The following is a 115343-nucleotide window of genomic DNA, read 5'->3' on the forward strand; positions in this document are numbered from 1 at the left end:
GCCGCAATAGCCGAGGCAAAGAGCTACATGGGCCGCTACAATATCGCATACCTGTTCTGGGACGGTGTAACGCTTCCAAAGCCGACCGGCGCGGGAGATGTCATCCAGGATGAGAACCTAAAGAACAAAGTCAAGGACCTGGCAGCCTGGCACCTGATCAAGCTGGCTAATCCTAACATTAACCTGGACTTATTCCGTACCGGTTATGAGGACGCAATAGACTGGTTTAAGGGCATTATGCGCGGGCAGTCAGCGCCATTTGGGTGGCCGCTGCGGGTAGATGATCCTACAACGGATTATGTGGAAGGAGGCGCGTTGCAGTGGTCAGCCAACAAGAAGCGGGACAATAAACTCTAACAAATTTCTTTTATCATATGGCAGCAACTCCAGATAACAAACAAGATACCATCGTAGCAAAGAGCGGCGTGCAGGTTACTCAGGCACCGGCCAAACAAGAGCTTATCATCGCCAATATCATTCAAACCAGCGTGGACCGTAGCAAGTCCACCATCGGCGATTACAAGCGATCAGTCGAATCTGCCGAAAATGTACATTATCCGATGCGTGCATCGCTGTACGATCTTTATACTAAATGCAGCATAGACGGTACTTATATAGGTGCATGGGAGTTGAAGCGTATTGCCAAGGTGCTATCCAAGGAGTTGAAGTTTAAAGTAAATGACAAGGAGGTCGAAGAGTTGAACGACCTGATCGACAGCAAGTCATTCCGTGACTTCATTCGTATGCGAATGATGCAGAAAGCCTGGGGTAACCGTGGCCTGCAGTTTGTCATCGGTCCTAAGTTCGAATGGGAGGAAATACCGGTAAAGCACATTAACCCTCATTTAAAGAAGGTAACAAAGTATCAGATAGGTGAAGAAGGCTGGGATTATGAAGATAACCCCACCATCATGATCTTTGGTGGCAAGAGCGATTTTGGATTTCTACTGGCTATCACCCCGATGATCCTGTATAAGCAGGGGAACTGGGGAGACTGGGCCGACTTTGTTGAGAAATACGGATCTCCGTTCCAGATTTACGAGTACGACATCTATGATGAACAAACTCGCGAGAAAGCGTTCGAACTGGCCAGAGACGCCGGATCCAACCTGGCAATTGTGCTACCCAAGCAGCTAAACTTCAGGACAGAAGATGGTAAGCAGGTCAACGGCGATGGCAAGCTGCAGGGCAACTTCAGTGATGCACTGGACAAACAAATAACGCTCGCGATCCTGGGTAACCTGGAAACCACGTCGGCCAGTGGCGGATCTCTGGCCAAGGCCAAGGTCCAACACTTGGACCAGTCGGATGTCATCGCGATGGACATGAAGGACGTGTTGGATACGCTTAATTCAGACCAGTTCCTTGCTATCCTTGAATCTTACGGATATCCGGTAAAAGGCGGCGAGTTCTACTATGAAATCGTATCGGATCCGGAGGCACTTAAAGCGGAAGTCGAGATCGATAAATTTCTGGTTACGGAAGCCAAACTGCCGCTGGGGGATGATTATTTCTACAAGAAATACCGCAGGCCAAAGCCAGACAATTATGAAGAATTAAAAGCTCTGCAAGCGCAAAAGGCTGCACAGGCGCTGCCACCACCTGCAGTTCCACCGGCACCCGATCCAGCGCCGCCCGATCCAAAAGCACCCAAGAAGGCTACAAATGCTCACTTATCGTTCTGGGATCGAATTGATCTGCGGATTGCCAATTTTTTCGACCCCGCCCGCAAAGACTGAACGACTATCTGAGCGGGCTGCCAGGCCTACCATACGATGAATTGAGCGAACAACTTACCCAGCTGTACACGTCCGGGTGCTGCGACCATCACAACGAACCGGCACCGGTTGCAGAGCTGCCGATCGTACAATGGTTGAAGGATATCGTAAAGGAAATATTTGACTCCCATAACTATTCTACATCCACCGCGGCCATGGATCTCTTTGCAGATACATTACTTGACGCCGCAAGCCAGGGATATGGTGATGACTTTAATAGCGATAGCCTGTTTTGCGAAGATGAAGCGATGGTAGAGGCCCTGCGGCGTGATGTGGTGCGCTTTAGTTCAGCAAAGAACGATGCGATGCAAACGTCAATGCTCCAGGCGCTCATCGACAAAGAAGGCAAGCTCCGAAGCTGGAATGACTTTAAGAGTATTGCTTACGGCATCGGTAATGTACACAAAGACGCTTGGTTGAAAGCGGAGTATGAACTCGCAGTATCTTCTGCCCAAATGGCATCTAAATGGGTGAAGATCGTAAAGAAGGCGGAGCTGTTCCCATACCTCCAGTATGATGCCGTCTTGGATGACAGGACCACCTTCACCTGCCGTGACTTCGACGCGGTAACCCTTCCGGTAGATCACTGGTTCTGGGGTACTTACTATCCACCCAATCACTGGGGCTGTCGGAGCACCGTTCGCCAGTTGACAGATGGTACACCAACAGATCTGAACAGCGTGTCACTGCCAGATATCCCGCAAATGTTCCAGACAAACCTGGCTCAAAGCGGACTTCTTTACCCACCAAATCACCCATACTATGAAGCTAAGTAAAATCAAACGGCTATTTCGGCGCGTGCAGCTCGCGCGCATGCGATACGATCGCACCGGTCTGGTAATCGGTCATTGCCTTATTAATGGCAAGCCACACATCCGGATCCGGTTTACCAAACGGAACGGCGAAGGGCTAATAGATCGTCATGTGCCTTACACAGATGTGCTGGCCATTGTGCGATATCCAAGTCCTGCGGAGAAACTATTTCTGAGGCGCAAGCCGAAAGTATTTAAGGTCAAAATCAATCCGAATGAGCCTGGAAGATAAATTCAATGCCATTGCCGCAGGCCTTCCGCAGGTACTGGCAAACTACGCCGTTAACTGGACGCTGGACAACTTCGCTTCCCAGGGCTGGGAGAATGGCAGGCAACCATGGGCGAAGCGCAAGCGGGAGACCAGGAAGACGCGTGGCAGATCGTTACTCATCGCATCTGGTGCCTTGCGTCGCAGCATCCAGGTAATTGACGTGGATAGCAGCCTCACCGGAGATCGACTGATCGCAACATTCGGATCTCGTGGCATCGCATACGCGCGCATACATAACGAGGGCGGAACTATCACGCAGGCTGCGCGGAGTAATAACTACACGCTCGGAAGATATACCCGCGGAAAGAAGAAAGGGGCTTTCAAGAAAGGGAAACTCAAACCAACCGGACCCGGAGCAGGCGGGAGATTCAGCTTCAAGGAGCGAAATATCAACATACCCAGGCGGCAATTTATCGGTGCTTCTCCGATACTCCGGCAGTTACTGATACAAGAAGGCCAACAGTACATCAAACGCAAAATAAAATAACGCTATGAAATCTTTATACAATCGCCTACTGATCGCCCTGCAGGCCCATCTGGCGGCCAACGTACCTGAGATAAAATACGTGGAGTTAGACTTCAGCCAACTGGAGATCTACGACACACGCCCCGCTGTAGCCTTCCCATGCGCGCTGATACGCTTTACTGGAGCCTACGAGCCCCGTCAGATGAAAACGCAGATAAACAACTTCACGATGCAGGTGCGCCTTGGCTTTGACGTATATGGTAACACCAGTAGCCTGGTGCCGGAAGCAGCGAGAACGGCGGCGCTGGCGTATTTCGAGGTGGAACAAAAGCTGTATTTGTCCTTGCAGGAATTTACAGCAGCGGGGCTATTGCTTAATGGTGGGCTTACCCGTGTCGCGGATATAGATCAGATCAGCGCGGATGGATTGCGTAAGCGGGTAGTGACATTTAGGGGATCATTCGCGGATAGTACACTCGCGGTGTAACCTTACCAAACGAGCCAGCAGAATTTCTTTGCAAACTCTTTGGCTACCTGGACGTCGGTGTGATCGGAGTATTCGCGACGAATAAGCTGGAGTTGAGCGTAGTTCTCATCGATCAGATTTACGATCGTTCGGGTTTCGAGGAAGAACTCAGTGCGCAGGATTCGGAGAAGACTATTGTAACTCATGCGGACACCAGGCTCGGTCTCGCGGCGGTTGTGCCAGTAATAACGGTGTAGTAGCAGCTCGTTACGTTCGTCAATAAGGTTAGCGCTGCGGCCCTTGAGAGCGGTCATTTCGCAGTGCGGGGCGGCAACTTCGGGCGGCTGCCGGTAATCTTCAAATAACTTCAAGGATCCTCTTTGGCGCATATGTTAACAAATTTACCCATACCTCCCCGAATTATCCCGTTTTCCCGCGAAAAGAAACTCACAAAAAAAGGCCAGGTAGAAACCAGGCCCGAATCGTGATCTTGAGAAATTACCTAACCATCCTCTAATAATGCTTCGCAAAGCTGCGCAATGACGTGGAGATTTTCTCCATCAATACCATAGACCTGATTGTTCTCGCACTGTGCTCTCCAGCGCACAGCGGCTATACAAGCCTTTCTTATCCATTTTAGTCGTTCTACAGGATCGCTGTCCTGAATCGTTAGTATAAGCGAATCGTTTGTTATTATCACCATGTCGTTCCCCCCTTTCTTTTAAAATAGACTTGCGAACATTTTGTTAAAGGAGTAATCCAGGATATCAGAAATATTGTTTAAGGAACTCCGCATTGACCCGTCCTTCTTTAACATAATTTCTCGTAACTCCGTTTTGACGCCCCTTTGTGCGAGTATACCTGCATCCATCATATCAGTTAATACAATACGTTTCACAGTAACAACACATTGCCCATCAGCATATCGGATAGTCGCACCACCGTTAACGTACGCGCTTAGAATAAATAAAGATGCTTTCATGCTGGAATAACCAGCGCCTTTGTAATCCCCATTAAATGGGATTAATTGCCCAGTAATCAGCGGATCTTCTACATCCGGTTTATCCAAAATTGCTTCCGTTTTTACATTGGCAGCAATTTCTTTAAAGCTAATACTGGTGGGATAGGTCTTCCGCCAGTAGATGTCGCCATTTTCAACAATAAAATTTTGGGCTTGTTTGTTCTGCGCTCCTGCGGCCATCCCGGCAAGCAGCAAGCATGTCAAAAGAATCTGTTTCATGTTTTGTGTTATTTAAGAAATCGTTTCAAAGGCCGCTCAACCAACTTTTGTATCTACTTTCCATTTGGCTAACAAGTTTCGGAAGCTCGGCGGTTTGATAGTCATTAATTCGTTTATGAAGATAGCCATATTTCTCAATCCACGCGTAGACCTTGCTATAATCTTTTCGCTTTACCATCCCGCGAGGCCCCAGTTTTGTCACGGTTCTAATGAGTCCTATTTCGTGCGCGTAATAGAAGATCTTGCCAATCATGCGTTTACGAGCATCGGCATCATGCTCGTCGATTAATTCTCCATCGTCACCGGGTGAAATAACCGCCGATATTATCCTCAATCTACCGGCAAGTTCGTGTAGCTCGGACTCTGCGAGGTCCCGCAGGCTCGATGTGCGGCCATTTGTAAACTCTCTTACAGCCTCTTCTTTAGTAACACCAGGAAGCTTATTCAGTTCGGAAAAGAAAGCGGAGTATTTATTCATAACGTTTGGATTATAGCTTGCGCCATTCGTTTAGATATTCTTTGTTCTTCAGCCAGGCCGCGGCAATTTTGGGTTTGTACCACTCACCATTGCGCTCGCAGTACCTGCGATATTCCTTTGCACCCATCCAGGCCTTTAACTGATCGGTCTTGGTCATCTTCTTCCAAATGTCTGGTAACAGGTGAGTATTACGTTTGTTTGGATACTCTCGCACAAACTCCTCCAGGGTAACTTCGTACTCTGCCTCAATGATAGTGGTCTGTCCATCGAACTTTGAAGCGATATTGTTCACATGGCAAGCTACTTTCTGCTTAAAGTAGAACCGCTCTTCCACACTCATGTTTGTGTTCACCAGGTTCATTTCGCATAGGCGGTCTTCGCAGTCATATGTCACTGTTGCTTCTCCGTTGTAGCCTGGGTGGGTAATGATAAACTTCCGCATGGCGTTGGGTTTATGATTCGATTTTATTGGCTTCTTTGAGCGCGTTTACATTAAACAGAAGGGTGTCGAATTGCTTCTCGTACTTCTTGGATTCCGCGAGATCTCGCGGGCTTCTGGTTTTAAAGTAGGCGCGCTGCGCGAGCCGCATTTTATATCCTAGCTCAAAGAGCTGATTCATCAAATATTCTGCCTTCATAATCGTAAATTTTAAGTCCGTGAATACGAAGCTTTTCAGCCATGTAGCACCCATACGGCGTTTCTATAATTGCATTCTTATACGTAATGCTGAATCTGGCAACAACTGAAGAACTGTAATCGATCGGACTCGGACTCTTATTAATTATAATGGTGAATAAGTACGAGAGTGGCGTATTAATCTGAAATATCTCGCCTGGGAAATGCGTTACGGCATTCTCATTGTGGATGATGTTTCGGCCATCGAGTAACTTGGTTTGGTTGTAAATACTCATACGGCCACCTCCTTTCTTCTTACGAGCCTATACGTCCTGAGTTCGGCAGCGGGAACCAGGATAAAATAAACCAGTTCTTCAGGATCGTTACTTATCCGGCGGAGTTTCGCCTCGGTGTTCATCAGCGGAGTATCAAAGACAATTTGCATTTGTCTGCTCTCGATTTCATATTCACACTCGCCGTCAGTCACGGTATCGCCAGGGCGCAGGTATCGGCCATTTTGATCGAGGCATTCCGCGTCATAATGCTCCGTGAACATTGCATTAACACCTGCTTCCATAGATCGAACGGTTTGATCAAACTCATCTTCCAGTGGCTTAATCATTGCTCTCGCGGCCTCAATAGCTGTTTGTAGTTGTTTCTTTGTGTACTTCATGATATTAACTTATTTTAGTTATATATTTATACAATTTAACGATCGCCAGTATCGCGATCAGATATGTTATAACGTTCATGGTAAGCATGGATGTTATTTTCAGATTCGCTTATTTAATTCGTTCACTGCTGAATCTTATGCGCTTAACTATGCCTTTATCATCAAATGATGTAGCTAATACACCCATTATCACCACTTTACAACGCCACATAAACAATCGCAACTCAAAATCAGCTACTATTTCAAGGTCATATGGGGCAAGCCCCTCTGTTGATAACAACGATTGAATGTCTTCGAACTCAGGTTTGTACAAACTTATGCCGTTTGCATACCTTACTTTATCGTCCACGCATATCCATGTGTATTCTCGCGTTACTGTCATTTCCTTGCATTTAATTGATTAAGAAGTTTAATAAAGCCGGTCTTTCCCGGCTGTCAGGAATTCATTCCGGGGCTTCGTCAAACGTCAGGTAATACGACTTACCTGGAATAAAGAACTCACTCGCCGCGGCTTCTTTATTAGTTGCAATTTTAAGATCTCCGCTTGGGGTGTACTTTGTGAAGTCGGCATTCTCACCTTTGTCACTATACACAGCGGTAAGGTGAGCCTCTTTTACCTGGCCGAAATCAGTAATACTGTTACATTTGAATTTTGCTTTTACACTCATCGTTTTGTTTTTTATGTTAAGAATTGTTTCGTTCGATTTAATATTTTTATAGCGACCTACTTCATACAGGAGTTTATTAATCGCTATGTCCAAATACTTATCAAAATTCGGATCGGTAATCTGCAAATCGTCCAAAAGATAAACTTCCGCCACCGTGAGTTGTTGCACAAACTCGCGTACCAACAGATTTAAATTCTTAATCTTTACGGCGTTCTTTTCTCTTTGCTGTTCAGTCATTATATACGGTATTAGTAGTTTATATCCTTATCCCAAACAATTATTTGGCCTTGAAATGGCTTCGGATATTTGAACCAGGATAAGAAGTCATCAATTCGCAGTCCGTCATTGTAACATAGTGATAAGAGTGTTACAGACTCGCAATTAAAACCTTGCACATATCTGCATTTATAATCTTCTCCATCGATGGAGAAATAAGGCTCTCCTTCATATTGGAACATTTCAAAATCATAAACCCGCACAACCAGCTGGTCTGGCGCGATGACGATCTGTTTTGAGTGGTAAGGCTTCCCGCGCCATACTCTTGGACTAAAGAAGTCGCCTTCATTAAACCGATATCCCGCGCGAATGGTATGAACTTTATTTTTGACCGAACGATCCTTTTGAAACTTCATAGTACCATATAACTCCTGCGCAACACCAGTCATACCCTTATTCAATACACGCAGAGCATGGTAGTCAACCACTGATCCTAAGGGATGAAAATTAATCGCATTCCAAAATTTCTCAACAAAGCCCGTCAGTTGTCCGGCCTTCGGATGGTAGCTTGGAAATGTGCGTGAAAATGTAAGTACTTTAGGCATATAGGTGTTTTTAATCGGGATATACAATTTTTATTTTTAACAGCTCAGCCACCTTGTGTTCGATTTGGGCGCCCTCGCTAAATTTCCAACCTGGTAGCAGGTGGATTTCATCGCACTCGGCCAGTAGCTTTATACAGAAACGCATCGTGGCATTGCGGTTCTTATCGTCGTCCAGCTTGTAGCCTGGGCACCTGAACCGGTTCTCAAACTTTACCATGTCGACCGGATTTGTAACACTAAAACCTTGTACGTGCAGCTCGTTCTGTTTTTGGTGAAACGCTTCACTGACTTGCTTTTCGTCGAGGCCCCGGACAGGTCCGGCTATATAAACTCTCTTTGTACTCATTTCAAATTTTTAATCGTTTGTAATTAAGGTTTCCACCACTTTCCCTTGCCCACCACTTTCTCCGGGTGGTAATAATCCTTCTCGCTCATGCTGCTCAGGTGCCAGGCCTGACAGGTTCGGCAGTAATATGCCCGCTTCGGGCGTTTGTCTCTGGCCATTCTCTGGCGCTTCGCTTTGTTTATCATGTTCAGAGCCAGTGTGGCTTCCTGCTTCGTTAGTTGTTTCTTGCTGCATATCATCGTTGTCTTTATTTAAAGGTTCATCTTCTTTTGTTTTCGTTATCATCGGCTTCTTGCGCATAATCGCCTGCAGTACCTGCCACTCTTTAGAGGTCCTGTGCGTCCTGGCTCCGTCCTTCCAGATCATGAACGGTTTATTGCCGCCAAAACGACTCTTTGGGAACACGACCAAGCGGTCCACATGCAACTTGATGGATGCGTAATACTCAACTGCTTTAGCGACTGCTCCTTCCGGGTTCCGTCCCTCGGCCCAGCTCACATATATCACGATCTTCTTCTTGCGGCTGAGCACAAACAACCGCTTAATCTGCTCGCACTGCTCGAAGCTTAAATGGCTTGCCTGGAGGCTGTCTATCACCCAAATTTTAGCACTCTGTTTTCTGGACATTTTACGCTTCAATTCTTCGAAATTTAAGTGGTCCGTGAGCATCAGTCTATTACCCACTTCCTCCAGCATATTATGCCTGTAAATCATCGCGTCACGCATTGTTTTACCGTGCCCCTCCTCGTAGGATACGTACTCCGCGCGGCAGTCCAGCGCCTTTATTAAAGCCTTTAAAAGAACTATCGTGAAATTTGTTTTCCCGTTGCCACTTTTACCGAAAATAATGGCGTCCCAGGCATCCTCCATTTCCCCCAAACTCTGTGTAAATTCAACATCCAGCCCCTCAATAGTCCGGTACACCTTCCGGCTCAACTGCTCAAGTCCAATACTTTTACCCATTTCCGCTATAAATCAATTAGTTATACAAAATAAAATGTCAAAACCCCCTCCGATTCTCGCCAATAAGTGGCATTATTCTGCGGTATTTAGGTCGGAAATGGTATTCGTACTGACAATTTTCGGTACCATAAGGGTAACGGATCTACGTCGGTTCCGGCGTCTACGTTCCATGACAAATCCGCCAACAAGCGGACTCACGGCCAGGGATAAGATCAGAGTAATTTGTAACAACATTGGGCAATATTTAAGGTTAAGAAATAGAGCCTCCCCGGCCTAGCGGGGAGGGCTTATTGTGTTTATAGGAGCGGCACATCACTTATGCTAAGTGGTAGATCCTGCCATACTCCCGACTGTGCATCGACAAAGCGAGCACTTACAAACTGCTTACTGCGGCTGGGCCGGTATGCGTCCTGAATGATCAGAATGGCGTCAGAGAAATTCTTATCACCGATATCATCAGCCAGCTTCTTGAGCTGCAGGACCCGGCTTGCCTTCAGGTTGCCAGTCTTATCCTTCGCCAGCAGTTGCAGGACGGTCTTTACCAGCTTACGGCTATTGGCATCCTTACCCAGGCTCTGGATGTAGTCAGTTACCTTCTGGATGCCCACGTCCACTGTGTCATCCCATCCGTCATTGGTCCTGTAACCGATCGTAATAGACAGACCTTCCTCCGTGCTGAAAGTGTGACTTGCCTGGTCCTGATGTCGGTCATACACAGATCCTTTCTCGGTAATGAGATCGGCCAGTTCATCGTACACCTTCTTCTTGGCAGCGGTCAGCACATCGTTGGCTTTCTTGAGTGTTACAAACAGGGAGGGGACCTTCTTGTTAACGGCATCTTTATACTTGCGCCGGCGCTCTGTCTTCTCGCGCTCTTCCGCCGCAAGTTCTTCTTTAAGTTCACGCATCAAGGCAGCTTTCTCTTTTGCCGATAGCGTGTTAATCTTCGATTTTGACATCTGATTTTGTTTTATGTTGGGAAAATTGTTTACTGGTAGTACTGGTGGATCCCGTCTGCAATACGCCCTAGCTGGTTGCCCATATAGCTGCCGCGCTCGTTAATGCAGTCCGTGAAGAAGATTCTAAGCCCGAAGGCTTCCACCGGCGTGAGGCTTACTGTGTAGGACGGCTGCCAGGTGCCCAGCTTAGCATAGATCTTATCACGCAACTGGCTCAGGCTTGCGGCCATCAGAGCATCATCGTCATCAGCTGGCCGGTATTCCAGGTACTGATCGATCAGTCCTTTCATTCCTTCAAGCGTCTCAGCCTTTACCTTCTTTAGCTTAAACTTCTTCATTTCGGCTATTTGGCAGGTTCGAAGACGTGTGACACTGGCTCGTAATATCCCATGAACAGCGTATCCTGGGTGTGCAGGTATGTTCGACACTTATTAATACCGTGTAGCACACTGGTATGATCCAGGCCGAAATATTGTGCAATAGATACCGTCTTCAGACGGCACTCTTCCAGCAGGAATTTCATCACGATAAAGCGCATAGTAGCCAGGGCAGCCGTCTTGGTACGTAAGCGGAGTACATCTTCATTTACCTGCCAGATTCTACACATCTGTGTGACACCTTCCTGAGCGAACTCAGGAAGCGCATATTCTATACTCAGCCGGTACACATGTCCGGTCTTATTCAACAGCTCGCCTTCGGCGCGGCGGATGATCTCTTGTATCTTACTTAGCTTAGTCATGTCATTTATTATACGGTGATAAATTCAGGTTTACGGACATCATCCCATACAGCTCGCGGGATCTTATGTTCGGCCAGTGTGTTATCGGCACTATGCAGGAATATGTAGAAGCCGTGGAATCCACCATCTTCTTTATGGCTAAGCACTAGCTGTGCGAATCGATCAGTGTGCTGCTCTTCAAGCAGAAAGTAGTCTGTCGCGTACCAGATATTCTTGAACCAGGACCAGAATAGCTTACTACGTTCCATGCGGGCCTTTACCTTTGTTCTTTCAAATCCTGTAAAAAGGAGGTCAATATACTTGCAGCCGACCTCATACATGTACTTGCTCAGGTTCTCTTCCGTCCATCCAAGCCTGCGCAGGATGGCACTCTTTATGTCGGCCTGCTCGACAACAATGTCGCCAGGCTTCGGGGTATATTCTATCACTTTAGTCATAACAGTCCATTTTTGCGGCAAACCAGAGATACGATGCACGCTACCAGCGTTACTATCATGCTCCATATTTTAACCTCGTTTTTCATAATCAATTTTTAAATAAGGGAGGCGATGGGACCAAGGCCTCCGTTCCTTATCCTTAAATTATAACCAACTCGTTAAGCGGCTTTCCGCTTTAATTTGTGTACTACCCGTTCCACACGGCGCAGATCTCCTTCCTCTACACTGTTCACTACCTCGGCCTGGTCGGTCTCGCCGTCGATGCCGTTTGCTTCACAGATCTTCTTCAGTTCCGCTTTGCTCACACCGTTCAGGGTGATAAACCGGCGTCCCACCCGGGAGAATATCTCATTGTAGCCCTTGGTGTTCTTGGCCACTCCGCGCATGATCCGCTTGCGCAGGAACTCCGTTGCCATCAGGACGATGCCGCATTTACCGCGAAGCATATTGTAAAGGGAGATGAAGAAATACAGTACCTGGTCGTTAAGCTTATCGGCTTCATCCAGGATCAATAAGGGCCGGTCTTGTTTCATGAGTTGCTCAACGATATAATCCATCATCTCACCGATATTGAACCCCGTATTCTCTTTACCCATAGCCTGGAGTATCTTGGTCAGGAACATTTTCCGGTTCCAGAACTCCATACATTGAATGTGATAAACATTCTGTTTGTTGCGGGCAAACCAGCGTGCGCTCTCTGTCTTCCCACTTCCGGCTGGACCGGTAATGGCAAATACATTGCTGTAGTCCTTCGCATCAGCATAGTAAAGGATCAGCGTGCGAAAGTCAAGCGTTTCCACGAGGGACCAATTCTCGCCGGCTCCAACCTGCTTGCCCAGGTTGCGCCACATCTCATCAGAAATGGTATCCCAGCGTCCTTTCAGGACATTGATTACCGTTGCCTCGCTTATATTCACCAGCGTAGCAATGGCTTTGGCCTGGCTCTCGTAGCGGGCCACATACCCAGCCGCAGCAGCGGCTATTTGTTTCTTTGTAACCTCGTTCATCATGGTATATTGGTTTTGTTGTTTTAAAATTGAGGTCCACTTAAGACTAAGCGGGCCTTGACTATTCAACCTGACTAACTGGGGGTGCGGGCAGGATTCGAACCTGCTTGTTATGCCTAACACTTTAGTGAGGGGACTCGAACCCCCGTGCAGCCTTCTTCATATCCCTGCGCTTCGAGCGCAGTCGCTCACCAAAGGCGAATACCATTTCGCTACCGCATCTATATTTAAAGATCTACATCAGGTCCAGCGGATTCACTCCCGCGTTATCTTCTTCCGCACGTCCGCCCGTAAGGAGGATCCCTTCGGCACTATTCTTCAGCTCTTTTATCAATGCACCACCCTGGAGTAATGCTTCCGCTCCAACGTATCCGTTTGCCACTTTCTTGCGCTGTTCTTGCGCGCTGTAAGCGCCATCCCATTGCTTCGCCTTATCGCCCAGGATCGCGTTCAGGTAGGTCCGGCTGTCCGTGTAAGCGTCACGCAATGCACGCGGTGTAAACTGTGCGGTAGTGGCAACAAAGCGGATGTCATCGTTATTCGTACAAAGGATCCGGCTCATATCATAAGGGTCGAAGTATAGCTGTACCAAGGCGCCGTTCAATCGGCTGTACATCCAGCTCTCCGGTAAGTCAAAGGACCATTTCTGTCCAAGAATCTGTGGCTCCACGCCGCGGTTTGAAATGCGGATCCCGTCGGTATGTTTGGGCTGATGGAGGATACCAAATTTCTGGAGGAACACGTCATCCGTAATTGGTCGCTTATCATCTTCACTCATTTGATTCCAGCGCTCCAGCCATGCCTGTTCCTTAGATGGCGCGTTCATGTTCTGGCGTGTAAAGGCTGGCATCCGGCGAAGCAGCGTAAAGAAATTCTCGATCTGGATTTCGGCATCACGGCCCACCGTTGGAATATTGTGCAACTTGCGGCCATGCTCCAGCATATCATCAGAAACGCCCCGATACTTAGCAGTCATGTTGTTACCGGACCAGTTGTCCTGGCTGATAAGTTGCTGGCTACGCTTCCAGTGCGTGGATCCAAAGAACTGCTCAATGTACCCGCGATGCTTATTTCCGAAGCCTGGGACAATGCGGCGCGCAATACTGGCATAAAAGTCTTTATTATAGGTCGCAGCGTACTGATCACTCTTAATTTCGAAAGGCATATACCATCCACCAGTCAGGGAACGGATGTAATACATTGCATCAATGTAAGCGTGGCGGATCTGCTCTTTCATCGGATCCCGGCCGGCGATATAGCTTTTACCCAGGACCAGGTCGTTGAAACTATCCGTAACCACATAAGCCACATACTTCGCAAACTGGTACCCATCATCTTCAAAGAGAAAATCCAGGGCATTATCATCATGCTCTACGAGGAACAATGGGTTGGATGGCCGGACGCCTTTCACTTCGCGAACGAAACGCTCATTGTAAGCACTCTTGCCATACCGGCCCAGGTCCGTTTCATGCGCACACTTCTTGCGCCACACGCCAACGGTAGCCGGACTAATCTTATTGTAGCCACTCTGCTCGGCCCAGGTGTTGTATAGCATACAGATCAGCACATCATCGCGCTGGGTACCGTCTTCAATAAAGCTCTTTAACTGCTCGGCGCTCAGGTCATCGTTCACTTTAGCGGCATTGCCTTTGCCGTAATTTCCATGGATAAGGCCCTTGTAGCCGGTAGACTTATAGGTCTTCAGCGCGCTGGTCTTATGGGCCACCAGCCTAGTGTAGCTGGTCGGGAACTTACCACCCACGTTACCGCGCATCTTCTCCTGCTTCACAATCTCGATTAACTTATCCCAGAAGTCGGTCACACTCTTAAATCCAAGCTTACCCTTAACGATCCCCTTTATATCGCCATCGGCGGCTGTCACGAAATTTAGGATCCCGGCTTCATTCGTGTAGTGCTTAACCTTTTCTGTAGGTAAGCTCGCCGGCTTGCCGGTGGTGTCTGTAAACCGGTACCCCATAAAGAAGGCCTCGGCTTTATCATCCTTTACCAGCATGTTACGGATGGGTTCTACACTTGCGTAGTATACCAGGTCGCCACAGTGGCAGTGCTGTTCGTCAGCGTGTTTACAGTCCATGCGCTTGCGGAGCCGCTCAGTGATCTCCCCTTTACGCTTTGCGGACAGATCCTTATAAGGGAGTAGCTTTTTCCGCCCGTCTTCCGGGTGGGCGATAAATGGCCAGGATGGGCTGTTCACTGAAGAAGCTTTCTTGAGATAAGATTCACTATATCCAAGCCATACGAGACCAGGGAAGGTGAGGCAAAGACCTCTGTCAGTGTGATTATAGTAGTATTCTGTCATCGGTAATTTGAGTTATGCTAAGTCAGGCAATAGTTTTTTGACTTCCTGCAACAAAAGGTTCATCCCTTCATCCAGCTCCATGTAAACGGCCAGTACGCGGTTATTTCGACGGTCCATACTTAAAACCTTTTTTACAGTCTCGGGCGAAACCCCTGTGGTTTCTGCCGTCATTTTTATCAGAGCGGCTCGCTTCACACTTCTTTTCTTGACGATTCCAATACTTTTGTCCATATCTTTACAGTACCTTTAACAGGTACGAAGATAAACCAATTAAATTGGATAATCCAAAATAGTTGAAGTGAAACTTATTAACAGGTGTGGATAACGTGATCTATTTCGACAAGAATATTAAAATATTGCGCGTTCTGGCCGGTAAGACACAGGCTCAAATAGCCTCTGACATTGGGTTTAAGGCAACTACATGGAATAATTGGGAGAATGGTGTGAGTAAGCCTGGATTTGATGATCTGGTTAAGATATCCAAATATTTTGATGTATCATTAGATGATCTGGTAACAGAACGATTACTAGAAGGTAACCTAAATTCATTTTCAGATTTCAAAAAAAATGGACCAAAAGGTAACCTAAAAGGTAACCTAACAGGTAACCTAAATACCCAAAATGTATCAAATGAGCCAGAAATAGACTACCAATCCAAGCCAATCAAGGCCTGGATGAGCGATTTTGAGGCCCGTTTAAGCCTCATAGAGGGCCATTTAGGCTTAGATGGCCATAAGGGCCAGCCGAAGAAATAAAGGAAAATCTAATGCGCTGCAACGTTTTAATTTAAATTCAAAATGGCGTCAATCGGCTGTAACGCGCGACAGCAGTGCATTTTCAGCACGTTTTATATAATTCATTATTGTTACGGTTTAATTTACCCCCCTTAGTAATGCACAAAAAACTCTTTGAAAACTTAACGTTGAAATCGCTGGTCGCATCAGCGATTTCTTTATTTCTGTTCCTGTCCGTTTCCGCCCAAACACCGGAGACAGACGCTGTGTCTAAAGATTCTGCAAAGAAAAAGACAAATCTGACTGTAGGTGCTCTCTACAGCAGCAATGCGGGTTATTTTGGTCAGGTTGCAGAAGAAAAATTACCCTATGTGGCACTGGCGGCTTCTGTACGTTTCCCCAGTGGGTTCTACATCTCAGGATTAGCATACAAGCTATTGCGGGATAGCCAGTTTGTCTCCGCGACCGGTCTTGGTGCAGGCTACAGTTTTCACCTTGCCAGGAAAATATCAGCAGATCTTAGTTATGCGCATTCGTTTTTTCCTTCACGCTCCCCTTTTTTACAGGCATCCAGCCCCAACATTGCGAGCGCAACGGTTCTGGCCGAATACTTCGTTACAACGGGGCTCAGTTTTGATTACACTTTTGGTCAGCAAAATGATTATTTCCTGACCTTCAAACTCGCCAGAGCTTTCAATATACCGGCTTCGCAAAACAAGGCCGTGTTCAGCATCACGCCTGAAACTAATTTCATAGCCGGCACGCAGCGATTCTATGAAGACTACGTAGTGCAAAGGCTGAAACTCAAAAAAGGGAAAGGGAATCCAAACCCGCCGGGGGGTACGCAAATTCTGACGCAGGAAGTGAACAGATTCGGAATGCTTTCCTACAATTTCAAGCTACCGGTTTCCTACAGCCGTGCATCTTATATGGTTGAAGCTTCCGCCCAGGTTTCTGTGCTGGGACCGAACGCAGTCACCGGAACCGGTAATGCAAATACTTTTCTAAACCTTGGTGTCTATTACCAATTCTAAAACAACTGATCGTCATGAAAGTATTAATAGTAGAAGACGAAAGATCGCTGGCTCTGGAAATGGAGTCTTTCCTGATAAAGTCACATTATATTTGTGATCTGGCCTTCAACGCAAAACAAGCACTGGAAAATGGCGACTCGACCGAATACGATTTCATTTTGCTGGACCTGGGGCTGCCGGATAAGGATGGATTTTATCTCCTGAAAGAATTGAAAAAAGACCACACTGATACAGTTTTCATCATACTTACGGCCAGGGGAAATGTTGACGACCGGATAAAAGGTCTGGATATGGGCGCAGATGATTACCTGGCTAAACCGTTCTCCCTGCTTGAACTCTTAGCCAGGATGCAGGCTATTAACCGAAGGAAATTCAATATCTCGGATTCGCGGTTTTGCATCGAAGATTTTGTAATCGATTCAAAAACCCGGATGATTTACTACAAGCAGGCGGAGATCGAGCTGTCAAAGAAAGAGTTTGACCTGCTGAGCTACCTCATCTTTCATAAAAACAAGCCACTTTCCAGACTTCAGCTGAGCGAGCATTTATGGGGCGATTTTGCCTTCGACGATTATGACTCTAATTATATCGACGTGCACATTAAGAATATCCGGAAGAAACTTGGCGCCTACGGACCGGTAAACTGGCTGGAAACCGTAAGGGGCATAGGTTATAAAGTAAAAATCTGACGGTGAAACTATTAACCAAACTCACCCTTTTTTCGACCTTGTCCACCCTGGCCGTTGTTATTTTTTTTGTAATGATGTTGCCGGATCTCGTAGCACGTATATCGCTCCAGAACACCAACGCTGCACTGGGAAAAAATATGGAAAAGGCCGTAAAGGAGGTCAGGGAAAACGGTATTGACTATTACCTGAATGGCGATAGTGGCTACGCAGGATATTCCATGCTGAAAGATGAATATATCTCTATCCAGAAAATTCATGAAAAACCCACAGCAGAAGGACTCGAAACGGCACCACGGATCGTGGAAGGCGATACGATCACTTACCGGATTATTACCCGGACATTCCAATCAGGCAACCAGTCGTACCTGTTGGAGATCGGGAAGAAAATAACCGCTATAAAAAACGAAAGTCGCGACCTGCAGGAAATCGCGTTATACGTCCTGCTATCGCTGATGGTCATTACGCTCATTTTAAACCTGGTTTATACAAGATTCCTGCTGAAACCACTGGGAGAAATTATCCGTACCAGACTGGCTCACAGCAAATTTCCCTTCGGAACACAAGCTCCTCCGGTAAAAACGGGCACTTCCGATTTCAGATACCTCGACGAATCCATTACCGGTCTCATGCAACAGGTGAACCGCGCATTTGAAAAAGAAAGGGAATTCACTTCAAACGCCTCTCATGAGCTAATGACACCGGTGAGTATCATGCAAAGCAAGATTGAAAACCTGCTTTCAGATCCGGGCATCTCTGAATTGCAGTATGAGAAGCTCGAAGAACTGACCAAGACACTCAACAGACTGAAGAAAATCGTCAAAGCCCTGTTGCTGATTTCCAGAATTGAAAACGAACAATACGTGCGAAATGACCAGGTAAATCCCAAAATTCTGTTAAATGAGGTTGTTGAAGAATTAAATCACCGCCTGGAGGAAAAAAGTCTGACTCTGCACATAGACATCAAAGAAAAACTGACGCTGAAAAATTTAAACCGGGACCTGTTGTTTCAGATGTTTTATAATGTCGTTCACAATGCTATCCGGTATAATCGGCCGGGTGGCTCCATACGCATTGACGATGAGTATATTAATAATAATTCATATATCATTCGTGTAAACGATACGGGCATTGGAATACCCGAAGACCAGCTAGACGACATTTTTAACCGCTTCAAGAAATCCTCTGTTTCACAAGCCGATAGCAATGGCCTGGGTTTGTCGATTGTGAAATCTATCGTAACCTATCAGGGAATGGCTATTCGGGTCTCCTCAGAAATAGGAAAAGGAAGCACCTTTGAATTTCAATTTGGTAAAAACCATATTCTGACAGGAGCAGCCTGACACACTTCATCTTCCCTTCATGTTCTGGTACTAAGTTTGCTTGGAATTATAAGCTGTGTAAACATATTACTAATTTAATATTTAACTGAACAGAATAATTTTTTATGAAACGTAACCTCTTATCCTTAAGTGTTCTAGGCGCGATGACCCTTTTTGTTGCTGCATCCTGCTCTAAGAACAACAGTCCTACGCCGGAGAGCAGTGCCACTAGTGGCACAAAAGTCCAGTTTGTCCTGACCGATGCGCCAGCCGCATATGATGCCGTAAATATTGACCTGAAAGAAGTAAGATTCAACAACAGCACGACCGATGGGGGTTGGACGAATTACCCCACAGACGCCAAAATATACAACCTGTTGCAGTACTCCAACGGACATTCTGTGACACTTGGAAACCCACTCCCCGTACCACCCGGAAAAATTGAACAGATAAGGTTGGTACTTGGAAATAGCAATTCCGTTGTGGTAAATGGTGTCACACATCCGCTTGAAACGCCTTCTGCTCATCAGAGCGGACTTAAAATTAATTTCCATAAAGAATTACTGGCTGATGGCGTTTACAAGATCTGGTTAGATTTCGATGCTGCAAGGTCAATTGTAAAGACCGGAAACGGAAAATATATCCTGAAACCTGTAATCAGGGCATTTTCTGAAGAAACAAACGGGCAAATTACCGGTAGAGTATTACCAGACTCAGCAAGGGCCACCGTATTCCTGCTGAAAGGAACGGACACGCTGAGCAGCGCTATTCCTGCTCCGGGCGGCACATTTAAGTTTATCGGAATTGATGACAAACTGAGTCCTTTTTCCATTAAATTCCACGCAGACACCGCGACTCATTTTAAAGATGCTACCCTGACCAATGTAAACGTAACATTTGGCAGAGTAACAGATGTAGGGACAACAACCCTCGTAAAATAGTGAGTTTTTAAATCATTCAGTTTTAGCTTTGTTAATGGCAGACCCACCAAAAGGCGGGTCTGCCTCTTTTTATACGTCCAATTTCAACAGAACTGTCCGTCACCTATCCTAAAATCCGCATGACCAGGCTAGCTAATTGTCATTTTCTGGAATATTCAGTCTCTTTCTTTTCAACAGTTTCCACCCAAATTTTGCCGGAAAACCACTACTTTTTACTTCATCATTTCCGCCCATCAACAATCCCCAGGGTCTGAGATCAGCTACCCTGTCAAAGATCACTTTCAAAATAGCCAGAAAGGGTAACGCTAAAAATATACCTGGCAAACCTAATATCAACCCGCCGGTGACAACCCCGATAAAAGTGATCAGGGCATTGATTTTAACCCGGGAGCCAACTATCCGCGGCATGAGGAAATTCGCATCTATAAAATGGATCAGCTCCAGCCCAATTATGATCCAAAGCAGAACCCCCAGATTGGAGCTGGTTGTTAAAGTGACCAGACAGGTAAAAATGATGCCCGTCAATATGCCCACATAGGGTATTACATTCAATATAGCGACGAAAACCCCGAGGAAAATCGCGTATTTAACGCCCAGTGAAGACAGGAAAATCATATTCGCAATGGCAACAACACTCATTTCAATAAAGAGCCCCGCAACAAAACGCTGAATGATCGTCCGGCTTTCCCCAAGCACCGCCTCCACATCCTCTCCCTGGCTCGGTTTAAATACCGAAAACAGGAACTTTCTGATAACATTCCGGTAATACAGCATCAGGAACGAATAAATGGCAACCATTATCGTATAAAAAATGACAGAAGTGAGCGTTACAACCGTACTGCCAATCATTCCCACACTTTTTGTTTTTACATCACCTGTTGCAGATTCGATCAGTTTCTGCTGATCCCATCGGTTCAGATGAAATTTCTGTTGAATCCATCTTGTAAGGGTTATGTAGTGCTGGTTGAGGTGCTCCTTGATAGAGGGAAAATCCCTTGCGAACGATGAAACCTGCGCACTCAAAAAATAAATCAGTGCCGCAAAAATACCAGTCGCAAAAATGATGCAGGTCAGCGCGGCCATTGCTCTTGAAAAATGCAGGGTCGTTTGAAAGAACCCTGCAATAGGCAGGAGCAGAATCGACAAAAGAATGGCAAAACCCAGCGGAACAAACAGTACAGAGCCAAAACTCAGGATCAGCCCGATCAACACCACCATGAGCAGTTGAATCGTGAACTTCAGGTAAAAAGGAAACTCAAAATTATTCCGCAAATCCATTGAATACGTTTTTGGATGGATTGAATGCTTAGAATGGTAGTAGCACGGTCCGGAAACAGCCGATTATAATACCTACCACTTGAAAAACGGCATGACCAGTAACATTAAAGATAAGATAATTAATATCACAACAGTGGTCCACCCAACGATATTATTGACCAGCTTATTTGTGTAAGCACCCATGATCTTACTATTATTTACTAACACCATCATACAAACCAAAACGACCGGCAGTAAGATACCGTTGATCACCTGTGACCAGAGTGAAATGGAAATTAAAGGCGCATTAGGTATCAGGATAATTATGGCCGACAGCACGAGGATAGTTGTGTAGAGACTGTAGAATTCTTTGGCTTCATCCCATTTCTTATCAATACCTGCCTCAAAGCCGAAGGCTTCGCAAATGTAAAATGCCGTTGCGAGCGGAAGGATCGTTGCTGAAAATACCGACGCTACCAATAATCCAAAGGCAAAGACATGTTTGGCCAACTGGCCTGCCAATGGTTCCAGTGCCATGGCGGCATCTTTAGCTTCGTTGATTACCATACCGTTCTTGTGAAGGGTCGCCCCGCAGGCCACTATAATAAAGAAAGCAACGACTACGGTTGCCATACAACCGACCACAATATCGATCAGCGAGTATTTGTAATCTTTCATTTGCAGTCCCTTTTCAATAACTGATGACTGCATGTAAAACTGCATCCAGGGTGCGATGGTCGTACCTACGATCCCCATGATCATCGCCGTGCTGTCAGGGTTGATCTTTACAGTCGGATGAATCATGGCATGTCCGATCTCATTCCAATCTGGTTTGCCCATTATCGCCGCAACAATATAAATGAGCAGGGTAACGCTGAATAAGAGAAAAATCTTTTCGGCAATCTTGTAATTTCCTTTTACCACTAAAAACCAGATCAGCAATCCAGTGACAGGTACCGCAATGTATTTACTGATGCCAAAGACTTCCATACTTCCTGCAACACCTGCAAATTCTGTGGTCGTATTGCCAATATCAGCAATCAGCAAACCGATAAAAATGAAAAAAGTAATCTTAACGCCTGTCCTTTCCCTGATGAGGTCAGCCAGGCCCTTACCGGTTACAATACCCATCCTGGCATTCATCTCCTGAACCACCAACAGAACTATAAAAGAAGGAACCAGGGTCCAAAGCATATTATATCCATAAAGTGCCCCGGCTACCGAATACGTCGTGATCCCGCCGGCATCATTATCTACGCTACCCGTTATTATTCCCGGTCCCAATATTGCCAGAAAAAATAGAAATTTTCCCCAAATCGTTCTCCGCTCCCTCGCCATATCTGCTTTTTTTACTTATTTATTCGTTTTACGTTGATCGATCAGATCTTCCACTACGTCATCAATGACGACCATTCCCTGCAGGATATGATGCTCGTCTACTACTGGTATCGCCAGCAAGTTGTATTTCGATATCAGCTCTGCGATATCATCAATGGGTTGAAAATCGTGCAGGTGGGCCGGGGAGGTCTTCATGATATCCTTTACCGTAATTTCGGGCTGGCTCACCACAACGTCCCTCAAAGAAAAGGTACCGATCAGCTTTCCTTTTTCATTAACGGCAAACAAATTATACATGGCGTCTGCTTCGGGCTTCGATTTTCTAAGATCATTTAAAATTTCATCTACGGAGTTTGATGCATTGAACGACAAGATATCAGTTGACATAATACTACCGACTGAATCTTCAGGATACTCCAACAGGTCCCTCACTTCCTGTGACGACTCGTGCTCCATTTCATTCAGGAGTTTTTCAGCCTTTTCATCACTGAGTTCATCCAGAATATCGGCTACTTCGTCTGCGGGCATTTTCTCCAGTACATCGGCCATTTTTTCCACGGATAAGCTTTCGATAAGCTGAACCTGCGTTTCGGGTTCCAGTTCCTCTAGCACATCAGCGGCTTTCTCTTCATCCAGGGAAGAGAAGACCTCCGTGATGGACTTGTTACCCATGTCTTCGATAATATCCGCGATATCGGAGGGGTGCAGGGTATGCAACTTAGAGTAGGGCTTGGAAAGTTTGATGTTATGATTTGAAAAATCGACCGCCTCCACATCTTCCCAAAGTATGAACTTAGCCGGAATTTTCACGCGGAAAACAGACAAGAGATTCTTTATCTGCCTGGCAATACCGATTCGTCTCAAAAGGCCTTCCGTACCAATATCCACGGCAATTACAAAAGTCTGACCCTTAATCGATATCAAACGTACATCATTGACCCTAACTAACTTCCGCCCGTTTATGTCAACGATTTGTTTATCCAGAAAATGTTCTTTCAGACGAAAAAGCTGTTCGACAGTTTCGGGAGGAACCGGGATGCATTCGTGACATTTTACTTTTATATGGGTATTTCTTTTGAGTACCACAAACCCGCTGAAGCGATAATAGTGAGTTCGCCCTTTGTTGCGAAGTTCCAGACATTCCACTGACGGCCGGCCGCCCGGTTCCGCAGTATTTGACTCAACGAGCAGGTCCGTTACCGTGCCCACATATTGTTTGCTGGCATTGTAAACCTTTTTGCCAAGTATTCTGCTTAAGTAAAATGTCGTGAAAGTTGCCATCCGTTCTTCCTGGTTTTGGGCACAGAAGAAACGTACCGGTAAGGTGGCGTCTGCTATACCCGGTTAAATTTTAAATAGTCGCTTAAATCCGTCGTCCATGACCGTGATTGAATATTCCGCGGCAAAGGTAGAATATTGATTAGAAACTTTTTAAAAAATTACTGCCTGGCGGTCAATTGTTTCGAGGGTTTATCCTCAATGACATTACATGAAAAACAAGCTGGGGTATCGCCGCTCCTTTATTGACTGTCACCCATATCTTTCAGGTTTTTTAAACCCTGTTCCATAACGGGACCATAAGTCTTTTCCAAAAGCAGGCCGCCCAGTTTCTCCCAGGGATACCACTTAAAATCAAATTCATAATAGGATCGTAGCGTCAGAGTATCCGATACCGAATGCCGGATCAGTTGCCAATGAGTATGTACAGGCCGGTTGGCCCTCTGCATATCGACGTCTACCTGACGGTCGTTCGCGTTGGCGATGGTCAGTTTAATCCCATCCGCGTTCGCTTCAACAATTTTGCCGTTCACGCGTTCTACCCCCGAGAGGGTCGTCTGCCCAAATCCCGGATACCAGTTCTTCCATCTTGCCAGATCATCTATCTCGCGAAGAATGGAATCCCTTCCCGGTGCCAGATTGGTGGCCCTTGATATAATTACACGAGACGGGATCAATAGTGATATCCCTGTTGCAAACAGGAACAATAAGACAAGCCCGATAATAGCTAAATGTACAAATCTCATAACGCGGATTTATTGAGGCGGCGATATTAAACTGGCTGGCTCGCCACCCCGGTCAGAAATGTTATTCCCATTTAAATAGTTTAATGACCCCAATGTATATAACAATCATCCATAATCCCAAAATCGCTGTCTCCTGCCAGCAGTCGTAAATATGGAGCCCTTCAAATGAAATTTTGCGCATCGCATTGTTAAACTGGGTCAGTGGCAGTATTTCACATAAGACCCTGACCCATTTGGGAAAAACATCAATGGGAAAGAAGGTCCCCGACATCAGCAATTGCGGAAATCCAAAAACGTTGATCATCAGGGGAATCATCGTATCATTCTTTGCAATACTGCTGATGATCAATCCTACACCCATCAAAATAAAAAGCATATAAATGGAGTAAATCAGCATTTCAAAAAATGTCACCGCGCCGTTTATCAGCGTAAACTTCAGAAAAAAATGACCAAAAAGAATTAACACGATGACGTTTATCACCTGATAAAAAAGACGACTCATACCAATACCCGCGAGAATATTAATTTTTTTCACCGGTGAGGCATAAAATCTCTTCAGGACCAACTGTTCCCGCAGGTTGTAGAACAGGAAAGCGATCCCGAACAATGTGGCGAAAAGAATGGAAAATCCGATCATGCCCGGCAGTATAAAGTCAATCGATCGGTATTTCTTGCCGGCTACCCATTCCGTTACGATCTGGTATTCCCGCTTCAGGTTTGCATCTGATAATTCAAGTTTGAGGGCTTCATAATCTAGCGATTTCACGAGCTGGGAGACCCCTCCCCCGCTGGCATTACTGGATTTCAGAACAACCTGGTATCCGTTGCCCGTCGCTTTATGATTCTGAATATCGATGATTGCGGCAAGCTTTCCTTTGCGGAGGTCACTATTCCTTTCTGAAGAATCCTCATAATGGACTACTTTGAGAAAAGGGTTCTGCAACAGACTATCGTAAAAAATACCCGTGGTGTCGCTTTGGTCCGAAATAGCCACTTTCAGTGGGCTAGGGCCCTTTTCCGCGAGCGCCCCGAAAATTAATATAAAAACGATCGGAAATAACAGGCTAAAGAAAATTGAGGAAGGCTGGCTTAAAATGGCCGTGAAACTTGCTTTTGTTATCGACCATAATGCCTTTGCCTGATGATATGCCATTCGGTAAATTGAAAATATTTATTAAGTTAAAAAAGGGAATTCAAAAAGCTGTGCTGCGCTCAGGAACCGTAATAAATTTTGCAGAATTTCGATTCACAGTTGACTGAAGCGCCCATCTAACGTACTAGGATCTCGAACGGTAATCTTGCCTGGACATTGCCGGTAATTTCCCTGATCATTTTAATTTGCTGGTACACGTTATAATAGTCCTCTCCCAACTCACTTTTGATTCGGCTGGCAGCGTTGTCGGATTTGGAGAATCCCAAAATACTCTCAATCAGACTGCGACTTTCAGGAAATTCCCTGATCCTGTATTCTTTCAGGCCTGCTTTTTTCGCAGCGGCGGCGATTGCATCGTCCAATCCGCCAAACCTATCAACCAATCCTATCTCTTTCGCCTGCTGTCCGGCCCAGACCCTTCCCTGTGCGATGGTCTCGATATAGGCGGTATCCCGTTTTCTACCTTCTCCAACCCTTTCTTTAAACTGCTGATAGATTCTGTCAACGCCCGACTGAAAGATCGCTTTTTCCTGTCCGGTCATGGCATGATCCATCCCGCCCGCATTTGCAAGCGGCCCGGTACCCACACCATCGAAGGTTACGCCGAGCTTTTGTTTAAAAAATGTACTCATATCAGGCACGATTCCAAAAACGCCGATCGATCCCGTCAGCGTAGCAGGAAGCGCAAAAATGCTGTCTGCCGCACAGGACATGTAATATCCTCCTGATGCTGCCACGTCGCCAAAACTGACCATCAAGGGTTTTGCCTTTTTTGCGAGCGACATTTCGCGCCAGATATTTTCACTGGCTAGTGCACTTCCACCACCTGAATTAACCCGTACTACAATGGCTTTGATCGACTCATCCATCCGGGCCTTGCGGATCAGATCGATATAGGTGGCGCTCCCAATATTTTCCGGGTCTCCTTTTCCATCCACAATATTACCTGATGCATAGATCACGGCGATTCTTTCCCCAGAGCCTTCAGGGCTTTTATGCACCAGGTAATACTTCTGTATCGGAACAAAGTTTATCTTCTGCATTTGATCCAGCTTCAATATTTTTTTTATTTCGTCCTTTACCTGATCATCGTAGCGGACCCCATCAATCAATTTCTGCGTCACCGCGTCTTCGGGCTTTTGTATCGTACCTTCATTGGCTATGCGGTGCAGGGAAGCCGTATCCAGTTTCCTTGAATCGGCTGTCTTCATCAACAGATCGGCATACAGATCACTGACCCAGGCACTCGTTTGAAGCCGGTTGGCATCGGTCATTTTCTCTGTCCGGAAGGGTTCGGTTGCACTTTTAAACTTACCTGCATAAAAAATCTGAGGATTGATCTGCAGGCGGTCAAGGGTACCTTTAATAAACGTATAATTTACACTAAATCCAAACCATTCAAAGTTCCCTTTAGGGCTGAGGTAGATTTTATCCGAGATATTGGCGATCGCATAACTTTTTTGCGACATATTTTCGCCGTAGGCGATAATAAACTTACCGGAAGACTTAAATTCCCCGAGTGCGTTCCTGATTTCATCGCCGGAGGCAAATCCGTTTGCGTTGTGGTTGGCCTGCAGCAGGATTCCCCGGATCCTGTCGTCTTTGGCCGCCTTTTTGATCAGTCGGATCACATCATATAGCCCCGGTTGCTCCTCCAGCGTTTCAGCTTGCAGGATCGACCTGAAGTCTTTATTCGACTGTTCGCCATACTTTGTAGCCAGGTCGATAACCAGAACCGACTTGTCAGCTATCTTCGGTATTCGTCCCGAAACCGCACTGGCCGCCATTCCCATAATAAAGAAAAAAGCAATCAGTCCGAAAACAAAGATGGCGAGCAGCGCCGCCAAAAAGTATTTTAGAAATGTTCTCATCCGGAAGGTGTTATTTTGCTGTTTTTGAAAGAAAGCCAAAATTAAAGATATTTGGCTGCAGTTTTAAGAATCGATGAATCGTGCGTTTTTAATATTAGGTGGGAACCTGGGCGACAGGAGTGAAAATCTGGCAAGGGCCCGTTATTTCATTGAACAGGAAGCGGGGGCTATTCAGCAAATGTCCTCCATTTATGAATCCGAACCCTGGGGCGTGCAATCGCAGCCGGACTATTATAACCAGGTCCTGGAGATAACTACTTCGTTTTCTGCTGAAGATCTTCTTACGATCCTCCTGCAGATTGAACATAAAATGGGCAGAATCCGGACAGTCAGAAATGAATCCAGGATTATAGATATCGACATTCTGTTTATGAATGATGAAATCCACCACAGCAGCCGGCTGACCATTCCCCATCCCCGCCTCCACCTGAGGCGTTTTGTATTGGAGCCTTTCAACGAAATCGCACCGGAATTCGGGCACCCAGTCCTGGGGAAGACCATCCGCGAACTGCTGGACATTTGTCCAGATAAATCTTATCTGAAAAAAATTAAGCCCACCCAGGAACTCCGGCAGTCAACCGAACCATGAAATACGAGTTCATCACGATAGAAGGAAATATTGGGGCGGGAAAAACCACGCTGGCCACAGCACTTAGCAAGCATTACAATGCCAGGTTGGTTCTGGAGGAATTCGCGGACAACCCTTTTCTTCCGAAGTTCTATGCCAGTCCGCAGCAGTATGCTTTTCCCCTGGAGTTATTTTTCATGGCCGAACGTTACAAACAGTTACAGGAATTATTGCTGCAAAAAAGTATGTTCCAGCAGTTGACCATCACAGACTACCTGTTTATCAAATCGCTGTTATTTGCAAAGGTTACACTCAGTGAAGATGAATTTAAACTGTATCAGCGCCTGTTCGAGATCATCCAGCAAAACCTGATTCAGCCCCAGATCCTCATTTACCTGCACGCGCCGGTTGCAAAGCTGCAGGAAAATATAAAAAAAAGGCAGCGTTCATACGAACAAAACATTCCTGATGATTACCTGCAAAGAATCCAGGATACTTACCTGCAATTTCTGAAACAGTACAGCGTTCCGGTCCTGTTTACTGATGCAAGCCGCGCCGATTTTCTTTCAGACACTACCCACCTTGATATTATTACACAGGCACTCGAAAAGGAATACACGACGGGTACCCATTACCTGGATCTTCCTTGAACAGATAATAGCTTGCATTTTACTGATGCCACATATCTGGAAAACCTCCTGAAAATAATTCAGAAATTAAATCAGATAAATTTGTCCGATTAAATTAAATAACTAATTTTGTTCAAAGAATTAATATGTTGTCAAAAACCTGCCAATATGCTCTGCGCGCAATGATTTACGTGGCCCGTCGGTCAAAAGATGGGGATATGGTGAATATCAGGGAGATATCAGAACAAATCGGGTCACCCGAATTATTTATCGGCAAGATCCTCCAGGGCTTGAGTAAGCAAGGATTCCTGCAGTCGTCCAAAGGAAGGAAAGGCGGTTTCTTTATTGACGACAGTAAAGCGGCCGTTTCATTGGCTGATATTATACTTGCGATAGACGGCGATAAGATTTTCACCGGCTGCGGCGTTGGGTTGGATTATTGCTCTGAAAAGAAACCATGCCCAATTCATAAAGAGTACAAAAAAGTACGCGATGGTTTTTTTGATATTTATAAAAACGCTACCCTGCTTCAGTTCAGAGATAGTAACAGTTTTGGTAGCGTTTTATTAAAAAGGCTTTAATTTTTTATCCATTAATAGGATAATTATATCTTAATATACAATTTAGTTTCATGGGATTGAATATAACACTGATCCTTTTATTACTGACCGCAGCGATTATCCTGTTGCTCATTGCCCTTTGGATGAAGAAAATTGTGCGCGATCTATCCAAAAAATACCGGCAGAGCAGTCAGCCATTCACTGAAAAGACCTTTACAGATCAACTACAGACAATGAAAAGCGATCAACTGAACGACCTCCTCCAGTATTTCCGTGAAAAGAAGAAAAATCTGCATGGCCATGTCAGTTTACTATTGTTGATGATCGCAGGGTTTGTCAGTGCGATTCCAGCGCAAGCGCAGGAAAGTACGCCCGCCCCGATAGGTCCGGCGATGCCGGGAATTGTGATTACCATTGTACTCATATTCATACCGGTTGCTTTCGCGTTAGTGTTCCTGGCATTGAAAATCCGGAAAACGGCAAAAAGATATGAAAACACCAACCGTCTCAACCAGGCCAGGAACCTGGCTGCATTCGTGAAAGATCTGCCTGCCGAGGAAAACCTCGAACAAGAAATTGAACATCGGAAAACTGCCGTGAATTTCAGGTTGACAAACACCGAACTCGGTGGCGTACAATCTCCCTCCGATGATAAAGATATACTACGTGTCAAAGGGGATCCCGGATTACCTATCGTTGGTTCCAAGCAGAAAGCCCTGCCCCGCAGTACGGTTGACCCGCGGCTGAGCTACCTCATTCTCGGGTACCTGGTCACCGCTACCTTCTGGCTTCTTTTTGGTACAACGATTGGAGAATATATAGGTATCAAGTTTGTTGCGCCAGACGCTGACCACATCAGTTGGCTGAGTTTTGGCCGGTTGCGGCCGGTGCATACAAATTCTGTGTTTTGGGGCTGGGCCTCCCTGGGCATGCTCGGGCTGGGATACTATGTTGTGCCCCGCGTCAGCAACGTGAGACTTTACAGCTTCAAACTCGGATGGTACACCCTCTACCTGATAAACGCCGCTGTCCTCCTGGGGAGCATTAGCCTGATGGCCGGTATCAACAATGGAGGCGGAGAATACCGGGAATATATTTGGCCCATCATGGCCCTGTTTGGCATCGGGCTGATCATAACCCTTTATAATTATTTGAAAACTGTTGCACTACGGAAAACCACGGAAATCTACGTCTCAAACTGGTATATCATATCTGCGGTCATGTTCGTTCTCGTCATAGCCTTCGTGGCCTATTGGCCAAGCTGGCAGATGGGCCTCGGCGAAACCATCGTGCAGGGGTATTACATGCACCAGGGCGTGGGTATGTGGTTCATGCTTTTTACACTGGGTCTTGTATATTATTACCTCCCCCAGCATCTGAACCGGCCTATCTATTCCTACAGCCTCGGCATACTGGCCTTCTGGACGCAAATCATGTTTTACACACTGATCGGTACACACCATTTTATTTTCAGTTCGATACCCTGGTGGCTGCAAACAGTAGCTATTTTCGGCAGTGTAGGGATGGTGATTCCGGTTGTGGCCGGAACTACGAATTTCTTAATGACCTTCAGGCATGGCTGGTATAAACTCACTGACAGTTATACGCTTCCGTTTTTTCTGGTGGGAACTATATTCTATTTTACCGGATCCATGCAGGGGACGGCGGAAGCTTTCCGCAGTACCAACCTGTTTTGGCATTTCACGGATTTCACAGTAGCGCACTCACACCTGACCATGTACGGCATCATCAGCTTTTACATTTGGGCGTGTGTATATACGGTAGTGCCCCGGCTCACACAAAACGAAGCGCCGCAGATCACTATCGGCGCTCATTTCTGGCTGGCTTTGATCGGACTGCTCTTCTACACAGTGCCGCTGATGTACGGCGCCACCATGAAAGGAAAATTGTGGATGGAGGGCAAACCCTTTATTGACGGCGTCGTACTGATGGCGCCCTACTGGCTTTGGCGGGCAATTGGCGGGACCCTCATGTGGACCTCCCACCTGTTTTTCGCTTACAATCTTTACAAAATGTTACCCACCGCAAAAGTTATCGATGTAAATGAAAAGGCAATCGAAATATTAAAAGAAAGCACACCGGCAGCCGGATAATGAAAATATAAAAATCAACACATGAAGCAACGCATGAAAAATTTGTTAATCTATCCAAATCCCAATTTTTTTCTGTTATGAAATGGTTCGACAACCATATTAAGCTATTCACCGCATCTTTCGTTTTTTTTGCCGGCCTGACGGTTCTCGTCGTTATTTTGCCCGCACTGAGCAATGAAAAGATTAACCAGCCACTTCCGGGTTCGGAACCGCTAAGTGCTGATGCTATTGAAGGAAAAAACATATTTATAGCTAATGGCTGTGTGGGGTGCCACACCCAGCAAGTCCGGAATGTAGATATGGATAAAGTATGGGGACAACGGCCGAGTATTGCCGCTGATTACGCCCGGATCACCCGCACAGATTTCTGGCGCAATACAGCTACGCTGATGGGAACGGAACGCACCGGACCTGACCTGACCAATGTAGGAACCCGTCAGGGAAACCTCGCGTGGAACCTGACCCACTTGTTCAACCCCCGCATACTCGTGAAAGAATCAGTGATGCCCGCCTATCCCTGGCTGTTTGCATTAAAAAAAGAACCTGCACAGGGAGATGTTGTAGTCAATGTACCGGCAGAATTCCTGCGGGATCCGCAAATGAAAGTGGTAGCCCGGCCCGAAGCCTTGAAACTGGTCGCGTACCTGCAGTCTCTTAAACAAACAACCCTTCCAGACGGAATGCCAACTCCCGAGTTTTTGTTTAAACGCAAATTAGGGGATACGGCAACCGGCGGAAAAGCGGCGTCCCTTCCCGACGGCGCAAATTTGTACAGTACCCACTGCCAGAGTTGTCACCAACCAAACGGGGAAGGCCTTGCAGGTGCGTTTCCGCCATTGAAAGGAAGCAAGATCGTATTAGCAGATTCTGTTGATCAATATGTCGATATCATTATGAACGGATATTCAGGCAGGATCAGTGAAGGATTTGGTCCCATGCCCGCGGTTGGCGCAAACGCTAAACTGACGCCCGAAGAAGTGACTGCTATCATGAACCATGAGCGGTCGAGCTGGGGCAACAGTGCCAAACCCCTCACGGCAGATGACGTTAAAAAGGTTATCGAATCCCTGACATCGACCACTGAAAAAAAACCTTGAGATGAGAAAAAAATTATTCGCTGTACTCGCGTTAGTATCCGGAACCTTACCGGCTCTCGCATGCTCGGTGTGTGAAAAGCAGCAACCGCGTATCCTGCGGGGAGTGACTCACGGCACGGGCCCGCAAAGCCAGTGGGATCTTGTGATCATCTCGATTGTTGCGGCGATCGTAGTGTTTACCCTCTATTTCTCCGTTAAATGGCTGGTGCGGCCAGGAGAGACCTCACCCAGTCATATTAAAAGGGCAATACTGAAAAACGAATAATTATGGAAACGAGCGAAGTACTGATATTTCTGGATGACAATAAAGTTCCCGTAGCGCAGCTAAAGTCGCCCGTGCAATTCGAGCTGGATACGCTTAAGCTGGTAGATGGTAAACATACGCTCAGGGTGGTAAGCAGGGACACCGCGGGCAAAGAAGGTGTCAGACTGATTCCTTTTGAAGTGAGGAATGGCCCCGCAATTTCAGTAGAAGGCATCCGGGAGAACGCTATTGTTGACGGTGTGATACCGATTATGGTAAACGCTTATAGCAAGGGAGACTCCGGCAAATTCTACATCACCGGAAGTGAAACCCCACAGAGTATTCCTTCCTGGTTCTGGGTGATGATCATCGCGTTTGTGGGATGGGGAATATTCTACCTGATCAGCTATTTGAGCATGAAAGGAGCATCATGAAGAAAGACGATTTTGAAAAAGCCCAGGGGCACTGGATATTAGCCAGGATGGGCAAGAAAGTTCTAAGGCCCGGAGGTAGGGAACTTACAGAGAAACTGATAGAAGCGCTGGAAGTTGCAGAAACGGACAGTATGGTGGAATTCGCTCCCGGTCTGGGTTTCACCGCAACAAAGGTACTGGCAAAGCACCCACAGTCTTACACCGGTATAGATGCTAGCGAAGGGGCTGTAAAAAGACTTAGGATGAAATTCAACGGAAATAAAAGGATCACCTTCATCCATGGCCAGGCAGCAGACACGAAACTGCCCGCTGAAAGTCAGGATAAAGTATATGGGGAGGCAATGCTGACTATGCATGCCGACCACCGGAAACTGGAAATAATCAGGGAGGCCCACCGTATTCTTAAACCAGGCGGATATTACGCCATCCATGAACTGGGGTTGGTACCCGGCAATCTCGGGCCAAACAAAAAAGCAATGATTCAGCGCGACCTCGCAGTGGCTATTAAGGTCAATGCCAGACCGCTGACAGAGCCGGAATGGACCGGACTGCTCGAACAGGAAGGGTTTACTATCAAGAGCGTTTATCATAGCGGCATGTACTTGTTACACGCAGGCCGCATGATCCGGGACGAAGGGTTCTTCCGCACACTAAAAATCGCTTTCAATATTTTCAGTAACCCGCCCGCGCTGAGAAGGATCCTTAAAATGTGGCGGACTTTTAAGAAACACGAAAAGTATATGAACGCCATCGCTATTCTGGCGGTTAGAACATAAGTAAAAACGAACTCATATCAATCATAAAAAATCGCCCGAAAGGGATAAAAAAACAATAATTTACTCACCAATTTAAAACCAGAGAAATGATTACAGCAGAAACACTGGATGTAACCCTGATCGAACCCAGACTAAAGCACTCAACAATCTTCAAGCACTTTGATGAGCTGGAACCGGGGGAAGCATTTACCATACACAATGACCATGATCCCCGCCCCCTCTATTACCAATTGCTGGGCGAACGGGGTAATATATTTACCTGGGACTACCTGGAAGAAGGACCCCAATGGTGGAAAGTGCAGATCGCCAAAATAGCATTGGATAAGAATGGCGAAACAGTAGGCGAAGTTGCCGCCAAAGACATTCGGAAGGCAGAGGTATTCAAGAAAATGGGCATTGACTTCTGTTGCGGCGGAAACAAGACACTAAAAGAGGCAAGCGAAGAAGTGGGTGTAAGCGAGACTGACCTGAAACAAGCCCTTGCTGAAGTAGAAAAAACGCCCGTATCCGCTTCACAGGACTTTAATAAGTGGGAGCTTGATTTTCTGACCGATTACATCATCAATACACACCATCGGTATGTGAAGGATAATGCGGAGACCATTTATGGAATGGCAGTTAAAGTGGCTCAGCACCACGGTGAAAATCACCCAGAACTGAAAAAACTGGCTCAGGGTACTCACCACTTCCTGGAAGACCTGCTGAACCACATGGCCAAAGAAGAACAAATATTGTTCCCGGCAATCAAGGAAGCAGTAGCTATAAAAAGAGGCGGCGCCAGCCAGGGTAACACCCAGACCATCTCGGTTAAACAACCTATCCAGATGATGCAGAAGGAACATGAAATATCCGGGGAGGACCTGACATATTTCCGAAAGCTCACCAACGACTACGAGCTACCTGAAGACGCGTGCAATTCTTATTCTTACCTGTTTTCAAAAATGCAGGAATTTGAAGATGATTTGCACCAACATATCCATCTTGAAAACAATATCCTTTTCCCGAAGGCTCTTGAATTGGAAAATTAACCAGCCAGGGAATCATTTTAAAATTTGAAACCATGCCTACGATAAAAACAAAAAGGGTTTACGAACCCGAGACCGCGGCAGACGGATACCGTGTGTTGGTGGACCGGCTCTGGCCGCGTGGCATTAAAAAAGAAAACCTGAAGTTTGATGAATGGCTGAAAGAAGTGGCACCATCAGCCGATTTGCGAAAATGGTTCAATCATGATGTTGCAAAATGGACAGAGTTCCAGGAGAAGTATAAGCGCGAGTTACAGCGGAATGATGCGGCAAAAGCGCTGAAAGCAGAGCTGCCCCATCACAAGACTGTAACCCTGCTTTACTCAGCCAGGGATGAAGATCATAACCAGGCTCAGGTGTTAAAATCCTTTTTATCAAATTCTAAACAATGACAACGGCAGTAGCATTGCTTTTTATTTGGGCTGGTTTTATACTTAGTATCAGTTTTTTCGAATCCTGGGTGAAGTTCAGGGCTGAGGGAGTTCCGATTCCCGCAGCCCTTTCGATCGGCAGGCTGATCTTCACCGTCCTGAACCGCATCGAATGGATATTCAGCGCCTGTCTGCTGGTTTTGTTCCTCTTTGTCAAACCTATCGGCAGCCTGGTCGTGGCAGGATTTGTGGTCGTTCTGCTGATGCTGACTGTTCAGACTTTCAGCCTGTTACCGGCGTTAGATAAGCGTGCTAAGAAACGCATTTCAGAAGAAACGCTTCCGGCATCCAATTTGCACCTCTATTTTGTAGCAGGCGAATTTGTTAAACTGACCGCACTGATCATCTGCGGAATTAATTTACTAAAACCTTTTTAATATGGCAGAGTCACCCATTAAACGACACGACAATATTGCGCCGCTTTCGCGCGAACATCATGGTGCATTGTTATTTTCCTGGAAACTGAAACAGGGCGTCAAAAACGGAACCAGTACCGAAAGGATCAAAAAATACATTAGCTGGTTTTGGAAGCACCACCTACTTCCCCACCAGCAAACAGAGGAGGAAGTACTGTTCACAGATGCTACGGACCCACTTGTCAAAAAAGCCCTGGAGGAACATACGGAAATCCGGGATCGCATTGACGCCATCCTGGTTAATGAATCCACCGCAAGAGAAGCAATCCCCGAACTGGCGGAACTGAACGACACGCATATCCGGTACGAAGAAAGAGAATTATTTCCCCATTTGGAGAAAAAATTATCCTTGGTTGAACTGGAGCGGATCGGTCAGATATTACTCCACAACGAAGAACATTCTGCGAAGGAAGATTATGATGATCCTTTCTGGGAAGGAAAGAAATGAGGCAAGGAAAAATCCTGCATTTGAATCATTAACCTATAAATATACGATTTTTATTTTACATAATAAAAAGTAAAGAGCAACCAATGGACATAACTGAACATACGAAAATTTCTGAGATCATCAAGGCTAATAAAGAAAGTGTAGACGCCATTGCTTCAGTAGCTAAGCCGCTTGAACGCCTGAAAAATCCAATACTTCGAAAAGTGATGGCTTCAAGGGTTTCACTTGGCGAAGCGGCCAGGATGGGTGGCAGTACCGTGGAGGCGATTGCTGAGGCCCTTAAGCCACTTGGATACCATCTGGTAGCTGCTGAGAAAAAAGCCGAAAAAGTCGGAGAGAGACCAGAATGGTTAATCCATGCGCCGGAGACAGATATCACGCTCTTTGATGTACGCCCGATCATTGAGCATGGTTCGGATCCGCTCAAGGAAATACTTCACCAGTTTAAAGAAACAGCTCCCGGTAAAATACTGTGCATCGTCAACAGTTTTGTCCCAACACCGTTGATACATTTACTCGAAAAAGAGAAAGCAGATGGCAGTTTTGTAGAAACGATCAGCGATAATGAATTTCATACCTTTTTTCTGAAAAAGAAAAAAGAGAGTACTTCTGCTCCTGCCGCCTCAGCTAACGACAAAGTATTAATGGATAGTGGCGAAACCTTCGCTAAAGTTTTGGAACGATTCGGTAACAGCGGTATTAAGGAAATAGATGTCCGCGCTCTGGAAATGCCCGGGCCAATGGAAGCTATCCTTGGCGAACTGGAAGTGCTGCCAGCCGACAAAGCCCTATATATAAATCACAAGCGCGTACCGGTATACCTGCTGGAAGAACTGGCCGACAAGAACTACGAGGTACACATTCATCACATCGAAGAAGGAAATGTAAAAATGCTGATATTCCGGAAATAAATTTAGAAGTTAGATATTACCCGCCCGTACCGAACGGTACGTTCGGGCGGGGACGTTAGACATTAGACAATAGACATTAGACAATAAATACTAGTATTTATATATATAATCTATTTATACTATTAAAGTTTCTTAATAAATATATTCGTAACTCGTAATTGCTCAGCTTCTCCCCCTATTCCTCGGCAACTTCATTCACTTTGGCTGCAATCAGCCCTGTATCGATGCTTGTTCCCTCAATTTGTGTGACGAGCCGGCCATCCGGACTGAAAACACTTGTGATGTTGGAATGAGAAAAATCAACCGGTGATATTTTCTTATATTTCATGGATAGCACATTCGCAAATTCCTGGGTGGCATTCAGGTCGCCCCGTAAAAAAACCCAGTAAGGCGCTTCCATGCCCCGTTCTTTTGCAAAGCTTCGCAGCCTTTCGGGCGTATCAGTTTCGGGATCGATAGAAACCAACACCAGGGAAACTTTCTCAAGATTTGACGGCTTAATTTTCTTCTCTATTTTCTTCATATTTGCCACCAGCAAAGGGCAGGCTGTCTTGCAACTAGTATAGATCATGACAACCACCAGGGTCTTGCCCCGCAGGTCGGCCAAATGCAAAGAATCCCCACGCTGGTTCTGCCAGACCGCATGTAAATTAAATATTGAATCGGATGGCAGTTCTGCGGTTTTCTTGTGCTTGGGACCGCACCCGGCCATCAATAACAAAATTCCCAAAAAGGTGATTAATTTATTCATGGTATACTCAAATTTGTATCTTTTGCACACCTGAAACCCAGGTTGCTCACCGTATAATTTGCCTTGAGACTTGTCCGGAATCCAAATCGCATAAAGGCCGCATAGTTCAAAACGTCCGTAGCGGAGGTAGCACTGGCTGCGCAAAAAAGCCCTTTGTCGTCATACTGACCCGTCCGGGAATCGGCTGTCGTTAGTACTGAATTAAAATCATCAGTCCACTCCCAAACCCGGTCAAACATATTATAAACGCCCCAATAATTGGGCTGACTCCGCTTTACGGGCAGGTATTGCTTGTCTTTCAGCATGTATTGAGTGACGATATGATCGGAATACGAAGCTTTGCTCCTGGCGTTGGCGGTTGTTTCATCCGACATGGCTACAAACTCCCACTCGTCCAGGGTTGGCAGGCGTTTGTCAACGCTTTGAGCGAAAGCTTTCGCCGCAAACCAGGAAACATAGCAGACCGGCGCCCCCGGGTCGGCACCCGTGGGCAACGACAGGTCCGAGGGCCAGTCCCGCAAATAGGTACTGTCTGTAAAGATCCTTTTAACGGCAGATTTCCTCCAGGATGGATTCAGCCTCACGAAATGCAGGAACTCCCCGTTTGTGACCGGCCTCTCATCTAATAAAAAAGGATGCACTTTCACATAGTCAGTATCGCTGCCGTAGAATGGCTTATAGCCACCTCCCGGGATCAAAACCATTTTCACGGATGCGGTTGATGACACCAACGGTAGCTGCTGAGAATCTGGATTGGAATCAGTCTGTCTTTCCGTCTGCGGGGTACAGGAAAAAAACAACAGACCGAACAACAACGAACTATATAAAATTAATCTCACCATATAGTGAAATATCAAAAAGTCTTGCCTTTACTGCACCTTGTGATAAATCTTTGGGTTTTCATCACCGGTTACTTTCAGGATTCCAATTGCACCCTTATTAAATGCCCTGAATATAGAGTGATCCACCAGGGTGTATTCACCCGGAACGTTTACCTTGAACTCAACAATCGCCGCTCCACCCGCTGGAATCAGCGTCGTTTGTACGTTGTGATTAACTAAGGTACCACCTTCCACATACACCTTGTCAAAGATCTCTCCGATCAGGTGGAAAGAGGATGCCAGGTTGGGACCGCCATTTCCAACAAAAAAACGTACGGTCTCCCCTACTTTGGCCTGCAGTTTATGCGCACCCAACAAGGATCCTTTCCTACCATTGAATAGTACATAATCAGGGTTTTCTGCGTTACCCTTATCATTATCAAATTCCTGCAACCCCTTGTCGCCGTTCTTACCTTTAGTATAAAATTCACCCTGCATGATGTAATACTCACGATCTACTTTGGGTAACCCTCCCTCCGGCTCTACCAGGATCAGTCCGTACATACCGTTTGCAATATGCAGTGGTACAGGTGGTGCAGCGCAATGATACACGTACAAACCGGGATTCAAAGCCTTGAAATGAAATACTGCTTCTTTACCGGGAGCTACAAAAGTTGCTTCAGCGCCGCCACCTGGTCCGTTAACCGCATGCAGGTCAATATTATGTGGCATAGTGCTGTTTGCAGCATTCTTTAAGTGCAATTCAATTTCGTCGCCAACCCTTACCCGGATAAAACTCCCCGGAACAGTGTTGTTAAATGTCCAGAAACGATAAGTGGCACTGTCGGCCAGTGGACCCTCAATCTCGGTTGCTTCCAGGTTAACGATTAATTTCTTCGCCGGGCGATCGCCCACCGGTTTCGGAACCAGCGGCGCTGCGGTTAGTTCAGCTGTTTCGGCCGGACCCTTTGCTTCAATGTTTACATTTTTGTCGGAAGGAGCATTTTCAGAATCAGACTGCGATCTGCATCCCGTCAATATCAAAATCACGGTCGCCGTTACCGAAAGAACCAGGGCATTTTTCAAATTCGAACTTTTGCACATTTGTTTATGGTTTTATTAAATAGAAATCAACATCATAAACGGGTTTCAAACCCGGGAGTTACATGTCAGTTCTGAAGGGTGCGCCCGGTCAGTTTCCATGATTTATTTCCGGGCGCGAAGTTATTACATAAATTAATCGCATTCAAAATTAATTCAGACTTTTTTGTCTGAATTTAACAACAATGAATTATTTTTGTACAATGGCTGATATTAATATAGGTAAAGCCCCTTCTAACAGCGCCATCCTGCCATTCTATGCGACCGGCGCACTGTCTTTTTTGATTTTGTGCATATTGATGTTGCTAAGTCCCGAAAGTCTACTGGGTAATTATTTCAGTCCACACCTGCTGGCAATTGTACACACGGCCGCACTGGGTTGGGGCACCATGATCATTTTTGGAGCGGCACACCAACTTCTGCCCGTAATTTGCGAGCAGGATCTTTTCAATGAAAAAATAGCCTCGTTTTCCTGGTACACCCTCACTTTAGGGGTAGCGCTGTTGGTATGGTCATTCTGGCACTTCCGCACAGGTACGCTAATGATCACGGGTGGATCCCTGGTCCTGCTTTCTGTTATCTTTTATTTAGTGAATGTCTGTCTGACCAGCCGGATCTGTACGCGTTATTCCATCCAAAAATTATTTCTTGTCAGTTCAGCCGTCTGGCTGCTGTTTACTGCCATCGTCGGGCTGCTCATGGCCATCAACCTGGCCCATCCTTATTTCGGAAGAAATCACCTGAACATCCTGAAACTCCATGCCCATGCTGGTTTGGCGGGATGGTTCCTGCAACTGATTACCGGCGTAAGCAGTAAGCTGGTGCCAATGTTCCTGCTAGGGAAATCAAAAAAGGAGTACCTGCTGAAATGGGCCTTTTTATTTCAGAACCTGGGGCTGCTCTTCTTTCTTACTGATGGATATTTTTTTGGTATCACCGCACGCATCCTGATCTACGCGTTCCTGGTGCTGGTCGGTGTAATTTGCTGGCTGGTTTATTTGAGAGACGCATTTATCAACAGGGTCAGAAAAAAACTGGATGTCATGATGAAGCATACGTTCTTTTCTTTCATCAGCCTTCTGGCGGCTATAGCATGTATTCCGCTGTTGTGGTTTTTCAAAGGCTATCAATGGTCTATCCTGTACGGTTCGTTGCTTTTCATGGGATGGATCACCGGAATCATTCTTGGAAAAACTTTCAAAACACTACCCTTTATCGTTTGGAATGGCCATTACAAGCACCTCTCGGGGAAAGTGAAAGTCCCCCTTCCCAAACACCTGTTTAATGAAGGATTAGTGAAATGGCAGTTCGGATTTTTTATCGCGGCTCTCTTCATATTAGCCCTGGGAATTCTTATCGGAAATATCTGGATTGTAAGGACGGCATTGGTTCTATGGCTTGGCGTCGCAGGCCTCTACGTGTTCAACGTAATGAAGACATTGTTACACAAAGCAAAGACACTGGAATGAAAAAAGATGGTTATATTCACAGTGATAGGCCCACACCTGACTCACAGATTTTTTTAGTGGATTTTTGCAAGTGCGGAGTATTGAAGTTTTGGTTTGAAAATGCCCGTAGGCAGGGTAGCTTATTAAATAGATATTAAGATGGATTTTAATCTTACAGATCCTTTTTATAATGAAAAGGTAAAAGCCCAGCAATCCCTTTACAAGGTGATCGACCCAGAATTATTTGTAAACGTCGTAGACCTGGGTCTGATTTATAATATCGAATTCGAGGAAGATGAAAAGATCAATGTGACAATGACGCTCTCCACCCCGCACTGCCCCATGGGTGAAGCGATCACTAATGGCGTTGAAAACGCACTATCAGATGAATTCCCCGGGAAGGAGGTAAAGATCGATCTGACCTTTGATCCGCCTTGGAGTTTTGACAGGCTCACGCCTGAAGGCAGGGATCAGCTCGGCGTTTGAAATCAGTATTATTTTTCTTTTGCTTTTGCCCAGCTATCCCGCAATCCAACTGTTTTGTTAAAGATCAGCTTATCTGGACGGCTGTCCGGATCAAGTGTAAAATAACCCATGCGCAGGAATTGAAAACGGTCTGTGACAACAGCCGCAGCCAATGCCGGTTCCGCGAGCGCTCTGTCATCCACACGCAGGGAATCGGGGTTGATATAATCTGTAAATTCACCCGCTTCATTCCCCGGGTCTTCAGCCAGAAATAAGCGATCGTATTCGTTAACCTGAATAGGGATACAGTTCCGGGCATTAACCCAATGCAGCGTGCCTTTCGCGTGCAGGCCGGAAGTATCTGAACCACTTTTACTTTCCGGGTAATACGTGCAATTCAGTTGCACGATCTGCCCTTTGGCATCCTTAATCACCTCATCGCAGTGTATGATATAAGCGCTCTTGAGGCGCACTATCTTACCAGGCGCCAACCTGAAATATTTTTTGGGAGGATCTTCCATGAAGTCTTCCCTTTCGATATATAGTTCCCGTCCAAAATGAAGTTCTCGTACACCCGCATTGATATCCTCCGGATTATTCTCCGAGGTCAGGGTTTCATCCTCCCCGGGATAATTGGTGACCACCACTTTCAGCGGTTCCAGCACGACCATACGTCGGAGCGCAATTTTATTCAGATCCTCCCTGGCGCAAAATTCCAGCAGCCCTACGTCCACCAGATTTTCTCTTTTCCCTACACCGATCCTGTCGCTGAAGTCGCGGATACTCGCCGGTGTATAGCCGCGCCTCCGGAGTCCTGATATGGTTGGCATTCGAGGGTCATCCCAACCGGTCACATACCCCTCGTTCACCAACTGCAATAATTTTCGTTTACTCATGATGGTATGACTCACATTACGCCGAGCAAACTCATATTGATGTGAAGGAAATATCTCAAGTTTTTCAATCAGCCAGTCGTACACTTCACGGTGTGGGACAAACTCCATCGTACACAGTGAGTGAGTAATATTTTCAATGGAATCACTTTGCCCGTGTGCAAAATCGTACATGGGATAAATGCACCATTGATCACCCGTCCGATGATGCGATACATGTTTGATCCGGTAGATGATGGGGTCGCGCATCAGCATATTCGGCGAAGCCATATCTATCCGGGCCCTGAGCACTTTTTCACCGTCCTGGTACTTACCTTCTCTCATTTCGGCGAAGAGCCGAAGATTCTCTTCCGCGCTCCGTTCCGCAAACACGTTGCGATGACCGGCAACCGTGGGACTACCTTTTTGATGCGCGATCTCTTCACTGCTGCTGTCATCTACATAAGCCAGCCCCTTCCTGATCAGACTGACAGCAAATTCATATAACTGACCAAAATAGTCCGATGCATAGCGTTCTTCAGCCCATTCAAAACCCAGCCAGCGAACATCTTCCTTTATACTTTCTACGTATTCAGTTTCTTCGGTACTGGGATTCGTGTCATCAAAACGAAGGTTCGTGCTACCTCCATATTTAAGGGTAAGTCCGAAATTGAGGCAGATGCTGCTGGCATGGCCAATATGCAGGTACCCGTTAGGTTCCGGCGGAAAGCGCGTCTTAATCGTTTTATATTTACCTAAAGCCAGATCAGTTTCAACTATTTCTTCTATGAAATTCAGGCTTCTCTCCTCTGTAGCTGCCTTGTTCTCAGTCATATGTAGATTCCTTTAAACCGACAAAACTAACATATTAAAGGGACTTTCGGACAGGAATAACGCTTAACGGGTTTGACCTTAAATTAAAATATTTTAACAAAATAAATGAGTATCTTTCCATGCAACCAAATTCAACCAATGATCGTCTACCAACCGGATTTATGGGCTGAAGTTTTCGGAATTTGTTTCCGACACGGTTTTTCAGGGGTGTTTTAATGTTAGTAAAAACAGACGGCCAAACAGGCGGGCGCATTTCGATACTTGATTAAATTGTACAGATTATGAGTAAAAATTATTTTTGGATTTCACTATTGATTTTTGGCGTTTTCTTAACCTTATCCGGCTGCGTTAGCAGTAAAAAATATCAGGGACTTCAGGCTGATTACAAAAATCTCAGCCAGCAATACCAGGTAAGCCAGATCGACCTGGCCCAAAGCAAGACTAAAATCAAAAGCCTGGAAGATTTACTGGCCCAGGAAAGAGCCAATAACGCGTCTCTGAAAAATGCACTGGCTGCGATGCAAGGAACGCTGGATAAGAGCCTGAACCAGTCGGCCCAGGGAAATGTCAACATTTCCAAGCTGGTGGATGAGATCAATGCATCCAACAAATACATCCAGCACCTGGTGAATGAAAAACACAAGAGTGATTCACTGAATCTGGTCCTTGTAAATAATCTTACACGTTCACTGACACGTGATGAGCTGCGCGACGTAGATATCAAAGTACTCAAAGGGGTCGTGTACATTTCACTGGCAGATAATATGCTGTACAAGACCGGCAGTTACGAAATTTCAGAAAGAGCAAATGAAATACTCGGGAAAATTGCAAAGATCATCACGGATTATAAAGACTACGAAGTACTGGTAGAAGGCAATACCGATACTGTACCTATCAGCCGCCCCAACATCCGGAACAACTGGGATCTGAGCACCCTGCGTGCCTCTTCAGTCGTTCAGGCATTACAAAATCAATACGGCATAGATCCGCACCGCATGACGGCCGGCGGACGGGGTGAATATAATCCGGTGGCCAGCAATGACACCGAACAGGGCAAGGCGCTAAACAGGAGGACACAGATTATCGTCACACCTAAACTTGACCAGTTCCTGGATCTGATAGGTCAGCCTCCGGCCCCATCTCACACTGGATTGCAGTAAATTGAATTGATACATTGGATTTCAGGGCGACAGCAACAAACTGTCGCCTTTTTTATTTGTGCCGGAACTCAAATTTTCCCGAATGAATCAGCGTACGTTTATCCCCGCGATTCTCAGCTTCAACATCATGCTGAAGGTTTTTGGAATAAATTGTGTATTCCTTGTACATGTTGTATCCTTCCAGCCGTTCGATTTCGCCCCGCATTTTATGGTTTGTCCGCATAATCAGGTAGCTGTCCAAAACCGTGAACCCCAGTTCGAGCGCTGAATGAATCAGATGGGTAGCGAAACGGGTGGTTTTAACAAAGATATTCTTGTTTTACGCTATCTTTACGAAAAATCGGGTATCATGTCACTGTTAAATCAGCATAAAAAGAAAGACAATAAGAACGCTGCGAAGAAATCATCAAAGCAATCGGGCTCCGCATCCAAATTCATTCAGAAACCCCAGCAAAGCGCTGGATTTGTAAGCAAACAACAAAACACCGGGTCACAGCGGGGAAGCTGACAAAGTGTTGCCCCACCCTATCTCTTTAATCAAATCGCTCCAGCTCCCGGAAATGCTTTCTTGCTTTACGAAGGTACTTATACCCTTTACGGAACGACCAGTAAGGCGCTCCTTTACTATGGTTATAACTGCTTATCCGATACAAAGCTTTCCAATGCAATAGTATGGTTGCGTAAGCTTTTCTGAGACTCATGCCGCAGTCGTAAATGTGATTTGGCTCCGCACCAGCCCCGTTAAATTCAAGGACGGAGAAATTTCTGCCTTGTTTCAAATCCTCTATGGACGAAGTTTTGATATCATACCGGCCATAAAAAAAATTACGATTATAATGGCTGAGCTTATCAAAAATCTTAACAAGATCATCATCAATCTCTGAAGCCAGATTGGTGAAATGCGCGCCACGGTTGTGGTTTCCGGCATATGAAAGGTAAAACACTTCATCATCGGGAATAATGCGTTCATAACGATGACCGTGACGATGCTCCATTTCTTCCAGCCGATACTTCGCACGCGGGTGATTACGGATCAGCTCTTTAAGCGTGCTCCTTCCATCACCCTTCACCTGAAGCAGCTCTTTGTGGATAAATCCCGTGACCCGGCCCTTGCTGCGCCAGGGGTAGCGGTAATAGAATACACTAACTTCCAACGGATAATCGATCCTGTCCTGAGCCAGGTATTCCACCGGGATCCGATCATGATATTTTCGGAGCTGTTCCTCATTTTCGATCACCCGGAACAAGATACCCTTCATGCCTACATCGGGCTTTACAATAAATGGGTACCTCAGGCCAACCATCCGGATCTTCATCAAAACACGTTCAAACTCGATATCATTTCTGATATATACGGTTTTAGGCATCAGGTGATGCGGCAACTGATCGTACATTTCCCTTTTGCCTTCGCCTTCCATCCCTCCAAAGGTGATTGTGGGGTTTGAAGCTGTAAAGAACCATAGCGATCTGCTTTTCAGGCAATACCAGAGCCAGACCGGAAAAATGGGTGCATATAGTATGTCAAAATGCCATAATTCCCAACGGAAAATGTTATCTAGAAAATTTCTTAACCGCATCAGTAATGGGCAAATATAAAAAACCTGTTAAGAAATAATTATCTATTTTTATGGTATCCCCTACCTGGGTCGATATATACCGTCCAGCCCCATGCGCTTACCCGAAGGGTGAACCGAAAGCAGGCTGCCGTTGATATTTGAAGATCCACTGAACAGTTCGAAGCCGAATACCCGGGTCGGAACCTTATCCAAATCTAAATCATACATAGTCATGAATGTACCCACTGTCTCGGAATTGTCAACAAGAGGTGAAAGCCCTGAAATCCTGTTCTGGGTTGGCTGCGCGGGGAGTCTGGATCAGCGCGCTCAAAAAATAACCCGGGCCTTTGTTGAGATCCTTGAAAAAGCGGGCGTGAATTTCGCAGTTTTGGGAAAAGAAGAGAAGTGCACAGGTGACCCGGCCAGACGAGCAGGACATGAATTTCTGTTTCAGTTGATGGCGCAACAGAACATCCAAACACTAAATGGTTACGGCATCAGAAAAATTGTGACAGCCTGCCCGCACTGTTTCAATACCCTGAAAAACGAATATCCTGAACTTGGAGGTCACTATGAAGTGATTCATCACGCCAGTTTTCTTCAGCAATTGATTGATGAAGGAAAGATCAAAATCCGGGACGATAAAAATTTGAGCGGCCAAAAAATTACTTACCACGACAGTTGCTACCTGGGGCGGGCCAACGACATTTATGAAGCCCCGAGGAAGGTACTTGAAAATTTAAAAGCCGATCTTGTGGAAATGAAAAGCTGCGGGTCACGTGGTATGTGCTGCGGAGCCGGAGGCGCGCAAGTGTTCAAAGAGGAAGAAAAGGGCGACAAAAGGGTGAACGTAAAAAGAACTGAGGAAGCTTTGGACACGGGGGCGTCTGTCGTAGCCGTAGCCTGCCCGTATTGCAATACCATGCTTACCGATGGCGTAAAAAATAAGGAGCAGGAAGATACACTGCGTATTATGGACATTGCCGAACTGTTGAACCAGGCCACCTGAAACCCCGGCCTGTAAGGGCCGCCCCTTTCGTAACGCCTTATAACCATTGATAATTTATCGATCAGGCCACTTTAGGTTTTAATTAGATTTGTGTCATGTTTAATGGCAAAAAAAGATATTGGCTCTTCCAGTTTTTAGGTTGGGGTATATTTTTTCTGATGCATCTTTTCTTTGCCTGGTTTTACGGAAAACTCGAAACCGAGCCTGCACGGGCGCTATTCGTCTCCCGGGCATTAATATTTACGATCCTGGGCCTCATCATCACCCATTTGATGCGGATGGTCATTCTCAGGGCTAATCTCCTCGAAAAAAGGTTCCAGCCACAGGTGGCTACATTTGTGGCCCTTTCGCTGAGCGTCGCATTCATTTGCGGGCTGATTGAATTGGAAACTTTCCGGGTAATGAAGCTTACAACGGCGCGTGAAGCAGCCTCGCTGGCCAAACGCGGTTTTCTGCTCGTTGCCCTGAGTAATGCAGTCTCATGGTTTGTTTACATTTTTATCTGGAATGCCATATATCTTATTTATCATTATACAATGGATTATCAGCGGCAGCAGATCGATACGCTACAACTCAAATCGCTGGTAAAAGAACTGGAACTTAAGACCATTAAATCCCATATTAATCCCCATTTTATTTTCAATTCGCTTAATAGCATAAGGGCGTTGGTGGAAGTTGATCCGCAACGCGCAAGAAATGCCATTACCGAACTCAGTAACCTCCTGCGCAGTAGCATTAATATTCACCGGACAGAAACTGTGCTGCTGAAAGAAGAAATGAACATCGTGGAAGACTACCTGGCATTGGAATACATGCGTTTTGAGGACAGGCTCAACGTCCAGTATCAGATAGAACCGGCAACACTGGAAAAACTGGTGCCACCCATGATGCTGCAAACCCTGGTTGAAAATGCTATAAAGCACGGGATCAGCCAGGAAGTGAAAGGCGGTCTGGTTAAGATCTCCTCAGGTTTAAAAAACGGAAACCTCGAGCTCAGCGTAGAAAATACGGGATATCTGGAAGCGTATACCAAAGAAGATGGATTTGGCTTGAAAGCCACCATCGAAAGGTTGAAATTGTTATATGGCGACAGGAGTAAATTTGAAATTTTTCAGCAAACCCCTCATTTAGTAAAGGCGAAACTGACTATTCCCGTTTCTTAAGAAAAGTATTAACATGGAAAGCTTACGTGCAATAATCATAGACGACGAAAGGCTGGCACGCCTGGAACTGAAAAAAATGCTTCAGGATTTTCCTGAAATTGATGTCATTGACGAGGCTACCAATGCCGAAACCGGTATTGAGAAAATTTTGCGCCTGCATCCGGACCTGATCTTCCTGGATATTCAAATGCCGGGAAAATCGGGTTTTGACATGCTTGAGGAACTGGATGCAGTGCCACTGGTCATATTCACCACAGCATATGATGAGTATGCAATCCGGGCATTTGAGGTCAGCGCCATTGACTACCTGTTGAAACCTATCGACGGCAAAAGATTACAAGATGCCATTAAAAAACTGAATATTACGGATACCCGCGATGCGATAGCCACTGAAGAACAAACTAATACGGAGGTGCTGACTGCGGAGAGCCAGGTATTCGTGAAGGATGGTGACCGTTGCTGGTTTGTGAAATTACATGAGATCAGGTTGTTTGAAAGCGTGGGAAATTACGCCAAGGTATTTTTTGGCAGCAACAAACCGCTGATCCTGAAATCACTAAATGCTTTGGAGGAAAGACTGGATCAAAAAACTTTTTTCAGGGCTAACCGGAAACACATTATCAATCTGGGGATGATAGAGAAAATTGAACCCTATTTTAATAATGGGCTTCTCATTGAACTGAAAGGAGGGGAAAAGATTGAGGTAAGCCGTCGTCAAACGGTGAAATTCAAAGAGAAACTGAGTCTGTAGGAGCAAAAGCCAATCGCGAAGGTAGCAACTGTACTATCAACCGAAAAACATGGTCCGGTTCAGGTTCTGATCTTCACTCCGTGAATAGCGTGGCTCATCTCCTGCACTAAAGAAGGATCTTTTTCAATGGCATTGCCAATTACGATCACGTCTGCTCCCGCCTGGCAGTTCAGATAGGCTTTCTCGGGATCCATAATACCACCCCCCACGAACACCGGGGTCTCCACATGCCTGGCCACCTTCCGTATCATTGTTTCACTCACAGGATTTCTTGCTCCGCTTCCAGCATCGAGGTAAATGAGCTTCATGCCCAGCATCTCCCCCGCCATAGCGGTACACATGGCTATATCATCCTTGTCGGCCGGTATGGGCGCGGCATTACTAATATAAGAGACTGAAGTAGGCGCCCCTCCATCCACTACGATATAACCCGTGGGAATTATTTCCAGCCCGCTGTTCTTTACCATCGGAGCTGATACCACATGCTGACCAATCAACAATTCCGGATTTCTGCCCGAGATCAGGGATAAGTATAACAGTGCATCAGCTTCGCGGCTGACCTGCCAGGGACTGCCCGGGAACAACATTACCGGTATGTCTGAACTACTCCTGATCTGCCTGATGAGCGCATCCAGCTGATCGGTGATAACGAGACTCCCTCCCACCAGGAAAAAATCAACTTTTGATTTTTGAGAAAGACTTACCAATTTTTCAAGCGAAGACGCGTTTACTCCGTCAGGATCAATTAATACGGCAAAGGATTTTTTGTGATCCCTTTTCTTTTCAGTAAGAAGGTTATACATATTCGTCTTCATCAGGGATTAGGCTTTGGTGCAAAAATGCGGAAAGTTTTTGTAAAATAGGCTTTTTCGTAACGCTGTTTTGCAACCGCCCTCCTGTAATGCTATTCCGGAAAGTAACCTTGTTGAAGTCACAAAACTGAAAATGACCAATCTAATAGCTGCCGCTGAAGCACCTAAATGGGTAGAGGCCATAACGCAGCAGCACGGTGTATGATGTCTGGTTGTAAAATACGCGCTCTATGAATCCGGTTCCTTCCAAACGGCCCGCGATCCTACCCCGAATTTACTTAAAATCAATAACGTACAAAATTTTTTTTAGAACAGGTTTGCTGGTTAATTTACGTTCGTCACCTCCCGGCCCGATCATTCTCTTCACAGTGGGGTCAAAAAAAGCTCTCTAAACAGAGAGCTGACTTTTATTGACCAATTATATTTTTACCATTTGTCAACTTCTTCGTGCTGGTGAGAGTTGTGGTCGTTTGACGCTTCGGTTTGGGCCGTGCTCTGATCCGTCAGGTTCTCCTGCGGCTGGTTATTTTCCTGTTCTGCTTCCGGGGCATTCGAGGGGGTTGGTGCCGCAGGTGTACTGACTGCAGACTGCCTGAGCCCGGTGTATGAATCCGGCTCGCCATCCTCATCTTCATGACTAAATGCGTCAAAATCGAAGTCCGGCATCAAATCAGTCTTTACAAAATCAATAGCTTCACTGATAGCTTTCAGGAATTTGTTGAAATCCTCTTTATACAGGAATACCTTATGCCGGTCATAACCGTTATCGTCGAATCTTTTGCGGCTTTCAGTTATTGTAAGATAATAATCGTTACCTTTTGTGGCCCTGACATCAAAAAAATAGGTTCTTCTTTTCCCGGCACGGAGTCTTTTGCTATAAATGCTCTCCATTTTTCTATCGTTATGCTCGTTCTCCACTGTAAAACTTTTTAACTGTAAATTACAATTCAACAAATATATACATGTTTTGAATAAAAAAAATAATTTTAGTTAGAAATACAATGCAGGGGTTGGAAAGCAATGCCCGTCATTCCACCGGTTCATCTCCTTCAAATCCGGATTGCTGCCGCTCATAAAGCCTGGCATACATCCCCCCCGGAATGCGCATCAGTTCTTCGTGCGTGCCTTCTTCCGCTATTTGCCCTTCACTTAGTACGATAATCCGATCAAAAGCCAGCAAAGAAAAAACGCGGTGTGTGATGATCAGCGCTGTCTTACCGGCCAGGTACTGATTCAGTCTGCCCATAATCTCTTTTTCTGTACGTGCGTCCACCGCGCTCAAACAATCATCAAAAATGATCAGACCCGGATCCCTGATCAGCGCCCTCGCAATTGAGATCCGTTGCTTCTGTCCTCCACTCAGCATGACCCCCCGCTCTCCCACCAGTGTCTCATAACCATTACTGAATTTTTCAATTTCAGCATCAATGCCTGCCAGAACGGCAGCAGCTTTGACTTGTTCCATTGTCGCGCGAGGTGATCCGAACCGAATATTATTGGCGATAGTATCGCTGAATAAAAAGATATCCTGCGGCACATAACTGATCTGATTCCTGAGAGTAGAAAGCCTGAATTCCCGGATATCGACGCCGTCAAATTCGATAGACCCCTCTTGCACATCATACATACGCAGTAATAACTGGGCGATTGTGGTTTTCCCGCTTCCGGTCTTCCCGGTAATTGCAATCTTCTCACCTTTCCGGATGGTGAGATTCAAATCTTTGAGCGCCGTTATACCAGTGTCGGGATAAATAAACGTAACATTCTTCCAGGCAACGGCTCCGCTGATTTCGGGGTCCCGTGCCGCCGGCGGATCAACAATTTCTGGCGTGATCGTCAAAAACTCGTTTAACCGTTTTTGTGAGGCCGCAGCCCGCTGGATCATGCTTGCCGTGAGTCCGATCGCACTGACGGGAAAAGTCAGTAAATTGACATAAACGATAAATTCGACAATGGTTCCCAGGGTAATATTATTGACATGATTAATATAATACAGCCCTCCAATCATAATGGTGAGCAGCGTACTCAGCCCGATCAATAACATAATGGAAGGATAGTAAACCGCTTCAACCCTGGCCAGGCCAACAGCGTTCTTCCGGTAAGATTCACTATTGTTGCTGAAAAAGCGAAGCATGGCATCTTCCTGCACAAAGGATTTAATGACCCGGATACCGGAATAAGATTCCTGTGCGTTGGTAGTCAGATCCGACAGAGCTTCCTGAATGCGCTCACTTCGCCGGTGAATATTCTGGTTAACATAGTAAATAACAATTGCAAGTACCGGAAGGGGTATCAGTACGTAAAGTGTAAGCTGGACGCTGCTTTGCAACATGAAAAACACGCTAAGCCCAATTACAGATACCAAATTTACAATATACATGATCGCCGGCCCGGTAAATATCCTGACCCGGCTGACATCCTCCGCAATCCGGTTCATCAGATCCCCGGTAGTGTTCCTCTTAAAGAAAAGGTTGTCCAGACGCTGGTACTGGTTGAATACTTCATTTTTCTGATCATATTCAATATACCGGCTCATGACGATGATCGTCTGGCGCATCAGGAACATAAAAAAACCCCGTAGCAACGCAAGCACTAGGATCAGAACGCCGGAAAGTACAACGACCTGTGCCACCTCTTTTTTCTGCATAAGCCATATGACAACTCTCCGCACCAGGAAGTCGTAAGCACCGGTATCAGCAGTAGCCGTCGCTCCGGAAGTCAAAGTCTGCTCCACATAATTAATAATAAACCGCATAAGCTGTGGAGATAGCACGTTGAAATAGTTAGACAACATCACGAAAAGGATTCCCGCCCCCAGCCTGATCCGGTACTTCCAGAAATACTTTCCCAGAACACGCAAATGCTTCATGTACGCAAGGTAAATAAAAGTTTTCGGAGATTTCAGGCCGGCTGGCTCAGCTATACATTTCATCCCTGAGGGCTTTTACCCTGTCGTCCGTCAGGTAATCATCGAAAGTGGTCAGCCTGTCGATAATACCCCGTGGCGTTAGCTCAATCACTCTGTTAGCAACAGTTTCCATAAAAGTATGGTCGTGGCTGGTAAGCAAGACAATACCCGCATAATTGGTACACTGTTCGTTAAAACTCTGAATACTTTCCAGATCCAGGTGGTTGGTAGGCTGATCAAGGATAATGCAATTTGGATTTTGCAGCATCATTTTACTGATCATGCAGCGTACTTTTTCGCCTCCGCTCAACACATTGGTTTTCTTGAGCACTTCGTCGCCGCTGAACAGCATTTTACCTAAAAATCCACGCAGGAATGGTTCATCCACTTCTTCCACATGTGGCGGAACAAACTGACGAAGCCAGTCCATCAGGTTCAGGTCTGAGTTAAAATACTCACTATTTTCCAGCGGCAGAAACGCCTTCGTGATAGTTGTTCCCCATTCAAACTTGCCGTTTTCCGCCTCTGCCTCCCCGTTAATGATTTGGAAAAATCTGGTAACAGCCATCGGGTCACGGCTTACAAAAGCGATCTTGTCCCCTTTATTAGCGCTGAAACTTACCTGGTTAAAAAGCGTCCTGCCCTCCAGTGCAGAGCTAAGCGCTTCCACATTCAGGATCTGGTTGCCTGGCTCCCTCAACGGCTGAAAGATAATTCCCGGATATTTTCGATAGCTTGGTTCAATTTCTTCAATAACCAGCTTCTCCAAAGCTTTTTTACGGCTGGTAGCCTGTTTGCTCTTAGACGCGTTAGCACTGAAACGGGCAATAAAATCAAGCAGATCCTTTCGTTTTTCTTCGGTCTTTTTGTTCCGATCCGACAGTTGGCGGGCCATCAGTTGCGAGCTCTGATACCAGAATGAATAGTTACCGGTAAATATCTTGATCTTCTGCCTGTCAACGTCTGCCACATGGGTGCAAACCGCATCCAGAAAGTGACGGTCGTGGCTCACCACCAACACTATATTTTCATAATCCGCCAGAAAGTTTTCCAGCCAACCAATCGTTTCGATGTCCAGACCGTTGGTTGGCTCATCCAGAAGCAGAATATCAGGGTTCCCAAAAAGCGCCTGGGCCAGCAGCACGCGCACTTTCATGTTGGAGGGCATATCTTTCATCATCATCTGGTGAAAGTCATCTTTGATACCGAGTCCTGCCAGAAAATTCGCCGCGTCACTTTCCGATTCATATCCGCCCATTTCACCATATTCTGCCTCCAAATGACTCGCCTCCATATAATCGTCTTCGGTCGCTTCGGGATTAGCGTAAATGGCATCTCTCTTTTGCGCCACCTCCCACATTTTCTTGTGCCCCATCAACACGGTGTTCAGTACTGTGAATTCATCAAATTCAAATTGATTCTGCTTCAGCACCGCCATTCGTTCCCCTGGCGTTATGCTGATCGTACCTTTATTAGGCTCAATTTCACCACTGAGAATCTTGAGGAACGTGGATTTTCCGGCTCCGTTGGCGCCGATTACACCATAACAATTGCCCTTCGTGAAATTCAGGTTTACGTCTTCAAACAAAACACGTTTTCCGTAGGCCAGTTTGAGGTCTCTTACACTAATCATGCTATAAAAATTTTTGCTGCCCGGTATTAATGCCGGGATGCGGGTCCGTCCGCGATGCATTCCGGTAACTTCCGCCTGGTGGTTTTGTAGCGAACGGCAAAACCCGGATTAAAAAGTGCCGCGAAGGTAAGCAATTCCTGCCTCTTGTCAAACTTAAAGGCAGGCTCCCTGCAAACCAAAACAGGATCGGAACCAGGTGATATAAAAACCCAGGATCTGCGTGACCAAAACGCAAATGCCCGCCTCTTCAAGAGAAACGGGCATTTTGCGGTATTCTGATCTGGTAAATGGTTTAATATCCCATATCTCCCATGCCACCACCCGGCATTGGAGGAGCCGGTTGTTTGGGCTCGGGTTTGTCAGCCACCACACATTCTGTGGTCAGCAGCATACCTGCGATAGATCCGGCATTTTCAAGGGCCACACGGCTAACCTTGGTCGGATCGATCACACCTGCTTTCAACAGGTTTTCGTAGGTCTCGGTGCGGGCATTGAATCCAAAATCACCTTTACCTTCTTTGATCTTGTGAACAACGATAGATCCTTCCAGACCGGCGTTGCCAACCAGGGTACGGAGGGGTTCTTCGAGTGCGCGTTTAACGATAGCCATTCCGGTTTGCTCATCTTCAAGCTGTCCCTTTACTTTCACACCCAGTGCATCGATGGCACGGATATAGGCTACACCACCACCCGGTACAATTCCTTCTTCAACAGCGGCGCGGGTTGCGTGCAGGGCATCATCCACACGGTCTTTTTTCTCCTTCATTTCCACTTCAGTTGCGGCACCAACGTATAAAACAGCAACACCACCAGCCAATTTGGCCAGACGCTCCTGCAGTTTTTCGCGGTCGTAATCAGAAGTTGTGGTTTCAATCTGTGCTTTAATCTGGTTAACACGGCCGGTTATGTCCGCTTTCTTACCTTTTCCGCCAACTATAATGGTATTGTCTTTGTCGATCGTAATAGAAGCAGCCTGTCCAAGTGAAGGCAAATCGGCGCTTTCCAGTTTGTTCCCCATATCTTCGCTAATTACTGCACCTCCGGTCAGAATGGCAATATCCTGCAGCATTTCTTTCCTCCTGTCGCCAAAGCCGGGTGCTTTAACGGCAGCAACTTTCAGGGTACCGCGCAATTTGTTTACTACCAGTGTAGCCAATGCTTCACCTTCCAGATCTTCGGCAATGATCACCAGCGGGCGTCCGCTCTGAGCTACTTTTTCCAGGATGCTCAGGATGTCTTTCATCGTACTGATTTTTTTATCATAGATCAGCACATAGGGGTTCTGAAGTTCAGCTTCCATCTTCTCACTGTTCGTAACGAAGTATGGTGAAATATAGCCGCGGTCAAATTGCATACCTTCTACTACATCTACATAGGTATCGGTGCCTTTTGCTTCTTCCACGGTGATAACGCCTTCTTTACCCACTTTTGTGAAAGCTTCGGCAATCAGGCGGCCGATATTCTCGTCGTTATTCGCAGAGATAGAGGCTACCTGCTGAATTTTGCGGCTGTCACTTCCTACTGTCTGGCTTTGGGCCTTCAGGTTTTCCACAACCAGGGAGATGGCTTTGTCGATACCGCGTTTCAAATCCATAGGATTTGATCCGGCAGCGACCATTTTAAGCCCTTCGCTGATAATGGAACTGGCCAGAATGGTTGCTGTTGTAGTACCGTCCCCGGCAATATCACCGGTTTTGCTGGCTACTTCCTTAACCATTTGCGCCCCGAGGTTCTCAATAGGATCTTCGAGGTCTATTTCCTTTGCAACCGTTACACCATCTTTGGTAATTGCGGGAGCACCAAATTTTTTCTCCAATACCACGTTGCGGCCTTTGGGACCGAGGGTTACTTTAACGGCGCTGGACAAAATGTCCACGCCTTTTTTCATTTTGTTTCTTGCATCAATATCGAAAAAAATCTGCTTTGCCATTGTTATAGACTTTTATTTGTTTTAACTTATTTTTCTTGCTATTCTGATCGGCCTAAACAATGGCCAGAATATCACTTTCCCTCATGATCAGGAGGTCTTGCCCGTCAATTTGAATTTCGGTGCCTGCGTATTTCCCATAGAGAACCGTATCACCGGGTTTTACGGTAACGGGTTCATCTTTTTTTCCAGGGCCGGCAGCCACTACTGTTCCGCGTTGAGGCTTTTCCTTAGCCGTATCGGGAATAATAATGCCTCCCGCAGTTTTTTCTTCTGCAGCAGCCGGTTTAACGATTACCCTGTCATGCAATGGGGTAACACTCGATTTTTTAGCCATAATTGTATTGTTTTAAAAATAGTTTTAGAAATAAACGCCTGTTTCCCTTCTCATGCAGGGTTGGCAAATGTACCCTAAATAATATGCCACGCTCGTCTAATGTGAAAAATTTTCAGTTATTCAAGTCCCTGACAGAGTGATGTTAATAAAAAACGAATGACAGTGTGTCAAAATTTCAGTCCCGCAGCAATTTTTCTCCCTGACTTGGTTTCTGTAGCGGTAAAATTAGCCGGCGTTGCCAGTGATCGCTGTTGCCAAAGGATTAATCCCAATCTCAATCCAAAACACTTATCTTCGCTGCCCAAAATAGTTCTTGGGTCCAATGATTAGTAGAAGAAATATCAGGGTGAAAGTGATGCAAACCCTTTACACGTACAGTAGTTCCGACGAGCAGGGCAGTACGCCGGATTATCAGAAAATACTCAGACAACAATTTTTCCAAACCAGAACACTGCTGGTCCATCTGATCGAATTTATAACCAGGATCGCCAGATATGCTGAAAAAGATGCATATACACGTGCGCACAAATATATTCCCACTGAAAAGGACCTGAACGTCAATACCAAACTTGCCGGCAGCAGCCTGCTGTGGCAGATTCTGGAAGACCATCAATTCAGGGAATTCCAGAAAAAGGAAAAACCGGAGCAGCAGATCGATGATGATCTGATCCGGAAGATTTACAATCAACTGGTAAAAACAGGGGAATACGCACACTATATTTCAATTAACCAGCAAAGCAAACAGGAAGACCGGAAGATTTTTGACTTTATCCTGGATGACCTGATGCTGGGTAACGAAGATTTCATCAGCCATATTGAAGAACTTTTCAGTAACTGGAATGATGACGGGGAGCTGGTTGTACAGCTTTTATTCGGGTACCTGAACAGACCCGGTTCCCTGAATTTGAACCAGATCATCAGCGCCGATAAAGAAAGATTCGCTTCCGACTTGCTAAGGACAGTGATAGAGAAGGAAGAGCATTTACTGGAGCTTATCAAACCCAGGCTTAAAAACTGGGATCCGGAAAGGATCGCGCTGCTGGATATGGTTTTGATGAAAATGGGCGTTGCAGAGTTCCTGTATTTTGATACGATCCCGCCAAAGGTTACCATCAATGAATATATCGACCTGGCAAAGGAATACAGCACGGCACAAAGTGGCCAGTTTGTCAACGGGATCCTGGATAATATCCATAAAGATCTCAGTCAGCAGGGGAAACTCAACAAAACGGATTTCAGAAAAAAGTAAAAGCGGTATCCTATCTGTAATATTTGATATACTTTAGCAGTCAAAACCCAGTTAAGATGAAAAATTTATTGTGTATATCCGCGTTAGCCCTCACGCTTTTCGGTTGTGGAAACGCGAACAACGAACACGGGAACCGGGTATCCGCAGTACTTAAGAACAACCCTATTCTTGATTCCGCCAGCTTTACAACAGTCGAATGGATTGGCGGCGTTGAAAAGGACCTTGGAAAACTGAAGAAGGGGCAGACTGCTGAAATTACGTACGTTTTTAAAAATACCGGCAGCAAACCCCTCGTTATCGAATCAGTATCACCCGGGTGCGGGTGCACCGTAGCGCAAAAACCCGAAAAACCTATTCTGCCCGGCGGGGAAGACAAGATTGTTGCGCAGTTCAATACCAAAGATCAATCACCGGGCACACATGAAAAAACAATTACGGTCAGGTCAAACACCCGGCCATCCACTGACTATTTACTTCATTTCAGTGCAGTGGTAGAGGAATAAATATTTAATAAAATCAAACTATGACACTATTAGTACTTTTACAGGGACAATCACAGGGACCATTTGGTTCAATGACTACGATGATCTTCATGCTGGGTATGATCCTGGTATTCTGGCTGTTTTTCATCAGGCCTCAGGCCAAAAAGGCGAAAGACCAGAAAAAATTTATTGAAAATCTGCAGAAGGGCGACAAAATCGTTACTATCGCCGGAATCCATGGAAAGATCAGCCAGCTCAATGAGGATGGCACCCTGAATATTGAAATCGCGCCGGGTTCGAATATCAAGATTGAGAAATCGGCCATCAGCATGGACTGGACCAGTCAATTGAACAAAGTTCCAAAAGCATAAAAGAAATTTCCATATATTAGCAGTACCAGAAGCCGGCGATCTCCGGCTTTTGGTTTTTTACCGGCAAGGTTACCATTGTGATCGAACGTCGACCTGCCCCCATACAGGTTCGCCGCTGGAAATGCAGCCCTGGAAATGCAGTGTGCCTAATCACCTGGCTAATCCGCGGCCTACCGCAACAAACGTCCCGCCGGTACGGTGTTCTTCGGCAATTCAGCCATGCCAGCAGGTTGGCTGTAAATGACAAATAAATAACGATCATGCTAAAAGTTGGTCTCACCGGCGGAATCGGGAGCGGCAAATCAATAGTCGCCGGAATATTTACAAGCCTGGGTGTTCCCGTTTATAATGCTGACCGGGCGGCAAAAAGAATCATGGATACCAATGATGGACTCAGAGAAAGTATTATTCGCCATTTTGGTAAGGAAGCCTATGCGGGTGGTCAGCTCGACCGTGCCTACCTGTCATCGATAGTCTTCAGCAACCGTGAAAAACTAAACATACTCAATGACATTGTACATCCGGCTACGATTCTGGACGCACAAAAATGGTTTGAAACACAGCAGGGTCCTTACGCACTTAAAGAAGCTGCGCTGATATTTGAAAGTAACAGTCAGCAATACCTCGACTATGTAATTGGTGTGACAGCCCCTGAGTCAGTCAGAATAGAAAGAGTGATGAAAAGGGATGGTATTTCCATAGAAAAAGTCATCGACCGGATGAATAAACAAATGGATGAAGCCGAAAAGATCAAGAGATGCGATTTTGTGATCGACAACGGCGGGTCCCTTTCTGTGATCTCCCAGGTTCTAACGCTGCACATCCAGTTGTCGGGCCTTTCCGTGCTTAGCCGCCACTGATTTTTCATGGATCTTCACGGTAAAAGAAATCGTTGTACCCATACCGGGGGCGGAAGTGATGGTCATGGGAGCATCAATCTGCAAGGCTCTTGATTTCAGATTTTTGAGCCCGTTGCGATTCGTGATGATTTCCGGATCGAATCCCTTTCCGTTATCCCTGACTGTAAAATGAATCGAATCGTCGCTAATCTCCGCTTTAATGCAGGCTTCTGTACAGCAGGAATATTTGACCAGATTATTGACCGATTCTTTCAGGATCAGGAAAATATTTCTCCTGTGTTCCATATCCAGAGGCAGATCGCAAATCGAGTCAGGGAACTCTATGCAAAAACGGATATCCTTGGACTCAAACAGCGGTACCGCATATTCCCGGATATGAACGCCAAGGTTACTGAACTTGTCGTTGGAAGGTTTTACCAGCCAGATGATATCATCCAGGGCTTCCAGCGTATCCCGGGCATTCGCTTCAATCTTGTCCAGCAGGTCGTTTGAATTATTACCTTGCCGGCGCAGCAGTTCGCTGAAAATATGGATACTGCTCAGGGTTGAGCCCATGTCATCATGCAGGTCGGTCGCTATCTGGGTCCGAAGTTCCAGCTCACGTTGCAGGCTCCGGTTTCGTTCCAGCAGTCTCCGCCGCAAATAATAAAGAATACCACTTAAAAATAACAATATGAAAAGTACGAGGCTGCCGGTCATTACGATTTTATCGTTCCGCCTTTTAGTCTCGAGTAAAGCGATCCGGCTTGCTTCTTTTTCACTCCTGTAGATGGCTTCCACCTGCCTTACGTGGAGGTTGTTGTTATCAATGACGATACTGTCTGCCAGGTCTTTATAAAGCGAACTATAGCGAAAAGCTTCCTCATAATTTCCAAGTCTCTCTTCAAGCAGCATCATTCCCTTATAGGCTGCCTGCGCTTCAAATTTTGATCCAATGGCCTGCGAGGTTTGCAGAGCCTGACTGTAATGGAAGGCTGCCTGTTTATCCTGATTCAGGGCGAAGTAGGCATCACCCAGCCTGTTGTGTGAGACGGCTACAAAAAGCTTATCGGCCAGTTTCTGGTTCAGTAACAAGGCCGCCTGAAAAAGTCCGATAGCTTTGCCCGGCTGGTGTTGCTTCATTAGCAGGCTCCCCAGAGAATTATAGCAAATAGCGATACCTTTTTCATTGCCCATTTTCTTGTTATACATCAGTGATTCTTCATATAACAGTTTTGCTGAATCCGTGATATGTAACAACTCATAGGCCTCGCCGATATTATTTAGGTTCATGGCTATCCCCAGATCATTTTGCGCTTTCTGTGAGATTGGCAGGGCCTGCCGGAAATAGGCAATAGCGTCCCTGTAATTTCCCAGGGCGATATGAATGTTACCGATGCTGTTCAGTGCGACGCTGGCGTTGAAGTCATCTTTCTCGGATTCGGCCAGCTTTAGCGCTTCCAGATGGTAATTCAGCGCCATGCTGTTTTCATCGAGGCGGCGATATACCACACCCAGATTATTTAACGCACTGATCTCGGTTTTAACGTCCCTGAGTCTTCGGGCCAGCAACAGGCTCCCTTTGTGGAGCTCCAGCGCTTCGGGGTACTGTGAAAAGTCTCTTTTAAAGACACCGAACGCATTGAGCAGGCGGGCCTTGCCTTCATCATAATTAAATTTACTTACCAGGCGGAAACCTTCATTGAACAGTACCTGCGCGGATGAATCTTTTCGGATACTTCCCAGCATGTACAGGATAGAATCTACTTTTGACTTCGAGTCAGGCAGCCTCAGGACCCGGCTGATCACTTCATAACTGTTAGATGGGGATTGCGCGCTTAAAAGTGATTGACCCGATATCAATAATGCGAGTGACAGGACAACCCTGAAACAGGAATAGTTATATTTGATTAGATTCATGTGAGGCACTACGGCACCTTAATCTGATCGGAGGACACGTGTATCTCAACGTTTGTTTTGACTTCTTCCGGAAAATCTCAGTAGAATTTTGAAGCACAGTGGCCCTCATCTGAAAAGACAGGTTTTCCGATCTCGCCGCTGGATCGCCCTGTCAAATTCCCGCACCTATATTAAAATTACCGACATCCTTAGATCCGGCAAAATAAATATATTCCTAACTTTAAGCAATCAAATATAACTTAGTTTTTTTTACTTCAATGATATTCATTACTTTAATTGATAAAATGAGCGATAATTTTAAAAGATCATTTTCTTAACTTAATGAATATTTAAAATGCAAGGCGAACTATTTAAGCTGGTTAAGAGTCTCACCGGTCCTGAAAAAACCTATTTCAGGAAAATGGCTAAAAGACATAGCCCGGGGAACCAGGCGCATCATCTGCAGCTATTTTCGCTGATTTCCGCAGCACCTGTTCACGACGATGATCGGTTCAGGCGTGAACTTGTACTGAACTCCCGCGCCCACTATTCCGTGGTAAAAAAATACCTCTTCAGCGAGATACTGAAGTCCGTCGCCTTTATGAAACAGGACAGCAGGAAGCCTGTCCACTCAGATTTTATTCTGAGGCAGATTCATTTCCTGCTCGAAAAAGGACTCTACCTGACTGCCGGGAAAATGATCGGCACTGAAAAGAAAATAGCCGAAAAAAATCAGTGGCTGGGCAGAAAACTTCAATTGCTTAAAGCGGAATACCTGCTTATCCGTAACCAGTTCACACCGGGGGGAAATCTGAAACTCCTGACACTGAATCAAAAAATCAGGAAAGCTACCGAGCAATATTTCCTCGTAGAAACGCTTTGGTATATTTTCCGCGAGTTACTCCTGCTGCGCGACATTTCTAATAACCGGATAACGGAAAAAGAGATGAAGGAGGCGGGCGGGCAACTGACTGAACTAGAGAGACTCCGCACTACCGCACCGGCTGCGCCTTTGCAGCAAATCCTGTATAACACAGTTCTCGCGTTGGGCGCTTATCTGTCTCGAAAGCGCAGCGTCTGCTCTGCCGCTTGTCAACTGCTGATGCAGCTTTGGCAGGAACACGCGTCGCTGGCAAAAATCTATCCCCAACTTTTCCGGGAAGGCGCCCAAATCATTTTTTACAATTCGCTGGAATCAGAAAGGACCTGGCAGACCGACGAGCTCGTTCTCAATCTGCATAAGATTTCAGAGACGATACCCACCGCTGAAGAACAGATCCGCTGGAAAATCCTTGAGTTCAATACGCGACTAAAAATTTGTCACAAGTCAGGCGAGTATGAAACAGTTAAAAGCCTGATCACTGAGCAATCTGGCAGGATCATGGAGTGGTCGGCCAGGTTCCTGACCATCCACGAGTTTCAGATTATCCTGACCTCCGTGGCCATTTCTTATTTCGTACTGGAAATGTACAACCGCGCGGATGAATTGTTATACCGGCTTAAGGAACTCGCGCGCGTTTCAGGGAAGGAAGACGTATTTTATTTTGCCCTCGTCTTCCACCTGCTGGTCCTTTTTGAAATGAAAGACTGGTACCGCCTGGCTAACGGGCTGGAAGCTGCCTACCGCCAGGTTTACATGAGAAAAGGACCAAGGCCGTTTGAAAAGGAGCTGATGGTCTATATTCGGGACCTCGCGAAAGTCCGAACCCGGAAGGAGGAACAACCAATCCTGCACACCATGTTGCAAAAACTGGACGTATATAAAGATGATGCAATTAAGAAAATGTATTTTTCCTATTTCAATTATTATGGCTGGTTGCAGAGTCGCCTTGAGGGTATCCCTTACCGGGAGTTCGTGAGGCGCCAGGCTGCAAACCAATAATCCCCTACCCTATCTTTACCGCTCAAACCCTTACATTTGTTAACTCTGTCGATCTCCTTCGAAACCCTGCCAATTGACCAGACTGGCATCAACAGACAAAATGAATGTAAATGACTAAATTGTTCAGAGACTTTTTTAACAGCGAAAAATCGGGCGGGCTGGTGTTAATTGTCTGTACAATTTTTTCGTTGATAATTGCCAACAGCTCCGTTGGAGAAAATTACCACGCATTATGGCAAACCAAACTGTCGGGCCACAGCTTTGAACACTGGATCAACGACGGACTGATGACGATTTTTTTTCTGCTCATCGGCCTGGAATTAGAAAGGGAAATCTACCAGGGGGAACTTTCCAGGATTAAGGACGCTTTGCTGCCGGTATTCGGCGCCATCGGCGGAATGATTGTCCCCGCGGGACTCTATTTGGTTTTCAATGCCGGGACGCCAACGCAGTCTGGCGCTGGCATACCTATGGCAACAGATATCGCCTTCGCCCTCGGAATCCTGTCCCTCCTGGGAAATAAAGTTCCAACCTCGCTGAAAGTATTCTTAACCGCGCTCGCGGTTATTGACGATTTAGGTGCGATTTTGGTTATCGCCATTTTCTACACACAGACGCTGCTTTGGGGAAAACTACTGATCGCCCTGGGTATATTTGGCGCGCTGCTTATTCTGAACCGGTTAAAAGTAAGAAACCTGATCCCTTATCTGATCGGCGGCATTTTCATGTGGTACTTTATGCTGCAGTCGGGTGTGCATGCCACCATCACGGGCGTTCTGCTGGCCTTTGCACTGCCGTTCGGCAAAGGAGACGAAAAATCAACCTCTTATATCCTGCAACGTTTTCTGCATAAACCCGTTGCTTTTATCATCCTTCCCATTTTCGCCCTGGCAAATACAGCGATCAGTATCAGTGGAAACCTGGGACAGGTACTCACGGAAAACTATAGCGCCGGTGTAGCGATTGGATTGATAATAGGAAAGCCTTTGGGTATTTTTTTGCTGACATATACAGCAGTAAAGAGCGGGCTCTGCAAATTGCCGGCTGACCTGAATTGGAAAAATATTTTTGGCGTGGGTGTACTTGGCGGAATAGGATTCACGATGTCTATTTTCATTACCCTGCTTGCTTTTGAAAATGAAACGATCATCAACAACACCAAGCTAACGATTTTATTAAGTTCTTTGGTGGCAGGGATCCTTGGGTTTCTCCTGTTGAAGGCAACTTTAAAAAAGACTGCTGTGGCTGAATAAGAAACCTTTTTACCTGTCACCCTTATCTTTGCGCAAAATTGATTTTCGAATGTTCCGTACACATACCTGTGGCGAGCTGCGGCTCTCCGACGCTGATAAGATAGTTACCCTGGCCGGCTGGGTGCAAACCGTGCGAAAATTTGGCAGCATCACTTTTATTGATCTGCGAGACCGCTACGGAGTGACCCAGTTACTGTTCTCCGAGGAACTGAATGTACAATTGGATGCGAATCCGCTGGGACGCGAGTTTGTGCTTCAGGCCACCGGAAAGGTGAATGAACGCAGCAACAAAAACAAGCATATCCCCACGGGCGAAATCGAAATCGCGGTGGAAAAATTTTCGATCCTGAATAAAAGCATTACACCGCCCTTTACCATCCAGGATGATACCGACGGCGGCGATGACCTCCGGATGAAATACCGGTACCTCGACCTTCGCAGGAATGCCCTGAAAAAAAATATGGAACTCCGCTATGCCGTAAACCGGGCCACGCGGGATTACCTGCATCAGCAGGGATTCATGGATATTGAAACTCCTTTTCTGATCAAATCAACACCCGAAGGCGCCCGTGACTTTGTGGTGCCCAGCAGGATGAACGAAGGCGAGTTTTACGCATTGCCTCAAAGTCCCCAGACCTTTAAGCAGTTGCTGATGGTGAGCGGATACGACCGGTATTACCAGATCGTGAAATGCTTCCGTGACGAGGATCTGCGGGCAGACCGACAGCCCGAGTTCACACAAATCGACTGCGAAATGTCTTTCGTTGAACAGGAAGATATTTTAAATATGTTTGAAGGCTTGATTAAATATATTTTCAAAACCGTCAAAGGAATTGAATATACAGATCGCGTGGAGCGGATGAGTTGGGAAGAAGCCATGTGGACGTACGGAAACGACAAACCTGATATTCGGTTTGATATGAAGCTGCTGAACCTGAAATATCCGGATCATGTGTTCTCGGGGCGTGCAGGAAACAATCACCTGATCGATGGCGCCGGCTTCGGGGTTTTTAATGACGCGGAAACGGTTGTGGCTATTTCCGTCCCCGGTTGCGCTGGTTACAGCAGAAAGCAAACTGACGAACTGACTGAGTGGGTTAAGAGACCCCAGATTGGCATGAAGGGACTGGCATTCATCAAAGCCAATGCGGACGGCAGTTTCAAGAGCAGCATGGATAAATTCTATGGTGAAGATCGTCTGAAGGCTATAGCCGACGCAGCAGGTGCAAAGACAGGCGACCTGGTACTGATTCTCGCAGGCGCCGAAGAAAGAACCCGGAAGGCCATCAGCGAACTGCGCCTGGAAATGGGTCGCCGGCTGGAGCTGCGTAAAGACAATGAATTCCGGTTGCTTTGGGTGCTCGATTTTCCGTTATTTGAATATGATGAAGAAGGTAATCGCTGGGTGGCCAGACATCACCCCTTTACTGCTCCCAGACCAGAAGATACGGAAACAATGATCCGGAATAGTCCGGTCATCGAAAATGCAAATGAATATCTCCGCCATCCGTATGCTGGCATCCGGGCAAATGCCTATGATATGGTGCTGAACGGAAATGAGATTGGCGGCGGAAGCATCCGTATTTTTCAGAGAGAACTCCAACAGAAAATGTTCGAGGCACTGGGTATGGATGAACGGGAGCAGCAACATAAGTTTGGTTTCTTACTGGGCGCATTTGAATACGGTGCCCCACCTCATGGCGGGATCGCGTTTGGATTCGACCGGCTTTGTGCTATCCTGGGCGGGAGCGAGAGCATCCGGGATTTTATCGCTTTCCCAAAAAATAACAGCGGCCGCGACGTGATGCTGGATGCACCGTCGAGCATCGATGATAAGCAGCTCGACGAATTACATATTAAACTGGATCTTAAAGCTTGATCTCTGGGATCCGTTTTTAGGAACGCAAATTTTCCGCTGCCCAAATTGATCCCCGGTCAGTGACAATATTTTCGGAGACGTAAGAGTACCGCAGCACATCGAACTATGCAAACTGATTCGACATCTGAAATAGTCGTTCCCCTTCGCGCGCGGGAACCGGCGGATGTTGAACAAAGTAATTAAGAACATGTTTTTGTTGATAGATTTACAAAATATATGATCCCACTGGCAGAACGGATACGACCCAAGACCCTCGATGAATTGGCAGGCCAGGAACACCTGGTTGGGAAAGGTAGTATTCTTCGCAACAGCCTGGAACGCGGAAAGATCAGTTCCATGATTCTCTGGGGACCGCCCGGTACCGGAAAGACTACCCTGGCCGGGATCATCGCGGGTACTTTGTCCACCCCATTCTTCACGCTGAGCGCGGTGAATGCCGGCGTAAAAGATGTGCGGGAAGTCATCGAACAAGCCCGGCACACAAGGGGAGCGATTTTGTTTATTGATGAGATTCACCGGTTTAACAAGGGCCAGCAGGACGCTTTGCTCCATGCGGTGGAAAAAGGTATCATCATATTGATTGGCGCTACGACTGAAAACCCTTCGTTTGAAGTCAATAGCGCCCTGCTCAGCCGGTGCCAGGTGTATATGCTGAAACCGCTGGAACGTAAAGACCTGGAAAAACTGCTGGAGATTGCCATCACGAAAGACACAATCCTTTCGAAAGAAAACATTGAACTGAAGGAAACCGAAGCGCTGATCAATCTTTCGGGAGGCGATGCCCGAAAGCTGCTAAATTTACTAGAGATCGTTTGCGATACGCTGGCTGAGGAAGCGGGGGGCGCTTCAACAGAAAAAGAAAAAACACCCATTGTTATTACAAATAAAACGGTAATGGCCGTCGCACAAAAAAAGATCGCTTTATATGATAAAGGCGGAGAACAGCATTATGATATCATCTCCGCTTTCATAAAATCCATCCGCGGCAGTGACCCCAATGCAGCGGTGTACTGGCTTGCCCGCATGATTGAAGGCGGGGAAGATGTAAAATTTATTGCACGCAGGCTGGTCATCCTGGCCAGTGAAGACATCGGCAATGCCAACCCAAACGCATTACTGCTGGCCAATACCTGCTTCGATGCAGTCATAAAGATCGGCTACCCGGAGGCGAGGATTATTTTATCACAATGTGTCGCCTATCTGGCATCATCCCCTAAAAGTAATTCGGCTGTAATGGCGATCGCTGCTGCGAGTGCGGCCGTGTCAAGGTTTGGCGACCTGCCCGTTCCGCTGCACCTGCGTAACGCGCCTACCTCGCTGATGAAAAATCTGGATTACGGAAAGGGCTACCAGTATTCACACGACTATGACAGTAATTTCTCACCGCAGGAATACCTGCCCCGTGAAATTTCAGGTTCCAGGTTCTATGAGCCGGGCAGGAACGCCAGAGAAAATGAATTGCGTAATTACCTGAAGAAACTCTGGAAAGACAAATACAATTATTAGAAAATGTAACCCTCAGGTGATAATTATAAATATCTCCGGCGGCACATCACGCTACAAAACAAGCCGACAGATATAAAATATAACTAATCGGTGATTAAATTATTTTAAAGCATTGAAGGATCCAGATATTCATGATACCATCCATTGGGAATGCAAACCCTTTGAACAGCTTTCCGTTGGGGAGCTGTATGCCATCCTGCAGCTCCGCGCCCAGGTTTTTGTGGTGGAGCAGCAATGTGTATACCAGGATATGGACGGCAAGGATCCCGAGGGATATCACTTCATGGCCTGGAAAGGCGGGAAACTGGTTGCCGTTACCCGAATATTGCCGCCGGGGATCTCATATCCGGAACCATCCATTGGCAGGGTGGTCGTGCACCCGGACGAAAGGCGATCCGGACTCGGTACCAAACTGATGGAACGAAGCATCGCTGAATGTTACCGGCTGTTTGGCAAGCAACCCATCGGGATCGGCGCACAGCTTTACCTCAAAAAGTTTTATGAGTCGATGGGATTCGTTCAATGCAGTGAAATATACGATGAAGACGGCATCGACCACATCAAGATGATCCTGCCCCCTACCTAATTTGAGCGATATTTGGCAAATACTGGTCTCCCGGCGCAATAAACTCCAATAACGATTCTATCTTTAAAACTCAAAAATTTCCTTATATGAGTTTAACTGAGCGCGCTAAACAGATTATCCTTTCTCCTCAAAAAGAATGGGACATTATTGCACAGGAACCTGCAGACGTTTCCAAAATAATTATGGGTTATGTGGTACCATTGGCAGCCGTCGCAGCTATCGCCGCTTTTATCGGCTGGTCATTTATTGGTGCAGGCTTCGGGATGTTCAGGATGATGGGACTGAGCTGGGGAATCTATTACGGTGTCACCGTGTTTGTCAGTGCGATCGTCTCGGTCTACATCAGCGCTTTTATCATTGATGCGCTGGCATCTAATTTCGCTTCGGAAAAAAATATGGGTCGGTCCGTGCAATTGGTGGCCTATTCATTTACTCCCGTGTGGGTTGCCGGTATTTTATCTATCCTGCCGTTTCTGTCGATAATCGCCATGATCGCAGGTCTTTATGGTCTTTACCTATTGTACCTTGGGTTTCCCAAGCTGAAAAACACGCCTGCCGACAAACATGTTCCCTATTTCGTCGTTTCCTTAATTGTGACGGTGGTTGTCTACTGGGTGCTGTTCGCGATACTAGGATACATACTTATGTCGCTGATGGGTTTATCTAGTATGGCTACTATGAAAGAGCTATACCACAGGTAGACCCGAGTGAATACCTATACTGAAACAGACTATAATTCTTGTTTCAGGAATTGAGCTGTATAGCTTTCGCCACATTTAACCAGCTCTTCCGGCGTACCTTCAAAAATAATCCGGCCACCGCCGTCGCCGCCCTCTGGACCAAGATCGACAATATGATCGGCCATCTTGATCACGTCCATATTATGCTCAATGACCAGCACGGTATTGCCACGATCAACCAGTTTGTTCAATACAGCCAGCAAGTGTTTGATATCGTCAAAATGAAGGCCTGTCGTTGGTTCATCCAGGATATAAAAGGTTTTGCCGGTATCTTTTTTTGATAGTTCGGTGCTGAGTTTCACCCTTTGCGCTTCTCCCCCGCTGAGCGTCACGGCATTCTGTCCGAGCGTGATATAACCCAGTCCCACATCCTGAAGGGTCTTGATCTTCCGGTACAATGAAGGCACCGGCTGAAAAAATTCTACGGCCTCATCAACCGTCATGTTCAGGACATCTGATATTGACTTTCCCTTATACCGGATCTCTAGTGTTTCCCGGTTATATCGCTTGCCATTGCACTTTTCGCAAGGCACGTACACATCAGGTAAAAAATTCATGGCAATCACACGCATGCCGCCCCCCTCGCAAACTTCACAGCGGCCGGTTTTCACGTTGAAGGAAAACCTGCCGGCATTATAACCGCGAATCCTGGCCTCAGGAACCATGGCAAACAGCGACCTGATATCTGTAAAAAATCCACAATATGTCGCCGGATTGCTGCGGGGTGTCCGCCCGATCGGCGACTGATCAATCTCCACCACTTTATCTATGTGCTCCAATCCTTTCACAGATTTATAGGGCATCGGTTGCATCTTGGAATGGTATGCGTGCCGCGACAGGATCGGATAAAGTGTCTCGTTGATCAGCGTGGATTTCCCGCTCCCGCTTACGCCTGTTACGACGACAAATTCCCCCAGAGGTATCCGCACAGAAATATTCTGAAGGTTGTTCCCCGAAGCTCCTTTCAACTCCAGGTACTTCCCATTGCCTTTTCGTCTTTCCGCCGGCACCTCAATTTTGAGGTGCCCGTTCAGGTAACCGGAAGTGATCGTATCCAGTTTCATCAGGCTTTCCGGACTTCCCTGTGCTACAATCTTTCCCCCATGAATTCCCGCCTTTGGCCCGATATCCACCAGGTAATCCGCTGCGAGCATGATATCGCGGTCGTGTTCCACAACCAGTACACTATTGCCGATGTCGCGCAGGTTCTGCAGAGAATGGATGAGCCTGTGGTTATCGCGCTGATGCAAACCGATGGAAGGCTCGTCCAGAATATAAGTGATCCCCTGCAGTTGCGATCCGATTTGTGTGGCAAGTCTGATCCGTTGGGACTCTCCACCACTCAGTGTCCCGGTGGGCCGGTCCATCGAGAGATAGGTAAGACCCACATCCAGCAAAAACTGTAATCGTTCCCTGATTTCTTTAAGGATGTCCTTTGCAATCATGTTCTGTTTCGCGTTTAAACGAAGCTCGATGCCGTCCATCCAGGCGGCCAGGTTATCCAAGTTCATTCGGGTGAGCTCCGAGATGTTCCGTCCATCCACTCTAAACCAAAGGCTTTCTTTTTTAAGCCTTGCCCCTCCGCAAGTATCACAGGTTTGCAATTGCATGTACTGCTCCACCCAGGTTCTCAGCGCATCGGTACTTCCCGGAGATATAAACCATCGTTTCAGCATATTGACAATCCCCTCGTAGTTACCGGTGTAATAGAGTGGGATATTCTCATCGTTCATGTCCAGTAACTGGCTTTCACCAATTCCGTCATCACCGTAAAGCAGAAGATCGAGCTGTTTTCCCGGCAGTTCGCCGATTGGCCTATCGAGGCTTATCTTATGCTTTTTTGCAAAATCAACTACCTGCCTGAAGACACTGGCTTCCCTTTCCTCGCCCAACGCTGCAATTCCACCATGGCGGATAGATTTGGCGGGGTCGGGTATTACCGAATTCATATCGATGGAATACACATTTCCCAAACCCTTACAGGTTGGACAATACCCGTAGGGTGAGTTAAAAGAAAACGAATTGGGAGATGGCTCTTCGTAGCTGATGCCGGTATCTTCACACATCAGCATCTTACTATACTGGTGCGGCTTGTCGTCACCCTGCACCAGCAGGAACAATAAATCCTTCCCCAGCTTCAGAGCTTGCTGCACACTCTGACTTAGTCGCGACCGGAATTCGTCAGTGACCTGCAACCTGTCCACCACCAGCTCAATATCGTGGATCTTATAACGGTCTACCTGCATTTTTGCCGTTATATCTTTGATCTCTCCGTCCACCCGCACCTTTAAAAATCCTTTTTTCCTGATATCTTCAAACAACTCGCGGTAGTGTCCTTTTCTTCCTCGGACGATGGGGGCGAGCAGGCTGATCTTTGCCCCGGCGAAACGGTGAAGGATATTTTCAACGATCTCTTCCTCACTCCATTTCACCATTTTTTTTCCCGTATTGTAGGAAAAAGCCTCTCCAATCCTGGCATAGAGCAATCTCAGAAAATCGTATAGTTCGGTCACAGTACCTACCGTGGACCTGGGATTCTTATTCGTCGTTTTTTGCTCGATGGAGATTACGGGGGAAAGTCCGGTGATCTTATCCACTTCGGGGCGTTCCATATCGCCAATAAACTGGCGGGCGTAGGCGCCAAAGGTTTCCATATAACGCCGCTGGCCTTCAGCATAAATGGTATCAAAGGCTAAAGAGGACTTGCCGCTGCCACTGATTCCAGTGATCACTACCAGCTTGTTTTTTGGAATGGCAATATCGATATTCTGTAGATTATGAACCCTGGCTCCAAATACTTCAATTTCATCCTTGTGATTATCTCCCATCCGAACCTCTTTTTGCATGAATAATTTACAAATATACCGGCCAATGGTTCAACCCAGGCCAGGTAAAATTATAAGCAAAGTTTAAAAAATTACATTCCGAACCAAAATTGCTTATTTGGCACAATAATTTCTTTAACTACAGGAAATCCAGTTTATTCAATCTACAAACTCAAATTTTATGAAGAGAAATGTTTTTTTGGGCCTTTCCCTGGCTTTGTTAGTGGCTATCGGAGCCAACGCCCAGGTATCTACGACGCCCGAGGTTCCCAGAAATTACAAACCCGAGCCTAAAGCCCTCCTGCCCATGCCCGAACCGTTGACTGAAGAAATGGTTTTCCCCGTATTAGGTAAATATGAACTGACCAATAAGAACGGCGATGTGAGTGATATCACCGTTACAGGTGACATGGAAAATAAGGGTCTTGTATGGGTGAATGGGATGAAGCAGGGTAAATTTAAAGCTTATTTGAGAGAGTCACCCGCAACTTACAAAATCCCTTCTCAGGCAACGTTGAAAAATGATGATGATGAACCCAATTCCTCAATGGATGCATCTATCGAAAATAAAACAACCGCCAGAAAATCAGGGAAATCGATCAGCGGTGGTACGATGATCTTTGACAAGGATGCCAACAAGATGTACCTCAACCTCGGCAAAAAATACAATGAGACAGCACCGGCCAAGGCTTTTCCTGAAATGGAAGAATCAGCTATGGCCAGCCAAACGGATCAGAGCGCAGAGGCAACAACTCATGCAAAAAAGAAATCCGGCAAAAAACAGGTTCATAACGGTGTAACTTATATGGGAACTAAGACCAGCTCCCCCAACCCTACTCCGCTTGCACCAGAACCAGCTTCCGGACAATAAGTAAGATAAAAAAAATGTTAAAGCAGAAAGGTTGGCCCTCTAAGTGCCAACCTTTTTTTTGCGAACAGTATCTTGATTATGAATACAAAATAAACAAATCAGCCAGTTGATCTGCTTTTATGCAGTGTCAGATTTGGCATTTAATTTGATATTCCCGAAACTGAAAATTTTTTATCTAAAACTTTAAACATGAAAAGTCTAAAATTGATCGGGTTAGGATTCGCAATGGCGGGTCTGACCCTAGCAGGATGTAAAACGATGACCAAAAGCCAAAAAGGCGCTGTTATTGGTGCAGGAGGCGGCGCCGTAGTTGGCGGAGTGGTTGGTAAAGTTGCCGGAAACACGGCAATGGGTGCTGTGATAGGCGCGACCGTCGGCGGTGTAACCGGTGCTATCATCGGCAAAAAAATGGACAAACAAGCCGAAGAAATTAAGGATCAGGTAGCCGGCGCCAAAGTGGAGAGAGTGGGCGAAGGTATCGTGGTCGAGTTTAACAACGCCGTACTGTTTGGATTTGATCAGTCAACGCTGGGAACTCAAGCCCAGGGCACGCTGAACAACCTGATCACTGTATTGAATAAATACCCCGACACCAACCTTGAGATCCAGGGACATACCGACAGCAAAGGGACCGAACAGTACAACCAGGCGCTGTCTGAAAGAAGGGCCGGAGCCGTGTACAATTACCTTGCCAGCCACCATGTGCAGAGTTCCAGGCTAAAAGCTGTAGGTTTTGGTAAACTGTATCCTAAATATACGAATGCCACCGAAGAAGGCCGTGCACAGAACCGCCGGGTGGAATTCCTGATATCCGCAAATGAAAAAATGAAAGCGGATGCGGCAAAAGAAGCAGGAAACTAATACCTGCGCTTAATAATAGATGAAGGGTTATTTTGATAACCCGCCTAAACAGATTGAATATATAAAAAAAATAAGCATGATGTATAGAAAAGTATTGATGTTCGCTCTGATAGCGGCAACGACCAGCCTTGTCTCCACCAACCTCAAAGCACAGCAGGTTGAGGTGGGAGCACGGGCAGGATTGAATTTATCCAACATTTATGTAAAAGATGAAAATGGCCGGGTACGCAGTGGCAGCCAGGCACTCCCGGGTTTTAATGCCGGCCTGACTTTCGACATTCCCATTGCTGATGAATTCTACCTGCAGCCCGGCGCACTGATCACCACTAAAGGCGCAAAAATAAAGGGAGACACTTACCAATACCTTTATAATGACACCTATTATAACGGTGATTACACAAACTATAACGCCTACTATCTGGAAGTTCCCGTGAATTTCCTGTACAAACCCCAGGCTGGACCAGGTCGGATCCTGCTCGGCGCTGGCCCCTATTTCGCGTATGGTCTGGGTGGTAACTGGAAAGATGATTTCAATGGTAAGGTGACTACCGGCAAGCTGGAGTTTATCAATGACTGGAACCAGCGGACCGGTGGTTCCAACACTTTCACCTACGGCAAAAGATTTGATATGGGTGTAAACGTGCTGGGCGGTTATGAATTTCCCAGTCGTTTTTCCGTGCAGGTCAATGGTTCAATTGGTGCAGCCAATATCGAACCAAATGACAATGGCCGCAAGCCAACTGCAATATTCCGTAACAGAGGTGTAGGTATATCTGTCGGCTACAAGTTCTGATCGTAAGAAGAACATTTTAAAAATAGCTTTCCGTGTGGAAAGCTATTTTTTTGTCATCTATTTTTTTGGAAAACGATTTCGTTACCATTTGGACTAGCAGTTGAATAAATTTAAATATTGCGCAGATTCCTTTTAGAAAATAGTTGTGGAAATATGTTATATTTGAAGGTTGTAAATTTTTCATCCAAAGAAACCAAAGTATATGAGACCCAGGAAGATAACGCTGTCGGAAAATGAGATCCCCGAAAAATGGTACAATATCGCGGCAGATATGCCCAACAAACCTTTGCCTCCCCTGCATCCTGGTACCAGGGAGCCGATTGGCCCCGATGCACTTTCACACCTGTTTCCCCAGGAATTGATCAAGCAGGAAGTATCCACAGAAAAATGGATCACTATTCCTGATGAAGTCAGGAACATCTACAGTATGTGGAGGCCCACTCCAATGTACAGGGCCTACGAACTGGAAAAAGCGCTGGACACACCCGCAAAGATCTATTACAAATACGAGGGTGTTAGTCCGGCAGGCTCTCACAAACCCAATACGGCTATCCCCCAGGCCTATTACAATAAAAAAGAAGGTATTAAACGGATCACTACGGAGACCGGTGCAGGTCAGTGGGGATGCGCCCTGAGTCTTGCCTGTAATATTTTTGAATTGGAGTGTGAAGTGTACATGGTGAAAATCTCCTACAACCACAAGCCCTACCGGAAAATAATGATGAATACCTGGGGAGCAAATGTCATCGCGTCTCCCAGCAATAAAACTGAAGCCGGCAGAAAGATCCTGGCGCAGGACCCGCACAGTCCCGGAGCTCTTGGTATCGCTATTTCAGAAGCTATCGAAAGGGCTTCCCTGCGGGAAGACACCAACTATGCGCTGGGTAGCGTGCTGAATCACGTGTTGCTGCATCAAACGGTTATCGGGCTTGAATCCCTGATTCAGTTGGAAAAGGCTGGTGATCTCCCGGATGTTGTCATCGCACCATTTGGCGGTGGATCCAATTTTGCAGGTATCAGCTTTCCGTTCCTCCGGCTGAATTTTGAGGAAGGTAAAAAAATCCGATGTATTGCCAGCGAACCCACTTCCTGTCCTAAACTAACCAGAGGAGTTTTTCGTTATGATTTTGGCGATACGATCGGCATGACGCCCTTATTACCCATGTACACGCTGGGGCACAACTTTATACCCGAACCTATTCATGCAGGAGGACTGCGTTATCACGGTGCGGGAGCCCTGGTGAGTCAACTGAAGAAAGACAACCTGATCGAGGCATCCAGCCACGACAATGTTGAAGTGTTTGAGGCCGGCCTGATCTTCGCCAAATCGGAAGGCATTATTCCGGCACCGGAAGCCACGCATGGTATCGCCACGGTGATCAAAGAAGCTGAACGCTGCAAAAGGGAAGGACGTTCAGAGACTATATTGTTCAACCTTTGCGGACACGGAAATTTTGATATGAAAGCCTACCAGGATTATTTTGAAGGAAAGATCGTGCGACATGAACTCACAGACGAAGAGATTCAAAGCTCCCTGAGTGAACTCAGTACGCCGTTGATCCCCTAAGGGGTCCGGAACTGGATTTGGCAGCGGACTATAGTATAAATTAACCTTATATGAAATTAGACATATTAGCCATTGGTGTTCATCCGGATGACGTAGAGCTGGGGTGCGCCGGTACGCTCCTGAATGAAATACGAAAGGGTAAGACCGTCGGCATAGTTGACCTGACACAAGGCGAATTAGGTACGCGAGGTACGATAGAGACCAGATACGAGGAAGCGGCTCGCGCAGCAGAAATATTGGGTATTAAAGTGCGTGAAAACCTGAAAATGAGAGATGGCTTTTTTCGGAACGATGAAACCCATCAGCTTCAGCTTATCCGGGCTATCCGTAAATACCAGCCCGATATCGTGATCGGTAATATCCTGGAGGACCGCCACCCGGATCATGGCAGGGCCGGCAAGCTGATTAATGATGCCTGCTTTTTATCCGGATTGGCTAAAATTGCCACAGAAGATGAAGACGGGCGCCCACAGGAAAGATGGCGGCCTAGCTATTTTTTCCAGTATATCCAGGATTGGTATCACGAACCAGATGTGCTGGTGGATATCAGCGATGTGATGGAGATCAAAATGAAATCCGTTCAAGCCTATTCCACTCAATTCCATCATAACGGTCCTGAAGACCAGGAACCCATCACCTATATTTCCAATCCGGACTTCCTCGAAAGCTTGTATGCACGCGCCCGGATGTTTGGGAAGCGGATCGGCGTAAAATATGCCGAAGGATTCCTCAGCGATAAACAAATCGGGCTAAATAACCTGACGGATATTATCCTGATCGAAACCTGATCCTGTTCATTGCTACTCGTCCAGTATCGAGCGGGTAAAGACATGGTACTCACCCGGCGCCAGGGTTGCTGCGTAACCAGGGCTTGCGAGTGTAGTCGCTGCATTTCCATTTATTAAATCATACCAGGTTCCCGAAGTGCCGAAGTTGACATTGGCCGCTTGGGGGTTGACATCGAAGTTGCCGACCACTACGACTGTATTGGAACCATCGGTCAGCTTAATAAATTTTACGGCTCCCGAAAAATCATAAGTAATCGTGGAAGTATTGAAAATACCATTCTTCCTGCGAAGGTTGATGAAGCGCGTGAAAGTGTTTTTAAGCGCCAGTCGGTTCGGCTGGGTATTATAAGACCATAACACAGGCTTTGCTCCTGTACGGGTATTTTGGTTAATGGAAATATCGTATCCCAGTTCACCAAATTGCCAGATCATTTTGGGTCCGGGCATCGCGAATAAGAATGCGGCAGCCATTTCCTGCCTCTTCAATGCGGTGTTCAGTTCTTTAACATTATAAGTTCCCGATACGTTTCCGTAAGTGATATTCTTAAACATCATTCTTTCCTCATCGTGGCTTTCCATATACGTTACCAGTCCGTCTGACTGCGGAAAACCATGACTGGAATAGATCCCTCTGAAAAAATTGGAGTTTGTCAGCCATCCCATCGAGGCTTCATTCATGGTCGCATTCAGATTATTCCACATCATCATGCCTTCTGCTGCCAGTACCTTCTCCTCGGTATCAACCGCAAAATGTTCCAGGATCACGTAAAAATTATTGGGATCGACGCTTTTGATAAAATTATTATAATCCTTCCAAATGGCTATCCTCCCTGCATCGTAGCCCGACCAGGCGGCAACGGATGCGTCTGAGTTGCCGTAATTTGTTTGGGTGAATCCCTTAGACAGATCAAACCGGAATCCGTCCACCCGATATTCCTGCATCCAGAATTTCAGCACATTTTTCACAAAGGCCTTGGTTGCCGGGCTCTCGTGGTTGAAATCATATCCTACATTATAGGGATGGGTGGGGACGGCGTTAAACCAGGGGCTGTTCAGCGCAGGCCTTTGAAGTGCCTGATCAAAATATAACTGCACCATCGGCGACTCCCCGAACGAATGATTCAGTACCATATCCATGATCACTGCGATTCCTTTGGAGTGGCATTCGTCGATAAAGGCTTGTAATCCGGTCTTTGTCCCGTAATACTTATCAGGTGCAAAATAGAAAATTGGGTTATATCCCCAGCTTGAATTTCCCTCAAACTCAGTAACAGGAAGCAGTTCAACAGCGTTTACGCCCAGTCGGCTCAGGTATCCGACTGTATCCTTCAGCGTTGTGTAATTATTGGCATCCATGAAGTCACGAAGCAGTAGTTCATAGATGACCAGGTCTTGTTTGGCTGGCCTGACAAAAGCTGGATTCTTCCAGCTATACAGTGGCCGGTTTGCCTTCATTGTACTGACGATGCCCGTTGTTTTACCAGTAGGATACTCGCTTATCTCCGTCGTTATGTTCGGATCGTTTGCAACGGGAATAGTCTTGTCGTAGTCCGGATCCAGGATCTTTTCGCAGTAAGGATCTGCAATTTTAAGTGTTCCATCCACAAGGTACTGGTATGCATATTCATGGTTGGGGTCGAGGTTATCGATCTGTACCCACCAGATATTTCCATCAGGTGTACGCTTCATGAATGAGGCGGCATTCGGTGCCCAGGCGTTAAAATCCCCGATAACATTCACGAAAGATTTTCCGGGCGCAAACAGTGCAAAGACTGCGGAAGTCCCGCTGTTCAGAAAGGTGACGCCCTGTTTCGCTCCTGCCGGCAGATCTGCAATCTGCACGTCTCCGCCTGCGACAAAATTGAATCCTGCCTCTGCCCCGCTGCCACTTACTTTGATATTTTGTTGTCCGGCCATCGTGATTTTTACTTTTCCTGTTATGTTGGTGGCATTGGAAGCCGTAGCGAAATTAACGCCGTTCAGCGAGAGTGAGAGGGAGGCGGCCTGAGAAGATACGGCGGAGACGGAGATCTCCTGCCCTACCATGGTCAGGTTGATTACGGGTTTAGGTATGAAGGTTGGCTCCATCTCCGGATCCGAAAAGCGTAGGTTCGTCTGGCCGCTTGGGTATAACGGCAGAAAAATATCGCTACCGTCTTTGTTGCGGGCCACTGCATTTCCGTCCAGGCTCCGAAACAGCAAGGCTATTTTTTGGATGGTCTCGCCGCTGGGAACATTGAAGTAGCTGCGGGGGTTTAGTTCGATTGTGTACAAACCACTCGGCTGCCTGGTCATTCTGGCAGCGGACGGCGGAGTGCTATTCCAGTCATATTTCAAGTATTTCCAGCCGGAAGGTGAGCCTGTCGGTCCGGTTATGACGCCTGCGTATAAGAACACATCTCCCGAATACCCATTCAGTGCTGTATTTCCCTTGGACGGATCAAAGCTCAGTGTAATATTTTCGTCTGACGAAGGGAAATTTTTGCTGGCGCTGACCAGTCCCGGAATAGCGTTCTCGCCTGGTGGCGGCGGCGGCGGCGGTGGTGTGGGCGTATCATTTTTCTTACATCCCAGGAAAACGGCCGCGAGAAAAAATAGCAGCAAAAAATGCTTCATAATGTGTACTTAGTACACAAAGCTAACAAAAAATATAAATTCCAAATTTTTTTCATTTTCGTCCAGTTTGAGGGTTTCCGGAAAATTTTTAATTTTATGGGGGTTAAAAAAAAGAAACATGACTTCTATCCTGACCTCAATGCTGTTGTTAGCAGGTTTACTGACAAGTTTTACCAGCCCGGTGATCGCGCAACCGGTGCCTGATGCGATAACCGGTGAATGGTTAAATGCTAACCAGGACCGCCGGATTCAATTCCTAAAAGCTAAGGAGGGCACCTATTATGCGCGGATATCCTGGCTAAAAAGCGCCAGGGACCCAGAGTACAAAGCCGGCCAGATCGTCATTAAAGACCTGGTATTCAAAGACGGAGTATACAAAGACGGCAAGGCTTTTTCACCGGAGAACGGTGGCTGGGTGAACTGTTCTGCGAAATTGAAAGATCATCAGACACTGGCCGTAACCGGTCACAAATATTTCCTCAGCAAAACCAGGGTTTATACGAGGTTTAAATGACCCAAAGGCTGAGGCTTGCCTCCCCGCCCGAACGTACCGTTCGGTACGGGCGGGTAATATCGAGCGTCTAAAAAAAAAGGGTGACTATTGCAGCCACCCATATTCCTTTTAATCAAAATTAATCACTTCCGTTTACCGGCTTTCTTTGTAGCTTTCTTAGCTGCCTTCGGCGCTGCCTTTTTGACCACTTTCGGCGCTGCTTTTCCGGCTACTTTCACAGCAGGTTTTTTGGCTGCCTTCTTCGCGGGTTTCCTTCCGGCTTTTGCTACAGGTTTTGCGCCAGCTTTTTCGTTTTGAGCCTCTTCAATCGCTGCGTGCGCTGCGGCCAGACGTGCAATGGGTACACGGAAAGGTGAACAGCTTACATAGTTCATGCCCATCCGGTGGCAGAATTTCACACTTTCGGGATCTCCTCCGTGCTCACCGCAAATACCCACTTTCAGGTCGCTCTTGGTCTGACGGCCTCTTTCCACACCATACTGAATCAACTGACCGATACCTTCCTGGTCTATTGTCTGGAACGGATCGTCCTTCAGTATTTTTCCTTCCAGGTAATCCGGGAGGAAACTACCTATATCATCGCGACTGAAACCGAAGCCCATCTGGGTCAGGTCATTGGTACCAAAGCTGAAGAAATCAGCCGTTTGTGCCATTTTATTTGCCAGCAATGCAGCGCGGGGTATTTCAATCATCGTACCGTACAGATGCGGGATGCTTCTTACTTTCATTTTCTTGCAAACCTCAGCATATACCCTATCCAAAATTGCCTTTTGATGGTCTAATTCCTCAACCGTACAGGTCACGGGAATCATGATCTCAGGAAGTGCCTTCACTTTCTCTTTGTTCAGTTCGGCAGCAGACTCCAGGATTGCCCTGATCTGCATTTCCGTGATCTCCGGATAAGTAATGCCCAGGCGCACTCCACGATGACCCAGCATCGGATTATTTTCATGTAATCCGTCGATGCGTTTCTTCAGTGTTTCCATATCCACTTTAAGCGCTTTGGCTAACTCTTCCAGTTTGTGTGCATCATGCGGAACAAATTCATGCAACGGCGGATCGAGCAGGCGGATAGTTACCGGCTTCCCTTTCATCACAGCCATCGTTGCCTTCATATCCTTCTTAACATATCCGAACAGTTCATCGAGCGCTACTCTCCTCTCGGCTTCCGTACTGCTCATGATCATCTTACGCAGCAGGAACAACGGACGGTCAGCACCTTCACCATAGAACATATGCTCCGTGCGGAAAAGGCCAATACCTTCGGCACCGAAACCGATTGCCTGTGCGGCATCCTTGGGTGTGTCGGCATTTGTGCGAACGCCCATGGTTCTGGTTTTGTCCACCAGTTTCATCAGTTCGGTGTAAGCCTTATTCTTGCCCAGATCGGCGTCAGTCAATGCGAGTTGTCCTTCGTACACCAGTCCTTTCGTCCCGTTCAGGCTGATCCAGTCGCCCTCACTTACCTTATGCCCACCCTTTGTAGTGAAGCTTTTAGTGCTGCCACTGATTTCGATATCGCTGCATCCTACGATACAACATTTACCCCAACCGCGGGCAACCAGCGCAGCGTGAGAGGTCATGCCCCCTTTTGAAGTCAGAATAGCCTGTGCCTTGTGCATGCCATCCACATCTTCGGGAGAAGTTTCTTCACGTACCAGGATCACCTTCTCTCCTTTCGCGGCCCATGCTACAGCATCTTCAGAAGAAAATACGACACGTCCGATAGCACCGCCTGGTCCTGCAGGCAAACCTTTTGCAATCGGTTTGCTGGCAGCTTCGGCCTTGGGATCAATCATCGGCAAAAGCAATTCCACCAACTGATTAGGATTTACCCTTTGGATCGCGGTTTGCGCATCAATCAGTTTTTCCTTGTACATATCGGCGGCCATACGCACCGCAGCCGCACCATTACGTTTACCCACGCGGCATTGCAACATGAACAGTTTACCTTTTTCCACGGTAAACTCAATATCCTGCATGTCGTGATAGTGTTTCTCCAGTCTCTTTTGAATACCAAACAACTCCTTGTAAACTTTAGGCTCCAGCTTTTCAAGGGTGATCAGATCTTTGCTATGATCGTTCTTTGAATAATCATTGATTGGCGACGGGGTCCGGATACCGGCTACCACATCTTCACCCTGGGCATTAACCAGGTACTCGCCATAAAAATGATTTTCACCATTTCCCGGGTTTCTGGTGAAGGCCACACCGGTGCAACTGTCGTCTCCCATGTTTCCGAATACCATGGCCTGCACGTTTACAGCAGTACCCCACTCATCGGGAATTTTTTCAATGCGACGATATTCCACAGCGCGCTTACCATTCCAACTGGCAAATACAGCGCCTACACCACCCATAAGCTGTCCCCAGGGATCTTCAGGGAATTCCTGTTTCAGGTGTTTTCTGATTAGCTCCTTGAATTCCTTGACCAGCCCTTTCAGGTCCTCAACCGTCAGGTCTGTATCTACGGTATACCCTTTCTTTTGTTTTACAGATTCCAGGACTTCATCCATGATCTTACGGATGCCAATTCCTTTCGCAGGCTCCAGTCCACCTGCTTTTTCCATTACCACATCGGCGTACATCATGACGAGCCTGCGGTACGCATCATAGGCAAAACGCTCATCACCGGTAACCTTAATCAATCCACCAATCGTTTTTTCGGTAAGACCAACATTCAGCACGGTATCCATCATCCCCGGCATAGAACGGCGCGCGCCGGAACGTACCGACAGCAGCAGCGGATTCTTCAGGTCTCCGAATTTCTTGCCCATGATCTTTTCAACACCTCCAAGAGCCCGCTGAATTTGTTTGTCCAGTGCCACGGGATATTTTCTCCCATTGTCATAATAATAAGTACAAACATCAGTCGTAATGGTGAATCCGGGCGGTACCGGTAATTTTAATTGCGGGTGACCGGCCATTTCCGCGAGATTGGCGCCCTTGCCACCAAGGAGGTTTTTCATGGATTCATTTCCATCGGCCTTGCCTCCTCCAAATGAGTAAACATACTTTTTGTCTTTAGCTTTCGTTGCCATTTTAATTTAATTTTGAACGTTGCAAATTTACTTAATGATTTTATTATATAAGTCGTACGTGGAATGATATAAATCAGTTTTTCACCTGAATAAGACCGCTAACCACAAAACGCTCAAATGTAGCCAATATTTCATGATGTTCAGATTATTGTCTCCACATTGAATTCAAAAACCTAGCTTCGGAAGCGTTCTAAACACTACATCAGGCAGGAAAGGACTGGCATCACCATGGTTTTTGATGATGTCTCGCACAATCGTGGAGGCCACTGAAGTGTACTTGGGCTCGCCGGTCAGGAAAATAGTTTCAATACTCCTGTCCATCGTTCGATTGGCATCCGCAATAGTCTTTTCATATTCGAAATCGCTGACGTATCGAATACCCCGCAGAATAAATTTGGCGCCGATCTCCCGGCAGAAATCGATGGTCAGACCCTCATAGATGGCGCCTTCCACCACATCATGATCCTTATAGATTGTATTGATCCAGTCCAGACGCTGCTCGGCGGTGAACATGGGGGCTTTCGTAGTGTTGATACCAATACCCACAATTATTTTGTCAAAGAGGGGTATAGCCCGGTTTATAATATCTTCATGCCCCAGGGTGATCGGATCAAAAGTCCCGGGAAACAGACAAATTCTCGGCATGTGCAAAATGAGTTTATAAATTCAAATTTATTTCGGGTCCAATGGTCGCTCGCCCGGTGCGGAACCTGTTCCATTTCCTGCTTTGCAACCTCACTGATTTTTATTCGACAATAAATATAAGACCGCCATCCTAACGGCCACACCATTTTCAACCTGCTGCAGGATGATCGACTGCCCGCTGTCCGCAACATCACTGTCAAGCTCAACACCCCGGTTTATCGGTCCGGGGTGCATGATCACAATATCTTTCTTCAGGCTTTCCAGCAACTTACGGGAGATGCCGTAAGACAAATTGTATTCCCTGAGTGAAGAAAACAGTACCTGGTTCTGCCTTTCGAGCTGAATCCGGAGCACGTTGGCAACATCACACCACTCCAGCGTTTCGCGGAGGTTATAGCTGACATTGACCCCAAATGCCTCGTGGATGTATTTGGGAATTAACGTGGGGGGACCGCAAACAGTGACCTCAGCTCCCATCTTATTGAGCAGGTAAATATTACTGAGGGCCACCCGGCTGTGCAAAATATCCCCGATAATAGCGACCCGGATACCGTCGAGCTTTCCCTTTCTTTCCCGGATTGAAAAAGCATCCAGCAACGCCTGGGTGGGATGTTCATTCACGCCATCGCCCGCGTTGACAATTGCGGCAGATATATGTTTAGCCAGAAAATGAGGCGCCCCCGATGCGCTGTGCCTCATCACGACCATATCCACTTTCATGGACAGGATATTGTTGACCGTATCCAGCAGGGTCTCCCCTTTTGACACCGAAGATCCCGAAGCTGTAAAATTAATGGTGTCCGCTGACAGTCTCTTCTCAGCCAGTTCGAATGAAATGCGTGTACGGGTTGAATTTTCGAAAAACAGATTTACGATGGTAACATCACGAAGCGACGGAACCTTCTTAACCGGCCTCTGTAAAACCTCCTTGAACTGAGTGGCTGTATCTAGAAATAGGAAGATATCCTCTTTCGTGAGGTCTTTGATACCGAGCAAATTTCTGGTGGAAAGCTTCATTAAAAATCAAAGGTAAATAAAGTTCATCAGAAAATCCAGAATTGTAAAAGGGTGTTATTAATATTCCTGCGCCAAACCTCCGCCTTATTTCCCGCTTTTCTCCTTCTTTATGTTTTTCCATAAAGGTCCCGAATTAAAAAATGTATTGCCTCTCTTCAAATCTTCGATTACCAATTCCCGAGAGTTATCGGAATATTTCTTTTAATTTGTTGGTAAATCGGGAGATTTATGCTGAAGATCATTCCACGGGATGTAAGTTGGTTATCCTTCAATGAGCGTGTACTGCAGGAAGCGGCCGATCCTGCTGTACCCCTGAAAGAACGGGTAAAATTCCTGGCTATTTATTCAAATAACCGGGATGAGTTCTTCAGGGTCAGGGTGGCTTCCCTGAAAAGGATGCTTCAGATTGAGACCAAGCTGAACATGCACCCTGAAAAAAATCCCAAAAAGATCCTGAACCAGATTCAGCATCTGATCGCCCGCCAGCAGGATGAGTTTGAAAAAGTCTGGGCGGAAGTATTGAAGGAGCTGAACAAAAAGAATATATTTCTGAAATCGGCGAACCGGCTGACATCCCAGCAAAAGAAATTCATTCAGAATTTTTATGATACTGAAATCAGTCCGAATATCATCCCCCTGATGATTGGGAATATCACCAAATTTCCAAACCTGCGGGATAAGTCAATCTTCCTGGGCGTGGTCATGAGCAAAAAAAACGACCCGTCCGACCGGAAGTATGCGGTCATTGAAATACCCGTATCCGCCGTGGGCAGATTTATCCTGTTACCTTCAAAACCGGGCCAGCACGATATCATGCTCCTGGAAGATGCAATTAAATTTAACCTGCCGGATATTTTTTCGTTTCTTGGTTATGATAGCTTTAGCGGGCATATTTTCAAATTCACCCGCGATGCAGAACTGGATATTGATAATGCCGATACTTCCTCCATTGTTCAGAAACTGGAAAAAGGATTGAAAAACCGGCGAAAGGGTAAACCTATCCGGCTGACCTATGATGAAGATATAGACAAGGACCTGCTCAATTACCTGATGAAACGTTTCGGATTGTCGAAGCAAGATAATCTGATCCCGGGAGGGAGTATTCATAATTTCAGGCATTTTATGGATTTCCCGGAGCAGGTGTTCGAAGATAAAACCAAAAGAAAAGAACCAATCGATCATCCGTTACTCGAAGACAAACGAATCTGGGATGTGATCCTACACCGGGATATACTCTTGGATTTTCCATACCATAGTTTCACTCCGGTTATTGATCTGATTCGTGAAGCCGCTTTCGACCCGGATGTTGTTTCGATCAAAATCTGCTGTTACCGGCTGGCGCCTCTATCCAAAATTATCAACGCCCTGATCAACGCGGCGCGAAATAGTAAAGATGTTACCGTGATGCTGGAACTCCGGGCCAGGTTTGATGAAGAGGCCAACCTGGAATGGAAAACCCGGCTTGAAGATGTGGGCGTGAAAGTCCTTACAGGTATTCAGAATATGAAAGTGCACGCCAAGATCTGTGTGATCAGGAAACGTCTGCACAGTAGAATCATTGAGTATGGTTTTGTAAGCACCGGCAACATGAATGAGAAAACCGCCCGGATCTATGGCGATCACTGTCTGCTGACTTCCAATCGCAAGATCATGGCCGATATCAAAAGGATCTTCAGCTTCCTGGAAAATCCGAGGACGGGCACTCATTACCTGGGCAGGTGCAAAACCATTATACCAAGTCCGCATTACGTCAGAATTATGTTAATCAACCTCCTGGACCAGGAAATTGCACAGGCCATCAAAGGCAAACGTGCCGAAGTCATTCTCAAAATGAACTCCCTGGCAGATACCATCCTGATCCAAAAGTTGCATGAAGCTGCCATTGCGGGGGTGGTAGTAAAACTGATTGTAAGGGGTATATTCTGTATGCTCACTGAAAACCCGCGATACAAACATCCTATCACTGCGGTAAGTATTGTGGATGAATACCTGGAACACGCGCGGGTCTGGGTGTTTCATAATAAAGGGAATCCAAAGGTTTATCTCTCTTCCGCAGACTGGATGGTCCGCAATCTCGAACACAGGGTAGAAGCGACCTGCCCGGTAACTAATAAAAAATTAAAACAGGAGCTGATCGATATTTTAAATATCCAGTTGAGAGACAATGTCAAAGCCCGCATACTGGATAATGAACTGAGCAATCACTACGTCAGATCCGGAACTGTGAGGATCAGATCACAGGAAGAAACGTATAATTATCTATTGAACAAATCATATAACATTGAAACTGGCAGCTATTGACATTGGAAGTAATGCGGCAAGGTTACTGATCACGGATGTAACGCTGACGAAAGGGAACAAGCCGGAATTCATTAAATCAAACCTGGTCAGGGTACCCCTCCGGCTTGGATTTGATGTGTTCGAGAACGGCGAAATATCGGAAAAAAGAGCCAGGCATCTCATCAGCACGATCAAGGCCTATAAACACCTGCTGGAAGCATATGAAGTGAAACATCTTAAGGCTTGCGCCACTTCCGCCATGCGCGAAGCATCAAATGCTAAGGTGATCCTGGATCGCGTAGAAAAAGAAACAGGTGTAAAAGTTGAGGTGATCTCCGGAGAGACCGAGGCTTCGCTGATCTATGAAAACCATATTACAGACAGCCTCGCCCGGGACAACACCTACCTTTATATAGATGTGGGGGGAGGAAGCACGGAACTGATGATCTTCAATAACGGCGAACTGACCAATAAACGGTCTTTCAATATTGGAACTATTCGTATATTGAAACAATTGGTGAATGAATCCCAATGGGGCGAAATGAAAAACTTTATTCGCACCTCCACAAAACCTTCGGGAAAAATCACCGCGATCGGGTCGGGTGGAAATATCAACAAGATTTTTTCTTTGTCTAAGAGAAAAGAAGGGAAATTGCTCACTGTTGAACTTTTGCGCGATTACTATAAAGAACTGAGCAGCCTGAATCTGCAGGAAAGGATGAGTCTTTTCAAAATGCGCGAGGATCGGGCCGATGTGATTGTTCCGGCGCTTTTAATTTATAATAATGTGATGAAGTGGGCGGGAGCTTCTGAAATTCTGGTCCCCAAGATCGGACTCGCAGACGGTCTGATCCACGCATTGTATGACGAAGTTGTAAAGAATGCATTGAGCGGGAATTAATGCTGTATTATTTACGGCGATTATGGTCCTCAAAATATTGCACGGTCAACTTTCTTTCTTCCGGTTTGTAAATATTTAAGTAATCCAAATATAAAAAACATGCCAGTCAATAAGGATATAAAGCGGGTAACCACCCACACGATACAGAAAATGAAAGAGTCGGGCGAAAAGATCGCCATGCTGACTGCCTACGATTTTTCGTTTGCCCGCATTATCGATACCTCTGGAATCGATATTATTCTGGTGGGCGACTCGGCGTCCAACGTCTTCGCGGGGCACGAAACCACCCTGCCGATCACCCTGGACCAGATGATCTACCATGCCAGCTCGGTGATCAAGGGAGCACCCCGGTGCCTGGTAGTGGTGGACCTCCCATTTGGATCCTACCAGTCGAACTCGGAAATTGCACTTGCCTCGGCCGTCCGGATCATGAAAGAAACCGGCGCTCATGGCGTCAAACTGGAAGGCGGTGAAGAAGTGCTCGATTCGGTGAAAAAAATCGTATCAGCCGGCATTCCGGTAATGGGCCACCTGGGTCTTGTGCCGCAATCGATCTATAAGTTTGGTACTTATGCCGTAAGGGCAAAAGAAGAGGAGGAAGCACAAAAACTTCGTAATGACGCCATGCTGCTCCAGCAAGCAGGATGTTTTGGCCTGGTGCTGGAAAAAATCCCGGCCGGGCTGGCAAAGGAGGTCACTGAGAGCCTGCAAATCCCCGTGATTGGTATTGGCGCCGGGAAATACTGTGATGGGCAAGTACTGGTAATGCATGATATGCTGGGTATTAACACGGAATTTCACCCGAAATTCCTTCGCCAGTATCTGAATCTCTATGAACTGTCCAGCCAGGCGGTGCAGCAATATATCAAGGACGTAAAAACGGGTGATTTTCCGAACGACCAGGAACAGTATTGAGTCGAAACGCTCGAAAAAGGCCGGCAAAAATCTTCCGGGACCTGAATGTTGTGCTAGTCCGCAAACTTTTTCAAAATCCATGTTTAAGAAATAGTTATCATCTATATGTCTAATTTTGCGAACCTTAAAAATGGTATATATATTATGAATGGAATATTGAAGAAAACAGCCGGGTTCCTGTTGCTCGTACTGTTGTCCACTGGAGCTATTGCGCAGGAAAGTCTACCGCATGGATGGCATTTGCTGGATCTGAAAAAAGATGGGTTTTACGGGATCAGCATGGACAAAGCCTATGAATTTGTTAAATCAAAGGGTCTGAAAAGTACACCGGTGACCGTCGGGATTATTGATTCGGGTATTGACACAACCCATGAGGATCTGAAGGACGTACTCTGGGTGAACACGAAGGAGATCCCGGGAAACGGCATCGACGACGACCACAACGGATATATCGATGATGTTCACGGATGGAATTTTCTGGGCAGCCGCGATGGCAAGGAAAACGTGGACAAGGACTCATTTGAGGCAGCGCGCCTCTATTGGAAATGGAAAAGCAGGTTCGATGGTAAATCTCCGTCTGAAATTCCCGCACGCGACAAAGCCGATTATACTACCTGGCTCAGGGCAAAGTCTGACGTTTTCAAGGACCATATGGACCCTTCGGAAAGTGCCGTAATGATTCGTATGGCAGATGCGCTTAAAGTGGGTGATGAAACTATCCGGAAGGATCTTAAGAAGGATGTTTACACTTGCAAGGACCTTCAGTCATATAACCCGCCTACGATTAATTCCAGATACGTAAGAGAAATTATGATCCAAACCTGCAAAGGCAACGAGAACGATGAAATTTCCAACACGCAGCTTCTGTCAGAAGTTCAGAAAGATGTGGACAAGGTCAATAATGGCAAAGAGGCACCACCCGCCTACAGGGCGATGGTCGTAAAGGATAATTACGATGATTTGAATGACCGGTTTTATGGCAACGGAAACGTATATGTAAGTAAAGACGCCGCGATGCACGGCACCCATGTGGCCGGTATCATTGGCGCGGAACGGGACAATGGCAAGGGTATGAACGGCGTGGCCGATAACGTCCGCCTGATGAGCATCCGCGCGGTTCCCGATGGTGACGAGCACGACAAAGATATTGCCCTGGCAATTCGTTACGCGGTGGACAATGGCGCCAGGGTTATTAATATGAGCTTCGGAAAAGGATTTTCACCCGAGAAAAAATGGGTGGATGATGCGGTTCGTTATGCGGTTGGCAAGAACGTATTATTGGTACATGCCGCCGGAAATGATGCTAAAGACGTGGATACTACTTTTAATTATCCCTCGGCTGAATATCTGGATGGAAGCCGGCCTGCGACGTGGATCACCGTTGGGGCCAGCGGTGATGAAAAAGCCGGCGGACTGGTTGCTTCTTTCTCAAATTACGGGAAGAAAGATGTTGACGTTTTTGCGCCGGGCGTGAAAATTTATTCCACGGTTCCGGGAGGAGATACCTATCAAAACCAACAGGGAACCAGCATGGCCTCACCGGTAGTAGCGGGTATGGCAGCTTTCATCATGAGTTATTACCCGGGATTAAGCGCCCTTCAGGTTAAGCAAATAATCATGCAGACGGTAAGCAAACCAACAAAAAAAGTAAAAATCCCCGGCGCAAATCAGGATGTTCCATTTTCAGACCTCTGTGTCAGTGGAGGCATCATCAATGCTTATGAGGCCATAAAACTGGCGGATAATTTGTCCGCATCCAAGATAAAGCCGGCAGGGAGAACGACGGTTCCAAAAAAAACCACGCCTGTCAAACGAGCTCCGCGGAAAGGCAGATAACTTGGTGTTTAGCGAAATCCGGCCGCAAAATTCGCTATTTTGAAACTTGCTCCGAATTTCGTATCTTCGATAATTAGCGCATCGGGGTGCTTCTACTTTAAGCTGAGATAATACCCGAAAACTTGATCTGGATAATGCCAGCGTAAGAAATGCAACAGTTTCGAATATATTATTAAATTATTGTTCCGTCAGGCAGTGTTTACACCGCCTGACGGTTTTTTTTTGAGATTATGGAAAAAGAATTGATCAGGCAGGAAGTCGTGAACTGGCAGAACCGGAAGGAATGGTTCTTCAACCGGGAATTCACAGATACCTATGAGCAATGGTACGAGGGCAGATACAAAAGGGCGGAAGTATGGCAAAAGAAGGTGATGGAACAGTTGGTTTCTGCCGATCAGCGAATAAAAACCCTGCTGGAATTTGGTTGCGGCACGACCCGGTTTACAAGGTGGTGGCAGCAAATTGGCATTGAAGCCACCGGGGGTGATATTTCTCCTTTTATGCTTGGGCAGGCGGTGCACCTTTTTGAGGGAGACCTGGTCATGGCAGATTCGCATCACATGCCTTTCAAAGACGGGAGCTTTGATGCCCTTGCTTTCATCACCACATTCGAGTATTACAAAGACCCCGTCCAGGTGATCCGTGAAGCCTCCCGCGTCGCGAAATATGGGATTGCCATGGGTATGATGAACCGGAACACACCGAAGTTTTTCAGAAGAAGGATCCAGCAGGCTTTTGGAAAGAATCCTTTTTACGTTACGGCCACATTTTACACACCCCACAAGCTCATCGGCATCATCGAAGAAGCGCTTAAGGGCCGGCACTATTCAATCTCCTGGACCTGCACAGGTTTACCTAAATGGTTCCCTGTGCAGCAATGGAGTCTGCCGCTGGGCGATTTCTTTGGATTGTACATCGCGTTCAACGACCGAACTCATGAAACAGGGGAAAATCAATAAACCGGCCTTTGAAAATATATTCACTGGGTTTCTTGGTGAACAATGCGACCAGGTTCTGGCCGGACCGGCATTTGGCGTGGATGTTGCCGTGATAGACCTTGTCGGCGACAAGGCTCTGGCGGTGACGAGCGACCCCCTCTCCTACATTCCATCGCTGGGACTTAGGGAATCCGCCTGGCTTTCTGTACACCTGATGGCCAACGATATGGCTACAACAGGTTTCGGACCGCAATTTGCGCAGTTTGTGCTGAATCTGCCCGCGGGTATTCCGGAAAGTGATTTTATCACTTATTGGAGATATATTCATCAATTTTGCAAAGAAACCGGCGTCAGTATCACCGGCGGTCATACCGCCTTTGTAGAGGGGCAGCAATCCACACTGGCGGGCGGCGGAACTTTTTTTACGGTAGCAGAAAAAAGCCGAATCCTTACATCCGACAAAGCCGAAGCTGGCAATCTGATTCTGATGACCAAAGAGGCCGCCATTTCTTCGATGTCCATTCTTGCGAGAAGTTTCCCGAATAAAGTCGGCCTTGAACTTGGGCCGGAGATCCTGGACGCAGGAAGAGCTTTGTTTGAGCGCACCACTGCACTGGCCGAAGGGCTTATTGCGGGCGGACTAAACCAGGTTGAACGGGTAGTGACGGCTATGCATGATGTTACGGAGGGTGGCGTCTTGGGCGCAGTGTACGAAATGGCTGAAGCATCGGGCAACGGCGTAACCCTGTACGAAAAGGAAATCACCGTAGGAAAAGCCGTCAGGGAGATTGCTGGTCTTTTTTCGCTGGACCCGCTGTACTGCATTGGAGCAGGATCTATGCTGATGGCCGTAGAAAAAGGAAAAGCAGCTCTACTGATCCGGAAGCTGGCGGAGTCGGGAATTCGGTCGGGCATTATCGGCCAACTAACCCCGGAACGGGAAGGAAAATTTATGGTAACCAAAGAGGGAAAATCAGCATCACTCAATTACCCTGAAAGGGATCCTTATTGGGAAGCTTTTTTTCGCGCTTTAAATGAACATTGGAATTAAATGAAAATAAAAGGTGGCCTATATCTGATCGTGGATGCACTGCTTGATAAAGCGCTGCTGATGCAAAAAATGAGAACGGCGCTCGGGAACGGGGTAGCCATTGTGCAGATTTACCATACAGAACAGGCGGAGCTAAGCACGATCAGCGAGATCATCAATCTTTGCCATACTTATGAGGTGCCTGTCCTGGTAACTGACCATTGGGCATTACTAAAAACACTGCCAGCGGATGGCGTACACTTCGATAGTATTCCCGATGATTTTGAAACGATCCAAATGCAAGTCAACAGGCCGTTCCTGAAGGGAGTCACCTGTTCCAATGATTTGTCGGTCATCACAAAGGCAAATGAACTGAAATTTGACTATATTTCTTTTTGTTCCATGTTCCCATCTCCTTCCGCGGGGAAATGTGAAATTGTAAAATTTGAAACAGTGAGGAAGGCCCGCGCCATGACAGATATTCCATTCTTTGTTGCAGGCGGTATCAGGCCGGAAAACTTGCCTGAGCTTTATGATATTCCATTCGATGGCGTGGCTGTCATATCAGGAATTATGACCGCAGATGACGTTGCTGCCACAACCCGGGAATATGTTTCCGGATTAATAAAAAATAAACAACCATGAGACTCGAGACAATCAATAAACTTTGTTGCCCTTTTGACAGAGAAGATCTTGAACTTCAGATTATAAGCCGTGATCTGAACGGGCAGGTCATTGAAGGAGTGTTGACCTGCACCCATTGTCACAGATACTATCCCATCATCAGTGGCATTCCCATTATGTCTCCCGACGAATACCGGCAAAAAGAACTGGAAGCGCCGGTAGTCAGCAAGTGGGATGCGGAATTAAATAATCCCGCGACTGGATTCAAACTGCTTGAATAAAAATCACTGTATGGCGACCTTTATTACTAAACAGTGAACAGAGGATTGTGTAGTCGGCTCCACAAGCGCTTTAAAAATAACCTACACCGTTTTTATTCAACACCACCCTTTCGTACCGGGTCCATTACCGGTGGCCATGAAATGATCTGACCCTGGCTGTTTTTATCGCTGAGGCGTCTCTTCTCACGGGATGCCCGATCCGGATCTTCACTGGCCATGTAGGCCAGGATCGCGGTTGCCACCACGCTTCGCCTCAGTTCATCAAACACGATCTTATCATAGGTATCCAGGTTCGTATGCCAGGTCACCGTTCCGTAATCCCAATTGTTGGTCCCCAGGTAAAAGGAGGGCACACCCGCTGCAACGAATGAAGCATTGTCCGAACCACCTCCCGAGGGCGTTCCAGGGAATGCAGTTTCAATGTCAGTAATGCCCGGTGGGATGGCGCGCAGCCATCTTCCCAGAAAATCATAGGCATTCAAAAATCCAGCTCCGTTGATAAAGTTTGTCCTGCCTGTTCCGCCGTCCTGGTTAAACACTGCCTGAATATTCTCAACCACTTCAGGATGATCTTTTACAAAAGCTCTTGAACCATTCAGGCCCTGCTCTTCGCTGCCCCAATGCCCCGCCAGTATCGTCCGTTTAGGAGAAGGATACCATTTTTTCAAAAGTCGCATGGCTTCCATGACGATCAGGGTGCCGGTACCGTTGTCCGTGGCCCCGGTGCCACCATCCCAGGAATCCAGGTGCGCAGAGAGTATCACAAATTCTCCCGGTTTTTCGCTGCCCCTTATCGTTCCGAGGGTATTGAAAGCAGGCTGCATGCCCGTTTTTTTGGATTCAGCATAAAGCTGGACTACAGGCTTTTTTCCGTTTTCTGCCAGCCTGTAAATCAATCCATAATCCTCCAGTCCCACATCAAACACAGGAATTTTTTTTGCGACAGTGCCGAAGATTTTATTCGCGCCATAGGTGCGGCTCCAGTTAGAACTGATCACTCCGGCTGCACCAGCTTTTTCAAGTGACAGAACGATATTACGAGCGCTGAAGCCTGAACGCTGGATACGATGTTGCCAGGCCGCTTCAGCCTGTTCCCTGTCGAGCTTCATTTTTTCATACGCTTCTTTGCGGGCATATTTCTCCCAATTATCATTTGGCCGGCCGGTTGGCTGGGGCATACTGACAAGAACCAGTTTGCCTTTCACCTGTGGTAGCATCCGCGCAAAGGACAGGGAGTCCGGAGCATCCGGCAGGATCACTACTTCCGCTGTCACCCCCTGTTTGGGCGTCGCGGGGCTCCACGCAAGTTGAGTTCCTGAAAGGGTTTTGACCCAGGGTTGCAGCATATCCGCATGCGATACACCTCTCTCCCAGCCCCTCCATTGCCCCCAGGTCTGGTTTTCCGAAGGAATGCCCCAGTTCCTGTAGGAATCCATAATCCAGTCCTGCGATTTTTTCATTTTCGACGAACCTACGAGCCTGGGGCCGATTCCGTCCATTAGTTCGGTCGCTAACCTTTCGAGCTGGGAATGTTCGAATGCGTCCTTTACGAGGTTTTTGACCAAAACAGAATCCTGTGCAAACAACGGCGCCAGTCCTGGCAGCAGCACCATCAACAAAATAAACTTCCTGAACATCGTTAAGCTGTTTTGCGGCTAAAATAGTTAAATGTTCGGGTTTTACCCCTTTCTCATTGATTTATAATAAATTTGTCCATTAAAAAAGTTCACATGCCGCTTCATCACTTATTCGTTATTTATTTGATCAGTTTCCTGCTTGTCTTTCTCCCATCTTACGGTTTATCGCTTTTGTTCAAGAAAGCGGGTCAGGCTTCCTGGAAAGCCTGGGTTCCATTTTACAACACCTGGGTGATGCAGGAGATTACGAAAAGGCCAAAGCACTGGGTCTTCTGGCAATTCATTCCTGTTGTTGGCTGGTTTATTACACCCGGCACTTTTATTGAATTCGCCAAAGTATTTTGCAGATTTTCCTTCGCTGATCATACTGCCGCTGCGCTATTAGCGCCATTTTATTTCCCCTGGCTGGCTCATAATAAAGACGCCCGGTTCATCGGACCCGAAGGTGTGAAAAAACACCGTAAGCCGGCCTGGCGCGAATGGGTTGACGCAGGTATTTTCGCCATTGTGGCTGCTACGCTGATCCGCACGTTTATTTTTGAAGCCTATGTAATCCCTTCAAGCTCTATGGAAAAAACCCTGCTTATCAATGACTACCTTTTTGTAAGTAAACTAAGTTACGGTCCAAGAGTACCCAACACACCGTTGTCGGTTCCCTTTATTCATAATTATATCCCGGGGCTGAATACTAAATCCTACACCACTCTGCTGGAACTGCCTTATATCCGCTGGTTTGCAAACCCGGTAAAAAGAAATGATTGTGTGGTATTCAACTTCCCTGCGGGTGATACCGTTATCCATGCGCCGGGTTTTGAATCGGCAAATCCCTACTATGATATAAAGAGAAGAGCTGCGGAAGGATCTGTTTCCGATCAGGAAGTGCTGAATAATCCAGGTCAATTCCCGGTGGTGGCGCATCCGGTTGACAAGACCGACAACTATATCAAGCGTTGCGTGGGTATTGCCGGTGATTCGCTGAAGATCGTCAATGGTAATGTGTACATCAACAATGCACCTGCGTTTCTTTCTCCAACGTCGGCAACCTATTATAATTTCCGGACCAAGAATAACGCAACGATTGATCCTGACTTCCTCCGTGAGGCCGGGATTTCACTGAACCTGGAAAGCAGCAGTTCAGATTTTAATATGTTTCATGATGGATCCTACCAGGTAAACCTGACGCCGAAGGAACTGGAAATTCTGAAAAAATTACCAGTCGTTGATGTTTCAACGATAACGAAAGATATCTTCCCGGCGGATGCGATGATATCAACCGCGTTGTTCCCATTTTATGACACCCTGCATAAATGGACGCCCGACAATTATGGTCCGGTATGGATACCAAAAAAGGGAGTAACCATTACGGTCACACCTGAAAACCTGCCCTATTACAGCCGTTGTATCAGAACTTATGAGAAAAATAGTCTGGAGGTTAAAAATGGGAAGATTTACATCAATGGCGCCGTAACGAATCAGTACACTTTTAAAATGAATTACTATTGGATGATGGGCGATAACCGGCACAAATCGCAGGACAGCCGCTTCTGGGGATTTGTACCCGAGGATCACGTGGTTGGAAAGGCTTCGTTGATCTGGTTTAGCTGGGAAAATGGCCCAAGGTGGAAACGCCTGTTCCGGATTATTAAGTAAAACGACGTAACTTTATATGCCCCTTTCTGTAGAGAGGGGCATTTTCGTCTGAATACCCTTCTGCGAAATTAGCCGGAGGTGCAGTGAATTTTTGTATAGGTTCCTCCTGGAAATAATAATTTCGCTCAATGGTGATATTTAATTGTTTTAATAACTTGACCGATGAGAGAACAAAATTTTCAATTTTCCTACCGTGTGTACAGTAACATGGATGAATTAGGAAAAGAAGATGCACGTTTGCTGAAACTGGCCCGGGAAGCCACTGCTAAAGCTTATGCCCCTTATTCCAGGTTTAATGTGGCCTGTGCGGCCAGACTGGAAAACGGAAGGACGATCATAGGAACGAACCAGGAAAACGCATCCTATCCCGTAGGTATCTGTGCTGAGCGGGCACTGCTCGCGAGCGTTGGTACTCAATATTCCGATGAACCTATTGAAACGATGGCTGTCTCCTATCACGCGTTAGATGGCAGCAGCGATCATCCCATTTCGCCCTGCGGTATGTGCAGGCAGGCATTAACTGAATACGAGAACAGAGCAGGTAAACCCATCCGTTTGATCCTCTCGGGTCTCGAAGGTGAGGTGTATCTGATCAGCAACGCCAAAGACTTGCTGCCACTGGGTTTCAGCAATCGGGATCTCGGCAGATAGCTTTCGCATCCCCTTCATTTGAGTCTTTTTGCTGACCAGTTATTTGGCCGGGGTGATGATGATATTCCTAAATTCAACCGGACCGTGATCACCCTGGAAATAGATAGGTCCAGGTTCACCCTCATTGCTATCCAGCGCCCCACCCGTTGGCCCCGGAATCTCCTGGTTGCTGATGATGGTCTTGCCGTTTGCAACGATGGTTACCATTCTTCCAATCAAAGTAATATCATAGGACTGCCATACATTAGGGCCCTTGGTTGCCATTTCGCCCGGGGTCAGGAATCCATAAATTCCCCCAAACAAAACATTAGACGGATGGGCGTCTGCCGGACTGTCTTCAATCTGCAGCTCATGCCTTCCCCTTAAATAAATACCACTGTTGCTTCCTTTCGGATAGCGAAACTCAACATGCAGCTTGAAATCTTCAAATTTCCGGTCTGAAATCAGGTTGCCTCCGGCTTTACTGTTAGCAAGAACTCCGTTCTTCACCACCCATTGATTCTGACCTCCAACCGTATGCCAGCCATTCAGGTCTTTGCCGTTGAACAACTTTACAGGAGTTCCCCATACAGGGGCCTTGGATCTTTTCATCAGGGGCGCCCGTACTCCTTTAAAAGTATATTTCTTCCCATCGCTCTGCGTAACTGTTCCGCTCACTGAGTTCCCCTGCAGAGTACCTTCAATCTGAAAATCTTTATCGCCACTTTCCCATTGCGGCGGGATGCTGAACCAAAATCGACCGTTGTCGAAAAACACTTTTGCAACCGGCCGCACGCTGCCTACAACCGCAACATAATATCCTACCAGTGTCCGGTCACCCGAAAGTTTCACTTCCATCCAGGAAGGCATGGCCTTTCCGTTTACGTCGAGCGTCAGGTCCCAGCGTCCGATCAGTTCTTTTTGATCGCCAGCTTTACTATCGTTTTGTACAGAATAATTTGCGTTTGCATTCAGCAATCCGGTCATGGTTAAACAAACCATGGAGAGAAAGAAATAGCGCATGAAAATCGTTTTAGCTTTGATAAAAAGTGAAAGGTAATGTATTATTAAAAACGGGGCAAACTGATTTGGTGCAGTAAGGGGTTTCAATTTCGTGGTGATCAGAGCATTTTAGTGCTTAGGCTATTTGCCAAAGCTGCTGCAGTTGTTTTTGCAAAAGACGAAAAAAGCCTTTATCTATAGCTCAGGTCCATTCCTTCACAAGGCTCACGCCCACCCGGCCGTTTAATCCTGGAATCGGCGCTGTGAGTTTATAGATCGTCATGCTGACACGTTCAGCTCGGGGAAACTGATCTTTTATTTTTGCAGCCATTTCCGTAAGTAGGGTCTCCAGCAATTCCCGGGGGCTCTGCATTTCGGACTTTATCAGTTCATATAGCTTTACATAATCTGCTGTTTCATCAAGCTCCCGGATAAAATCCTTGTCGTTCCGCAAGGTCAGAGCAACGTGAAATTCAAATTCGTTTCCTTGTTCTTTCTCCCTGGGATACAAACCGTGGAACCCGAAAAACTTCAGGCTCTCAAAACGAAGCGTGATTACCGGGTAGCCCATAGCCGGGATTTATATTATTTAAAAGATTAGATAATTAATCTAAGCCGTTAATAGCCAGATATTTTTCAGCATCTAACGCCGACATACATCCACTCCCTGCTGCGGTCACGGCCTGCCGGTAAACGCGGTCCTGCACGTCACCCGCGGCGAAGACGCCCGCCACATTTGTTTTTGAAGTTCCTGGCACCGTTTTAATATAACCGGTTTCATCCAGGTCCAGGTAGTCCTTAAATATTTCAGAATTGGGTTGGTGGCCAATGGCTACGAAGAACCCGTTGACGGGAATGACTTTTTTCTCACCTGTTTTATTATTGACGATCCTGACCCCTGTGACGTTCTTGTCACCCAGCACTTCTTCGGGACTACTATTGAAATGTAAGATTATATTAGGCGTTTTCAGAACCCGTTCCTGCATGATCTTGCTGGCCCTCATCTCATCACGGCGGACGAGCATATGCACATTGGCACAAAGTTTTGCCAGGTACAGGCCTTCTTCAGCGGCCGAATCACCACCACCCACGATGGCCACTTCCTTGCCCCTGAAGAAAAATCCGTCGCAAACGGCACAGGCACTTACGCCAAAACCATTGTATTTTTCCTCTCCGGGAATTCCCAGCCACTTGGCTGCAGCTCCTGTCGCGATAATCACGACGTTGGCCTCAATGAGCTTATCCTCGTCTATCCAGACTTTATGCGGATGTGACGAGAAATCTACCCGTGTAGCCAGTCCATAGCGGATATCGGCCCCCATTCTTTTAGCCTGGTTTTCAAAATCGATCATCATCTCAGGCCCCTGGATCCCAACCGGATATCCTGGGTAATTCTCAACTTCAGTCGTGGTTGTTAACTGTCCGCCCGGCTGAATTCCCTGGTATAATACAGGGCGCATGTTTGCCCGGGCAGCATAAACGGCAGCGGTATAGCCCGCGGGTCCGGAACCAATGATCAAACAATTTACTTTTTCTGTTACTTGATCTGACATATCTAATTGAATTTGAATAAAGACAAATGTAAAACTAAAATGTTTAAATCGGTAAATCTGTGATACAGGTTACAAAAGACGAAAATTCCGGCTCAATTTCGGATGTACGGCTAAACTGACAGAAGCTGCCTATCTGCCGACCTGGTACACATTGGTTTTCGCAAATCAAAACAAAAATTAAGTAAAATTTTAGATTACTATGGTATAATATTAATAATCAATTACTTTAATAGATAAATAGTCATTCAATTTCGAACTACACTTTCCAAATAATTTTAGACTGATTTTCCTAAATATTACTAAAATGATCATTTTGTAACAAAATCGTAATTAAATTTTGTTTTAGTACAATAACCTATTAACTTCACTTCCAGAATGGATACAACGAATAAAAAGTACAAGGCGCTCATGGCAGGCGCAAGAGAACTCTTCTGGAAACATGGATTCAAGCGCGTATCAATTAGCGAGATCTGTAAGAAAGCAGGAATCAGTAAAATGACCTTCTACCGTTACTTCCCCAATAAGGCGGAGTTGGCAAAAGCGATTTTTGAGCTTGAAGTTAGCAAAGGTCAAACACAATTTAAAGAGATCATCCAGAGTGAACGCTCACCTGCCGAAAAGATAAGAGATTTGCTGCTTCTTAAATTCGAGAGTACCCGTTTTATCAGTCCCGAATTTCTGAACGATTTTTATCTGGACAGCAGCTCTGACCTTAAAGAATTTGTCAAAAACAAAACCCGGGAAGCCTGGGAAGTGCTGAAGGACGATTACAAAAAGGGAATGGAACAGGGTTTATTCCGGAAAGACATCAATCTGGATCTGCTTATCAGGGTCCAGTATCACCTGGTTGATCTGACCAGCGACAAGGAGCTTTCCCGCCTGTATCCTAACCGCCAGGAATTGATCATGGACCTGGCCAACCTGTTCATTTATGGCGTTGTACCGCACGATTAATACACTCAGACTACTCAGTCAGATTGCCCTGGCTGTAATGCTAATGCAGTGTTCCCCAGTATTGGCGCAGGATTCTCTGCGTTTAAGTGGACTGGTTTCAGCTTATACGCTCCTGAATTCGGACAGCAAATTACCCTGGTGGAACGGTGCGCGGTTCATCCCTCAATTCAATTTTGCAGACACCTTCGCAAGCAAGAAATTATTTGACCTGGAAGCATCCGCGAATATTTACGGGAACGCGGGATTCAGGCCTTTTGATTCGAGCCAGTTTAATGGTACCGTAAAACCATACCGGCTGTGGGCCAGGTACAGTACCCAACAGTTCGAGCTACGTGCAGGGCTCCAAAAGATCAATTTCGGCTCCGCGACAATCCTGAGGCCCCTCATGTGGTTTGACCAGTTGGACCCGCGAGACCCTCTGAAACTTACTGATGGTGTGTGGGGTCTTCTTTCCCGCTATTACTTTCTGAATAATACCAATATATGGCTTTGGGGCCTCTACGGAAACGATAAATTAAAAGGCTGGGAAACTTTACACACTGTCAAAAGGACTCCTGAGTTCGGCGGCCGGATCCAGACTCCCGTACCGAAAGGAGAAGCCGCATTCTCTTATCACCACAGAACAGCCAACGGTGAACCGTGGTCAGATTCGATCAATCATTTCGGCAGGGTGCCTGAAAATCGTTTTGGATTTGATGCGAAATTTGATATGGCTGTTGGATGGTGGGTGGAAGCCTCCTGGTCACATTTCAAAAAGAACTCCGTGGAATCGCTCAACCAGGAGATTATTAACCTGGGAATGGATTATACCTTCGGACTTGGAAATGGACTAACAGCCACTTACGAGCATTTATTAGCGGCCTCAGGTGAAAAGGCATTTAACTTTCATAAATATCTGACTTTCTCATTGTTAAGTGCATCATACCCTGTTGATCTGCTGGACAACCTGTCGGTCATCCTGTATTATGACTGGAGTCGCAGGAGAGCCTATAGTTTCTTAAACTGGCAGAGACAGTATAACAATTTCGGCCTGAACATCATGGGATACCTGAACCCAAGGGACTACAATATTCCCACACAGCCTTCGGGGGGATTACTATATGCCGGAAAGGGAATCCAGATAATGTTCGTGTATAACTTTTAACTTGAATAGATGATCAAAAAAATTCAATGTTCAACACATGACTGACCAATTAATCATCCACACAGAACAACTTGTAAAAAGGTTCCCGATGGGTAAGAAATCGTTCGAAGCGCTTAAAGGAATTACCATCGATCTGGGAACCGGCGAGTTTACCGGACTGGTTGGCCCCAGCGGTTCGGGGAAAACCACCCTGCTGAATATTATCGGGACCCTGGATAGCCCGAGCGCCGGACTGGCCCTCGTATTGGGAAAATCCGTAGGTAGCCTTAGCGCAAAGGAAGCTGCCGCACTCCGCAAAGAAAAGATCGGTTTTATATTTCAAAGCTATAACTTACTGCAGGTGTATACGGTGTATGAAAACGTGGAGTTCCCCCTTCTGCTACTCAATTATTCTGCCCCGGAGCGGAAAAAAATGGTCCTGGATGCCCTTGAATGGGTTGGTCTCACGGACAAGATCAAACAAAAACCACCTCAGTTATCCGGTGGCGAAAGCCAGCGGGTAGCGATAGCAAGGGCCATGGTCAAGCGTCCCTCGCTGGTTCTGGCGGATGAGCCTACGGCAAATCTGGACGCAGCCAATTCACATCACATACTACGTACTATGGTTAAGCTGAATGAAGAACTGAAAACCACTTTTTTGTTTGCGACGCACGATGACAAAGTCATCGGATACCTTAAACGAAAGATCTATCTGAAAGACGGGCTTGTGGACAAGGATGAGCTGGTTCAGGGCATTCCGCCAAACATGGTCTTAAAATGATTTATCACTTAATAACTATCGCATCATGAAGTTAGCGATAAAATTAGCCGTTAGGAATCTCATCGGCGCAGGTTTGAGAACCTGGCTGAACGTCATAGTGCTCTCCTTTTCATTTGTAGTCATCATTGCTTCCAAAGGTATCCTGGTGGGCTGGGACCGCCAGGCAAAAAAAGATATGACGGAATGGGAGATCGGAGGCGGGCAATACTGGATGAGTCATTACGATCCCTACGACCCATTTTCCCTGACGGATGCCCATGCGCAGATACCAGCGCCTTTTATCCCGGAAATAGAAAAGAACGATATGGTACCCACCCTTATTTCCCAGGGTACGCTTTATCCGCAGGGCAGAATTCAGACGGCACTCATCAAAGGCATTCCGCCCCGCCAAACCTTGCTGAAGTTACCTACCCGCAAATTGGATACCGTGGCAGGTAATACGCCTGCCATTATTGGGGCCAATATGGCCAGGCAGACAAAGCTGAAACCGGGTGATGAAGTAACACTGCGATGGCGCGACGCAAACGGGACATTTGATGCAACTACATTAACCATTACAGCAGTTTTCACCACCAACGTTCCGACGGTAGATGTGGGACAGATCTGGATTCCGCTGGACAGTCTCCAGTCAATGCTTGGCATGCCCGGGCAAGCTACCATTGTCACTTACCGGGACAAAGCATTGAGAGGACAGCAGGTTAAAAACTGGAAATGGGTTCCGTATTCAGATCTGGTCAGGGAAATCGAAAGCGTTATCCGGGCCAAATCGGTTGGCCAGTCTGTTTTTTATGCCATCCTGCTAATCCTTGCCCTTCTGGCAATCTTTGACACCCAGGTACTGTCAATCTTCCGCCGGCAAAAGGAGATCGGGACCTATGTGGCACTTGGATATACCCGCCGGGAAGTGGTTGTGCTGTTTACTGTTGAGGGCGGACTCCATGCGGTTCTGGCTTCGCTTGTTGGGGCTGTTTGGGGTATTCCGGTTCTCGCCTGGCTGTCAAAACACGGAATTGCATTGGGTAACACATCGGCTCAATACGGACTGGCGATTGCCAATACAATGTATCCGGTGTACAGCGCGTCTTTAATAATAGGTACCATCCTGGTGATCTTACTGGCAACAACTATTGTGAGTTATCTGCCGGCCAGGAAAATAGCAAAAATGAACCCTACAGACGCAATCAGAGGAAAAATACAATGACAAAATTTATACTCAAAGGATTATTAAGAGATAGGGGTCGGAGTCTGATTCCCTTACTGGTAGTCGCTATCGGGGTGATGCTGACCGTTTTCATGCACGGGTACATCAATGGGATCATGGGAGAAATGATTGAAAAAACGGCAAGCTTCAATACCGGGCACGTAAAGGTGATGACCAGAGCCTACGCTGCAAACCTGGAGCAGAATCCCAACGATCTGGCGATAACCGGTGTTTCGGAACTCTCGGACAGTCTGAAGAAAATATTTCCGCGTATGCAGTGGGCGTCGCGTATTCGTTTTGGGGGATTAATAGATGTTCCGGACAAAAACGGCGTCACCAGGATACAGGCACCCGCCATGGGAATGGGTATTGATCTGCTGAATCCGGGATCGCAGGAAGCCGCGAGGCTGGAATTGCGAAAGTCGATGGTCGTCGGGCAGCTACCCTCAAAACCAGGCGAGATGCTGATTAGCGATGATTTTGCGCACAAACTTGGGGTTGGAAAGGGAAGCAAGTTAACCCTTATCAGCTCAACGATGAATGGCGAAATGGCTTTCTATAATTTTACGATATCCGGAACAGTCAGGTTTGGCAATAATGCACTTGACCGCGGAACGGTGATCGTGGATCTCAAAGATGCACAAAATGCACTGGATATGCAGGATGCAGCCGGTGAAGTATTAGGTTTTTTCCCGGAAGGTTATTACACCGATAATGTTGCAAATGTTGTGCGCGACCGTTTCAACCTGGTCTTCGGAAAACGCTCCGGTGATTTTGCGCCCGTTATGCAACGGCTGCGCGATCAGGAGGGTCTTTCTTTATATGTGGATATGTCTCAAAACATGGGTTTCATCATCATCTTTGCCTTTATCATTGCCATGTCCCTGGTCCTGTGGAATGCGGGTTTACTGGGCGCTCTTCGCCGCTATGGTGAAATGGGTGTAAGACTTGCCATCGGTGAGCGGAAGGACCATATTTATGGATCGCTGATCATTGAATCCTTAATGATTGGTATTGCGGGAACAATCCTCGGAACCGCCCTCGGACTGGGATTGTCCTGGCTCATGCAGACTTACGGGATAAACATCAGCGAGTTTACAAAGAATGCCACTGCGGGTGTGATGATGCCAAATGTAGTGCGGTCCAGGATCACACCAACAGACTTTTATATCGGTGCAGTACCGGGTGTACTTTCAACGCTGGCAGGCACCCTCCTGGCCGGACTGGGTATCTATAAAAGAAAAACGGCTGAACTGTTTAAAGAACTTGAAGCCTGAAATAAATAAATTATGAAATATATTCTTACTGCTCTATTAATGATGATAGCCGCATGGGAAGCCTCCTCCCAGCCTGCGGTCAACGAAATCCTTTCCAGAATAGACAAAAACATGTCGTCAGAAAACAGGGTGTTTGAGGCCACCATGACAATCCACGGAAGAAGGAGCAGCCGCTCGGTAACCTCCAAATCTTACACCATTGGCGACAAGAAATCATATACAGAATATCTTTCCCCCGCACGAGATAAAGGTACCAAGATGCTGAAGCTTGAAAATCAGTTGTGGATCTATTCACCATCGACTGACAGGATTATTGAAATTTCAGGCCATATGCTCAGGCAGTCGGTGATGGGATCCGATCTTTCTTATGAAGACATGATGGAGGACCGGAAACTGCAGGATGTTTACGATGGAAAAGTGACCGGCACTGAGACGATTGACGGCAGAAAAACCTGGGTTCTGGATTTAACGGCAAAGGTTCCCGATGTAGCCTATGCCAGGCGAAAACTATGGATTGATACGGAACGCTTTGTCCCGTTGAAAGAAGAAATGTATGCCAAGAGCGGGCAATTGCTCAAAAGGACAACCTTGTCTAAAGTAACCCGGATCAATAATCGCTGGTTTCCTACACAAGCGAATTATAAAGACGTGCTTAAGCAGGGAGACGGGACCGATTTTACCATCACAAATATTAAGTTTGATCAACCTATTCCCGCTTACTTGTTTAGCAAAGCTTCTCTTAAAAAATAATTATCACGACTTAGTTACCTTTTCACGACGTGGATTTCAGGAATTTACCAAACGCAACAACTGATCTTTGGGCCCGCCGCAAGCGATCCTCCTGGTCACCTAATTTTTAAACTTCATGCCCAGGTTGTACATGGTAAATGCCCAGATGTCGGCCGCTTCACTGATGACCTTTTGAGTTGGTTTACCCGCCCCGTGCCCTGCATTGGTTTCAATGCGAATAAGTACGGGATTATTCCCCTGTTGATACTCTTGCAGCCTGGTAGCGAATTTAAAGGAATGTGCCGGTACGACCCTGTCATCATGATCACCGGTTGTGATCAGCGTTGCAGGATAAGAAACATTTTTTTTCAGATTATGATATGGTGAATATTTATACAGATAGGGGAAATACTTTGCGGAGTCGGCGCTGCCGTATTCCGTCACCCATCCCCATCCTACCGTGAATTTTTGAAATCGCAACATATCCAATACGCCTACCTGCGGAATCGCCACCTTAAAAAGATCCGGGCGCTGAGTCATCACAGCACCGACCAGGAGCCCCCCGTTGCTGCCGCCGCGCATTGCCATTTTCTCTGACCTGGAAAATTTCTTGTCAATCAGATATTGCGCTGCGGCAATAAAATCGTCAAATACGTTTTGTTTTTTTAGCAGCATCCCAGCTTTGTGCCAGGGTTCTCCATATTCGCTACCACCCCTTAGGTTGACCACAGCATAAATGCCGCCCTGTTCTATGAAGAATGCGCTACTTACGCCGAATCCGGGTGTCATCGGTATATTAAATCCGCCGTACCCATACAGCAGTACAGGATTATTACTATCTTTCTTTAACCCTTTTTTATAGGTCAAAAACATGGGTACCCGGGTACCATCCTTGCTGGTGAAGAACACCTGATCTGTCACGATATCGTCGAGTCGCAGATTTACCTTGGTTTTTCTGAACAAGGTAGATTGCCCGGTTGCTATGTGATAACGATAAATAGTTGGTGGCGTTCCAAAAGAAGAATAGCTATAGAAGAGATCGCTGTCGCCCATTTCCGCATCAAAACCTGCTGCGGTCCCGACTCCCGGCAGTTTTACTTCCCGGATCAACTTTCCCTTATAATCATACTGAACAATTTTTGAAGCCGCATCTTTCAAATAGGCAGCGAAAAGATATCTTCCTCCCGTGCCCACCTGTTGCAGCGCATTCCTGTTTTCAGCTACCAGTGTTTTCCAGTTTTCGCGGGCCGGCTTACGTGGATCCACTACAACAATCCTGTAATTGGGAGCCTGAAAATTTGTCTTCAGTAGCAGGTGATCGCCATCGTTGTCAATAACCGCCGATTCGGTATCGAACCCCTTCACCAGCAACCTGAACGATGACTGGCTTTTGTCTTTCTTATCCCAATACCAGAGTTCCGATCCGCTGGTTCCCTCCGAAATATCCAGTATTAGAAATCGCTGGTTTTCCGTCAGGCCAACCCCAAAATAGCGAAGCGGATGATCTCTGTCCTGGTAAATGATCCGGTCATTTTCCTGCGAGGTCCCCAGTTGGTGATAATATACTTTCTGAAACTCATTTTTCCCACTCAGCTTCTTAGCTTCATCCGGTTTCTCATATCCGCTGTAATAAAACCCCTCTTCTCCTTGCCAGGCCGCACCACCGAATTTTGTCCATTGAATTTTGTCGGCCGTAAGCCTGCCGGTTTCCATATCCATCACAAATATCTCCGACCAGTCGCTGCCAGCTTTTGAAATAGAATAGGCCATCCATTTTCCGGATTTTGAAAAAGACAACCCTCCCAATGATACGGTACCGTCTTTGCTCAGTGTATTTGGATCAATGATTACTTCGGGAGTTGCATGCAGATCCCGTGCGCGATATAATACGCTTTGGTTTTGTAAGCCGTCATTTTTAAAAAAATAGTAGAATTTTCCTTTCTTAAACGGCGCTCCGAATTTGGGATAGTTCCATAGTTTTTCCAGGCGGTCTCTGATCTGGTTCCGGTAGGGAATTTCTGAAAGATATCTGTCCGTTAACCTGTTTTGTTCCGTCACCCAGACAGCAGTATTTGCGGCGCGATCATCTTCGAGCCACCTGTAAGGGTCGTCCACGCGGGTACCAAAATAATCATCCGAAACAACTTCTTTCGCCGTAACGGGATACTGGATTTGGGAATAAGCTTTCATTCCAACAAAAAATACAAACAGCAAGACAATTTTCTTCATACTCCGGTAGTATTATATTTGCATCGAATATATTTAGAAAATCTATTTAAATGCTAAACCACCCTGATCTGCTTTCGCCAAATCAGGAAAAGGGACTGCACCCGATGAATACAGTCCCTTTTAGAATTCAATTTTATTAAGCCACAGTTTCTGCGATCGTCAGCCATTCCTCGCTAATAGACTGTTTCGCTTTCACTGCCTCATCGAGCGGTGTAAACTTAACTTTATCGTTAATTACGCCAATCATTACATTGTGTTTTCCGTCCATCAGACACTGCACTGCATGGTATCCGAGGCGGGTCGCAAGCAGCCGGTCTGAAGCCGACGGGGAGCCTCCCCGCTGAATGTGGCCTAGAATACACATTCTGACGTCCGCGGAAGGTAAACTCAGTTTCAGATAATTTTTAATCCCTTCAGCGCCGCCATATTCGTCGCCTTCTGTAACGACGATCAGGTTGACGTGTTTATGCCGGGTTCCCTTGGAAGAGAGATCTGCCACTAATTTCAGTAAGTCGGCCTTCTTTTCTGGTATCAGGATGCTTTCTGCCCCCGTTGAAATTCCACTGTTCAGGGCAATATAGCCTGCATCCCTACCCATTACTTCTACGACGAACAAACGCTCATGCGCCTCCATAGTATCCCTGATCTTATCGATCGCACTGACTGCAGTATTCACTGCCGTGTCGAAGCCGATGGTGGAATCTGTTCCTGCCATATCTTTATCGATGGTTCCAGGAATACCTACGCATGGAATATCAAACTCGCTACTGAACGCACGCGCACCTCTGAAACTACCATCACCTCCTATGACCACCAGACCTTCAATGCCGTGTTTTTTAAGATTCTCATACGCTTTTTTCCTACCTTCAGGAGTTTGAAACTCTTTGCTCCTGGCGGTTTTCAAGATGGTCCCGCCACGCTGTATAATGTTTGACACTCCTCTGCGGTCAAACTTGTGAATCTCGTTATCGATCATGCCACTATAACCCCGGGTAATCCCAAAAGCCTCAATGTCATGGTGCCAGGCCGTTTTGACAACGGCTCTAATCGCTGCATTCATTCCCGGTGCATCTCCACCAGATGTTAAGACTCCGATCTTTGAAATTTTCTTCACTGCCATAAATAAACGTTTTTTATCTAACTTCTTTTTGTCAATTTCGATTCAATGCCGGACGAGAAACCGGCTCATTTTGAGGCCGCAAAGTTACTAATTACCCGGTTGAATTGAAAATAACATTTTGTAAAATCAAGGTCTCCGGAAGTGATTTATATCATATCTGCCCTTGTGGACTTCTGAATCATCCCCGATCATGCGTATTTTTCAGGAAGCTTTTTTGACCGGTGCAGCTTCTAAAACTGACAATGCGTTTTAGCCTATATTTGCGTAATTTTTAAAAATAACAAAACGCTATTATGAACAAAAGTATTTTAATCCTGGCCGGTGGCGGTCCCGCACCCGGAATAAATACAGTGATTAGTTCGGTTTCAAAAATTTTTTTGAGGGACGGGTACCGTGTTATTGGCCTTCACGATGGGTATAAAAACCTTTTCACGGAGAATCCTTCTTTTGTAGAGATCAACTTTGAGCTTGCCGACGGGATTCTTGGCCGTGGAGGCAGCATGTTGCGCATGAGCCGCTATAAGCCAGCGGACCTTGAATTCAAAACAGATTTTTTCGTGAAGAATAACGTAAAACTGCTCGTTACCATCGGCGGGGATGACACGGCTTCTACTGCTAACCGGATTGCAAAATATATGGTGGACAAAAAGTTCCCCATTCAGAATATTCACGTTCCTAAAACAATTGATAACGATCTGCCCCTGCCGGATGGTATGCCAACCTTTGGCTATCAAAGTGCCAAGGAAGAAGGCGTGCGTATCGGAAGGACAATATACGAGGACGCCCGCTCGTCCGGGAACTGGTTTGTCATTTCGGCAATGGGCCGGGAAGCCGGTCACCTGGCATTTGGGATCGGAGCCGCCTGTCATTTCCCCATGATCATTATTCCGGAAATGTTTAACAAGACCAAACTTACACTGGACAAGATCACAAAACTTATAATTTCCGCCATTATCAAAAGGAAGATCCTGGGGATCCCATACGGAGTAGCTATTGTCAGTGAAGGCGTGTTTCACTTTATGAGCGATGACGATATTGAATCTTCCGGTATACAATTTACGTATGACGAACACGGTCACCCGGAGCTCGGCAACGTGAGCAAGGCGCATATTTATAACCTATTACTTCAGATCAAGCTGAAGCAATTGAGTATAAATGTCAAGAGCCGCCCGGTAGAAATGGGTTATGAACTGCGTTGCCTGGTGCCCTCTGCTTATGATCTGCAATACTGCAGCTACCTTGGTATCGGCGTTAAAAAATTATTTGATCAGGGAATGACCGGCTGTGTTGTAACTGCGGATACAACGGGAGATGTGCATCCTTTATACCTGAAAGACGTGGAAGATAAGAACGGAAAGGTTCGTACCCGCCTGGTAAATATGGAAGCGCACGATGCACAAATGGTCTTTAATGACAGCATCCAGTACCTGATGTCAGAAGATGTAAAGGCTGCGGGTAAATACCTGAAAGATCCCGAAGAGTACGTCTTTAAGCATATCCTCGAATGGGATTGATTATTTAAACGTTATGAGACAACGCGCCGCCCCAAATGGCGGCGTTTTGTTTTCATCTGAAAAAAAAGTATTCAGTCTGGCCTCTCTGGCCGACCTACCTTACTTCGGCTGGCAATTCCTTTACTTAGATACTCTTTAGGCCCTGGAACACCGTCAGCAGGCTGAAATTTTAAATTATTACTAATTTCATCCGGATCTGAAATAAAAAACAGATATTGCAGCCTTCAATAAGTACATCGGAATGATTTCAAAAAACATCAAAACTGGAACGAAAACTACCCACCCCCGGGAAGAACCGGCTGAATTTAACCGCACAAAAATTGTTGCCACTGTGGGACCAGCCTGCAACACCTACGACCAATTACTGGGTCTGGTGCGGGCGGGCGTGAACGTGTTCCGTCTGAACTTTTCACACGGTGTTTACGAAGAAAAAAAGAGGGTCATTGATTATATCGGCGAGATCAACCGGAAAGAAAAAAAACATGTAGCTATTCTGGGCGACTTACAGGGTCCGAAACTCAGGGTCGGCGAAGTAGAAAGCGGGGGCGTATTGGTCAGCCCGGGTGACAAATTTGTATTTACCAACACCAGGCTTGTAGGGAATAAAGAACGTATGTATATCTCCTACCCCAATTTTCACAACGATGTAAAAGTGGGTAACAAAATAATGATCGATGACGGAAAAATTGAAGTTGAAGTCAGAAAGATCCTGCCTAATAATGACGTGTTGGTTGAGGTGTTGCTGGGTGGCGTAATCACATCCAAAAAAGGAGTGAACCTCCCGGACACCCATATATCGTTACCTGCGCTCACCGCTAAAGATCTGGCTGATCTTGACTTTATTATTGGAAACGAGTTGGGTTGGGTGGCACTATCCTTTGTGAGGCAGGTTGAGGACATAAAAAAGCTCAGGAAGATTCTTGATAAACATAACAGCAAGACCAAGATCATTGCAAAGATTGAAATGCCTGAGGCCATCCCTAATATCCGTGAAATTATCAACGCTTCGGATGGCGTCATGATCGCGAGAGGGGATCTGGGCGTGGAACTGCCAGTGGAGAAAGTACCCCTGATTCAGAAGAATATTATCAGAAAATGTATTCATCGTGCGAAGCCTGTTATTGTGGCCACCCAGATGATGGAAAGTATGATAGAGCGTACCAAGCCCAACCGGAGCGAGATAACAGACGTAGCGAACGCCGTGCTGGAAGGCGCAGACGCGTTAATGCTGAGCGGCGAGACAGCTACCGGCCAACACCCGCAATTGGTGGTGGAGACCATGAAAAAAATCATCCTCGAAATTGAAAATACGGAGTATCGCTATTACCTGGCCGATGAACTTCAACCGCAGCCGCACTCTCCTACGCTTGCCAGCGACGCTATTTGTTATAATGCGTGTAACCTGGCAAAAGATATTGCTGCACATGCCCTGGTTGGTATGACGCAGAGCGGCTACACCGGATTTATGCTAAGCAGCTACCGGCCAAAAGTCCCACTGTACATATTTACCAAGGAGGTCAGCCTCATCAACCAATTAAGTCTGTCCTGGGGAACGCGTAGTTTTTTTTATGATGATGATGCGGTAGATCTGGACACCATCTTTGCCGACCAGATTGAAATCCTCAAAAAAAATGGGCTGGTAAAAAAGGGTGATGTTGTGGTGAGCACCGGCAGCACACCCGTACACCTTAAATTACTCACGAATACGATCAAGGTTACAGATGTAAGCTGATAGCCTGACAGATGGAGTCCTGTCATGCTTTTTGATCAGTCACGCGTGACTAATCAAAGCCTGCGTATCTTAATATTCCGGAACCAGACGCTATTTCCATGATCCTGTAGTCCGATCCTGCCTGTATGGAAGGTCCCAAAATCCGGCATGTTTTTGAATTTACTTCCGGCAATTAACCTTTGCCAGGCATCTCCCCAGAGCTGGGTACTCAGGATATGCACTTCGTTGAGGTAGAAATCAAGTTTTCCGTTGTTAGCCCGTATCAGCACGTGATTCCACTCCAGCGGCCGGACCACGGGTTCAGGCTTCGCAGAAATCAGATCATATAAATCTCCTGCCCGGTGCTTCGGGATCTTACCATCGGAATGACTGTCATTGTCGAGCAACTGGAACTCAGGTCCAGTACTCCACATATGCGGATACTTGTTCTTATCTTCTTTCACGTAGAAGCAGATACCCGAATTTCCGCCATGATCAATCTTCCAGTCGAGCTGAAGCTCAAAATTCCCATATTCCTCATCGGTTACAATATCGCCACCGCTTTTAACTTGCCAGCCTTCTTTGTTACCCGCATCCAGGAACAGGGTACCATTAATTGGCTTCCATGCATTTCCGATAGAACGGGAGCCATATGCATGCCAGCCATCGGTTGAGCTACCGTCAAATAGTAGTTTCCAGCCGGCTGCTTTTTCGGATCGCGAAAGTGTATTAACCGTTGCCACGGTAACAGGTGACGGTGCTGGTGCTGCCGGAGCGGGAGGGTTATTATGCTTTACGGGTGGCGCCGGCGCTGGCTTTGCGGGCGCGGTAGCTGGCCGGGGCGGCGCGCAATTACTCAATGCCAGGGCTATTGCGATAACCGGCAGAATGATTTTTTTCATAACGATCAATACCAGAGGCTTAATCCAAAGGATTTATTGATTGAGCAACAAAATGTAATCTACCATTGCTTTTGCATCATCCATAGAGACATTGGGGTGTGGTGTCATGGGTACTTCTCCCCACACGCCTGCACCGCCATCAATGATCTTCTTGGCCAGACGGGCAACAGTGTCCGCGTTGGCACCGGCATATTTCTTAGCCACTTCCCGGTAAGCCGGGCCAGTCAGCTTTTCATCTATTTTGTGACAGGTCAGGCATTGATTTTTGGCAACCAACTCCATACCTTTTACATATACAGGATTCGAAGACAAATCAGCACCTGCTTTCTTAATCATACTCGCCGGAGGAGTAGCACTTGAAGACGAGGAAGATTCATTACCTCCGCAAGAGGCTAGCATTAAGGTTGCGAGAACCAGGGAAAAAACTTTCATCTTTAACATAATTAATCGTTTGGCTTAAAATGTAAATATAGGCCATTTTGCAGTTGAGCATCATTTTTTTTGACCGTTCATTACAAAACATTAACGAAAAATAAAAAAAATCGGATTCCGGGCTGATAAATTTTGGAATAAGTTAAAAAGTACTAATTTTAGGCGATTTTTTAAACTGTGCCAGTGAATGCCTGTACATGTTGTCATAGAAAACGACGATCTCCGTAATCCGGCACTCCTACCAGATCTCATTGACTTATTATATTCATTCATCAATTAAATTGAAGCCATGTCATCAAAAATTACAAGAAAAAAATTTCTACAAAACGGAACTGCAGCTGCCGCGGCTTTTACTATTGTGCCGTCGACCGTCTTCGGCAAAAAATTTGGGCATATCGCCCCCACTGACAAGTTGAATATCGCCGGTATCGGCGTAGGCGGGATGGGTTTCGGGAACCTGAAAAGGATGACCACCGAAAACATCGTCGGCCTTGCAGATGTGGATTGGGGTTACGCGGGTAAAAATGGTGTGTTTGATGCATTTCCCAACGCTAAAAAATATTATGATTACCGGAAGATGTACGATGAGATCGGAAAGTCGATTGATGCCGTCCTGATCGCAACCGCAGACCATACACACGCCATTGTGGCCGCAGAAGCCATGACGATGGGGAAACACGTGTACTGCCAAAAGCCGCTTACACACAGCGTGTATGAGTCACGGCTCCTGACCAAGCTGGCCGACAAATATAAAGTGGCCACTCAAATGGGTAACCAGGGTGCATCTGGCGCTGGAGTTCGCCAGGTCTGCGACTGGATATGGAACGGTGAAATTGGAGAAGTTAGACGAGTGGAAGCTTTTACTGACCGCCCGATCTGGCCGCAGGGACTGAACACACCGGAACAATCCGTTACACCTGCGGATACGCTGAACTGGGATCTGTTTATCGGACCAGCGAAATATCGCGAATACAATCCAATATACACACCGTGGAACTGGCGCGGCTGGTGGGATTTTGGAACAGGCGCACTAGGCGATATGGCTTGTCACATTCTACATCCTGTATTCAAAGGTCTGAATTTAATGTATCCCACTAAAGTTCAGGGAAGCTCTACCCTGCTGCTGAATGATAGCGCACCAGTAGCCCAAACAGTTAAATATGTATTCCCCGAAAGGAAAAGAATGTATAAGACTGCAATGCCGCAGGTAGAAGTGACCTGGTATGATGGAGGACTGAAACCTGAACG

Annotated in this window: 117 protein-coding genes and 1 riboswitch (2 of these 118 only partly in view); of the genes, 66 read left to right on the top strand and 51 right to left on the bottom strand. The window is 46.5% G+C overall.

Going from position 1 to position 115343, the window contains the following annotated elements:
- The 6 genes in view from AC3WS5_RS07445 to AC3WS5_RS07470 are tightly spaced (at most 41 nt apart) and all read left to right on the top strand, a layout consistent with a single transcriptional unit that may run on beyond the window.
- On the top strand, positions 1 to 357 hold the 3' portion of the coding sequence (locus tag AC3WS5_RS07445; protein WP_492466654.1) for a hypothetical protein. Its footprint begins 102 nt before the window's first position; the window shows 357 of its 459 coding nt (coding positions 103–459); the start codon falls outside the window, past its left edge; its stop codon occupies positions 355 to 357.
- A 17-nt stretch (positions 358 to 374) separates the two neighbouring features.
- Positions 375 to 1739, top strand: coding sequence for a phage portal protein family protein (locus AC3WS5_RS07450; RefSeq protein WP_492466655.1), 1365 nt, complete (start codon positions 375 to 377; stop codon positions 1737 to 1739).
- A 41-nt stretch (positions 1740 to 1780) separates the two neighbouring features.
- Entirely contained in the window at positions 1781 to 2554 is a 774-nt protein-coding gene (locus AC3WS5_RS07455; RefSeq protein ID WP_492466656.1) for a phage head morphogenesis protein, read from the top strand.
- On the top strand, positions 2541 to 2822 hold the full coding sequence (locus tag AC3WS5_RS07460; protein ID WP_492466657.1) for a hypothetical protein: 282 nt from the start codon (positions 2541 to 2543) through the stop codon (positions 2820 to 2822). Before AC3WS5_RS07455 ends, AC3WS5_RS07460 begins: the two co-directional genes overlap by 14 nt.
- Positions 2806 to 3348 (top strand): phage virion morphogenesis protein, encoded by a 543-nt coding sequence (locus AC3WS5_RS07465; RefSeq protein WP_492466658.1) that lies wholly within the window; start codon positions 2806 to 2808, stop codon positions 3346 to 3348. Before AC3WS5_RS07460 ends, AC3WS5_RS07465 begins: the two co-directional genes overlap by 17 nt.
- Positions 3349 to 3352: 4 nt before the next feature.
- Complete coding sequence (locus AC3WS5_RS07470) at positions 3353 to 3814, top strand: hypothetical protein (protein ID WP_492466659.1); 462 nt, start codon at positions 3353 to 3355, stop codon at positions 3812 to 3814.
- A gap of 2 nt (positions 3815 to 3816) precedes the next feature.
- Here the strand turns inward: AC3WS5_RS07470 and AC3WS5_RS07475 are convergent, their stop codons facing one another.
- The 18 genes from AC3WS5_RS07475 to AC3WS5_RS07560 form a co-directional block, all read right to left on the bottom strand.
- Complete coding sequence (locus tag AC3WS5_RS07475) at positions 3817 to 4182, bottom strand: hypothetical protein (RefSeq protein WP_492466660.1); 366 nt, start codon at positions 4180 to 4182, stop codon at positions 3817 to 3819.
- Between the two features lie 332 nt (positions 4183 to 4514).
- Entirely contained in the window at positions 4515 to 5033 is a 519-nt protein-coding gene (locus AC3WS5_RS07480) for a hypothetical protein (protein ID WP_492466661.1), read from the bottom strand.
- 25 nt (positions 5034 to 5058) lie between these two features.
- The gene (locus AC3WS5_RS07485) at positions 5059 to 5511 is read right to left on the bottom strand and encodes a hypothetical protein (RefSeq protein WP_492466662.1); all 453 of its coding nucleotides are present in this window, start codon (positions 5509 to 5511) and stop codon (positions 5059 to 5061) included.
- A gap of 10 nt (positions 5512 to 5521) precedes the next feature.
- A complete protein-coding gene (locus AC3WS5_RS07490; protein WP_492466663.1) occupies positions 5522 to 5953 on the bottom strand; it encodes a hypothetical protein in 432 nt (143 codons plus the stop codon).
- 10 nt (positions 5954 to 5963) lie between these two features.
- Entirely contained in the window at positions 5964 to 6149 is a 186-nt protein-coding gene (locus tag AC3WS5_RS07495) for a hypothetical protein (RefSeq protein ID WP_492466665.1), read from the bottom strand.
- Positions 6150 to 6419: 270 nt separating this feature from the next.
- Positions 6420 to 6800: a hypothetical protein gene (locus tag AC3WS5_RS07500; protein ID WP_492466667.1), complete on the bottom strand. Its 381-nt coding sequence runs from the start codon at positions 6798 to 6800 to the stop codon at positions 6420 to 6422.
- A gap of 109 nt (positions 6801 to 6909) precedes the next feature.
- Positions 6910 to 7182, bottom strand: a complete 273-nt coding sequence (locus tag AC3WS5_RS07505; protein ID WP_492466668.1) for a hypothetical protein — start codon at positions 7180 to 7182, stop codon at positions 6910 to 6912.
- A gap of 61 nt (positions 7183 to 7243) precedes the next feature.
- Positions 7244 to 7705, bottom strand: a complete 462-nt coding sequence (locus AC3WS5_RS07510; RefSeq protein WP_492466669.1) for a hypothetical protein — start codon at positions 7703 to 7705, stop codon at positions 7244 to 7246.
- An 11-nt stretch (positions 7706 to 7716) separates the two neighbouring features.
- Positions 7717 to 8289, bottom strand: coding sequence for a hypothetical protein (locus AC3WS5_RS07515; RefSeq protein ID WP_492466670.1), 573 nt, complete (start codon positions 8287 to 8289; stop codon positions 7717 to 7719).
- Positions 8290 to 8299: 10 nt separating this feature from the next.
- Positions 8300 to 8635, bottom strand: coding sequence for a DUF4406 domain-containing protein (locus AC3WS5_RS07520; protein WP_492466672.1), 336 nt, complete (start codon positions 8633 to 8635; stop codon positions 8300 to 8302).
- A 9-nt stretch (positions 8636 to 8644) separates the two neighbouring features.
- Positions 8645 to 9598 (bottom strand): GTPase domain-containing protein, encoded by a 954-nt coding sequence (locus AC3WS5_RS07525; protein ID WP_492466673.1) that lies wholly within the window; start codon positions 9596 to 9598, stop codon positions 8645 to 8647.
- 296 nt (positions 9599 to 9894) lie between these two features.
- Entirely contained in the window at positions 9895 to 10557 is a 663-nt protein-coding gene (locus tag AC3WS5_RS07530) for a DUF3164 family protein (protein WP_492466675.1), read from the bottom strand.
- 29 nt (positions 10558 to 10586) lie between these two features.
- On the bottom strand, positions 10587 to 10895 hold the full coding sequence (locus tag AC3WS5_RS07535) for a hypothetical protein (protein WP_492466676.1): 309 nt from the start codon (positions 10893 to 10895) through the stop codon (positions 10587 to 10589).
- 5 nt (positions 10896 to 10900) lie between these two features.
- Positions 10901 to 11296 carry a hypothetical protein gene (locus tag AC3WS5_RS07540; RefSeq protein ID WP_492466677.1) on the bottom strand — a complete coding sequence of 132 codons (396 nt, stop codon included), beginning with the start codon at positions 11294 to 11296 and terminating at the stop codon, positions 10901 to 10903.
- Between the two features lie 8 nt (positions 11297 to 11304).
- Positions 11305 to 11733 carry a hypothetical protein gene (locus AC3WS5_RS07545; RefSeq protein WP_492466678.1) on the bottom strand — a complete coding sequence of 143 codons (429 nt, stop codon included), beginning with the start codon at positions 11731 to 11733 and terminating at the stop codon, positions 11305 to 11307.
- A gap of 158 nt (positions 11734 to 11891) precedes the next feature.
- A complete protein-coding gene (locus AC3WS5_RS07550) occupies positions 11892 to 12743 on the bottom strand; it encodes an AAA family ATPase (protein WP_492466679.1) in 852 nt (283 codons plus the stop codon).
- Between the two features lie 232 nt (positions 12744 to 12975).
- Entirely contained in the window at positions 12976 to 15060 is a 2085-nt protein-coding gene (locus tag AC3WS5_RS07555) for a hypothetical protein (protein WP_492466680.1), read from the bottom strand.
- Between the two features lie 12 nt (positions 15061 to 15072).
- Positions 15073 to 15291, bottom strand: a complete 219-nt coding sequence (locus tag AC3WS5_RS07560; RefSeq protein ID WP_492466681.1) for a hypothetical protein — start codon at positions 15289 to 15291, stop codon at positions 15073 to 15075.
- A gap of 86 nt (positions 15292 to 15377) precedes the next feature.
- On the opposite strand from AC3WS5_RS07560, the gene AC3WS5_RS07565 reads away from it, so the two are divergent.
- The 5 genes from AC3WS5_RS07565 to AC3WS5_RS07585 all read left to right on the top strand — a co-directional run bounded on the left by AC3WS5_RS07565 (position 15378) and on the right by AC3WS5_RS07585 (position 19777).
- On the top strand, positions 15378 to 15815 hold the full coding sequence (locus AC3WS5_RS07565) for a helix-turn-helix domain-containing protein (protein WP_492466682.1): 438 nt from the start codon (positions 15378 to 15380) through the stop codon (positions 15813 to 15815).
- 137 nt (positions 15816 to 15952) lie between these two features.
- Positions 15953 to 16828, top strand: a complete 876-nt coding sequence (locus AC3WS5_RS07570; protein ID WP_492466683.1) for a hypothetical protein — start codon at positions 15953 to 15955, stop codon at positions 16826 to 16828.
- Positions 16829 to 16842: 14 nt separating this feature from the next.
- The gene (locus AC3WS5_RS07575) at positions 16843 to 17517 is read left to right on the top strand and encodes a response regulator transcription factor (RefSeq protein ID WP_492466684.1); all 675 of its coding nucleotides are present in this window, start codon (positions 16843 to 16845) and stop codon (positions 17515 to 17517) included.
- A gap of 2 nt (positions 17518 to 17519) precedes the next feature.
- Positions 17520 to 18857, top strand: coding sequence for a sensor histidine kinase (locus AC3WS5_RS07580; protein ID WP_492466685.1), 1338 nt, complete (start codon positions 17520 to 17522; stop codon positions 18855 to 18857).
- 104 nt (positions 18858 to 18961) lie between these two features.
- Positions 18962 to 19777, top strand: a complete 816-nt coding sequence (locus tag AC3WS5_RS07585) for a DUF4382 domain-containing protein (protein WP_492466686.1) — start codon at positions 18962 to 18964, stop codon at positions 19775 to 19777.
- A 132-nt stretch (positions 19778 to 19909) separates the two neighbouring features.
- Here the strand turns inward: AC3WS5_RS07585 and AC3WS5_RS07590 are convergent, their stop codons facing one another.
- The 6 genes from AC3WS5_RS07590 to sppA all read right to left on the bottom strand — a co-directional run bounded on the left by AC3WS5_RS07590 (position 19910) and on the right by sppA (position 27420).
- Entirely contained in the window at positions 19910 to 21055 is a 1146-nt protein-coding gene (locus AC3WS5_RS07590) for an AI-2E family transporter (protein ID WP_492466687.1), read from the bottom strand.
- A gap of 72 nt (positions 21056 to 21127) precedes the next feature.
- Positions 21128 to 22372: an Nramp family divalent metal transporter gene (locus AC3WS5_RS07595; protein ID WP_492466688.1), complete on the bottom strand. Its 1245-nt coding sequence runs from the start codon at positions 22370 to 22372 to the stop codon at positions 21128 to 21130.
- Positions 22373 to 22387: 15 nt separating this feature from the next.
- Positions 22388 to 23653: a magnesium transporter gene (locus AC3WS5_RS07600; RefSeq protein WP_492466689.1), complete on the bottom strand. Its 1266-nt coding sequence runs from the start codon at positions 23651 to 23653 to the stop codon at positions 22388 to 22390.
- Between the two features lie 239 nt (positions 23654 to 23892).
- Positions 23893 to 24396 (bottom strand): SRPBCC family protein, encoded by a 504-nt coding sequence (locus AC3WS5_RS07605; protein ID WP_492466690.1) that lies wholly within the window; start codon positions 24394 to 24396, stop codon positions 23893 to 23895.
- A 61-nt stretch (positions 24397 to 24457) separates the two neighbouring features.
- Positions 24458 to 25549 carry an ABC transporter permease gene (locus AC3WS5_RS07610; protein ID WP_492466692.1) on the bottom strand — a complete coding sequence of 364 codons (1092 nt, stop codon included), beginning with the start codon at positions 25547 to 25549 and terminating at the stop codon, positions 24458 to 24460.
- A 116-nt stretch (positions 25550 to 25665) separates the two neighbouring features.
- Complete coding sequence (sppA, locus tag AC3WS5_RS07615) at positions 25666 to 27420, bottom strand: signal peptide peptidase SppA (RefSeq protein ID WP_492466693.1); 1755 nt, start codon at positions 27418 to 27420, stop codon at positions 25666 to 25668.
- Positions 27421 to 27493: 73 nt separating this feature from the next.
- On the opposite strand from sppA, the gene folK reads away from it, so the two are divergent.
- From folK to AC3WS5_RS07680, 13 genes are all read left to right on the top strand, one after another.
- Entirely contained in the window at positions 27494 to 28009 is a 516-nt protein-coding gene (folK, locus tag AC3WS5_RS07620) for a 2-amino-4-hydroxy-6-hydroxymethyldihydropteridine diphosphokinase (RefSeq protein WP_492466694.1), read from the top strand.
- A complete protein-coding gene (locus AC3WS5_RS07625; RefSeq protein ID WP_492466695.1) occupies positions 28006 to 28638 on the top strand; it encodes a deoxynucleoside kinase in 633 nt (210 codons plus the stop codon). The genes folK and AC3WS5_RS07625 overlap by 4 nt, the downstream gene beginning before the upstream one ends.
- 125 nt (positions 28639 to 28763) lie before the next feature.
- Positions 28764 to 29198, top strand: a complete 435-nt coding sequence (locus AC3WS5_RS07630; RefSeq protein WP_492466696.1) for an RrF2 family transcriptional regulator — start codon at positions 28764 to 28766, stop codon at positions 29196 to 29198.
- 50 nt (positions 29199 to 29248) lie between these two features.
- Positions 29249 to 31291 (top strand): cbb3-type cytochrome c oxidase subunit I, encoded by a 2043-nt coding sequence (locus AC3WS5_RS07635; RefSeq protein WP_492466697.1) that lies wholly within the window; start codon positions 29249 to 29251, stop codon positions 31289 to 31291.
- Positions 31292 to 31368: 77 nt separating this feature from the next.
- On the top strand, positions 31369 to 32388 hold the full coding sequence (locus AC3WS5_RS07640; RefSeq protein ID WP_492466698.1) for a cbb3-type cytochrome c oxidase subunit II: 1020 nt from the start codon (positions 31369 to 31371) through the stop codon (positions 32386 to 32388).
- A 1-nt stretch (position 32389) separates the two neighbouring features.
- Positions 32390 to 32653, top strand: a complete 264-nt coding sequence (locus AC3WS5_RS07645; protein ID WP_492466699.1) for a hypothetical protein — start codon at positions 32390 to 32392, stop codon at positions 32651 to 32653.
- Positions 32654 to 32655: 2 nt separating this feature from the next.
- Complete coding sequence (locus AC3WS5_RS07650; RefSeq protein WP_492466700.1) at positions 32656 to 33066, top strand: cytochrome C; 411 nt, start codon at positions 32656 to 32658, stop codon at positions 33064 to 33066.
- The gene (locus AC3WS5_RS07655; RefSeq protein WP_492466701.1) at positions 33063 to 33842 is read left to right on the top strand and encodes a class I SAM-dependent methyltransferase; all 780 of its coding nucleotides are present in this window, start codon (positions 33063 to 33065) and stop codon (positions 33840 to 33842) included. The genes AC3WS5_RS07650 and AC3WS5_RS07655 overlap by 4 nt, the downstream gene beginning before the upstream one ends.
- Before the next feature lie 86 nt (positions 33843 to 33928).
- Entirely contained in the window at positions 33929 to 34870 is a 942-nt protein-coding gene (gene ric, locus AC3WS5_RS07660) for an iron-sulfur cluster repair di-iron protein (protein ID WP_492466703.1), read from the top strand.
- A gap of 32 nt (positions 34871 to 34902) precedes the next feature.
- Entirely contained in the window at positions 34903 to 35259 is a 357-nt protein-coding gene (locus AC3WS5_RS07665) for a DUF488 domain-containing protein (RefSeq protein WP_492466704.1), read from the top strand.
- Positions 35256 to 35675 (top strand): hypothetical protein, encoded by a 420-nt coding sequence (locus AC3WS5_RS07670; RefSeq protein ID WP_492466705.1) that lies wholly within the window; start codon positions 35256 to 35258, stop codon positions 35673 to 35675. The genes AC3WS5_RS07665 and AC3WS5_RS07670 overlap by 4 nt, the downstream gene beginning before the upstream one ends.
- A gap of 1 nt (position 35676) precedes the next feature.
- On the top strand, positions 35677 to 36162 hold the full coding sequence (locus tag AC3WS5_RS07675; RefSeq protein ID WP_492466707.1) for a hemerythrin domain-containing protein: 486 nt from the start codon (positions 35677 to 35679) through the stop codon (positions 36160 to 36162).
- An 83-nt stretch (positions 36163 to 36245) separates the two neighbouring features.
- Complete coding sequence (locus tag AC3WS5_RS07680) at positions 36246 to 37073, top strand: DUF2249 domain-containing protein (RefSeq protein WP_492466708.1); 828 nt, start codon at positions 36246 to 36248, stop codon at positions 37071 to 37073.
- 175 nt (positions 37074 to 37248) lie between these two features.
- Here the strand turns inward: AC3WS5_RS07680 and AC3WS5_RS07685 are convergent, their stop codons facing one another.
- From AC3WS5_RS07685 to nirK, 3 genes are read right to left on the bottom strand one after another with little or no spacing between them, the layout of a single operon-like run.
- Positions 37249 to 37824, bottom strand: coding sequence for an SCO family protein (locus AC3WS5_RS07685; protein ID WP_492466709.1), 576 nt, complete (start codon positions 37822 to 37824; stop codon positions 37249 to 37251).
- Positions 37821 to 38666: a formylglycine-generating enzyme family protein gene (locus AC3WS5_RS07690; protein WP_492466710.1), complete on the bottom strand. Its 846-nt coding sequence runs from the start codon at positions 38664 to 38666 to the stop codon at positions 37821 to 37823. Before AC3WS5_RS07690 ends, AC3WS5_RS07685 begins: the two co-directional genes overlap by 4 nt.
- A 27-nt stretch (positions 38667 to 38693) precedes the next feature.
- Positions 38694 to 39749 (bottom strand): copper-containing nitrite reductase, encoded by a 1056-nt coding sequence (gene nirK, locus AC3WS5_RS07695; protein WP_492466711.1) that lies wholly within the window; start codon positions 39747 to 39749, stop codon positions 38694 to 38696.
- Between the two features lie 200 nt (positions 39750 to 39949).
- Here nirK and AC3WS5_RS07700 point away from each other — a divergent pair, with 200 nt between their 5' ends.
- Positions 39950 to 41215 (top strand): hypothetical protein, encoded by a 1266-nt coding sequence (locus tag AC3WS5_RS07700; protein WP_492466712.1) that lies wholly within the window; start codon positions 39950 to 39952, stop codon positions 41213 to 41215.
- A gap of 138 nt (positions 41216 to 41353) precedes the next feature.
- On the top strand, positions 41354 to 41680 hold the full coding sequence (locus AC3WS5_RS07705; protein WP_492466713.1) for a metal-sulfur cluster assembly factor: 327 nt from the start codon (positions 41354 to 41356) through the stop codon (positions 41678 to 41680).
- 8 nt (positions 41681 to 41688) lie between these two features.
- On the opposite strand, the gene AC3WS5_RS07710 is transcribed toward AC3WS5_RS07705, so the two are convergent.
- Positions 41689 to 43365 carry a glutamine--tRNA ligase/YqeY domain fusion protein gene (locus AC3WS5_RS07710; RefSeq protein ID WP_492466714.1) on the bottom strand — a complete coding sequence of 559 codons (1677 nt, stop codon included), beginning with the start codon at positions 43363 to 43365 and terminating at the stop codon, positions 41689 to 41691.
- Positions 43366 to 43646: 281 nt separating this feature from the next.
- Here AC3WS5_RS07710 and AC3WS5_RS07715 point away from each other — a divergent pair, with 281 nt between their 5' ends.
- A complete protein-coding gene (locus tag AC3WS5_RS07715; RefSeq protein WP_492466715.1) occupies positions 43647 to 44525 on the top strand; it encodes an OmpA/MotB family protein in 879 nt (292 codons plus the stop codon).
- Positions 44526 to 44577: 52 nt separating this feature from the next.
- Here AC3WS5_RS07715 and AC3WS5_RS07720 read toward each other — a convergent pair whose 3' ends face one another.
- Positions 44578 to 44730 carry a hypothetical protein gene (locus AC3WS5_RS07720; protein ID WP_492466716.1) on the bottom strand — a complete coding sequence of 51 codons (153 nt, stop codon included), beginning with the start codon at positions 44728 to 44730 and terminating at the stop codon, positions 44578 to 44580.
- A gap of 144 nt (positions 44731 to 44874) precedes the next feature.
- Here AC3WS5_RS07720 and AC3WS5_RS07725 point away from each other — a divergent pair, with 144 nt between their 5' ends.
- Complete coding sequence (locus AC3WS5_RS07725; RefSeq protein WP_492466717.1) at positions 44875 to 45033, top strand: hypothetical protein; 159 nt, start codon at positions 44875 to 44877, stop codon at positions 45031 to 45033.
- A gap of 25 nt (positions 45034 to 45058) precedes the next feature.
- On the opposite strand, the gene AC3WS5_RS07730 is transcribed toward AC3WS5_RS07725, so the two are convergent.
- Complete coding sequence (locus tag AC3WS5_RS07730) at positions 45059 to 46102, bottom strand: hypothetical protein (protein ID WP_492466718.1); 1044 nt, start codon at positions 46100 to 46102, stop codon at positions 45059 to 45061.
- Between the two features lie 60 nt (positions 46103 to 46162).
- Complete coding sequence (locus AC3WS5_RS07735; RefSeq protein ID WP_492466719.1) at positions 46163 to 46309, bottom strand: hypothetical protein; 147 nt, start codon at positions 46307 to 46309, stop codon at positions 46163 to 46165.
- 4 nt (positions 46310 to 46313) lie between these two features.
- Between AC3WS5_RS07735 and AC3WS5_RS07740 the strand changes: the two genes are divergently transcribed.
- From AC3WS5_RS07740 to AC3WS5_RS07750, 3 genes are all read left to right on the top strand, one after another.
- Positions 46314 to 47090 carry a (Fe-S)-binding protein gene (locus AC3WS5_RS07740; protein ID WP_492466720.1) on the top strand — a complete coding sequence of 259 codons (777 nt, stop codon included), beginning with the start codon at positions 46314 to 46316 and terminating at the stop codon, positions 47088 to 47090.
- A gap of 158 nt (positions 47091 to 47248) precedes the next feature.
- Complete coding sequence (locus AC3WS5_RS07745) at positions 47249 to 48253, top strand: sensor histidine kinase (RefSeq protein ID WP_492466721.1); 1005 nt, start codon at positions 47249 to 47251, stop codon at positions 48251 to 48253.
- Between the two features lie 13 nt (positions 48254 to 48266).
- The gene (locus AC3WS5_RS07750) at positions 48267 to 49004 is read left to right on the top strand and encodes a LytR/AlgR family response regulator transcription factor (protein ID WP_492466722.1); all 738 of its coding nucleotides are present in this window, start codon (positions 48267 to 48269) and stop codon (positions 49002 to 49004) included.
- 59 nt (positions 49005 to 49063) lie between these two features.
- Here the strand turns inward: AC3WS5_RS07750 and AC3WS5_RS07755 are convergent, their stop codons facing one another.
- The 6 genes from AC3WS5_RS07755 to AC3WS5_RS07780 form a co-directional block, all read right to left on the bottom strand.
- Complete coding sequence (locus AC3WS5_RS07755) at positions 49064 to 49819, bottom strand: phosphoglycerol geranylgeranyltransferase (RefSeq protein ID WP_492466723.1); 756 nt, start codon at positions 49817 to 49819, stop codon at positions 49064 to 49066.
- 423 nt (positions 49820 to 50242) lie between these two features.
- Positions 50243 to 50734, bottom strand: coding sequence for a DUF3276 family protein (locus AC3WS5_RS07760; RefSeq protein ID WP_492466724.1), 492 nt, complete (start codon positions 50732 to 50734; stop codon positions 50243 to 50245).
- A gap of 109 nt (positions 50735 to 50843) precedes the next feature.
- Positions 50844 to 52685 (bottom strand): ABC transporter ATP-binding protein, encoded by a 1842-nt coding sequence (locus AC3WS5_RS07765; protein WP_492466725.1) that lies wholly within the window; start codon positions 52683 to 52685, stop codon positions 50844 to 50846.
- Between the two features lie 46 nt (positions 52686 to 52731).
- Positions 52732 to 54357 carry an ABC-F family ATP-binding cassette domain-containing protein gene (locus AC3WS5_RS07770; RefSeq protein ID WP_492466726.1) on the bottom strand — a complete coding sequence of 542 codons (1626 nt, stop codon included), beginning with the start codon at positions 54355 to 54357 and terminating at the stop codon, positions 52732 to 52734.
- Positions 54358 to 54649: 292 nt separating this feature from the next.
- The gene (gene groL / locus AC3WS5_RS07775) at positions 54650 to 56287 is read right to left on the bottom strand and encodes a chaperonin GroEL (RefSeq protein WP_492466727.1); all 1638 of its coding nucleotides are present in this window, start codon (positions 56285 to 56287) and stop codon (positions 54650 to 54652) included.
- Between the two features lie 52 nt (positions 56288 to 56339).
- Complete coding sequence (locus AC3WS5_RS07780) at positions 56340 to 56621, bottom strand: co-chaperone GroES (protein WP_492466728.1); 282 nt, start codon at positions 56619 to 56621, stop codon at positions 56340 to 56342.
- Between the two features lie 322 nt (positions 56622 to 56943).
- On the opposite strand from AC3WS5_RS07780, the gene nusB reads away from it, so the two are divergent.
- From nusB to coaE, 4 genes are all read left to right on the top strand, one after another.
- Entirely contained in the window at positions 56944 to 57870 is a 927-nt protein-coding gene (gene nusB, locus AC3WS5_RS07785) for a transcription antitermination factor NusB (protein ID WP_492466729.1), read from the top strand.
- A gap of 56 nt (positions 57871 to 57926) precedes the next feature.
- A complete protein-coding gene (locus tag AC3WS5_RS07790; protein ID WP_492466730.1) occupies positions 57927 to 58373 on the top strand; it encodes a DUF1573 domain-containing protein in 447 nt (148 codons plus the stop codon).
- A 20-nt stretch (positions 58374 to 58393) separates the two neighbouring features.
- Positions 58394 to 58723 (top strand): preprotein translocase subunit YajC, encoded by a 330-nt coding sequence (gene yajC, locus AC3WS5_RS07795; RefSeq protein WP_492466731.1) that lies wholly within the window; start codon positions 58394 to 58396, stop codon positions 58721 to 58723.
- Positions 58724 to 58983: 260 nt separating this feature from the next.
- Complete coding sequence (gene coaE / locus AC3WS5_RS07800) at positions 58984 to 59583, top strand: dephospho-CoA kinase (protein WP_492466732.1); 600 nt, start codon at positions 58984 to 58986, stop codon at positions 59581 to 59583.
- Here the strand turns inward: coaE and AC3WS5_RS07805 are convergent.
- Positions 59533 to 61482 (bottom strand): tetratricopeptide repeat-containing sensor histidine kinase, encoded by a 1950-nt coding sequence (locus AC3WS5_RS07805; RefSeq protein ID WP_492466733.1) that lies wholly within the window; start codon positions 61480 to 61482, stop codon positions 59533 to 59535. The two genes, coaE and AC3WS5_RS07805, sit on opposite strands and share 51 nt — an antisense overlap.
- Positions 61483 to 61882: 400 nt before the next feature.
- Here AC3WS5_RS07805 and AC3WS5_RS07810 point away from each other — a divergent pair, with 400 nt between their 5' ends.
- From AC3WS5_RS07810 to AC3WS5_RS07835, 6 genes are all read left to right on the top strand, one after another.
- Positions 61883 to 63343 carry a hypothetical protein gene (locus AC3WS5_RS07810; RefSeq protein ID WP_492466734.1) on the top strand — a complete coding sequence of 487 codons (1461 nt, stop codon included), beginning with the start codon at positions 61883 to 61885 and terminating at the stop codon, positions 63341 to 63343.
- Positions 63344 to 63453: 110 nt separating this feature from the next.
- Positions 63454 to 64596 carry a Na+/H+ antiporter NhaA gene (gene nhaA / locus AC3WS5_RS07815; RefSeq protein ID WP_492466735.1) on the top strand — a complete coding sequence of 381 codons (1143 nt, stop codon included), beginning with the start codon at positions 63454 to 63456 and terminating at the stop codon, positions 64594 to 64596.
- A 49-nt stretch (positions 64597 to 64645) separates the two neighbouring features.
- Positions 64646 to 66475: an aspartate--tRNA ligase gene (gene aspS / locus AC3WS5_RS07820; protein ID WP_492466736.1), complete on the top strand. Its 1830-nt coding sequence runs from the start codon at positions 64646 to 64648 to the stop codon at positions 66473 to 66475.
- A gap of 216 nt (positions 66476 to 66691) precedes the next feature.
- Positions 66692 to 67981 carry a replication-associated recombination protein A gene (locus tag AC3WS5_RS07825; protein ID WP_492466737.1) on the top strand — a complete coding sequence of 430 codons (1290 nt, stop codon included), beginning with the start codon at positions 66692 to 66694 and terminating at the stop codon, positions 67979 to 67981.
- Between the two features lie 112 nt (positions 67982 to 68093).
- Positions 68094 to 68567 carry a GNAT family N-acetyltransferase gene (locus AC3WS5_RS07830; protein WP_492466738.1) on the top strand — a complete coding sequence of 158 codons (474 nt, stop codon included), beginning with the start codon at positions 68094 to 68096 and terminating at the stop codon, positions 68565 to 68567.
- A gap of 86 nt (positions 68568 to 68653) precedes the next feature.
- Positions 68654 to 69268 (top strand): Yip1 family protein, encoded by a 615-nt coding sequence (locus AC3WS5_RS07835; protein ID WP_492466739.1) that lies wholly within the window; start codon positions 68654 to 68656, stop codon positions 69266 to 69268.
- Between the two features lie 29 nt (positions 69269 to 69297).
- On the opposite strand, the gene uvrA is transcribed toward AC3WS5_RS07835, so the two are convergent.
- Positions 69298 to 72153: an excinuclease ABC subunit UvrA gene (uvrA, locus tag AC3WS5_RS07840; RefSeq protein WP_492466740.1), complete on the bottom strand. Its 2856-nt coding sequence runs from the start codon at positions 72151 to 72153 to the stop codon at positions 69298 to 69300.
- A 160-nt stretch (positions 72154 to 72313) separates the two neighbouring features.
- Here uvrA and AC3WS5_RS07845 point away from each other — a divergent pair, with 160 nt between their 5' ends.
- The 5 genes from AC3WS5_RS07845 (at position 72314) to bshB1 (ending at position 77012) form a co-directional block, all read left to right on the top strand.
- Positions 72314 to 73003, top strand: coding sequence for a hypothetical protein (locus AC3WS5_RS07845; protein ID WP_492466741.1), 690 nt, complete (start codon positions 72314 to 72316; stop codon positions 73001 to 73003).
- A 189-nt stretch (positions 73004 to 73192) separates the two neighbouring features.
- Positions 73193 to 73864 carry a YiaD family glycine zipper/OmpA-like lipoprotein gene (locus AC3WS5_RS07850; RefSeq protein ID WP_492466742.1) on the top strand — a complete coding sequence of 224 codons (672 nt, stop codon included), beginning with the start codon at positions 73193 to 73195 and terminating at the stop codon, positions 73862 to 73864.
- A gap of 76 nt (positions 73865 to 73940) precedes the next feature.
- A complete protein-coding gene (locus AC3WS5_RS07855) occupies positions 73941 to 74657 on the top strand; it encodes a porin family protein (protein WP_492466743.1) in 717 nt (238 codons plus the stop codon).
- Positions 74658 to 74859: 202 nt separating this feature from the next.
- Complete coding sequence (locus AC3WS5_RS07860) at positions 74860 to 76224, top strand: TrpB-like pyridoxal phosphate-dependent enzyme (protein ID WP_492466744.1); 1365 nt, start codon at positions 74860 to 74862, stop codon at positions 76222 to 76224.
- Positions 76225 to 76274: 50 nt separating this feature from the next.
- Positions 76275 to 77012 (top strand): bacillithiol biosynthesis deacetylase BshB1, encoded by a 738-nt coding sequence (bshB1, locus tag AC3WS5_RS07865; protein WP_492466745.1) that lies wholly within the window; start codon positions 76275 to 76277, stop codon positions 77010 to 77012.
- Between the two features lie 12 nt (positions 77013 to 77024).
- On the opposite strand, the gene AC3WS5_RS07870 is transcribed toward bshB1, so the two are convergent.
- Positions 77025 to 79628 carry an alpha-amylase family glycosyl hydrolase gene (locus tag AC3WS5_RS07870; protein ID WP_492466746.1) on the bottom strand — a complete coding sequence of 868 codons (2604 nt, stop codon included), beginning with the start codon at positions 79626 to 79628 and terminating at the stop codon, positions 77025 to 77027.
- Positions 79629 to 79746: 118 nt separating this feature from the next.
- On the opposite strand from AC3WS5_RS07870, the gene AC3WS5_RS07875 reads away from it, so the two are divergent.
- A complete protein-coding gene (locus tag AC3WS5_RS07875; RefSeq protein WP_492466747.1) occupies positions 79747 to 80142 on the top strand; it encodes a DUF2147 domain-containing protein in 396 nt (131 codons plus the stop codon).
- A gap of 122 nt (positions 80143 to 80264) precedes the next feature.
- Here the strand turns inward: AC3WS5_RS07875 and ppdK are convergent, their stop codons facing one another.
- From ppdK to AC3WS5_RS07890, 3 genes are all read right to left on the bottom strand, one after another.
- The gene (ppdK, locus tag AC3WS5_RS07880) at positions 80265 to 83183 is read right to left on the bottom strand and encodes a pyruvate, phosphate dikinase (RefSeq protein ID WP_492466748.1); all 2919 of its coding nucleotides are present in this window, start codon (positions 83181 to 83183) and stop codon (positions 80265 to 80267) included.
- Positions 83184 to 83348: 165 nt separating this feature from the next.
- Positions 83349 to 83828, bottom strand: coding sequence for a pantetheine-phosphate adenylyltransferase (gene coaD, locus AC3WS5_RS07885; RefSeq protein ID WP_492466749.1), 480 nt, complete (start codon positions 83826 to 83828; stop codon positions 83349 to 83351).
- 90 nt (positions 83829 to 83918) lie between these two features.
- Positions 83919 to 84845 (bottom strand): aspartate carbamoyltransferase catalytic subunit, encoded by a 927-nt coding sequence (locus AC3WS5_RS07890; RefSeq protein ID WP_492466750.1) that lies wholly within the window; start codon positions 84843 to 84845, stop codon positions 83919 to 83921.
- A 228-nt stretch (positions 84846 to 85073) separates the two neighbouring features.
- Between AC3WS5_RS07890 and ppk1 the strand changes: the two genes are divergently transcribed.
- The 8 genes from ppk1 (at position 85074) to AC3WS5_RS07930 (ending at position 93650) form a co-directional block, all read left to right on the top strand.
- Positions 85074 to 87146: a polyphosphate kinase 1 gene (gene ppk1 / locus AC3WS5_RS07895; RefSeq protein ID WP_492466751.1), complete on the top strand. Its 2073-nt coding sequence runs from the start codon at positions 85074 to 85076 to the stop codon at positions 87144 to 87146.
- Positions 87127 to 88026 carry a Ppx/GppA phosphatase family protein gene (locus tag AC3WS5_RS07900; protein WP_492466752.1) on the top strand — a complete coding sequence of 300 codons (900 nt, stop codon included), beginning with the start codon at positions 87127 to 87129 and terminating at the stop codon, positions 88024 to 88026. The genes ppk1 and AC3WS5_RS07900 overlap by 20 nt, the downstream gene beginning before the upstream one ends.
- 99 nt (positions 88027 to 88125) lie before the next feature.
- A complete protein-coding gene (gene panB, locus AC3WS5_RS07905) occupies positions 88126 to 88941 on the top strand; it encodes a 3-methyl-2-oxobutanoate hydroxymethyltransferase (protein ID WP_492466753.1) in 816 nt (271 codons plus the stop codon).
- A gap of 144 nt (positions 88942 to 89085) precedes the next feature.
- The gene (locus tag AC3WS5_RS07910) at positions 89086 to 90777 is read left to right on the top strand and encodes a S8 family peptidase (protein ID WP_492466754.1); all 1692 of its coding nucleotides are present in this window, start codon (positions 89086 to 89088) and stop codon (positions 90775 to 90777) included.
- A 72-nt stretch (positions 90778 to 90849) separates the two neighbouring features.
- Positions 90850 to 90943, top strand: a riboswitch (TPP riboswitch).
- 64 nt (positions 90944 to 91007) lie between these two features.
- Positions 91008 to 91736, top strand: a complete 729-nt coding sequence (locus AC3WS5_RS07915) for a class I SAM-dependent methyltransferase (RefSeq protein ID WP_492466755.1) — start codon at positions 91008 to 91010, stop codon at positions 91734 to 91736.
- Positions 91714 to 92766, top strand: a complete 1053-nt coding sequence (locus AC3WS5_RS07920) for an AIR synthase-related protein (protein WP_492466756.1) — start codon at positions 91714 to 91716, stop codon at positions 92764 to 92766. The genes AC3WS5_RS07915 and AC3WS5_RS07920 overlap by 23 nt, the downstream gene beginning before the upstream one ends.
- Complete coding sequence (locus tag AC3WS5_RS07925; protein ID WP_492466757.1) at positions 92767 to 93390, top strand: thiamine phosphate synthase; 624 nt, start codon at positions 92767 to 92769, stop codon at positions 93388 to 93390.
- Entirely contained in the window at positions 93387 to 93650 is a 264-nt protein-coding gene (locus AC3WS5_RS07930; RefSeq protein ID WP_492466758.1) for a Trm112 family protein, read from the top strand. Before AC3WS5_RS07925 ends, AC3WS5_RS07930 begins: the two co-directional genes overlap by 4 nt.
- Before the next feature lie 92 nt (positions 93651 to 93742).
- On the opposite strand, the gene AC3WS5_RS07935 is transcribed toward AC3WS5_RS07930, so the two are convergent.
- A complete protein-coding gene (locus AC3WS5_RS07935; RefSeq protein ID WP_492466759.1) occupies positions 93743 to 95287 on the bottom strand; it encodes a M20/M25/M40 family metallo-hydrolase in 1545 nt (514 codons plus the stop codon).
- A 93-nt stretch (positions 95288 to 95380) separates the two neighbouring features.
- Here AC3WS5_RS07935 and lepB point away from each other — a divergent pair, with 93 nt between their 5' ends.
- Both lepB and AC3WS5_RS07945 read left to right on the top strand, forming a co-directional pair.
- A complete protein-coding gene (lepB, locus tag AC3WS5_RS07940; protein WP_492466760.1) occupies positions 95381 to 96937 on the top strand; it encodes a signal peptidase I in 1557 nt (518 codons plus the stop codon).
- 162 nt (positions 96938 to 97099) lie between these two features.
- Positions 97100 to 97588, top strand: coding sequence for a cytidine deaminase (locus AC3WS5_RS07945; protein WP_492466761.1), 489 nt, complete (start codon positions 97100 to 97102; stop codon positions 97586 to 97588).
- A gap of 39 nt (positions 97589 to 97627) precedes the next feature.
- On the opposite strand, the gene AC3WS5_RS07950 is transcribed toward AC3WS5_RS07945, so the two are convergent.
- The 3 genes from AC3WS5_RS07950 to trxB form a co-directional block, all read right to left on the bottom strand.
- On the bottom strand, positions 97628 to 98590 hold the full coding sequence (locus tag AC3WS5_RS07950) for a 3-keto-disaccharide hydrolase (RefSeq protein ID WP_492466762.1): 963 nt from the start codon (positions 98588 to 98590) through the stop codon (positions 97628 to 97630).
- 181 nt (positions 98591 to 98771) lie between these two features.
- Positions 98772 to 99140, bottom strand: coding sequence for a dihydroneopterin aldolase (locus AC3WS5_RS07955; RefSeq protein WP_492466763.1), 369 nt, complete (start codon positions 99138 to 99140; stop codon positions 98772 to 98774).
- A gap of 34 nt (positions 99141 to 99174) precedes the next feature.
- Positions 99175 to 100122, bottom strand: coding sequence for a thioredoxin-disulfide reductase (gene trxB / locus AC3WS5_RS07960; protein ID WP_492466764.1), 948 nt, complete (start codon positions 100120 to 100122; stop codon positions 99175 to 99177).
- A 375-nt stretch (positions 100123 to 100497) separates the two neighbouring features.
- On the opposite strand from trxB, the gene AC3WS5_RS07965 reads away from it, so the two are divergent.
- Genes AC3WS5_RS07965 through AC3WS5_RS07990 form a run of 6 tightly spaced genes read left to right on the top strand, consistent with a single transcriptional unit; the run spans position 100498 to position 106208 of the window.
- Positions 100498 to 101076, top strand: a complete 579-nt coding sequence (locus AC3WS5_RS07965; protein WP_492466765.1) for a TetR/AcrR family transcriptional regulator — start codon at positions 100498 to 100500, stop codon at positions 101074 to 101076.
- Positions 101054 to 102220, top strand: a complete 1167-nt coding sequence (locus AC3WS5_RS07970; protein ID WP_492466766.1) for a hypothetical protein — start codon at positions 101054 to 101056, stop codon at positions 102218 to 102220. Before AC3WS5_RS07965 ends, AC3WS5_RS07970 begins: the two co-directional genes overlap by 23 nt.
- 37 nt (positions 102221 to 102257) lie before the next feature.
- Entirely contained in the window at positions 102258 to 102980 is a 723-nt protein-coding gene (locus AC3WS5_RS07975) for an ABC transporter ATP-binding protein (RefSeq protein ID WP_492466767.1), read from the top strand.
- Between the two features lie 25 nt (positions 102981 to 103005).
- Positions 103006 to 104181 (top strand): ABC transporter permease, encoded by a 1176-nt coding sequence (locus AC3WS5_RS07980; protein ID WP_492466768.1) that lies wholly within the window; start codon positions 103006 to 103008, stop codon positions 104179 to 104181.
- On the top strand, positions 104178 to 105458 hold the full coding sequence (locus tag AC3WS5_RS07985; protein WP_492466769.1) for an ABC transporter permease: 1281 nt from the start codon (positions 104178 to 104180) through the stop codon (positions 105456 to 105458). The genes AC3WS5_RS07980 and AC3WS5_RS07985 overlap by 4 nt, the downstream gene beginning before the upstream one ends.
- Before the next feature lie 12 nt (positions 105459 to 105470).
- Positions 105471 to 106208, top strand: a complete 738-nt coding sequence (locus AC3WS5_RS07990) for an outer membrane lipoprotein-sorting protein (RefSeq protein ID WP_492466770.1) — start codon at positions 105471 to 105473, stop codon at positions 106206 to 106208.
- A gap of 99 nt (positions 106209 to 106307) precedes the next feature.
- On the opposite strand, the gene AC3WS5_RS07995 is transcribed toward AC3WS5_RS07990, so the two are convergent.
- Together AC3WS5_RS07995 and pfkA are read right to left on the bottom strand one after the other, a co-directional pair.
- Positions 106308 to 108416 carry a prolyl oligopeptidase family serine peptidase gene (locus tag AC3WS5_RS07995; protein ID WP_492466771.1) on the bottom strand — a complete coding sequence of 703 codons (2109 nt, stop codon included), beginning with the start codon at positions 108414 to 108416 and terminating at the stop codon, positions 106308 to 106310.
- Positions 108417 to 108552: 136 nt separating this feature from the next.
- Positions 108553 to 109536 carry a 6-phosphofructokinase gene (pfkA, locus tag AC3WS5_RS08000; RefSeq protein ID WP_492466772.1) on the bottom strand — a complete coding sequence of 328 codons (984 nt, stop codon included), beginning with the start codon at positions 109534 to 109536 and terminating at the stop codon, positions 108553 to 108555.
- Positions 109537 to 109829: 293 nt separating this feature from the next.
- Here pfkA and AC3WS5_RS08005 point away from each other — a divergent pair, with 293 nt between their 5' ends.
- Together AC3WS5_RS08005 and pyk are read left to right on the top strand one after the other, a co-directional pair.
- The gene (locus AC3WS5_RS08005) at positions 109830 to 111050 is read left to right on the top strand and encodes a 6-phosphofructokinase (RefSeq protein ID WP_492466773.1); all 1221 of its coding nucleotides are present in this window, start codon (positions 109830 to 109832) and stop codon (positions 111048 to 111050) included.
- A gap of 241 nt (positions 111051 to 111291) precedes the next feature.
- The gene (gene pyk / locus AC3WS5_RS08010) at positions 111292 to 112782 is read left to right on the top strand and encodes a pyruvate kinase (RefSeq protein WP_492466774.1); all 1491 of its coding nucleotides are present in this window, start codon (positions 111292 to 111294) and stop codon (positions 112780 to 112782) included.
- 53 nt (positions 112783 to 112835) lie between these two features.
- On the opposite strand, the gene AC3WS5_RS08015 is transcribed toward pyk, so the two are convergent.
- Both AC3WS5_RS08015 and AC3WS5_RS08020 read right to left on the bottom strand, forming a co-directional pair.
- Positions 112836 to 113663: a 3-keto-disaccharide hydrolase gene (locus AC3WS5_RS08015; RefSeq protein ID WP_492466775.1), complete on the bottom strand. Its 828-nt coding sequence runs from the start codon at positions 113661 to 113663 to the stop codon at positions 112836 to 112838.
- A 33-nt stretch (positions 113664 to 113696) separates the two neighbouring features.
- On the bottom strand, positions 113697 to 114104 hold the full coding sequence (locus tag AC3WS5_RS08020) for a c-type cytochrome (RefSeq protein WP_492466776.1): 408 nt from the start codon (positions 114102 to 114104) through the stop codon (positions 113697 to 113699).
- A gap of 280 nt (positions 114105 to 114384) precedes the next feature.
- On the opposite strand from AC3WS5_RS08020, the gene AC3WS5_RS08025 reads away from it, so the two are divergent.
- Positions 114385 to 115343, top strand: partial view of a glycoside 3-dehydrogenase gene (locus tag AC3WS5_RS08025; protein WP_492466777.1) — the 5' portion only. 520 nt of this gene lie beyond the right edge of the window; the window shows 959 of its 1479 coding nt (coding positions 1–959); its start codon is at positions 114385 to 114387; its stop codon lies beyond the right edge, outside the window.

It is taken from the genome of Niabella sp. CPT15-335-S11, from assembly GCF_058792415.1.

Excerpts from the sequence above, each read along its gene's own strand:
- panB (WP_492466753.1), top strand. The coding sequence starts at position 88,126 with ATGCCAGTCAATAAGGATATAAAGCGGGTAACCACCCACACGATACAG.
- AC3WS5_RS07870 (WP_492466746.1), bottom strand. The coding sequence starts at position 79,628 with ATGAAGCATTTTTTGCTGCTATTTTTTCTCGCGGCCGTTTTCCTGGGA.
- nusB (WP_492466729.1), top strand. The coding sequence starts at position 56,944 with ATGATTAGTAGAAGAAATATCAGGGTGAAAGTGATGCAAACCCTTTAC.
- AC3WS5_RS07685 (WP_492466709.1), bottom strand. The coding sequence starts at position 37,824 with ATGAATAAATTAATCACCTTTTTGGGAATTTTGTTATTGATGGCCGGG.
- lepB (WP_492466760.1), top strand. The coding sequence starts at position 95,381 with ATGCCGCTTCATCACTTATTCGTTATTTATTTGATCAGTTTCCTGCTT.
- AC3WS5_RS07680 (WP_492466708.1), top strand. The coding sequence starts at position 36,246 with ATGGACATAACTGAACATACGAAAATTTCTGAGATCATCAAGGCTAAT.
- folK (WP_492466694.1), top strand. The coding sequence starts at position 27,494 with ATGAATCGTGCGTTTTTAATATTAGGTGGGAACCTGGGCGACAGGAGT.
- AC3WS5_RS08020 (WP_492466776.1), bottom strand. The coding sequence starts at position 114,104 with ATGTTAAAGATGAAAGTTTTTTCCCTGGTTCTCGCAACCTTAATGCTA.
- AC3WS5_RS07490 (WP_492466663.1), bottom strand. The coding sequence starts at position 5,953 with ATGCGGAAGTTTATCATTACCCACCCAGGCTACAACGGAGAAGCAACA.
- AC3WS5_RS07550 (WP_492466679.1), bottom strand. The coding sequence starts at position 12,743 with ATGATGAACGAGGTTACAAAGAAACAAATAGCCGCTGCTGCGGCTGGG.
- AC3WS5_RS07535 (WP_492466676.1), bottom strand. The coding sequence starts at position 10,895 with ATGAAGAAGTTTAAGCTAAAGAAGGTAAAGGCTGAGACGCTTGAAGGA.
- AC3WS5_RS07525 (WP_492466673.1), bottom strand. The coding sequence starts at position 9,598 with ATGGGTAAAAGTATTGGACTTGAGCAGTTGAGCCGGAAGGTGTACCGG.
- AC3WS5_RS07575 (WP_492466684.1), top strand. The coding sequence starts at position 16,843 with ATGAAAGTATTAATAGTAGAAGACGAAAGATCGCTGGCTCTGGAAATG.
- ppk1 (WP_492466751.1), top strand. The coding sequence starts at position 85,074 with ATGCTGAAGATCATTCCACGGGATGTAAGTTGGTTATCCTTCAATGAG.
- AC3WS5_RS07715 (WP_492466715.1), top strand. The coding sequence starts at position 43,647 with ATGAGTAAAAATTATTTTTGGATTTCACTATTGATTTTTGGCGTTTTC.
- AC3WS5_RS07670 (WP_492466705.1), top strand. The coding sequence starts at position 35,256 with ATGACAACGGCAGTAGCATTGCTTTTTATTTGGGCTGGTTTTATACTT.
- AC3WS5_RS07485 (WP_492466662.1), bottom strand. The coding sequence starts at position 5,511 with ATGAATAAATACTCCGCTTTCTTTTCCGAACTGAATAAGCTTCCTGGT.
- AC3WS5_RS07790 (WP_492466730.1), top strand. The coding sequence starts at position 57,927 with ATGAAAAATTTATTGTGTATATCCGCGTTAGCCCTCACGCTTTTCGGT.
- AC3WS5_RS07500 (WP_492466667.1), bottom strand. The coding sequence starts at position 6,800 with ATGAAGTACACAAAGAAACAACTACAAACAGCTATTGAGGCCGCGAGA.
- AC3WS5_RS07495 (WP_492466665.1), bottom strand. The coding sequence starts at position 6,149 with ATGAAGGCAGAATATTTGATGAATCAGCTCTTTGAGCTAGGATATAAA.
- ppdK (WP_492466748.1), bottom strand. The coding sequence starts at position 83,183 with ATGGCAACGAAAGCTAAAGACAAAAAGTATGTTTACTCATTTGGAGGA.
- pfkA (WP_492466772.1), bottom strand. The coding sequence starts at position 109,536 with ATGGCAGTGAAGAAAATTTCAAAGATCGGAGTCTTAACATCTGGTGGA.
- trxB (WP_492466764.1), bottom strand. The coding sequence starts at position 100,122 with ATGTCAGATCAAGTAACAGAAAAAGTAAATTGTTTGATCATTGGTTCC.
- AC3WS5_RS07810 (WP_492466734.1), top strand. The coding sequence starts at position 61,883 with ATGGCTAAAAGACATAGCCCGGGGAACCAGGCGCATCATCTGCAGCTA.
- AC3WS5_RS07545 (WP_492466678.1), bottom strand. The coding sequence starts at position 11,733 with ATGACTAAAGTGATAGAATATACCCCGAAGCCTGGCGACATTGTTGTC.
- sppA (WP_492466693.1), bottom strand. The coding sequence starts at position 27,420 with ATGAGAACATTTCTAAAATACTTTTTGGCGGCGCTGCTCGCCATCTTT.
- AC3WS5_RS07755 (WP_492466723.1), bottom strand. The coding sequence starts at position 49,819 with ATGAAGACGAATATGTATAACCTTCTTACTGAAAAGAAAAGGGATCAC.
- AC3WS5_RS07640 (WP_492466698.1), top strand. The coding sequence starts at position 31,369 with ATGAAATGGTTCGACAACCATATTAAGCTATTCACCGCATCTTTCGTT.
- AC3WS5_RS07720 (WP_492466716.1), bottom strand. The coding sequence starts at position 44,730 with ATGCGGGGCGAAATCGAACGGCTGGAAGGATACAACATGTACAAGGAA.
- AC3WS5_RS07665 (WP_492466704.1), top strand. The coding sequence starts at position 34,903 with ATGCCTACGATAAAAACAAAAAGGGTTTACGAACCCGAGACCGCGGCA.
- AC3WS5_RS07950 (WP_492466762.1), bottom strand. The coding sequence starts at position 98,590 with ATGCGCTATTTCTTTCTCTCCATGGTTTGTTTAACCATGACCGGATTG.
- AC3WS5_RS07605 (WP_492466690.1), bottom strand. The coding sequence starts at position 24,396 with ATGAGATTTGTACATTTAGCTATTATCGGGCTTGTCTTATTGTTCCTG.
- AC3WS5_RS07935 (WP_492466759.1), bottom strand. The coding sequence starts at position 95,287 with ATGTTCAGGAAGTTTATTTTGTTGATGGTGCTGCTGCCAGGACTGGCG.
- AC3WS5_RS07745 (WP_492466721.1), top strand. The coding sequence starts at position 47,249 with ATGCATCTTTTCTTTGCCTGGTTTTACGGAAAACTCGAAACCGAGCCT.
- AC3WS5_RS07520 (WP_492466672.1), bottom strand. The coding sequence starts at position 8,635 with ATGAGTACAAAGAGAGTTTATATAGCCGGACCTGTCCGGGGCCTCGAC.
- AC3WS5_RS07875 (WP_492466747.1), top strand. The coding sequence starts at position 79,747 with ATGACTTCTATCCTGACCTCAATGCTGTTGTTAGCAGGTTTACTGACA.
- AC3WS5_RS07710 (WP_492466714.1), bottom strand. The coding sequence starts at position 43,365 with ATGACTGAGAACAAGGCAGCTACAGAGGAGAGAAGCCTGAATTTCATA.
- AC3WS5_RS07835 (WP_492466739.1), top strand. The coding sequence starts at position 68,654 with ATGAGTTTAACTGAGCGCGCTAAACAGATTATCCTTTCTCCTCAAAAA.
- AC3WS5_RS07945 (WP_492466761.1), top strand. The coding sequence starts at position 97,100 with ATGAGAGAACAAAATTTTCAATTTTCCTACCGTGTGTACAGTAACATG.
- groL (WP_492466727.1), bottom strand. The coding sequence starts at position 56,287 with ATGGCAAAGCAGATTTTTTTCGATATTGATGCAAGAAACAAAATGAAA.
- AC3WS5_RS07700 (WP_492466712.1), top strand. The coding sequence starts at position 39,950 with ATGGCTGATATTAATATAGGTAAAGCCCCTTCTAACAGCGCCATCCTG.
- AC3WS5_RS07730 (WP_492466718.1), bottom strand. The coding sequence starts at position 46,102 with ATGCGGTTAAGAAATTTTCTAGATAACATTTTCCGTTGGGAATTATGG.
- AC3WS5_RS07595 (WP_492466688.1), bottom strand. The coding sequence starts at position 22,372 with ATGGCGAGGGAGCGGAGAACGATTTGGGGAAAATTTCTATTTTTTCTG.
- AC3WS5_RS07850 (WP_492466742.1), top strand. The coding sequence starts at position 73,193 with ATGAAAAGTCTAAAATTGATCGGGTTAGGATTCGCAATGGCGGGTCTG.
- AC3WS5_RS07965 (WP_492466765.1), top strand. The coding sequence starts at position 100,498 with ATGGATACAACGAATAAAAAGTACAAGGCGCTCATGGCAGGCGCAAGA.
- AC3WS5_RS07650 (WP_492466700.1), top strand. The coding sequence starts at position 32,656 with ATGGAAACGAGCGAAGTACTGATATTTCTGGATGACAATAAAGTTCCC.
- bshB1 (WP_492466745.1), top strand. The coding sequence starts at position 76,275 with ATGAAATTAGACATATTAGCCATTGGTGTTCATCCGGATGACGTAGAG.
- AC3WS5_RS07955 (WP_492466763.1), bottom strand. The coding sequence starts at position 99,140 with ATGGGCTACCCGGTAATCACGCTTCGTTTTGAGAGCCTGAAGTTTTTC.
- AC3WS5_RS07765 (WP_492466725.1), bottom strand. The coding sequence starts at position 52,685 with ATGAAGCATTTGCGTGTTCTGGGAAAGTATTTCTGGAAGTACCGGATC.
- AC3WS5_RS07530 (WP_492466675.1), bottom strand. The coding sequence starts at position 10,557 with ATGTCAAAATCGAAGATTAACACGCTATCGGCAAAAGAGAAAGCTGCC.
- AC3WS5_RS07560 (WP_492466681.1), bottom strand. The coding sequence starts at position 15,291 with ATGGACAAAAGTATTGGAATCGTCAAGAAAAGAAGTGTGAAGCGAGCC.
- AC3WS5_RS08015 (WP_492466775.1), bottom strand. The coding sequence starts at position 113,663 with ATGAAAAAAATCATTCTGCCGGTTATCGCAATAGCCCTGGCATTGAGT.
- AC3WS5_RS08005 (WP_492466773.1), top strand. The coding sequence starts at position 109,830 with ATGAACAAAAGTATTTTAATCCTGGCCGGTGGCGGTCCCGCACCCGGA.
- AC3WS5_RS07515 (WP_492466670.1), bottom strand. The coding sequence starts at position 8,289 with ATGCCTAAAGTACTTACATTTTCACGCACATTTCCAAGCTACCATCCG.
- coaE (WP_492466732.1), top strand. The coding sequence starts at position 58,984 with ATGCTAAAAGTTGGTCTCACCGGCGGAATCGGGAGCGGCAAATCAATA.
- AC3WS5_RS07985 (WP_492466769.1), top strand. The coding sequence starts at position 104,178 with ATGACAAAATTTATACTCAAAGGATTATTAAGAGATAGGGGTCGGAGT.
- AC3WS5_RS07725 (WP_492466717.1), top strand. The coding sequence starts at position 44,875 with ATGTCACTGTTAAATCAGCATAAAAAGAAAGACAATAAGAACGCTGCG.
- AC3WS5_RS07990 (WP_492466770.1), top strand. The coding sequence starts at position 105,471 with ATGAAATATATTCTTACTGCTCTATTAATGATGATAGCCGCATGGGAA.
- AC3WS5_RS07625 (WP_492466695.1), top strand. The coding sequence starts at position 28,006 with ATGAAATACGAGTTCATCACGATAGAAGGAAATATTGGGGCGGGAAAA.
- AC3WS5_RS07980 (WP_492466768.1), top strand. The coding sequence starts at position 103,006 with ATGAAGTTAGCGATAAAATTAGCCGTTAGGAATCTCATCGGCGCAGGT.
- AC3WS5_RS07780 (WP_492466728.1), bottom strand. The coding sequence starts at position 56,621 with ATGGCTAAAAAATCGAGTGTTACCCCATTGCATGACAGGGTAATCGTT.
- AC3WS5_RS07750 (WP_492466722.1), top strand. The coding sequence starts at position 48,267 with ATGGAAAGCTTACGTGCAATAATCATAGACGACGAAAGGCTGGCACGC.
- nirK (WP_492466711.1), bottom strand. The coding sequence starts at position 39,749 with ATGTGCAAAAGTTCGAATTTGAAAAATGCCCTGGTTCTTTCGGTAACG.
- AC3WS5_RS07805 (WP_492466733.1), bottom strand. The coding sequence starts at position 61,482 with ATGAATCTAATCAAATATAACTATTCCTGTTTCAGGGTTGTCCTGTCA.
- AC3WS5_RS07970 (WP_492466766.1), top strand. The coding sequence starts at position 101,054 with ATGGCGTTGTACCGCACGATTAATACACTCAGACTACTCAGTCAGATT.
- AC3WS5_RS07585 (WP_492466686.1), top strand. The coding sequence starts at position 18,962 with ATGAAACGTAACCTCTTATCCTTAAGTGTTCTAGGCGCGATGACCCTT.
- AC3WS5_RS07555 (WP_492466680.1), bottom strand. The coding sequence starts at position 15,060 with ATGACAGAATACTACTATAATCACACTGACAGAGGTCTTTGCCTCACC.
- coaD (WP_492466749.1), bottom strand. The coding sequence starts at position 83,828 with ATGCCGAGAATTTGTCTGTTTCCCGGGACTTTTGATCCGATCACCCTG.
- AC3WS5_RS07910 (WP_492466754.1), top strand. The coding sequence starts at position 89,086 with ATGAATGGAATATTGAAGAAAACAGCCGGGTTCCTGTTGCTCGTACTG.
- AC3WS5_RS07630 (WP_492466696.1), top strand. The coding sequence starts at position 28,764 with ATGTTGTCAAAAACCTGCCAATATGCTCTGCGCGCAATGATTTACGTG.
- AC3WS5_RS07645 (WP_492466699.1), top strand. The coding sequence starts at position 32,390 with ATGAGAAAAAAATTATTCGCTGTACTCGCGTTAGTATCCGGAACCTTA.
- AC3WS5_RS07470 (WP_492466659.1), top strand. The coding sequence starts at position 3,353 with ATGAAATCTTTATACAATCGCCTACTGATCGCCCTGCAGGCCCATCTG.
- AC3WS5_RS07735 (WP_492466719.1), bottom strand. The coding sequence starts at position 46,309 with ATGTATGATTTAGATTTGGATAAGGTTCCGACCCGGGTATTCGGCTTC.
- uvrA (WP_492466740.1), bottom strand. The coding sequence starts at position 72,153 with ATGCAAAAAGAGGTTCGGATGGGAGATAATCACAAGGATGAAATTGAA.
- AC3WS5_RS07690 (WP_492466710.1), bottom strand. The coding sequence starts at position 38,666 with ATGGTGAGATTAATTTTATATAGTTCGTTGTTGTTCGGTCTGTTGTTT.
- AC3WS5_RS07860 (WP_492466744.1), top strand. The coding sequence starts at position 74,860 with ATGAGACCCAGGAAGATAACGCTGTCGGAAAATGAGATCCCCGAAAAA.
- ric (WP_492466703.1), top strand. The coding sequence starts at position 33,929 with ATGATTACAGCAGAAACACTGGATGTAACCCTGATCGAACCCAGACTA.
- AC3WS5_RS07505 (WP_492466668.1), bottom strand. The coding sequence starts at position 7,182 with ATGACAGTAACGCGAGAATACACATGGATATGCGTGGACGATAAAGTA.
- AC3WS5_RS07825 (WP_492466737.1), top strand. The coding sequence starts at position 66,692 with ATGATCCCACTGGCAGAACGGATACGACCCAAGACCCTCGATGAATTG.
- AC3WS5_RS07475 (WP_492466660.1), bottom strand. The coding sequence starts at position 4,182 with ATGCGCCAAAGAGGATCCTTGAAGTTATTTGAAGATTACCGGCAGCCG.
- AC3WS5_RS07920 (WP_492466756.1), top strand. The coding sequence starts at position 91,714 with ATGAAACAGGGGAAAATCAATAAACCGGCCTTTGAAAATATATTCACT.
- AC3WS5_RS07480 (WP_492466661.1), bottom strand. The coding sequence starts at position 5,033 with ATGAAACAGATTCTTTTGACATGCTTGCTGCTTGCCGGGATGGCCGCA.
- aspS (WP_492466736.1), top strand. The coding sequence starts at position 64,646 with ATGTTCCGTACACATACCTGTGGCGAGCTGCGGCTCTCCGACGCTGAT.
- pyk (WP_492466774.1), top strand. The coding sequence starts at position 111,292 with ATGATTTCAAAAAACATCAAAACTGGAACGAAAACTACCCACCCCCGG.
- AC3WS5_RS07510 (WP_492466669.1), bottom strand. The coding sequence starts at position 7,705 with ATGACTGAACAGCAAAGAGAAAAGAACGCCGTAAAGATTAAGAATTTA.
- AC3WS5_RS07740 (WP_492466720.1), top strand. The coding sequence starts at position 46,314 with ATGAATGTACCCACTGTCTCGGAATTGTCAACAAGAGGTGAAAGCCCT.
- AC3WS5_RS07590 (WP_492466687.1), bottom strand. The coding sequence starts at position 21,055 with ATGGATTTGCGGAATAATTTTGAGTTTCCTTTTTACCTGAAGTTCACG.
- AC3WS5_RS07915 (WP_492466755.1), top strand. The coding sequence starts at position 91,008 with ATGGAAAAAGAATTGATCAGGCAGGAAGTCGTGAACTGGCAGAACCGG.
- AC3WS5_RS07600 (WP_492466689.1), bottom strand. The coding sequence starts at position 23,653 with ATGGCAACTTTCACGACATTTTACTTAAGCAGAATACTTGGCAAAAAG.
- AC3WS5_RS07675 (WP_492466707.1), top strand. The coding sequence starts at position 35,677 with ATGGCAGAGTCACCCATTAAACGACACGACAATATTGCGCCGCTTTCG.
- AC3WS5_RS07635 (WP_492466697.1), top strand. The coding sequence starts at position 29,249 with ATGGGATTGAATATAACACTGATCCTTTTATTACTGACCGCAGCGATT.
- AC3WS5_RS07995 (WP_492466771.1), bottom strand. The coding sequence starts at position 108,416 with ATGAAGAAAATTGTCTTGCTGTTTGTATTTTTTGTTGGAATGAAAGCT.
- AC3WS5_RS07770 (WP_492466726.1), bottom strand. The coding sequence starts at position 54,357 with ATGATTAGTGTAAGAGACCTCAAACTGGCCTACGGAAAACGTGTTTTG.
- AC3WS5_RS07570 (WP_492466683.1), top strand. The coding sequence starts at position 15,953 with ATGCACAAAAAACTCTTTGAAAACTTAACGTTGAAATCGCTGGTCGCA.
- AC3WS5_RS07540 (WP_492466677.1), bottom strand. The coding sequence starts at position 11,296 with ATGACTAAGCTAAGTAAGATACAAGAGATCATCCGCCGCGCCGAAGGC.
- AC3WS5_RS07450 (WP_492466655.1), top strand. The coding sequence starts at position 375 with ATGGCAGCAACTCCAGATAACAAACAAGATACCATCGTAGCAAAGAGC.
- AC3WS5_RS07460 (WP_492466657.1), top strand. The coding sequence starts at position 2,541 with ATGAAGCTAAGTAAAATCAAACGGCTATTTCGGCGCGTGCAGCTCGCG.
- AC3WS5_RS07975 (WP_492466767.1), top strand. The coding sequence starts at position 102,258 with ATGACTGACCAATTAATCATCCACACAGAACAACTTGTAAAAAGGTTC.
- AC3WS5_RS07655 (WP_492466701.1), top strand. The coding sequence starts at position 33,063 with ATGAAGAAAGACGATTTTGAAAAAGCCCAGGGGCACTGGATATTAGCC.
- AC3WS5_RS07610 (WP_492466692.1), bottom strand. The coding sequence starts at position 25,549 with ATGGCATATCATCAGGCAAAGGCATTATGGTCGATAACAAAAGCAAGT.
- AC3WS5_RS07930 (WP_492466758.1), top strand. The coding sequence starts at position 93,387 with ATGAGACTCGAGACAATCAATAAACTTTGTTGCCCTTTTGACAGAGAA.
- AC3WS5_RS07890 (WP_492466750.1), bottom strand. The coding sequence starts at position 84,845 with ATGAAGCTTTCCACCAGAAATTTGCTCGGTATCAAAGACCTCACGAAA.
- AC3WS5_RS07925 (WP_492466757.1), top strand. The coding sequence starts at position 92,767 with ATGAAAATAAAAGGTGGCCTATATCTGATCGTGGATGCACTGCTTGAT.
- AC3WS5_RS07465 (WP_492466658.1), top strand. The coding sequence starts at position 2,806 with ATGAGCCTGGAAGATAAATTCAATGCCATTGCCGCAGGCCTTCCGCAG.
- AC3WS5_RS07855 (WP_492466743.1), top strand. The coding sequence starts at position 73,941 with ATGATGTATAGAAAAGTATTGATGTTCGCTCTGATAGCGGCAACGACC.
- AC3WS5_RS07845 (WP_492466741.1), top strand. The coding sequence starts at position 72,314 with ATGAAGAGAAATGTTTTTTTGGGCCTTTCCCTGGCTTTGTTAGTGGCT.
- yajC (WP_492466731.1), top strand. The coding sequence starts at position 58,394 with ATGACACTATTAGTACTTTTACAGGGACAATCACAGGGACCATTTGGT.
- AC3WS5_RS07705 (WP_492466713.1), top strand. The coding sequence starts at position 41,354 with ATGGATTTTAATCTTACAGATCCTTTTTATAATGAAAAGGTAAAAGCC.
- nhaA (WP_492466735.1), top strand. The coding sequence starts at position 63,454 with ATGACTAAATTGTTCAGAGACTTTTTTAACAGCGAAAAATCGGGCGGG.